The sequence below is a fragment of the Streptomyces sp. NPDC102490 genome (assembly GCF_044765285.1).
Classification (GTDB): domain Bacteria; phylum Actinomycetota; class Actinomycetes; order Streptomycetales; family Streptomycetaceae; genus Streptomyces.
On sequence record NZ_JBIWJU010000006.1, the window covers coordinates 115,344 to 230,055 of the forward strand.

General features: G+C 71.7%; 96 protein-coding genes and 2 tRNA genes (2 of these 98 only partly in view). 46 read left to right on the forward strand and 52 right to left on the reverse strand.

The genetic code is table 11. The features are described from left to right. A protein-coding gene (locus ACIRGB_RS14850; protein WP_403863735.1) for a sensor histidine kinase crosses the window boundary here: on the reverse strand, window positions 1-106 show its beginning. It extends 1,214 nt beyond the left edge of the window; the window shows 106 of its 1,320 coding nt (coding positions 1-106); it begins with the start codon at window positions 104-106; its stop codon lies beyond the left edge, outside the window. Window positions 107-475: 369 nt separating this feature from the next. On the opposite strand from ACIRGB_RS14850, the gene glmU reads away from it, so the two are divergent. The 5 genes from glmU to ACIRGB_RS14875 all read left to right on the forward strand — a co-directional run bounded on the left by glmU (window position 476) and on the right by ACIRGB_RS14875 (window position 5,129). Further along, window positions 476-1,924: a bifunctional UDP-N-acetylglucosamine diphosphorylase/glucosamine-1-phosphate N-acetyltransferase GlmU gene (glmU, locus tag ACIRGB_RS14855; RefSeq protein WP_403863738.1), complete on the forward strand. Its 1,449-nt coding sequence runs from the start codon at window positions 476-478 to the stop codon at window positions 1,922-1,924. Window positions 1,925-2,055: 131 nt separating this feature from the next. Continuing rightward, on the forward strand, window positions 2,056-3,030 hold the full coding sequence (locus ACIRGB_RS14860) for a ribose-phosphate diphosphokinase (RefSeq protein ID WP_104631863.1): 975 nt from the start codon (window positions 2,056-2,058) through the stop codon (window positions 3,028-3,030). Between the two features lie 212 nt (window positions 3,031-3,242). After that, window positions 3,243-3,839 (forward strand): 50S ribosomal protein L25/general stress protein Ctc, encoded by a 597-nt coding sequence (locus ACIRGB_RS14865; protein WP_403863741.1) that lies wholly within the window; start codon window positions 3,243-3,245, stop codon window positions 3,837-3,839. A 62-nt stretch (window positions 3,840-3,901) separates the two neighbouring features. Beyond that, window positions 3,902-4,549, forward strand: coding sequence for an aminoacyl-tRNA hydrolase (pth, locus tag ACIRGB_RS14870; RefSeq protein WP_403863744.1), 648 nt, complete (start codon window positions 3,902-3,904; stop codon window positions 4,547-4,549). Between the two features lie 52 nt (window positions 4,550-4,601). Then, the gene (locus ACIRGB_RS14875; protein ID WP_403863747.1) at window positions 4,602-5,129 is read left to right on the forward strand and encodes a hypothetical protein; all 528 of its coding nucleotides are present in this window, start codon (window positions 4,602-4,604) and stop codon (window positions 5,127-5,129) included. A gap of 109 nt (window positions 5,130-5,238) precedes the next feature. On the opposite strand, the gene ppc is transcribed toward ACIRGB_RS14875, so the two are convergent. Beyond that, the gene (gene ppc, locus ACIRGB_RS14880; RefSeq protein WP_403863750.1) at window positions 5,239-7,974 is read right to left on the reverse strand and encodes a phosphoenolpyruvate carboxylase; all 2,736 of its coding nucleotides are present in this window, start codon (window positions 7,972-7,974) and stop codon (window positions 5,239-5,241) included. A gap of 301 nt (window positions 7,975-8,275) precedes the next feature. Here ppc and ACIRGB_RS14885 point away from each other — a divergent pair, with 301 nt between their 5' ends. The 3 genes from ACIRGB_RS14885 to ACIRGB_RS14895 all read left to right on the forward strand — a co-directional run bounded on the left by ACIRGB_RS14885 (window position 8,276) and on the right by ACIRGB_RS14895 (window position 11,232). After that, window positions 8,276-9,286, forward strand: a complete 1,011-nt coding sequence (locus ACIRGB_RS14885) for an acyl-CoA desaturase (protein ID WP_403863753.1) — start codon at window positions 8,276-8,278, stop codon at window positions 9,284-9,286. Next, window positions 9,283-9,960 (forward strand): TetR/AcrR family transcriptional regulator, encoded by a 678-nt coding sequence (locus ACIRGB_RS14890; protein ID WP_403863756.1) that lies wholly within the window; start codon window positions 9,283-9,285, stop codon window positions 9,958-9,960. The genes ACIRGB_RS14885 and ACIRGB_RS14890 overlap by 4 nt, the downstream gene beginning before the upstream one ends. A 96-nt stretch (window positions 9,961-10,056) precedes the next feature. Then, complete coding sequence (locus ACIRGB_RS14895; RefSeq protein ID WP_403863759.1) at window positions 10,057-11,232, forward strand: CaiB/BaiF CoA transferase family protein; 1,176 nt, start codon at window positions 10,057-10,059, stop codon at window positions 11,230-11,232. A 20-nt stretch (window positions 11,233-11,252) separates the two neighbouring features. Here the strand turns inward: ACIRGB_RS14895 and ACIRGB_RS14900 are convergent, their stop codons facing one another. Together ACIRGB_RS14900 and ACIRGB_RS14905 are read right to left on the reverse strand one after the other, a co-directional pair. Then, entirely contained in the window at window positions 11,253-11,624 is a 372-nt protein-coding gene (locus ACIRGB_RS14900) for a VOC family protein (protein WP_403863762.1), read from the reverse strand. Beyond that, entirely contained in the window at window positions 11,621-12,466 is an 846-nt protein-coding gene (locus tag ACIRGB_RS14905; protein WP_403863765.1) for a trans-aconitate 2-methyltransferase, read from the reverse strand. Before ACIRGB_RS14905 ends, ACIRGB_RS14900 begins: the two co-directional genes overlap by 4 nt. A gap of 118 nt (window positions 12,467-12,584) precedes the next feature. Between ACIRGB_RS14905 and tamR the strand changes: the two genes are divergently transcribed. Continuing rightward, complete coding sequence (tamR, locus tag ACIRGB_RS14910; RefSeq protein WP_007450665.1) at window positions 12,585-13,082, forward strand: MarR family transcriptional regulator TamR; 498 nt, start codon at window positions 12,585-12,587, stop codon at window positions 13,080-13,082. Here the strand turns inward: tamR and ACIRGB_RS14915 are convergent. After that, window positions 13,041-13,820, reverse strand: a complete 780-nt coding sequence (locus ACIRGB_RS14915) for a LuxR C-terminal-related transcriptional regulator (RefSeq protein WP_403863768.1) — start codon at window positions 13,818-13,820, stop codon at window positions 13,041-13,043. The two genes, tamR and ACIRGB_RS14915, sit on opposite strands and share 42 nt — an antisense overlap. A gap of 311 nt (window positions 13,821-14,131) precedes the next feature. Between ACIRGB_RS14915 and ACIRGB_RS14920 the strand changes: the two genes are divergently transcribed. Continuing rightward, on the forward strand, window positions 14,132-14,587 hold the full coding sequence (locus ACIRGB_RS14920) for a GNAT family N-acetyltransferase (protein ID WP_403863771.1): 456 nt from the start codon (window positions 14,132-14,134) through the stop codon (window positions 14,585-14,587). A gap of 5 nt (window positions 14,588-14,592) precedes the next feature. Here ACIRGB_RS14920 and galK read toward each other — a convergent pair whose 3' ends face one another. Genes galK through galT form a run of 3 tightly spaced genes read right to left on the reverse strand, consistent with a single transcriptional unit; the run spans window position 14,593 to window position 17,815 of the window. Continuing rightward, on the reverse strand, window positions 14,593-15,756 hold the full coding sequence (galK, locus tag ACIRGB_RS14925) for a galactokinase (protein WP_403863774.1): 1,164 nt from the start codon (window positions 15,754-15,756) through the stop codon (window positions 14,593-14,595). A 38-nt stretch (window positions 15,757-15,794) separates the two neighbouring features. Further along, on the reverse strand, window positions 15,795-16,757 hold the full coding sequence (gene galE / locus ACIRGB_RS14930; protein ID WP_403863777.1) for a UDP-glucose 4-epimerase GalE: 963 nt from the start codon (window positions 16,755-16,757) through the stop codon (window positions 15,795-15,797). Continuing rightward, window positions 16,754-17,815, reverse strand: a complete 1,062-nt coding sequence (gene galT / locus ACIRGB_RS14935; protein WP_403863780.1) for a galactose-1-phosphate uridylyltransferase — start codon at window positions 17,813-17,815, stop codon at window positions 16,754-16,756. Before galT ends, galE begins: the two co-directional genes overlap by 4 nt. A 190-nt stretch (window positions 17,816-18,005) precedes the next feature. On the opposite strand from galT, the gene ACIRGB_RS14940 reads away from it, so the two are divergent. Together ACIRGB_RS14940 and ACIRGB_RS14945 are read left to right on the forward strand one after the other, a co-directional pair. Further along, on the forward strand, window positions 18,006-19,694 hold the full coding sequence (locus ACIRGB_RS14940; protein WP_403863783.1) for a sodium:solute symporter family protein: 1,689 nt from the start codon (window positions 18,006-18,008) through the stop codon (window positions 19,692-19,694). A 21-nt stretch (window positions 19,695-19,715) separates the two neighbouring features. After that, window positions 19,716-20,027, forward strand: a complete 312-nt coding sequence (locus ACIRGB_RS14945) for a hypothetical protein (protein WP_403863786.1) — start codon at window positions 19,716-19,718, stop codon at window positions 20,025-20,027. A gap of 345 nt (window positions 20,028-20,372) precedes the next feature. Here the strand turns inward: ACIRGB_RS14945 and ACIRGB_RS14950 are convergent, their stop codons facing one another. The 4 genes from ACIRGB_RS14950 to ACIRGB_RS14965 form a co-directional block, all read right to left on the reverse strand. After that, window positions 20,373-21,047, reverse strand: coding sequence for a LuxR C-terminal-related transcriptional regulator (locus tag ACIRGB_RS14950; RefSeq protein WP_403863789.1), 675 nt, complete (start codon window positions 21,045-21,047; stop codon window positions 20,373-20,375). Between the two features lie 174 nt (window positions 21,048-21,221). Further along, window positions 21,222-23,063 (reverse strand): PQQ-binding-like beta-propeller repeat protein, encoded by a 1,842-nt coding sequence (locus ACIRGB_RS14955; protein WP_403863792.1) that lies wholly within the window; start codon window positions 23,061-23,063, stop codon window positions 21,222-21,224. A 94-nt stretch (window positions 23,064-23,157) separates the two neighbouring features. Beyond that, the gene (locus ACIRGB_RS14960) at window positions 23,158-24,945 is read right to left on the reverse strand and encodes a PQQ-binding-like beta-propeller repeat protein (protein WP_403863795.1); all 1,788 of its coding nucleotides are present in this window, start codon (window positions 24,943-24,945) and stop codon (window positions 23,158-23,160) included. Between the two features lie 289 nt (window positions 24,946-25,234). Then, the gene (locus ACIRGB_RS14965) at window positions 25,235-27,049 is read right to left on the reverse strand and encodes an ABC-F family ATP-binding cassette domain-containing protein (protein WP_403863798.1); all 1,815 of its coding nucleotides are present in this window, start codon (window positions 27,047-27,049) and stop codon (window positions 25,235-25,237) included. A gap of 157 nt (window positions 27,050-27,206) precedes the next feature. On the opposite strand from ACIRGB_RS14965, the gene ACIRGB_RS14970 reads away from it, so the two are divergent. Further along, window positions 27,207-27,800, forward strand: a complete 594-nt coding sequence (locus ACIRGB_RS14970) for a Uma2 family endonuclease (protein WP_403863801.1) — start codon at window positions 27,207-27,209, stop codon at window positions 27,798-27,800. 5 nt (window positions 27,801-27,805) lie between these two features. On the opposite strand, the gene ACIRGB_RS14975 is transcribed toward ACIRGB_RS14970, so the two are convergent. The 6 genes from ACIRGB_RS14975 to rsmI all read right to left on the reverse strand — a co-directional run bounded on the left by ACIRGB_RS14975 (window position 27,806) and on the right by rsmI (window position 33,726). Further along, window positions 27,806-28,702, reverse strand: a complete 897-nt coding sequence (locus ACIRGB_RS14975; RefSeq protein WP_403863805.1) for a 4-(cytidine 5'-diphospho)-2-C-methyl-D-erythritol kinase — start codon at window positions 28,700-28,702, stop codon at window positions 27,806-27,808. Between the two features lie 7 nt (window positions 28,703-28,709). Then, window positions 28,710-29,570, reverse strand: coding sequence for a 16S rRNA (adenine(1518)-N(6)/adenine(1519)-N(6))-dimethyltransferase RsmA (rsmA, locus tag ACIRGB_RS14980; RefSeq protein ID WP_403863808.1), 861 nt, complete (start codon window positions 29,568-29,570; stop codon window positions 28,710-28,712). A 205-nt stretch (window positions 29,571-29,775) separates the two neighbouring features. Then, window positions 29,776-31,170 carry a ubiquitin-like domain-containing protein gene (locus ACIRGB_RS14985; RefSeq protein ID WP_403863811.1) on the reverse strand — a complete coding sequence of 465 codons (1,395 nt, stop codon included), beginning with the start codon at window positions 31,168-31,170 and terminating at the stop codon, window positions 29,776-29,778. 75 nt (window positions 31,171-31,245) lie between these two features. Then, complete coding sequence (locus ACIRGB_RS14990) at window positions 31,246-32,148, reverse strand: TatD family hydrolase (RefSeq protein ID WP_403863814.1); 903 nt, start codon at window positions 32,146-32,148, stop codon at window positions 31,246-31,248. Between the two features lie 44 nt (window positions 32,149-32,192). Next, entirely contained in the window at window positions 32,193-32,645 is a 453-nt protein-coding gene (locus tag ACIRGB_RS14995; RefSeq protein WP_403863817.1) for a hypothetical protein, read from the reverse strand. A 232-nt stretch (window positions 32,646-32,877) separates the two neighbouring features. Then, window positions 32,878-33,726, reverse strand: coding sequence for a 16S rRNA (cytidine(1402)-2'-O)-methyltransferase (rsmI, locus tag ACIRGB_RS15000; RefSeq protein WP_403863820.1), 849 nt, complete (start codon window positions 33,724-33,726; stop codon window positions 32,878-32,880). Between the two features lie 108 nt (window positions 33,727-33,834). Between rsmI and ACIRGB_RS15005 the strand changes: the two genes are divergently transcribed. Beyond that, window positions 33,835-35,580: a dolichyl-phosphate-mannose--protein mannosyltransferase gene (locus ACIRGB_RS15005; RefSeq protein WP_403863823.1), complete on the forward strand. Its 1,746-nt coding sequence runs from the start codon at window positions 33,835-33,837 to the stop codon at window positions 35,578-35,580. Here the strand turns inward: ACIRGB_RS15005 and ACIRGB_RS15010 are convergent. After that, a complete protein-coding gene (locus ACIRGB_RS15010; protein ID WP_403863825.1) occupies window positions 35,577-36,833 on the reverse strand; it encodes a serine hydrolase domain-containing protein in 1,257 nt (418 codons plus the stop codon). The two genes, ACIRGB_RS15005 and ACIRGB_RS15010, sit on opposite strands and share 4 nt — an antisense overlap. Before the next feature lie 313 nt (window positions 36,834-37,146). Between ACIRGB_RS15010 and ACIRGB_RS15015 the strand changes: the two genes are divergently transcribed. Continuing rightward, window positions 37,147-38,778, forward strand: a complete 1,632-nt coding sequence (locus tag ACIRGB_RS15015) for a penicillin-binding transpeptidase domain-containing protein (protein WP_403863828.1) — start codon at window positions 37,147-37,149, stop codon at window positions 38,776-38,778. Window positions 38,779-38,880: 102 nt separating this feature from the next. Continuing rightward, window positions 38,881-40,584 (forward strand): penicillin-binding transpeptidase domain-containing protein, encoded by a 1,704-nt coding sequence (locus ACIRGB_RS15020; RefSeq protein WP_403863831.1) that lies wholly within the window; start codon window positions 38,881-38,883, stop codon window positions 40,582-40,584. 85 nt (window positions 40,585-40,669) lie between these two features. On the opposite strand, the gene ACIRGB_RS15025 is transcribed toward ACIRGB_RS15020, so the two are convergent. Then, window positions 40,670-41,050: an SsgA family sporulation/cell division regulator gene (locus ACIRGB_RS15025; RefSeq protein ID WP_403863834.1), complete on the reverse strand. Its 381-nt coding sequence runs from the start codon at window positions 41,048-41,050 to the stop codon at window positions 40,670-40,672. A gap of 176 nt (window positions 41,051-41,226) precedes the next feature. Here ACIRGB_RS15025 and ACIRGB_RS15030 point away from each other — a divergent pair, with 176 nt between their 5' ends. From ACIRGB_RS15030 to ACIRGB_RS15045, 4 genes are all read left to right on the forward strand, one after another. Beyond that, window positions 41,227-42,297, forward strand: coding sequence for an energy-coupling factor ABC transporter permease (locus ACIRGB_RS15030; RefSeq protein ID WP_403863837.1), 1,071 nt, complete (start codon window positions 41,227-41,229; stop codon window positions 42,295-42,297). Between the two features lies 1 nt (window position 42,298). Beyond that, window positions 42,299-43,060 carry a cobalt ECF transporter T component CbiQ gene (gene cbiQ, locus ACIRGB_RS15035; RefSeq protein WP_403863840.1) on the forward strand — a complete coding sequence of 254 codons (762 nt, stop codon included), beginning with the start codon at window positions 42,299-42,301 and terminating at the stop codon, window positions 43,058-43,060. Then, window positions 43,057-43,815, forward strand: a complete 759-nt coding sequence (locus ACIRGB_RS15040; protein WP_403863842.1) for an energy-coupling factor ABC transporter ATP-binding protein — start codon at window positions 43,057-43,059, stop codon at window positions 43,813-43,815. Before cbiQ ends, ACIRGB_RS15040 begins: the two co-directional genes overlap by 4 nt. Window positions 43,816-43,904: 89 nt before the next feature. Next, the gene (locus ACIRGB_RS15045; protein ID WP_403863845.1) at window positions 43,905-45,110 is read left to right on the forward strand and encodes a serine hydrolase domain-containing protein; all 1,206 of its coding nucleotides are present in this window, start codon (window positions 43,905-43,907) and stop codon (window positions 45,108-45,110) included. 39 nt (window positions 45,111-45,149) lie between these two features. Here ACIRGB_RS15045 and ACIRGB_RS15050 read toward each other — a convergent pair whose 3' ends face one another. The 5 genes from ACIRGB_RS15050 to ACIRGB_RS15070 form a co-directional block, all read right to left on the reverse strand. Continuing rightward, window positions 45,150-45,425, reverse strand: a complete 276-nt coding sequence (locus ACIRGB_RS15050; RefSeq protein ID WP_104631878.1) for a DUF1876 domain-containing protein — start codon at window positions 45,423-45,425, stop codon at window positions 45,150-45,152. 65 nt (window positions 45,426-45,490) lie between these two features. Beyond that, window positions 45,491-46,336, reverse strand: a complete 846-nt coding sequence (locus ACIRGB_RS15055) for an EamA family transporter (protein ID WP_403863848.1) — start codon at window positions 46,334-46,336, stop codon at window positions 45,491-45,493. Beyond that, a complete protein-coding gene (locus ACIRGB_RS15060; RefSeq protein ID WP_403863851.1) occupies window positions 46,333-46,854 on the reverse strand; it encodes a YbaK/EbsC family protein in 522 nt (173 codons plus the stop codon). The genes ACIRGB_RS15055 and ACIRGB_RS15060 overlap by 4 nt, the downstream gene beginning before the upstream one ends. A 178-nt stretch (window positions 46,855-47,032) precedes the next feature. After that, a complete protein-coding gene (locus tag ACIRGB_RS15065; protein ID WP_403863854.1) occupies window positions 47,033-49,264 on the reverse strand; it encodes an MMPL family transporter in 2,232 nt (743 codons plus the stop codon). A gap of 103 nt (window positions 49,265-49,367) precedes the next feature. Further along, window positions 49,368-49,967 (reverse strand): TetR/AcrR family transcriptional regulator, encoded by a 600-nt coding sequence (locus ACIRGB_RS15070; protein WP_403863857.1) that lies wholly within the window; start codon window positions 49,965-49,967, stop codon window positions 49,368-49,370. 169 nt (window positions 49,968-50,136) lie between these two features. Here ACIRGB_RS15070 and ACIRGB_RS15075 point away from each other — a divergent pair, with 169 nt between their 5' ends. Continuing rightward, on the forward strand, window positions 50,137-53,988 hold the full coding sequence (locus tag ACIRGB_RS15075; RefSeq protein ID WP_403863860.1) for a S41 family peptidase: 3,852 nt from the start codon (window positions 50,137-50,139) through the stop codon (window positions 53,986-53,988). A gap of 85 nt (window positions 53,989-54,073) precedes the next feature. Here ACIRGB_RS15075 and ACIRGB_RS15080 read toward each other — a convergent pair whose 3' ends face one another. The 4 genes from ACIRGB_RS15080 to ACIRGB_RS15095 form a co-directional block, all read right to left on the reverse strand. Further along, window positions 54,074-54,301, reverse strand: a complete 228-nt coding sequence (locus ACIRGB_RS15080; protein WP_003975647.1) for a hypothetical protein — start codon at window positions 54,299-54,301, stop codon at window positions 54,074-54,076. An 88-nt stretch (window positions 54,302-54,389) separates the two neighbouring features. Beyond that, entirely contained in the window at window positions 54,390-55,283 is an 894-nt protein-coding gene (locus tag ACIRGB_RS15085; RefSeq protein ID WP_403863863.1) for an SDR family oxidoreductase, read from the reverse strand. Beyond that, the gene (locus ACIRGB_RS15090; RefSeq protein ID WP_403863866.1) at window positions 55,280-56,233 is read right to left on the reverse strand and encodes an alpha/beta fold hydrolase; all 954 of its coding nucleotides are present in this window, start codon (window positions 56,231-56,233) and stop codon (window positions 55,280-55,282) included. Before ACIRGB_RS15090 ends, ACIRGB_RS15085 begins: the two co-directional genes overlap by 4 nt. Beyond that, on the reverse strand, window positions 56,230-57,789 hold the full coding sequence (locus ACIRGB_RS15095; RefSeq protein WP_403863869.1) for a flavin-containing monooxygenase: 1,560 nt from the start codon (window positions 57,787-57,789) through the stop codon (window positions 56,230-56,232). Before ACIRGB_RS15095 ends, ACIRGB_RS15090 begins: the two co-directional genes overlap by 4 nt. A gap of 161 nt (window positions 57,790-57,950) precedes the next feature. Here ACIRGB_RS15095 and ACIRGB_RS15100 point away from each other — a divergent pair, with 161 nt between their 5' ends. Next, window positions 57,951-58,598 (forward strand): MerR family transcriptional regulator, encoded by a 648-nt coding sequence (locus ACIRGB_RS15100; RefSeq protein WP_403863872.1) that lies wholly within the window; start codon window positions 57,951-57,953, stop codon window positions 58,596-58,598. A 16-nt stretch (window positions 58,599-58,614) separates the two neighbouring features. On the opposite strand, the gene ACIRGB_RS15105 is transcribed toward ACIRGB_RS15100, so the two are convergent. Then, entirely contained in the window at window positions 58,615-59,418 is an 804-nt protein-coding gene (locus tag ACIRGB_RS15105) for an exodeoxyribonuclease III (RefSeq protein WP_403863875.1), read from the reverse strand. Between the two features lie 67 nt (window positions 59,419-59,485). Between ACIRGB_RS15105 and ACIRGB_RS15110 the strand changes: the two genes are divergently transcribed. Next, a complete protein-coding gene (locus ACIRGB_RS15110) occupies window positions 59,486-59,971 on the forward strand; it encodes a GNAT family N-acetyltransferase (protein ID WP_403863878.1) in 486 nt (161 codons plus the stop codon). 63 nt (window positions 59,972-60,034) lie between these two features. On the opposite strand, the gene ACIRGB_RS15115 is transcribed toward ACIRGB_RS15110, so the two are convergent. The 7 genes from ACIRGB_RS15115 to galU all read right to left on the reverse strand — a co-directional run bounded on the left by ACIRGB_RS15115 (window position 60,035) and on the right by galU (window position 65,660). Next, window positions 60,035-60,108: transfer RNA gene (locus ACIRGB_RS15115), tRNA-Ala, on the reverse strand. Window positions 60,109-60,163: 55 nt separating this feature from the next. Continuing rightward, complete coding sequence (gene glpR / locus ACIRGB_RS15120) at window positions 60,164-61,423, reverse strand: gephyrin-like molybdotransferase receptor GlpR (RefSeq protein WP_403863881.1); 1,260 nt, start codon at window positions 61,421-61,423, stop codon at window positions 60,164-60,166. A gap of 173 nt (window positions 61,424-61,596) precedes the next feature. Further along, window positions 61,597-62,271, reverse strand: coding sequence for a GNAT family N-acetyltransferase (locus ACIRGB_RS15125; protein WP_403864860.1), 675 nt, complete (start codon window positions 62,269-62,271; stop codon window positions 61,597-61,599). Beyond that, window positions 62,268-62,807, reverse strand: coding sequence for a molybdenum cofactor biosynthesis protein B (locus tag ACIRGB_RS15130; RefSeq protein ID WP_403863884.1), 540 nt, complete (start codon window positions 62,805-62,807; stop codon window positions 62,268-62,270). The genes ACIRGB_RS15125 and ACIRGB_RS15130 overlap by 4 nt, the downstream gene beginning before the upstream one ends. Then, on the reverse strand, window positions 62,804-63,316 hold the full coding sequence (moaC, locus tag ACIRGB_RS15135; protein WP_356359290.1) for a cyclic pyranopterin monophosphate synthase MoaC: 513 nt from the start codon (window positions 63,314-63,316) through the stop codon (window positions 62,804-62,806). Before moaC ends, ACIRGB_RS15130 begins: the two co-directional genes overlap by 4 nt. An 86-nt stretch (window positions 63,317-63,402) precedes the next feature. Next, a complete protein-coding gene (gene glp, locus ACIRGB_RS15140; RefSeq protein WP_403863887.1) occupies window positions 63,403-64,752 on the reverse strand; it encodes a gephyrin-like molybdotransferase Glp in 1,350 nt (449 codons plus the stop codon). Beyond that, window positions 64,749-65,660 (reverse strand): UTP--glucose-1-phosphate uridylyltransferase GalU, encoded by a 912-nt coding sequence (galU, locus tag ACIRGB_RS15145; protein ID WP_403863890.1) that lies wholly within the window; start codon window positions 65,658-65,660, stop codon window positions 64,749-64,751. The genes glp and galU overlap by 4 nt, the downstream gene beginning before the upstream one ends. A 93-nt stretch (window positions 65,661-65,753) precedes the next feature. On the opposite strand from galU, the gene ACIRGB_RS15150 reads away from it, so the two are divergent. Further along, a complete protein-coding gene (locus ACIRGB_RS15150) occupies window positions 65,754-66,368 on the forward strand; it encodes a 5-formyltetrahydrofolate cyclo-ligase (protein ID WP_403863893.1) in 615 nt (204 codons plus the stop codon). 73 nt (window positions 66,369-66,441) lie between these two features. On the opposite strand, the gene ACIRGB_RS15155 is transcribed toward ACIRGB_RS15150, so the two are convergent. Then, a complete protein-coding gene (locus ACIRGB_RS15155; protein ID WP_403863896.1) occupies window positions 66,442-69,261 on the reverse strand; it encodes a penicillin acylase family protein in 2,820 nt (939 codons plus the stop codon). Between the two features lie 305 nt (window positions 69,262-69,566). On the opposite strand from ACIRGB_RS15155, the gene ACIRGB_RS15160 reads away from it, so the two are divergent. From ACIRGB_RS15160 to mscL, 6 genes are all read left to right on the forward strand, one after another. Further along, window positions 69,567-71,108: a potassium/proton antiporter gene (locus ACIRGB_RS15160; protein ID WP_403863898.1), complete on the forward strand. Its 1,542-nt coding sequence runs from the start codon at window positions 69,567-69,569 to the stop codon at window positions 71,106-71,108. A gap of 262 nt (window positions 71,109-71,370) precedes the next feature. Beyond that, a complete protein-coding gene (locus ACIRGB_RS15165; protein WP_403863901.1) occupies window positions 71,371-72,636 on the forward strand; it encodes an MFS transporter in 1,266 nt (421 codons plus the stop codon). Between the two features lie 67 nt (window positions 72,637-72,703). After that, entirely contained in the window at window positions 72,704-73,036 is a 333-nt protein-coding gene (locus ACIRGB_RS15170) for an FmdB family zinc ribbon protein (RefSeq protein ID WP_403863904.1), read from the forward strand. Between the two features lie 102 nt (window positions 73,037-73,138). Further along, window positions 73,139-74,026: an S-methyl-5'-thioadenosine phosphorylase gene (locus tag ACIRGB_RS15175; protein WP_403863907.1), complete on the forward strand. Its 888-nt coding sequence runs from the start codon at window positions 73,139-73,141 to the stop codon at window positions 74,024-74,026. Window positions 74,027-74,327: 301 nt separating this feature from the next. Further along, window positions 74,328-74,807 (forward strand): hypothetical protein, encoded by a 480-nt coding sequence (locus tag ACIRGB_RS15180; RefSeq protein WP_403863910.1) that lies wholly within the window; start codon window positions 74,328-74,330, stop codon window positions 74,805-74,807. A 111-nt stretch (window positions 74,808-74,918) separates the two neighbouring features. Next, window positions 74,919-75,389 carry a large conductance mechanosensitive channel protein MscL gene (gene mscL / locus ACIRGB_RS15185; protein ID WP_403863913.1) on the forward strand — a complete coding sequence of 157 codons (471 nt, stop codon included), beginning with the start codon at window positions 74,919-74,921 and terminating at the stop codon, window positions 75,387-75,389. 16 nt (window positions 75,390-75,405) lie between these two features. Here mscL and ACIRGB_RS15190 read toward each other — a convergent pair whose 3' ends face one another. Then, window positions 75,406-75,582, reverse strand: a complete 177-nt coding sequence (locus ACIRGB_RS15190; RefSeq protein ID WP_403863915.1) for a hypothetical protein — start codon at window positions 75,580-75,582, stop codon at window positions 75,406-75,408. A 110-nt stretch (window positions 75,583-75,692) separates the two neighbouring features. Between ACIRGB_RS15190 and ACIRGB_RS15195 the strand changes: the two genes are divergently transcribed. From ACIRGB_RS15195 to ACIRGB_RS15210, 4 genes are all read left to right on the forward strand, one after another. Continuing rightward, entirely contained in the window at window positions 75,693-76,925 is a 1,233-nt protein-coding gene (locus ACIRGB_RS15195) for a low temperature requirement protein A (RefSeq protein WP_403864863.1), read from the forward strand. Between the two features lie 88 nt (window positions 76,926-77,013). Continuing rightward, window positions 77,014-78,057, forward strand: coding sequence for a P1 family peptidase (locus ACIRGB_RS15200; protein WP_403863918.1), 1,044 nt, complete (start codon window positions 77,014-77,016; stop codon window positions 78,055-78,057). 182 nt (window positions 78,058-78,239) lie between these two features. Then, complete coding sequence (locus tag ACIRGB_RS15205; RefSeq protein ID WP_403863921.1) at window positions 78,240-79,463, forward strand: Ig-like domain-containing protein; 1,224 nt, start codon at window positions 78,240-78,242, stop codon at window positions 79,461-79,463. Between the two features lie 168 nt (window positions 79,464-79,631). Then, on the forward strand, window positions 79,632-80,381 hold the full coding sequence (locus ACIRGB_RS15210) for a DUF6227 family protein (RefSeq protein ID WP_403863924.1): 750 nt from the start codon (window positions 79,632-79,634) through the stop codon (window positions 80,379-80,381). Between the two features lie 24 nt (window positions 80,382-80,405). Here ACIRGB_RS15210 and ACIRGB_RS15215 read toward each other — a convergent pair whose 3' ends face one another. The 4 genes from ACIRGB_RS15215 to ACIRGB_RS15230 all read right to left on the reverse strand — a co-directional run bounded on the left by ACIRGB_RS15215 (window position 80,406) and on the right by ACIRGB_RS15230 (window position 86,110). Then, on the reverse strand, window positions 80,406-82,514 hold the full coding sequence (locus tag ACIRGB_RS15215) for a fructose-specific PTS transporter subunit EIIC (RefSeq protein WP_403863927.1): 2,109 nt from the start codon (window positions 82,512-82,514) through the stop codon (window positions 80,406-80,408). Window positions 82,515-82,653: 139 nt separating this feature from the next. Next, entirely contained in the window at window positions 82,654-83,601 is a 948-nt protein-coding gene (gene pfkB, locus ACIRGB_RS15220) for a 1-phosphofructokinase (protein WP_403863930.1), read from the reverse strand. Then, window positions 83,598-84,359, reverse strand: a complete 762-nt coding sequence (locus ACIRGB_RS15225) for a DeoR/GlpR family DNA-binding transcription regulator (protein WP_104631797.1) — start codon at window positions 84,357-84,359, stop codon at window positions 83,598-83,600. Before ACIRGB_RS15225 ends, pfkB begins: the two co-directional genes overlap by 4 nt. Before the next feature lie 215 nt (window positions 84,360-84,574). Then, window positions 84,575-86,110, reverse strand: coding sequence for an MFS transporter (locus ACIRGB_RS15230; protein ID WP_403863934.1), 1,536 nt, complete (start codon window positions 86,108-86,110; stop codon window positions 84,575-84,577). A 62-nt stretch (window positions 86,111-86,172) separates the two neighbouring features. On the opposite strand from ACIRGB_RS15230, the gene ACIRGB_RS15235 reads away from it, so the two are divergent. Then, a complete protein-coding gene (locus tag ACIRGB_RS15235; protein WP_403863937.1) occupies window positions 86,173-87,144 on the forward strand; it encodes a helix-turn-helix transcriptional regulator in 972 nt (323 codons plus the stop codon). A 25-nt stretch (window positions 87,145-87,169) separates the two neighbouring features. On the opposite strand, the gene ACIRGB_RS15240 is transcribed toward ACIRGB_RS15235, so the two are convergent. Together ACIRGB_RS15240 and ACIRGB_RS15245 are read right to left on the reverse strand one after the other, a co-directional pair. Then, on the reverse strand, window positions 87,170-87,925 hold the full coding sequence (locus tag ACIRGB_RS15240) for a TetR/AcrR family transcriptional regulator (RefSeq protein WP_403863940.1): 756 nt from the start codon (window positions 87,923-87,925) through the stop codon (window positions 87,170-87,172). A gap of 430 nt (window positions 87,926-88,355) precedes the next feature. Next, on the reverse strand, window positions 88,356-89,354 hold the full coding sequence (locus ACIRGB_RS15245; RefSeq protein ID WP_030190975.1) for an RNA polymerase sigma factor RpoD/SigA: 999 nt from the start codon (window positions 89,352-89,354) through the stop codon (window positions 88,356-88,358). 213 nt (window positions 89,355-89,567) lie between these two features. On the opposite strand from ACIRGB_RS15245, the gene ACIRGB_RS15250 reads away from it, so the two are divergent. Continuing rightward, on the forward strand, window positions 89,568-90,086 hold the full coding sequence (locus ACIRGB_RS15250; RefSeq protein ID WP_403863944.1) for a GNAT family N-acetyltransferase: 519 nt from the start codon (window positions 89,568-89,570) through the stop codon (window positions 90,084-90,086). A 72-nt stretch (window positions 90,087-90,158) separates the two neighbouring features. On the opposite strand, the gene ACIRGB_RS15255 is transcribed toward ACIRGB_RS15250, so the two are convergent. Further along, window positions 90,159-90,920 carry a dioxygenase gene (locus ACIRGB_RS15255; RefSeq protein ID WP_403864866.1) on the reverse strand — a complete coding sequence of 254 codons (762 nt, stop codon included), beginning with the start codon at window positions 90,918-90,920 and terminating at the stop codon, window positions 90,159-90,161. Between the two features lie 119 nt (window positions 90,921-91,039). On the opposite strand from ACIRGB_RS15255, the gene ACIRGB_RS15260 reads away from it, so the two are divergent. After that, window positions 91,040-91,531, forward strand: a complete 492-nt coding sequence (locus ACIRGB_RS15260; protein WP_007388762.1) for a MarR family winged helix-turn-helix transcriptional regulator — start codon at window positions 91,040-91,042, stop codon at window positions 91,529-91,531. Between the two features lie 100 nt (window positions 91,532-91,631). Here ACIRGB_RS15260 and ACIRGB_RS15265 read toward each other — a convergent pair whose 3' ends face one another. Together ACIRGB_RS15265 and ACIRGB_RS15270 are read right to left on the reverse strand one after the other, a co-directional pair. Continuing rightward, complete coding sequence (locus ACIRGB_RS15265) at window positions 91,632-93,179, reverse strand: MFS transporter (protein WP_403863947.1); 1,548 nt, start codon at window positions 93,177-93,179, stop codon at window positions 91,632-91,634. A 206-nt stretch (window positions 93,180-93,385) separates the two neighbouring features. Then, window positions 93,386-94,039, reverse strand: coding sequence for a TetR/AcrR family transcriptional regulator (locus ACIRGB_RS15270; protein WP_403864869.1), 654 nt, complete (start codon window positions 94,037-94,039; stop codon window positions 93,386-93,388). Window positions 94,040-94,358: 319 nt separating this feature from the next. Here ACIRGB_RS15270 and ACIRGB_RS15275 point away from each other — a divergent pair, with 319 nt between their 5' ends. The 3 genes from ACIRGB_RS15275 (at window position 94,359) to ACIRGB_RS15285 (ending at window position 97,776) form a co-directional block, all read left to right on the forward strand. Continuing rightward, a complete protein-coding gene (locus ACIRGB_RS15275; protein WP_403863950.1) occupies window positions 94,359-95,687 on the forward strand; it encodes a M6 family metalloprotease domain-containing protein in 1,329 nt (442 codons plus the stop codon). Between the two features lie 117 nt (window positions 95,688-95,804). Beyond that, window positions 95,805-97,634 (forward strand): IclR family transcriptional regulator C-terminal domain-containing protein, encoded by a 1,830-nt coding sequence (locus tag ACIRGB_RS15280; RefSeq protein WP_403863953.1) that lies wholly within the window; start codon window positions 95,805-95,807, stop codon window positions 97,632-97,634. Window positions 97,635-97,703: 69 nt separating this feature from the next. Beyond that, window positions 97,704-97,776, forward strand: a tRNA-Arg gene (locus ACIRGB_RS15285). Window positions 97,777-98,022: 246 nt separating this feature from the next. On the opposite strand, the gene ACIRGB_RS15290 is transcribed toward ACIRGB_RS15285, so the two are convergent. The 3 genes from ACIRGB_RS15290 to ACIRGB_RS15300 form a co-directional block, all read right to left on the reverse strand. Continuing rightward, window positions 98,023-101,412 (reverse strand): HelD family protein, encoded by a 3,390-nt coding sequence (locus tag ACIRGB_RS15290; protein WP_403863956.1) that lies wholly within the window; start codon window positions 101,410-101,412, stop codon window positions 98,023-98,025. 100 nt (window positions 101,413-101,512) lie between these two features. Further along, window positions 101,513-101,878 (reverse strand): hypothetical protein, encoded by a 366-nt coding sequence (locus ACIRGB_RS15295; protein ID WP_403863959.1) that lies wholly within the window; start codon window positions 101,876-101,878, stop codon window positions 101,513-101,515. Then, window positions 101,878-104,343, reverse strand: a complete 2,466-nt coding sequence (locus ACIRGB_RS15300; protein ID WP_403863962.1) for an AAA family ATPase — start codon at window positions 104,341-104,343, stop codon at window positions 101,878-101,880. The genes ACIRGB_RS15295 and ACIRGB_RS15300 overlap by 1 nt, the downstream gene beginning before the upstream one ends. A 344-nt stretch (window positions 104,344-104,687) precedes the next feature. Between ACIRGB_RS15300 and ACIRGB_RS15305 the strand changes: the two genes are divergently transcribed. The 5 genes from ACIRGB_RS15305 (at window position 104,688) to ACIRGB_RS15325 (ending at window position 114,228) form a co-directional block, all read left to right on the forward strand. Beyond that, window positions 104,688-106,916, forward strand: coding sequence for an N-6 DNA methylase (locus ACIRGB_RS15305; protein WP_403863965.1), 2,229 nt, complete (start codon window positions 104,688-104,690; stop codon window positions 106,914-106,916). Between the two features lie 90 nt (window positions 106,917-107,006). Next, entirely contained in the window at window positions 107,007-109,016 is a 2,010-nt protein-coding gene (locus ACIRGB_RS15310) for an N-6 DNA methylase (protein ID WP_403863968.1), read from the forward strand. Continuing rightward, window positions 109,013-110,248, forward strand: a complete 1,236-nt coding sequence (locus ACIRGB_RS15315; protein ID WP_403863971.1) for a restriction endonuclease subunit S — start codon at window positions 109,013-109,015, stop codon at window positions 110,246-110,248. Before ACIRGB_RS15310 ends, ACIRGB_RS15315 begins: the two co-directional genes overlap by 4 nt. 2 nt (window positions 110,249-110,250) lie before the next feature. Continuing rightward, window positions 110,251-113,448, forward strand: coding sequence for a type I restriction endonuclease subunit R (locus ACIRGB_RS15320; protein ID WP_403863974.1), 3,198 nt, complete (start codon window positions 110,251-110,253; stop codon window positions 113,446-113,448). Between the two features lie 111 nt (window positions 113,449-113,559). Next, window positions 113,560-114,228: an EcsC family protein gene (locus ACIRGB_RS15325; protein ID WP_403863977.1), complete on the forward strand. Its 669-nt coding sequence runs from the start codon at window positions 113,560-113,562 to the stop codon at window positions 114,226-114,228. Window positions 114,229-114,258: 30 nt separating this feature from the next. Here ACIRGB_RS15325 and ACIRGB_RS15330 read toward each other — a convergent pair whose 3' ends face one another. Beyond that, window positions 114,259-114,540, reverse strand: coding sequence for a GntR family transcriptional regulator (locus ACIRGB_RS15330; RefSeq protein WP_114527915.1), 282 nt, complete (start codon window positions 114,538-114,540; stop codon window positions 114,259-114,261). A 155-nt stretch (window positions 114,541-114,695) separates the two neighbouring features. On the opposite strand from ACIRGB_RS15330, the gene ACIRGB_RS15335 reads away from it, so the two are divergent. Next, window positions 114,696-114,712, forward strand: partial view of a hypothetical protein gene (locus ACIRGB_RS15335; protein ID WP_403863981.1) — the 5' portion only. 298 nt of this gene lie beyond the right edge of the window; 17 of the gene's 315 nt are visible here — the first part of the coding sequence; the start codon lies at window positions 114,696-114,698; its stop codon lies off the right edge, out of view.

Genomic DNA, 114,712 nt, shown 5'->3' on the forward strand with positions numbered 1-114,712 from the left:
GCGCGGACACGGCCCCCAGGCTCACATCGAGCACCGCGCCGCGCCGCCGGTCCCACCACCAGGGCCCACCCCGGGCCGGTACGTGGTCTTCCCCCGTCGTGGTCATGCCTCCAGCCTACGGGCGCCGCCCGCCCCATTTCCGGTGACTTTCGACAAACGATACGACGCGATATCCCTCGAACTGGTGAAGCCCGCACGCCGACTTGTACCGTCGCGTCGAAGGCTCCCGGTACGGCATAGTGTTGGGTGCCGACTCGGCGAGCCGGCCGAACGCCCGGTTCGGTCGAGTTCCGTCCCCCATGGTGTAACCAGGCAGCACTGAGGGTTTTGGTCCCTTAAGTTCAGGTTCAAATCCTGATGGGGGAGCTCTTGTTCGGGCCCTGACATAACCGTCAGGGCCCGCACTCATGTCGCCCGTGAACCGCCCCGGTATCCTGCGGATGTCCCCACCTCCTCAACAGCCGAAGGGCATCCCGTGAGCGCCATTCGCCCGGCAGCCGTCGTCGTTCTCGCAGCGGGTGAGGGCACCCGTATGAAGTCGGCCACACCCAAGGTCCTGCACGAGCTGTGCGGCCGGTCCCTCGTCGGGCACGTGCTCGCCGCCGCCGGTGAGCTGCACCCCGAGAACCTGGTCACCGTCGTCGGGCACGCCCGCGAGAAGGTCACCGCGCACCTCGCCGAGGTCGCCCCCGACGTACGCACCGCCGTCCAGGAGCAGCAGAACGGCACCGGGCACGCCGTGCGGATGGGTCTCGAGGCGCTGGGCGGTGCCGTGGACGGGGTCGTCGTGGTCGTCTGCGGTGACACCCCGCTCCTCACCGGCGAGACGCTCAAGGCCCTCGCCGCCACGCACTCCGCCGACGGCAACGCGGTGACGGTGCTGACGGCCGAGGTGCCGGACGCGACGGGGTACGGCCGGATCGTGCGGGACGGGGCCTCGGGTGCCGTGACGGCGATCGTCGAGCACAAGGACGCCTCGGAGTCGCAGCGGGCGATCCGGGAGATCAACTCGGGTGTGTTCGCCTTCGACGGACAGCTGCTCGCGGACGCGCTGGGCAAGGTGCGCACGGACAACAGCCAGGGTGAGGAGTACCTGACGGACGTGCTCGGCATCCTGCGCGAGGCGGGGCACCGGGTGGGCGCTTCGGTCGCCGGTGACCACCGGGAGATCGCCGGGATCAACAACCGTGTGCAGCTGGCCGAGGCGCGGCGGATCCTGAACGACCGGTTGCTGACCGGGGCGATGCTGGCCGGCGTGACGGTGGTGGACCCGGCGACGACGTGGGTCGACGTGACGGTGACGTTCGAGCAGGACGTGGTCGTGCACCCGGGCACGCAGCTGCACGGTGCCACGCATCTCGCCGAGGGCTGCGAGGTCGGGCCGAACACCCGGCTGACGGACACCCGGGTCGACGCGGGGGCGCGGGTGGACAACACGGTCGCCGTCGGCGCGCACGTCGGGCCGCAGGCCTCGGTCGGTCCGTACGCGTATCTGCGGCCGGGGACCCGGCTCGGGCTCAAGTCGAAGATCGGTACGTTCGTCGAGGCGAAGAACGCGTCGATCGGTGAGGGGACGAAGGTCCCGCACCTCTCCTACATGGGTGACGCGACGATCGGTGAGTTCACCAACATCGGTGCCGCGAGCGTGTTCGTGAACTACGACGGGCAGGACAAGCACCACACGACGATCGGCTCGCACTGCCGTACGGGTTCGGACAACATGTTTGTGGCGCCTGTCACGGTCGGGGACGGTGCCTACACCGCCGCCGGCTCGGTGATCACGAAGGACGTGCCGCCCGGTTCGCTGGCCGTGGCCCGCGGCCAGCAGCGGAATATCGAGGGTTGGGTGGCCCGGAAGCGTCCGGGGAGCGCGGCGGCGAAGGCGGCCGAGGCGGTGTCCCGCGAGGCGGGCGGCGAAGACTGACCGGAAACCGGCGCGTCGAACACGGCGTACCGTGATAAGTGCACATCCGCACCCCACCAGCTGAGACGCCCCCGCGGCCAGTCGGGAGAGCGCCCATGAGCTCAGCTGCGAACCTCTGAGGAGAAAGTGCTGTGACCGGGATCAAGACGACCGGCGAGAAGAAGATGATGTTCTTCTCCGGCCGCGCACACCCCGAGCTTGCCGAGGAGGTCGCCCAGCAGTTGGGTGTCGGGGTCGTCCCGACGAAGGCCTTCGACTTCGCCAATGGTGAGATCTATGTGCGGTATCAGGAGTCGGCGCGCGGTGCGGACTGCTTCCTGATCCAGAGCCACACGGCTCCGATCAACAAGTGGGTCATGGAGCAGCTGATCATGATCGACGCGTTGAAGCGCGCGTCGGCCCGCTCCATCACCGTCATCGTGCCGTTCTACGGTTACGCGCGGCAGGACAAGAAGCACCGTGGACGTGAACCGATTTCGGCGCGTCTGATCGCGGATCTGATGAAGACCGCGGGTGCGGACCGGATTCTGGCCGTGGATCTGCACACGGACCAGATCCAGGGCTTCTTCGACGGCCCGGTGGACCACTTGTTCGCGCTGCCGCTGCTCGCGGACTACGTGGGTGCGAAGGTGGACCGTTCGAAGCTGACGGTGGTGTCTCCGGACGCGGGCCGGGTGCGGGTGGCGGACCGGTGGTGCGACCGTCTGGGCGCGCCGTTGGCGATCGTGCACAAGCGGCGGGACAAGGACGTGGCGAACCAGGTCACGGTGCACGAGGTCGTGGGCGATGTGGAGGGGCGCATCTGCGTCCTGGTCGACGACATGATCGACACGGGGGGCACGATCTGCGCCGCGGCGGACGCGCTGTTCGCGCACGGTGCGGAGGACGTGATCGTGACGGCGACGCACGGTGTGCTGTCGGGTCCGGCGGCGGACCGGCTGAAGAATTCGAAGGTGAGCGAGTTCGTGTTCACGAACACGCTGCCGTCGGCGAGTGAGCTGGAGCTGGACAAGATCACGGTGCTGTCGATCGCGCCGACGATCGCGCGTGCGGTGCGTGAGGTGTTCGAGGACGGTTCGGTGACGAGCCTGTTCGACGAGCAGTGAGCGTTGTGCAGTAACCGTTCTGCAGGTGGCGTCCCGCCTGTCTGATCGTTTTGGGTACGGCCTCCCTCTCCGAGTAGACTGCTGAAGTTGCTCGGCGAGGGAGGCCGTACCCGTGTGTGCGGGTGTGGCGCTCCGTTATCGACGCGCTCTTCGTAGCAGGCCGTTCGTGGCCGGGTGACCACGTCCGTTCCTGATTTCCACGAGGAGTGATCATGTCCGAGGTCAAGCTCACCGCCGTGACGCGTACCGAGTTCGGCAAGGGTGCCGCGCGTCGCATCCGCCGTGACAACAAGGTTCCCGGTGTTCTGTACGGTCACGGTTCCGACCCGCTGCACCTGACCCTGCCGGGTCACGAGCTGCTGCTGGCGCTGCGTACGTCCAACGTGCTGATCGCGCTGGACATCGACGGCAAGACCAACGAGCTGGCGATCCCGAAGTCGGTCCAGCGTGACCCGATCAAGGGCTTCCTGGAGCACGTCGACCTTCAGCTGGTGAAGCGCGGCGAGACCGTGTCGGTCGAGATCCCGGTGCAGGCCGAGGGCGAGCTGGCCCCGGGCAACTACCTGCTGGAGTACGTCCTGGACGCGCTGCCGGTCGAGGCCGAGGCCACGCACATCCCGGAGAACGTCACCGTGTCGGTGGAGGGTCTGGAGGCCGGTGCCTCGGTCCACGCCAAGGACATCGCGCTGCCGTCCGGCGTGAAGCTGGACGTGGACGGCGACACCGTGGTGCTCCAGGTCCTGGCCGCGCAGGCCGAGGAGGCCCCGGCCGAGGGCGAGGGCGGGGGCGAAGAGGCCGCCGAGGCCTGATCCTCCCGCACGGTCATCGTGTGGTCGGCCGCTGTTCCCGTGCGGGGCAGCGGCCGACGCGTATGTGGGGACGGGTGGTTACGGGTGGTACCGGTGGTGAAGGAGACAGGGACGTGACGACGGACGCGGGCGCTCCGTGGCTGGTGGCCGGCCTCGGGAATCCGGGACCCGAGTACGCCGCGAACCGGCACAACGTCGGCTTCATGGTGGCGGATCTGCTGGCGGAGCGGATCGGTGCGCGCTTCAAGCGGCACGGCAAGGCGCAGGCGCAGGTGGTCGAGGGGCGGATCGGTCCGCCGGGTCCGGCCAACCGGCGGGTGATCCTGGCGAAGCCGATGTCGTTCATGAACGTGTCGGGCGGTCCGGTGACGGCGCTGCGGGACTTCTACAAGGTGCCGGTCGGCAACATCGTGGCGGTGCACGACGAGTTGGACATCGACTACGGCGTGCTGCGGCTGAAGCTGGGCGGCGGGGACAACGGGCACAACGGGCTGAAGTCGATCACGAAGTCGCTGGGCCCGGACTACCACCGGGTGCGGTTCGGGATCGGGCGGCCGCCGGGGCGGATGCCGGTGGCGGATTTCGTGCTGCGGGACTTCTCGTCGACGGAGCGCAAGGAGCTGGACTACTTCGTCGACCGGGCGGCGGACGCGGTGGAGGCTCTGGTGATCGAGGGTCTGGAGCGGGCGCAGAGCGCGTACAACTCCTGACTTGTCCGACGATGCCGCGCGGGTGAGTTGACCGGGTGTGCAGGTATGGCCAATGATCCCGGCCATGCCTGCCTCCGCCCCCGCCGCTCGTCCCCGTCAGGCCGCCTCCGTGTCCTCCGCGTCCTCCGCCCTGCTGGGGTTCGGCCGGGTCGTGGCGATGGGTACGGTCACGGCGTTGATCCTGATCGCGGGGGTGTGGGCGTCGTGGGGCACGGCGCAGCACGTGCTGCTGACCAAGGGCCGGGAGCGGGGCACGGTCGAGGTGACGCGGTGCGGCGGGGGGACGTGCAGTGGGCCGTATGCGCCGGTGTCGGCGGGGTCGCAGGCGCGGGAGCGGGTCGTCATCGAGGACTCCGTCGCGGTGGCGAAGGGGCGGACGTACGCGGTGGTGGTGAAGCCCGGCGGTGACGAGGTGGTGCGGTCGGGGCCGGCGGGGGTGCTGTACGCGTGGGTGCCGTTGGGTGGGGCGTTGTTGCTGGCGTCGGTGATCGTGGCCGGGGGGCTGCGGCGGACTCGGGCGGCGTGGGGGATGGCGGGGGCGGGGGTCGTGCTGCTGACGGCGGCGTTCTTCGCGGTGTGAGGTTCTGACGTACGACGTGACGGTGCCCCGGGCTCTGGTGAGCTCGGGGCACCGGTGTTTTCCCGTGCGGGGCGGGGGCGGGGCGACTGCCCGCAGGCGGGGGTTGCCGTCAGCCGGTGTTGCGCAGGCCGGCGGCGACGCCGTTGACGGTGAGCAGCAGGGCCCGGGCGAGCAGCGGGTCGACTTCCTCGCCGGCGGCGGCCGCCTCGCGCTGGCGGCCGAGGAGGGCGACCTGGAGGTAGGAGATGGGGTCGAGGTAGGCGTCGCGGATGGCGAAGGTCTGCTTGAGGACCGGGTCGGCGTCGAGGAGTTCCGTCTCGCCGGTGACCCGCAGGACCTCGCGGACCGTGAGTTCGTGTTCGGCCTTGATGGTGTCGAAGACGTGCTTGAGCTCGTCGGGGACGAGGGTGTCGACGTAGTGCTGGGCGATGCGCAGGTCGGTCTTGGCCAGCGTCATCTCGACGTTGGAGATGAAGTTCCGGAAGAAGTGCCACTGCTGGTGCATCTCGTCCAGCACGGTGTCCAGGCCGGCCTCGCGCAGGGCCTTGAGGCCGGAGCCGACGCCGTACCAGCCGGGGACGATCTGCCGGGACTGGGTCCAGCCGAACACCCACGGGATGGCGCGCAGTCCGTCGAGCGAGACGCCCGAGCCGGGGCGGCGCGAGGGCCGTGAGCCGAGGTGCAGGTCGGCGAGCTGGTCGACCGGCGTGGAGGCCAGGAAGTACGTCGGCAGGTCGGGGTCCTCGACCAGGTGCCGGTAGGCGGTGTGGGCGGCGTCGGAGACGACGTCCATCGCGGCGTCCCAGCGGGCGAGGGCCTCGTCGGACTGGCGGGGCGCGGTGTGCAGGGCGGAGGCCTGGAGGGTGGCCGCGACGGTCAGTTCCAGGTTCTCCCGGGCGAGGGCCGGGATGAGGTACTTGTCGGAGATGACCTCGCCCTGCTCGGTGACCTTGATCTCGCCCTCCAGGGTGCCCCAGGGCTGGGCGAGGATGGCGTCGTGGGTGGGGCCGCCGCCGCGGCCGACGGTGCCGCCGCGGCCGTGGAAGAGGCGCAGCCGTACGCCGTAGCGGTGGGCGACGTCGCGCAGGCGGCGCTGGGCGCGGTGGATCTCCCACTGGCTGGTGGTGATGCCGCCGAACTTGGAGGAGTCGGAGTAGCCGAGCATGACCTCCTGGACGTCGCCGCGCAGGGCGACCAGGCGCCGGTAGGAGGGGTCGGCGAGGAGGTCTTCGAGGATGGTGTCGGCGGCCTTGAGCTCGTCGGTGGTCTCCAGGAGCGGCACGATGCCGATCTTGGCCCAGCCGGCGTGCAGGTCGATCAGTCCGGCCTCGCGGGCCAGCACCGCCGCGGCGAAGACGTCGTCGGCGCCCTGGCACATGGAGATGATGTAGGACTCGATGACCTCGGGGCCGAAGACCTCCAGGGCGCGGCGGACGGTCTGGAAGACGCCGAGGGTCTTCTCACCGGGTGCGTCGACGGGGGCCGGGCTGGGGGCCAGGGGCCGGCGGGAGCGCAGTTCCTTCGCGAGGAGCTTGGTGCGGTACTCGCGGGGCATGTCGGCGTAGCGCCAGGACTCCTCGCCGAGCCGGTCGAAGAGCTGGCCGAGGGCGTGGTGGTGGGCGTCGGCGTGCTCGCGGACGTCCATGGTGGCGAGCTGGAGGCCGAAGGCGGCCAGGGTGCGGATGGTGCGGGCGAGGCGGCCGTCGGCGAAGAGGCCGCCGCGGTGCTCGCGCAGGGAGGTCTGGACGATGCGCAGGTCGTCAATGAGCTGAGCGGTGCCGAGGTAGTCGCGGCCCGCTTCGTGGGCGGTGCCCTTGGCGAGGCGCTGCTTGGTGTTCTCCAGCTTCTGCCGGATGCAGGTGGCCTTGAGCCGGTAGGGCTCCTCGGCGTTGAGGCGCTTGTAGCGGGGGCTGATCTCGGGGAGCCGCTCCAGGTCGGCCTGGAGGGAGGTGAGCAGTTCCTCCGTGGCGCCCGCGTAGCGGATGGAGTTGGAGAGGAAGCCGCGCAGCTCGTCGATCATCTCCAGGGCGTCGTTGATGCCGTGTTCGTGCTGGAGGATGAGGATGTCCCAGGTCACCTGGGGGGTGACGTTGGGGTTGCCGTCGCGGTCGCCGCCGATCCAGGTGCCGAAGGTGAGGGGGCGGGTGTCGTCGGGGAGCTTGACGCCGGCCCGCTCCAGTTCGGCGGTGAGGTCTTCGAGGACGTCGCCGACGGCGCCCAGGTGCAGCTCGTCGAGGTAGTAGATGGCGTTGCGGGCCTCGTCGGCGGGCTCGGGGCGGACGACGCGCAGTTCGTCGGTCTGCCAGACGAGGTCGATGTTCTCCGCGAGCCGGGTGTCCAGGCGGCGCCGGTCGGACTCGTTGACCGGGGTGTCCAGGAGGGCGGCGATGCGGCGCAGCTTGTTGAGGACGGAGCGGCGGGCGGCCTCGGTGGGGTGCGCGGTGAAGACGGGCCGCACGTTGAGGTTGCGGACCGTCTCGCGCAGGTGCTCGGGGTCGGCGTCCTTCAGGCGGTCGGCGGTCCGGGCGAGCAGTCCGCCCTCGGCGGCGCGCTTGGCGCCCAGTTCGCGGCCGCGGTGCACCTGCTCGGTGACGTTGGCGAGGTGGAAGTAGGTGGAGAAGGCGCGGACGAGCTTGGCGGCGGTCTCCAGTTCGGTGCCGCGCAGCAGTTCGGCGGCGGCTTCGCCGTCCTCGCGGGTGAGTCGGCGTACCTTCTCGACGAGTTCCAGCAGCTCGGGGCCTTCCTGCCGGACCAGGGTCTCCCCGAGGAGATCACCCAGCCGGCGGATGTCGGCGCGCAGCTCGCTGCTGGTCGTCGTGGTGCTCTGGTCGTCGGCACTGCTCACAGGTGCGGCTCCTTGCAGTGTTGAAGCTCGTCTGGGAGGGAACCCGGACGGCCGTCTCGCGCGGCGGGCGCCGCTTACCGGGCCGGACGTCCGGGAAGTAATCAGAGCGGACCGCGCTGTCCGACCGACACCAGGATAGGTGTCGGCCGGGACGCGCAGGCTCTGGGGCTCTTGCCGTGCGGCCACGCACTGTCATACTTACGTCGCCGTAGGTTACGGAACCGTAGGAAATCGTGCAGGTTCCGGAGCCCGGCACCGGCCACACCACACGACCCCATCCTCGACCCCACAGGGGACGCGCATGACCACGAGTTCCGATGTGATCCCAGACGCTTCGCAGCCGGCCGATTCCGGCGCGGCGTCCTCCGCCACGCTGGGCGGTGAGCAGAAGCGGTCCATCGAGCAGATCACGCTGCTGCTGTTCATCACCCTTCCGTTCCTCGCGCTGGTGGCGGCGGTGCCACTGGCGTGGGGCTGGGGGGTGAGCTGGCTGGACCTGGGGTTGCTGGTCTTCTTCTACTTCCTGGGCTGCCACGGCATCACCATCGGGTTCCACCGGCACTTCACCCATGGTTCCTTCAAGGCGAAACGGCCGTTGAAGATCGCGTTGGCGATCGCGGGCTCGATGGCGGTCGAGGGGCCGCTGGTCCGCTGGGTGGCCGACCACCGCAAGCACCACAAGTTCTCCGACGACGAGGGCGACCCGCACTCGCCGTGGCGGTACGGCGAGACGGTGCCCGCCCTGATCAAGGGCCTGTGGTGGGCCCACATCGCCTGGATGTTCGACGAGGAGCAGACGCCGCAGGAGAAGTACGCGCCGGACCTGATCAAGGACCCGGCGCTGCGGGCGGTCTCCCGCCAGTTCATCCTGTGGACCGTGGTGTCCCTGGCGCTGCCCGCGCTGATCGGCGGACTGGTCACGATGTCCTGGTGGGGCGCGTTCACCGGGTTCTTCTGGGGTTCACTCGTGCGGGTGGCGTTGCTGCACCACGTGACCTGGTCGATCAACTCGATCTGCCACGCGGTGGGCAAGCGCCCCTTCAAGTCCCGGGACCGCTCGGGCAACGTGTGGTGGCTGGCGATCCTGTCCTGCGGTGAGTCCTGGCACAACCTGCACCACGCGGACCCGACCTCGGCGCGGCACGGGGTGATGCGCGGGCAGCTCGATTCGAGCGCCCGGCTGATCCGCTGGTTCGAGCGCCTCGGGTGGGCCTACGACGTGCGCTGGCCGTCACGCTCGCGTATCGATTCGCGCCGCAACACGGACCAGGACGGCGCCCGCCGCCGGAAGGAGACGGCGAAGGCGGCATGATGGACGCCGTGGCGACCGACTCCAGCAGCACCCCGAGCAATGACAAGCCGCGGCGCCCACGTCGCACCCGGATGACCGGTGCCGAGCGCCGCCAGCAGCTGCTGGAGATCGGTCGCACCCTCTTCGCGACGAAGGGTTTCGAGGGCACCTCGGTGGAGGAGATCGCGGCGAAGGCCGGGGTGTCCAAGCCGGTGGTGTACGAGCACTTCGGCGGCAAGGAGGGGTTGTACGCGGTGGTCGTGGACCGCGAGATGCGGCGGCTGCTCGACATGGTGACCAGCTCCCTGACGGCCGGGCACCCGCGTGAGCTGTGCGAGCAGGCCGCCTTCGCGCTCCTGGACTACATCGAGGAGTACACGGACGGCTTCCGCATCCTGGTCCGCGACTCCCCCATCCCGCAGTCGACGGGTACCTTCGCCTCGCTGATCTCGGACATCGCCACCCAGGTGGAGGACATCCTGGGCCGCGAGTTCAAGAACCGCGGCTTCGACGCCAAGCTGGCCCCGCTGTACGCGCAGGCGCTGGTGGGCATGGTGGCGCTGACCGGCCAGTGGTGGCTGGACGTGCGCCGTCCGAAGAAGGCGGAGGTGGCGGCGCACCTGGTGAACCTGGCGTGGCACGGCCTGGACGGTCTGGAGCCGAAGCCGCGGCTGATCGGTCACCGCAAGAGCTAGATCCGCAAGAGCCGGGTCCGCGAGATCCAGGTCTTGCTAGAGCCGGGTCCGCAGGAGCCAGGTCCCGCAAGAGCCAGGTCCCCGAGGGCAGAACACATGCAGCCACTGCGCGGCGTCACCGTCGTCTCGCTCGAACAGGCGATCGCCGCTCCCTACGCCAGCCGTCAGCTCGCCGACCTCGGCGCGCGGGTGATCAAGGTGGAGCGCCCGGGGACGGGGGACTTCGCCCGGGCGTACGACTCCCGGGTGCGGGGTCTGAGTTCGCACTTCGTGTGGGTCAACCGCAACAAGGAGTCCGTCACCCTGGACTTCAAGGACCCGCGGGGCCTGGAGCTGCTGCGCCGGCTGATCGCGGACGCCGACGTGTTCCTGCAAAACCTGGCGCCGGGTGCGGCGGCTCGCGCCGGGCTCGGCGCGGAGGAGCTGCGGGCGGCGCACCCGGGGCTGATCGTGTGCGACATCTCCGGCTACGGCGCCTCGGGCCCGTACGAGGGCCGCAAGGCGTACGACCTGCTGGTGCAGTCCGAGGCGGGGCTGCTGTCGGTCACGGGCACGCCGGACGGCATGGCCAAGGCGGGCATCCCGGTGTCGGACATCGCCGCCGGGATGTACGCGTACAGCTCGATCCTGGCCGCGCTGCTGGAGCGGGGCCGTACCGGACGGGGTGCGCGGCTGGACGTGTCGATGCTGGAGTCCACCGTGGAGTGGCTGGGCTTTCCGCTGTACTACTCCTTCGACGGCGCGCCGCCGCCTCCCCGGGCGGGCGCCGCGCACGCGACGATCTATCCGTACGGCCCGTTCACGGCGGGCGACGGGAAGGTCGTGATGACGGCGGTGCAGAACGAGCGCGAGTGGCACGGTTTCTGCGCGGGCTTCCTGGGCCGTCCGGAGCTGGCCGGGCACCCGCACTACGCCACCAACGCGGACCGCGACGCGCACCGGGAGGAGCTGGGCGCGGTGATCTCGGCCCGGTTCGCGGAGCTGACCAGTACCGAGGCGATCGCGCTGCTCGACGCGGTGCCGGTGGCCAACGCCCGGGTGAACACGCTCGCCGAGGTGTGGGACCACCCGCAGCTGGCCGCGCGCGGGCGCCTGCACGAGGTGTCCACCCCGGCCGGTCCCGTACCGGCGATGGCGCCGCCGGGACCGACCGGTCAGGCGCCGCGCATGGAGGCGGTCCCGGCGCTGGGCGAGCACACCCGCGCCGTACTCGGCGGCCTCGGCCTGTCGGAGGAGGACCTCGACGCGCTCGCCGCGGACGGCGTGGTGTGAGCCCGGCCGGGTGGTCCCTGTCAGGCGGGTGCGTCCGGCTCCAGGAACTCCAGGCGGTTGCCGACCGGGTCGGCGCAGTGGAAGCGCCGGTGGCCGGGCAGGGCGTCGTCCCAGGTGACGGGCGTGCCGTGGGCCTCCAGGCGGGCGGCGTACGCGTCGATCCCGGTGACCCGCAGCCCGGGGTGGGCCTTGCGGGCGGGCCGGAAGCCGCTCGTCTCGACGCCCAGGTGGAGCTGGACGGGGCCGGCCGCGAACCAGCAGCCGCCGCGGGCGGCGAGCACGGGCGGCTTGGGGATCTCGGTCATGCCGAGCACTCCGGCGTAGAAGGCGCGCAGCGGCTCCTCGGCGCCGGGCGGCGCGGCGAGCTGCACGTGGTCGAGACCGGTGATCACCGGACCGCCTCCCCCGCCCCATCCGTCCCCACGGGCTTCCGGGCGACGGCGAAGACCCGGCGGAAGGGGAACGGGGTGCCGTGCGCCTCGGCGGGGTAGGCGGCGCGCAGGACCGCCCGGTACTCCTCGACGAACGCGTCCCGGGCTGCCGGATCGTCGCCGAGGGCGTCCAGTACGGGCCGCAGTCCCGTCCCCTTCACCCAGTCGAGGACGGCGTCCTCGCCGGGCAGCAGGTGGACGTACGTCGTCTCCCACACGTCGGCGGTGCAGCCCGCGGCGGTCAGGCGGGCCAGGTAGCCCTCGGGGGTGAGGACTGCGTCGTCGTGGCGCAGGACGCCGGTGAGGCGGTCCCGCCAGCGCCGGGAGTCGGCCAGCTCGCGCATCAGGCGGTGGCTGGGGGCGTCGAAGTTGCCGGGGACCTGGAGGGCGAGGGTGCCGCCGGGGGCGAGGCGGTTGATCCAGTCGGGGAAGCGGTCGGCGTGGCCGGGGACCCACTGGAGGGTGGCGTTGCTGACGAGGAGGTCGAACGGCTCGTCGGGGGTCCAGGTGCGGGCGTCGGCGGGGGCGAAGTCGAGGTGGCCGCCGCCGGGGGTGGGGCCGGCGTACTGCCGGGCCCGTTCGAGCATCGGGGGCGAGTTGTCGTAGCCGGTGACGCGGGCGGTGGGCCAGCGGTCGGCGAGCAGGACGGTGGCGTTGCCGGGGCCGCAGCCGAGGTCGGCGATGCGGGGCGCGTCCGCGGGGAGGTCCGGGATCCGGGCGAGGAGGTCGGTGAAGGGGCGGGCGCGGTGGCCGGCGTGGCGCAGGTACTGGGCGGGGTCCCAGGTGGGGGCGGTGGCGGGCATGGAGCCTCCAGAGGGTGTCCGTGCGGGACGGGTACCCAGCGTCACCCCAAAGTATCTCGACGTCAAGACAGTTGGCCTCAAGAGACTTCACATCGACACAACCACTACACTGATCGTCATGGAGGACGAGGTCGATCGGCTGGTCGCAGCGTGGCGCCGGGAGCGCCCGGACCTCGACGTGGAACCGCTCGAGGTGCTGAGCCGCGTCAGCAGGCTGGCCCGGCACCTGGACCGCGCCCGCCGGCTGGCCTTCTCCGAACACCAGCTGGAGCCGTGGGAGTTCGACGTGCTGACGGCGCTGCGCCGCGCGGGCACCCCGTACCAGCTCTCCCCGGGACAGCTCCTCACCCAGACCCTGGTCACGTCGGGCACGATGACCAACCGGATCGACCGGCTCGCGAAGAAGGGCCTGGTGGAGCGCCTGCCCGACCCCAGCGACCGGCGCGGCGTCCTGGTCCGGCTCACGGACGAGGGCCGGGACCGCGCCGACCAGTCACTGGCGGGCCTGCTGGCCCAGGAGCGGGCGATCCTGGGCGAGCTGTCCCGCGCCCAGCGCAGCGAACTGGCGGCCCTGCTACGCCAGCTGACCGCCCCGTTCGACAACATCCCCGGCTGAGGACCCGTCCAGGTCCACCGGTCCCACCCCGGCCCTGCGCGCCAGCGCCACGGCGGCCAGGGTGGAGTGGACGCCCAGCTTGCCCAGGACGTTCTGCATGTGGGTGCGCACCGTGTGCGGGGACAGGTACAGCCGCTCGGCGACCGCCTTGCGGCCGAGCCCGGCGACCATGCAGCGCAGCACCTCGCGCTCGCGCGGGGTCAGCGACTCCACCAGCAGCTCGCTCTCGGTGCGGTGCTTGCGGGCCGCGGTCAGCTCGCGCAGGACGCCGGTGAGCAGGGCGGGCGGCAGGTGCGTCTCGTCGCGCAGGACGCCCCGGATGACGCTGAGCAGCCGGGACAGGGAGCAGTCCTTGGCCACCCACCCGCAGGCCCCGGCCCCCAGGGCGAGGGCGGCCCGCCGGGGGTCGTCCTTCTCGGCGAGGACGACGATCCGTACGCCCGGCTGCCCCGACCGCACCCCGGCGACCAGCGAGATCCCGTCCACCAGCCCGTCCTCGTTGCCGTCCCGGACGGGTACGGCGGGCCGGGCGCCGGGCACATGGCCGCCCAGGTCGGCGTCGACCAGCAGCACGTCGAACCGCCGCCCCTCGGAGGCGGCCCGCTCCAGGCAGCGGAGTGCGGCCGGACCGCTGCCGGCCGCGGAGACGTCGACGTCGGGCTCGGCGGCCAGGGCGGCCGCGAGCGACTCGGCGAAGATGCGATGGTCGTCGACGACCAGGACTCGGATACGCACCACGAAACCCCCTCCCCCGAGCTCCGCGAGGAGCAGGGGATACCCATCGTCTGTCCGTCCTCGGACGACGGCACCGGCACGGGTACGACGTCCGGGGCCCCGCATCCAGCTGTGCTGTTGTGCTCGGTACTCCGGGACGGGCCGCCGCAGCCGCACGACCGCCGCCGTGCGGCAACCGCTGTCCCCGCCCCGGGCGCCGTACCCGGCTGTCTCGCCCCCTGAACGGCACCGGCCCCCACCGGTGCTGCTCATCAGAGTACGGACGGGCGCCGGGAGCGGAAGGCTATTTGCAGAACTGACTCCGTGGCACGTTTATGGTGAGCCGCATGTTTCGTCTTGTGACAGAAGTCGACAAGGAACGGCGCGATCTGCTGCGCACCCGCCTGCGGGAGACGAACACAGCGGCCTCTTCCGTCCTGCGTTCCCTGCGCGGGACCCCTCACGAACGCGAATTCCCGCTGCACGTCTGGGTCCTGGACCGGGCCGGTGGCCTGGCGGGCGGCCTGGTCGGCCACACCTGGGCGACCTGGCTGCACGTGACCTACCTGTGGGTGGACGGCGGCCACCGGGGCGCGGGCCTCGGCTCCGCCCTCCTCGACGAGGCGGAACGCACCGCCCGCACCGAACGCGGTTGCACCGCCGCCCGCGTGGAGACCTGGGACTTCCAGGCCCCCGGCTTCTACACCAAGCGCGGCTACGACGTGGTGTGCGTGATCCCCGACTACCCGCCGGGGATCACGGAGTACACGCTGGTGAAGCGGCTCGGCTGACCGGCTCAGAGCAGGCGCCGCGCCCCCGCCGAGGGCACCGCCTCGAAGACCCGCGGGGTCGTGAAGGACGCCGCCGCGAAGGCGTCCTCGACCGCCTCGGTGACGGCGTCCACGTCGGCGGCCTCCACCAGGACGATGGCCGAGCCGCCGAAGCCGCCGCCGGTCATCCGGGCGCCGAGGGCGCCGGCGGCCAGGGCCGTGTCGACGACCAGGTCCAGCTCGGGGCAGGAGATGCGGAAGTCGTCGCGCAGCGAGGCGTGTCCCTCGACGAGGACGGGGCCGATGGCCCGGGTGTCGCCGGACTCCAGCAGCGACACCACCCGCTCGACCCGCTCGTCCTCGGTCACCACGTGCCGGACCAGGCGGCGCACCTCCTCCTCGTCGCCCAGCCGCTCCAGCGCCACGTCCAGGTCGGCGTAGGGCACGTCGCGCAGCGCGTCGACGCCGAGCAGCGCGGCGCCCTTCTCGCAGCCGGCCCGGCGCTTGCCGTACTCGCCCTCGCTGTGGGAGTGCTTGACCCGGGTGTCGACGACCAGCAGGCGCATCCCCTCGGCGGCGAGGTCGAAGGGGATCTGGCGCTGGGACAGGTCGCGGGTGTCCAGGAAGAGGGCGTGGCCCGCCTCGCAGCAGGCGGCGGCCGTCTGGTCCATGATGCCGACCGGGGCGCCGACGTAGACGTTCTCCGCGCGCTGGCACAGCCGGGCCAGCTGCCAGCCGCGCAGGCCGAGGGAGTACAGGTCGTTCAGCGCGAGGGCGACGACGACCTCCAGGGCGGCCGAGGACGAGAGTCCCGCGCCCGACGGGACCGTCGAGGCCAGGTGGACGTCGGCGCCGGTCAGCTCGTGGCCCGCCTCGCGCAGCGCCCAGACGACGCCCGACGGGTAGGCGGTCCAGGACTTGTCCGAACCGGGGGCCAGATCGGCGACGCGCAGCTCGACCGGCCCGGCGTCGATGTCGGCCGAGTGCAGGCGCAGGACGCCGTCGTCGCGCCGGGAGACGGCGGCGACGGCCTGGTGCGGCAGGGCGAACGGCATCACGAAGCCGTCGTTGTAGTCGGTGTGCTCGCCGATGAGGTTCACCCGGCCCGGCGCCGCCCACACGCCCTCAGGGTCCGCCCCGTACAGCTCCCGGAACCGCTCGCCGACGGTCTCCGCGACAGCCTCGCCCATGCCCTGACCCCTCGCCCTTCCGGTAACTGCGGTAAGTACTAGCCCGCGCGCCGCTGCGCGAACTCCCACGCGTCCGACACGATCCCCGCGAGGTCCGCGCGGGACGGGTTCCAGCCCAGTTTCTCCCGGGCGGTGTCCGCGGAGGCCACCAGGACCGCCGGGTCGCCGCCCCGGCGCGGGGCCACCACCTCGGGAATGGGGTGGCCCGTCACCCGCCGCACGGTCTCGACGACCTCGCGGACGGAGAAGCCGTTGCCGTTGCCCAGGTTGCAGATGAGGTGCTCGCCCGGGGTGGCGGCCGCCACGGCCAGCAGATGGGCCTCGGCCAGGTCGGCGACGTGGATGTAGTCGCGCACACAGGTGCCGTCCGGCGTCGGATAGTCGTCGCCGAAGACGGAGATGGCCTCCCGCCTGCCCTGCGCCACCTGGAGCACCAGCGGAATCAGATGCGACTCGGGGTCGTGGCGCTCACCGTACTCCCCGTAGGCGCCCGCGACGTTGAAGTACCGCAGCGAGACCGCGCCCAGTCCGTGGGCGGCCGCCTCACCGGTGATCATGTGGTCGACGGCCAGCTTCGAGGCACCGTAGGGGTTCGTGGGCTTCGTCGGCGCGGACTCGACGATCGGGACCTGCTCGGGCTCGCCGTAGGTGGCGGCCGTGGAGGAGAAGACGAGCCGCCGCACGCCCGCGCCCCGCATGGCCTCCAGCAGCGCCATGCTGCCACCGACGTTGTTGTCCCAGTACTTCTCGGGCTTCACGACCGACTCGCCGACCTGGGAGAAGGCGGCGAAGTGCAGCACGCCGTCGAAGGAGCCGTCCAGCCACTTGGCGGCGTCGCGGATGTCACCCTCGATGAACGAGGCACCGGCCGGCACACCCTCGCGGAAGCCGGTCGACAGATTGTCGAGCACGACGACCTCGTGCCCGGCCTCCACCAGATGCTGGGCGACGACGCTGCCGACGTATCCGGCACCACCTGTCACCAGGTACTTCCCGCTCATGAACTGGCTACCTCTCGCAGTCGCTCGGCCGCGCGCTCCGGGGGCACGTCGTTGATGAAGACGTTCATGCCGGACTCGGAGCCCGCGAGGAACTTCAGCTTGCCGGACGTACGGCGAATGGTGAAAAGCTCCAGGTGCAGCGCGAAGTCGTCCCGCGTCACGCCCTCGAACTCGTCCAGCTGCCCGAACGGCGCCTGGTGCCAGGCCGCGATGTACGGCGTCGGCGGCTCCGTCTCGCCGAAGATCCGGTCGAAGCGCCTCAACAGTTCCAGATAGACCTTGGGGAATTCTGTGCGCGCCGCCTCGTCGAGCCCCAGCAGATCGGGCACCCGCCGCTTCGGATACAGATGCACCTCGTACGGCCAGTGCGCCGCGTACGGCACGAAGGCGGCCCAGTGTTCACCCTCCAGGACGACCCGCTCACCGGCCAGCTCCTCCTCCAGCACGGCGTCGAACAGGTTCCCCCCGCCCGTCGCGTCCTTGTGGGCGGCGAGTGAACGGAGCATCAGGGCGGTGCGGGGGGTGGTGAACGGGTAGGCGTAGATCTGCCCGTGCGGGTGACCCAGCGTCACCCCGATCTCGGCGCCCCGGTTCTCGAAGCAGAACACCTGGTCGACGGAGGGCAGATGGGACAGCTCTGAGGTGCGGTCCGTCCAGGCGTCGAGCACGAGCCGGGCCTGCTCCTCGCTCAGGTCGGCGAAGGAGGCGTCGTGGTCGGAGGTGAAGCAGACGACCTCGCAGCGCCCGGAGTCGCCGACCAGCGAGGGAAACCGATTCTCGAAGACCACCACGTCGTACGACGAGTCCGGGATCTCGCTCAGCCGCTCCCCGTCCGAGGGGCACAGCGGGCACTGGTCGGCCGGCGGGTGGTAGGTGCGCCCCTGGCGGTGCGAGGCGACGGCGACCGAGTCACCGAGCAGCGGATCGCGGCGCACCTCGGAGGTGGTGACGGTCCGCTCCAGCGGACGGCGGTCCACGGCATCGCGCACGGTGTCGTCGCGCAGGTCGTAGTAGACCAGCTCACGGCCGTCGGCCAGCCGGGTCGAGGTCTTCTTCACTGCCGCACTCCTCTGCGCCCACCCATGACAGTCACCAGTCATCCAACACAATCAAACATAACACATCACAACCCACCAACCTCGGTGGCACATCACAATCAAACAAAGTTCATCACCAGAAGTGTTCAATTACTGAACGCGGAGGCGTAGGTTCCGCTCCGGATCAGTTCGCGAACGAAGCGAGTGCTCAATGCAAACCCCCACAAGCTCCACTTACCTAGCCGCAGAGCTTCGACTCCCCACCAACTGGCTCGACTACACGATCCTCGGGATCTACTTCGTGGTCGTCCTGGGCATCGGCTTCGCCGCCCGCCGCTCGGTCAAGACCAGCCTGGACTTCTTCCTGTCCGGCCGTTCCCTGCCCGCCTGGGTCACCGGCCTCGCCTTCGTCGCGGCCAACCTGGGCGCCACCGAGATCCTCGGCATGGCCGCCAACAGCGCCCAGTACGGCGTCTACACGACCCACTGGTACTGGATCGGCGCCATCCCGGCGATGGTCTTCCTCGGCCTGGTGATGATGCCGTTCTACTACGGCTCGAAGGTCCGCTCGGTCCCGGAGTTCCTCCTGCTCCGCTTCGACAAGGCCTCCCACCTCCTCAGCTCGGCCCTGTTCGCCGTGGCGGCCATCCTGATCGCCGGCGTGAACCTCTACGCCCTCGCGATCGTCGTCGAGGCCCTGCTCGGCTGGCCGGAGTGGGTGGCCATCGTGGTGGCCGGCTTCTTCGTCCTGGCGTACATCACCCTGGGCGGCCTCTCCTCGGCCATCTACAACGAGGTGCTCCAGTTCTTCGTGATCCTGGCCGGCCTCATCCCGATCACCGTCCTGGGCCTGAAGAAGGTCGGCGGCTGGGACGGCCTGTCCGACTCCCTCTCCAAGTCCCACGGCTCCGACTTCATGACGGCGTGGGGCGGCACGGGCATCGGCAGCGACAACCCGCTGGGCGCCAACTGGCTGACCATCGTCCTGGGCCTCGGCTTCGTCCTCTCCTTCGGCTACTGGACGACGAACTTCGCCGAGGTCCAGCGCGCCCTGTCCGCGAAGAACCTCTCGGCGGCCCAGCGCACCCCGCTGATCGCCGCGTTCCCGAAGATCTTCATCGTCTTCGTCGTCATGATCCCGGGCCTGGTCGCCGCGGTCCTGGTCCCGAAGATCGGCACCCCCGGCTCGGACCTCCAGTACAACGACGCGATCCCGTACCTGATGCAGCAACTGCTGCCCAACGGTGTGCTGGGCATCGCGGTGACCGGCCTGCTGGCCGCCTTCATGGCGGGCATGGCGGCCAACATCTCCTCCTTCAACACCGTCTTCACCACCGACATCTGGCAGAAGTACGTGGTGAAGGACCGCGAGGACGGCTACTACGTCCGCTTCGGCCGCCTGATCACGGTGATCGGCGTCCTGGCCTCCATCGGCACGGCGTTCCTGGCCTCGTCCTTCTCCAACATCATGAGCTACCTCCAGACGCTCTTCTCCTTCTTCAACGTGCCGATGTTCGTGGTCTTCATCATCGGCATGTTCTGGAAGCGGGCGTCCATGAAGTCCGGCTTCTGGGGCCTGGTCGCGGGCACCACGGCCGCGATGGTGAACTACTTCGTCATCTACAAGCAGGGCATCATCGACATCCCCTCCGACCAGGGCGCCAACTTCGTCTCCGCGATCGCGGGCTTCGTCGCCGGTGCGGTGGTCATGGTGGCCGTGTCCCTGTTCACCGCACCGAAGCCCACCGCCGACCTCCAGGGCCTGGTCTACGGCACCACCTCCCCCGGCATGACGGAGGCGCCCGCCAAGGGCGACGACGCGTGGTACCGCAAGCCGGCGCTGCTGGGCTGGGGGGCGGTCGTCCTGGCCGCCGCCTGCTACATCCCGTTCTCGTTCTGATCGCGGGAGGATTGAGAGAGCATGTCTGATTCCTACTCCGACAAGAACGTCCAGGACGAGGTCTCCGAGCTGGAGACCAAGTCCGTCACCGCCGCGCGGCTGTTCGACATCCGGCGGATCATCGGCGGGCTGTTCGTGATCTACGGCGTCATCGTGACGATCGCGGGGATCGCGGCGTCCGACGAGGACATCGACAAGGCGCAGGGGGTGAACATCAATCTGTGGACCGGGGTGGGGATGCTGGTCCTGGGGGTGTTCTTCCTGGCCTGGCTGAAGCTGAGGCCGACGGCTCCGCCGACGCCGCCGCTGGAGGAGGAGGCCGGCAAGAAGTGACGGTCGCCTTGTGACGCCGGGCAGTGGTCCGGCGTCACCCGGCCGCCCGGCGCGAGTGCGGGCGCGGGGTGGGGGACGCGGGCCGGGTGCCGCCGCGCCCACCCGTGCCGCCCCAGCGGCACGACTGCCCGCAGCTACGCGCACGCGGCGGGAAAGCCGCGTACGGCGAGAAGGGGTCGTGTCGGGGGGTGTCCGCCCGCAGCGGTTGGCGCGTCCGCGCCGGTGAGTTCTGTGGCCGACCGATTCCGCGCCGTTCCGAGGACGGACACCCCCCGGCGCGGCCCCGACCCACCACCGGACGCACCGCGCAACGCGCACCCCCACCGAAGCCGCAGCCGAAGCCGCTCAACCGCCGGAGGCCCCCGCCCGGTCCAGCAACCCCGTCCGCGCCGCCAGCGCCGCCGCCTCCAGCCGCGACCCCACGCCCAGCTTCATCAGCACCCGCTGCACATGCGTACGCGCCGTAGACGGCGCGATCCCCATCCCCGCCGCGATCAGCCGCGTGTCCTCGCCGTCCGCGACCCGCACCAGCACCTCCACCTCCCGAGGCGTGAGCATCTGCAACAGCCGCTGCCCCTCGTCGTCGGGCTGCGCGGCCGGGTTCAGCAGCTCACCGAAGGCCCCCTGCAACAACGCGGGCGCCACCGCCGCATCCCCCGCCCGCGCCTTCATGATCGCCCGCTCGACGCCCTCTATGCGCTCGTCGTGCCGCACGTACCCCGACGCCCCCGACGCGAACGCCGCCGCGATGCCGCGGGGGCTCGGCACCGGCCCCAGCACCAGCATCGCCACCTGCGGACGCTCCCGCTTGATCCGCACCACCGGGTCGAAGATCCCCGGCTCCGCCGGTGTCGCCGTCCCCAGCAGGCACACCTCCGGCGCCCGGCTGATCACCAGCTCCGCCGCCCCCGCGGCCGGTGCCGCCGCGGCCAGCACCCGGTGCCCCCGCAGCTTCAGCGCCGAGGCCAGCGCCTCGGCGTGCAATCGGTGATCGTCGACCACCATGAGCCGTACTCCCATGGAGCAACCCCCCAGTCACCCAGTCCCCGGCACCCATGCCCCCGGCATGCCCCGGAAGCTACACGCTAGCCCGCCCGGGCGCTGCCCCTACCGGCGACAACCACCCCACAAAAGCCCGGCCCCGCCCCTGCGCAAGCAGAGACGGGGCCGGGACCGGGACCGGGCCGGACCGGTTCAGCCGCTGGTGCCGAACCCGATCGCCAGGTACTCCTTCTCGCCCGCGCTGCTCGGCTCGCTCGCGTACACCTGCGACATGTACAGGTGCCCCTGCGAGTAGAGCAGCTCGGAGTAGTCCGGCGACATGCTGGACTCCACGTCCCGCACCGCCTCCGTCGCCGGGTTCTCCAGCAGCGTCGTCTGCTTGAACGTCGCGCCGTCGATGCTCACGACCTGGCCGCCCTTGTCGTACGGCGGGCGCTTGTAGGCGATCACGTTGCCGCCGTCCATGCGCAGCGGGGTGATCGTGTAGTCGTCGCCGGAGTCCGCGCGCTGGCCGGTCTGCTTGCCGGTGGCCAGGTCGAAGGCGACGACCTCGTTGGCCCGGCTGTAGGACTCGCCGCTGCCCTCGTGCTCCTCGGTCGCGATGTAGAGCTTGCCGTTGCCGGCCGCGAGCCCGTTGCAGCTCTCGGTCTTGGTGATGCTGTCGCAGCGGGCCGCGAACTGGTCGCCGGGCGCCGAGATGCGGGTGAGCAGCTTGCCGGTCTTGTTGTCGATGGAGAAGAAGTCCGAGATGCCGCTGCCGTCACCGGCGGAGTCACCGACGTCGGCGGCCACGACCAGCGGCTCCGTCGACACGACGCCCGCGTACTCGATGCCCTTGGCCATCTTGTACTCGGAGAGCACCTTCCCGCTCTTCGGGTCGATGGTCTGGATGTTCAGCTGCCGGGCGTCGTACGAGCCGCACTTGCGCACCGCGACCAGCTTCTCGCCGCCGCCGTAGCCCGCGTCGTAGCAGGTGTCGGTGGTCTTCGGGGACCACAGGATGTCGCCCTTGGCGAGGTCGAAGGCGACGCCGCCGTCGGTGCTGCCCGCGGCGACGGTGCCACCGCTGATCGTGACGTTGTCGAAGGAGATCGGTTCGTCACCGGCGGTCTTCGTCCACACCTTCTTCCCGGCGTCGAGGTCGAGGACCGCGACCTGGGTGCAGCCGTGCGAGGGCTCGGCCTTGGTCGGCATGGCGGGCTGGTGGACGATCACCGTCTTGTCGTCGTCGGTGACGTGCCGGGTGACGGCGCACACCGGGCCTTCCAGCTTGATCGTCCACTTCTTGCTGCCCTTGGCGGGGTCGTACCCGTTGACCTCGGCGATGCCGCTCTTGGCGTACACCGTGTCGGTGAGCCACGAGCCGGAAACGACGACGCTGTCGTCCTCCTTGCTCACCGCGGGCATCGGGACCTGGAAGAGCACCTTGGCGGCCGGGTCGGCGGGCGCCTTCTCCTGGGCGCCGGAGGACTTGCCGCCGTCGCCGCCCTTCTGGTCCGTACCACCCTCGCCGCCCGTACCCCCGCTGGAGCTGGCGGTGTCGTCCTTGCCTCCGTCGTCGGAGGAACCGGCGTACCAGACCCCGCCGCCGATGATCAGCGCGATCGCGACGACGGCGGACACGATGATCGCGACCTGCGCGTTGATCTTCCGCCCACCGCCCGCCCCCGCGGCCTGCGGCTGCATGGGCATGGTGGCCGGGGGCTGGTACCCGTAACCGGGCTGGCCGGGCTGACCGGGCTGCCCGTAGGGCGGCGTCGGCTGCCCGTACGGCCCGGGCTGACCGGGCTGACCCGGGTAGCCGTACCCGGGCTGCGGCTGGGGCGGCGGCGGAGTCTGCGGATACCCGTACCCCGGCTGCTGCGGCGGCGGCCCCGCCGGCGGCGCGGGCGGAGCCGCTGGCGCCTGGGGCGGCGTCTGCGGCGGCGTCTGCGGATAGCCGTAACCCGGCTGCTGCGGCGGCTGGTTCTGCGGCGGCCCGAACCCGCCCCCCTGCGGGGGCTGGTTGGGCGGCGGGGGCGGCGGCTGGGTCATGACGTGAGCACCTCGGAAAGCGGAGAGGACGGAGACGGGGACGGGGACGGAGACGCAACGGCCCGCGGAACCACGGCCGCAGAAGAGGAAGAGGTCACTTGCCGTAGGCGAGCATCAACTTCTCCTTCGACTCGTCGTTCCCGGTCAGCCGGGTGCTGGAGATGAAGAACCGCCCGTCGACCCAGTCGATGTCCTTGGAGTAGAAGCCGTTCTCGATGTCCGCGACGCCCTGCGGGTTCTGCAACAGCTTGGCCGGCTGGTGGCTGCTGCCGCCGGTCGGGATGGACACGACCTGCCCGCCCGCGTCGTAGGACGGCTGGACGTACGCGATGAGCTGGTCGCCCTCGACCTTCATCGGCATCATCGACTCGTCCGCCGGGGACTTGGTGCGCCACTTCTCCTTGCCGGTGGCGAGGTTGATCGCGACGATCTCGTTGGCGCCGCTGGTCGCCTCGGTCGGCAGGTAGAGCGTGCCCCCGGCGACCGCCACGCCCGAGCAGCCCTGGAGGTCGCGTTCGAGGATGGCCCAGCCGCACTCGGGGGCGAAGTCCTCGTCGACGCCGACCTGTTCCTGGACCTTGCCGGCGGAGGTGAAGCTGGAGATGTTCCAGACCTTCTTGTCCTCGTTGGTGGCGTAGACGACCAGCGGGTCGACGGAGTAGGCGCGGGCGATCCGCCAGTCCTTCTCGTACTTGTAGGTCCACAGGACCTTGCCGGTCTTCGGGTCGAGGCCCTGGAGCTCGTCGTGCGCGTTGTTGCCGCCGGCGCCGCAGGAGGCGACCTGGACCAGCTTCTTCGCGCTGCCCGCGAACCCGGCCGGGAAGCAGGCGTCGCCGTACTTCTTCTTCTCGTACAGCTTCTTGCCGCTGCGGACGTCGTAGGCGGTGCCGGACTGGGAGCGGCCGACCATCAGGATGTCGCCGCTGAGCGAGAGTTCGACGGAGAGCGTGGAGTCGAACAGGTCACCGTCGGCGACCTCCTCGGACCAGCCCTTCTGGCCGGTGGCGAGGTCGATCTCCTGGAGCTTGTTGCACTTGGCGCGGTCGCTGGAGCCGCTCATGTAGGCGACGACGATCTTGTCGTCGGCGGTCTTCTCCGGAGTGACCGAGCAGATCTTCTCCGGGAAGGCGATCGGGTCCCAGGCGGGCTTCCCGTCGCCGACGTTGTAGGCGAAGACCTGCTTGTACGCCGCCTTCACCGCGGCCTTGCCGGTGATCCACATGCCGTCGGCGTCGGCGCCGGAACCGGGGGCGTCGGGCGCCTCCTTGTACCAGAGCACCTTGGACTCGCCGGCCTGGCGGCCCTCGTTGAGGTCCTCGGGGTCCTCGCCGCCGTCGCCGCTGCCGTCCCCGGGGTTGACCGGGGCGCCGCCCTTGGAGCCGGAGGGCTTGGGGTCGTCGGTCTTGGCGACGACGGGCTTCTTGCCCTTCTCGTCGTCACCGCCGCCGGAGGTGACGGCCCACACGCTGCCGCCGATGACGAGCAGGGCCAGGGCCGCGGCGCCGATGGCGAGGGCGGGCTTGCCCTTGAAGGGGTTGCGCGAGCCGGGACCGCCGGGCGGCGGCGTGCCGGGGGCGCCGGGGAAGCCGGGGTACTGCTGCTGTGGGTAGCCGTAGCCGGGCTGCTGTCCGTACGGCCCCGGCTGCTGCGGCTGGGCGTACGGACCGGAGTTGTACGGTCCGGGCTGCTGACCGTAGGGCCCGGGCTGGGCGGGCTGACCGGGCTGCTGCGGATAGCCGTAGCCCGGCTGCTGCTGCGGCGGCGGACCGGGCGGCGGCCCCTGCGGGGGCGGTGGGGTCGGCGCCCCGAAACCTCCCGGCGGTGGGTCCTGCGGTGCTCCGAAGCCACCCGGCTGCGGCGGCTGATTCGGCGGCTGGCTCATCAGCGCGTTCCCCCTTATTACTCACTGATTTTTAGCCACGCCCCGGGTCACGCGCTGGCCCCGGAGTCGTCGTAGGCATTCGTTCCACATGCCTCGGACCGCCCTGGGACAGTCCTCGGACGGCCTTTCTATCACCCGCGGCCAACCGCCCACCGGGCCGCGTCCGCCCCTGTTCCCAAGGGCGGACCGGCCCGTGATGCCTCTGTTACGCAGGGGGGTCTGGGGGGCCTCCCCCCAGAAAGCACAGCACGCGCCCTTTACACCACCCGCGCCCCCCGCACGCAGGCGGTCAGGCGTCCTCGGCCAGTTCCAGCCAGCGCATCTCCAGCTCGTCGCGCTGCCCCGCCAGCTCGCGCAGCTCGGCGTCCAGTCCGGCCACCTTCGCGAAGTCCGTGGCGTTCTCCGCGATCTGCGCGTGCAGCCTGGTCTCCTTCTCGGAGACCTTGTCCAGCTGCCGCTCGATCTTCTGGAGCTCCTTCTTGGCGGCGCGCACGTCGGCCGCGCTCTTCTCGGGCACGGCGGCGGCGGGCTTGGCCGCGACGGCCGGGGCGCTCGACGCGGCGGCCTCCTCCATGCGCCGGCGCCGCTCCAGGTACTCGTCGATGCCGCGCGGCAGCATGCGCAGCGCGCCGTCGCCGAGCAGGGCGAAGACCCGGTCGGTGGTGCGTTCGATGAAGAACCGGTCGTGGGAGATGACGATCATCGAGCCGGGCCAGCCGTCGAGGACGTCCTCCAGTTGGGTCAGGGTCTCGATGTCGAGGTCGTTGGTGGGCTCGTCGAGGAAGAGGACGTTGGGCTCGTCCATGAGCAGCCGCAGCAGTTGCAGCCGCCGCCGCTCACCGCCGGACAGGTCCCCGACGGGCGTCCACTGCTTCTCCTTGCCGAAGCCGAACGTCTCGCACAGCTGCCCCGCGGTCATCTCGCGCCCCTTGCCGAGGTCGACGCGCTCACGGACGCGCTGCACGGCCTCCAGCACCCGCCAGCTGGGGTCGAGTTCGGCGACCTCCTGCGACAGGTACGCCAGCTTGACGGTCCGGCCGACCCGCACCCGGCCGCCCGCCGGCTGCTGCTCGCCGTCGCTGCGGGCGGCCTCCGCCATGGCCCGCAGCAGCGAGGTCTTGCCGGCGCCGTTGACGCCGACCAGGCCGATGCGGTCGCCGGGGCCGAGCTGCCAGGTGACGTGCTTGAGCAGCACCTTGGGGCCGGCCTGGACGGTGATGTCCTCCAGGTCGAAGACGGTCTTGCCGAGCCGGGAGGAGGCGAACTTCATCAGCTCGCTGCTGTCCCGGGGCGGCGGCACGTCGGCGATCAGCTCGTTGGCGGCCTCGACGCGGAAGCGGGGCTTGGAGGTGCGGGCGGGCGCGCCGCGCCGCAGCCAGGCCAGCTCCTTGCGGACCAGGTTCTGCCGCTTGGTCTCCTCGGTGGCGGCGATGCGCTCGCGCTCGGCGCGGGCGAAGACGTAGTCGGAGTAGCCGCCCTCGTACTCGTAGACGTCGCCCTTCTGCACGTCCCACATGCGGGTGCAGACCTGGTCCAGGAACCACCGGTCGTGGGTGACGCACACGAGCGCGGAGCGCCGCTCGCGCAGGTGCCGGGCGAGCCAGGCGATGCCCTCGACGTCGAGGTGGTTGGTGGGCTCGTCGAGGACGATCAGGTCCTGTTCCTCGATGAGCAGCTTGGCCAGCGCGATCCGGCGCCGCTCGCCGCCGGAGAGCGGCCCGATGACGGTGTCGAGCCCCTGCGGGAAGCCCGGCATGTCCAGCCCGCCGAACAGGCCGGTGAGCACGTCCCGGACCTTGGCGTTGCCCGCCCACTCGTGGTCGGCCAGGTCGCCGATGACCTCGTGCCGGACGGTGGCGGCGGGGTCGAGGGAGTCGTGCTGGGTGAGCACCCCGAGCCGCAGTCCGCCGGAGTGGGTGACCCGGCCGGTGTCGGGCTCCTCCAGCCGGGCCAGCATCCGGATCATGGTCGTCTTGCCGTCGCCGTTGCGCCCGACGACACCGATGCGGTCCCCCTCGGAGACGCCGAGGGACACGCCGTCGAGGAGTGCACGGGTGCCGTACACCTTGCTGACGTTCTCGACATTGACCAGATTGACGGCCATTTCTCTCCTGCCTGGGGGATCGATCAGCCTTCAAGCGTAGGCCCTCCGGGGGGTGGGGGGACGCGGGCGGGGTTGGTCACTCTTTGTGGTGACGCGTGTCGGGGGCGCCCCGCTAACGTGGAGGGCAGGCAGCAGGATCCCGTCCATGGGAGGAACCATGACCGCCGAGTCCGTCAAGCGCCGCGTCGAGTGGCCCATGCCGCCGCAGGACGGTTACACCGTGGACGACCTGTTCACGCTGCCTGATCTCCCGCCGCACACCGAGCTGATCGACGGCAGTTTGGTTTTCGTGAGTCCGCAGCGCCGTTTCCACTACCTTGCGATCAACTTGCTGTTCAACGGACTGCAGAGCTCTCTTCCCCGGGAACTCAGTGTGGAGCGGGAGATGACCATCGTCATCGACAAGCGCAACGGCCCCGAGCCCGACATCAGCGTGGTACGAGCCGACGCGGTCTCGGGGGTGGAGCAGACCCACTTCCGAGCCGAGGACGTCGTCCTCGCGATCGAGGTCGTGTCACCCGACTCCGAGGCCCGCGACCGGAACAGCAAGCCAGGCAAGTACGCTGCCGCCGGCATCCCCCACTTCTGGCTGGTCGAGATGGCGGGAGAGGCGAAGCTGCCGGCCGTCCAGGTGTACGAACGCGGTGAGGCCACGGGCACCTACGCCCTGACCGGCATCCACCACGACCACCTGAAGATCAGCGTCCCTTATGACATCAGCATCGACCTGACCGCCCTCGGTGCCCGCTGACGCCTTCACACCACCGAAGCCCCCGCCGCCGCCCCCACCGCCGTCCGCACGTCGCGGCAGGTCCCCGACGCCCGCAGCACCCCGGCGATGTCGGAGGCGGACTTCGCGTCGGTCGCGAGGAAGGCCGTCGTCGGGCCGGAGCCCGAGACCAGGGCCGCCAGTGCCCCGGCCGCCCGGCCCGCCGCGAGGGTGTCGCCCAGTTCCGGGTAGAGGGAGAGCGCCGCGGGCTGGAGGTCGTTGGAGACGGCGACCGCGAGCGCGGCGGTGTCGCCCTTGGCGAGGGCGTCGAGCACCGCCTGGTCGGCGACCGGTTCCGGGACGTCCCGGCCCTCGGCCAGCCGGTCGAACTCGCGGTAGACGGCCGGGGTGGACAGCCCCCGCGCGGCCAGCGCGAACACCCAGTGGAAGTCGCCGCCGACCTCCAGCTCCGTCAGCCGTTCCCCCCGCCCCGTGCCCAGCGCCGCCCCGCCGACCAGGCTGAACGGCACGTCGCTGCCGAGCCCGGCGCAGATGTCCAGCAGTTCATCGCGGGAGGCACCGGTGCCCCACAGGGCGTCGCAGGCGAGCAGCGCGCCCGCGCCGTCGGCGCTGCCGCCCGCCATGCCGCCGGCGACGGGGATGTCCTTGGTGATGTGCAGGTGGACGTCGGGTGCGCGGCCGTACCGTTCGGCGAGGGCGAGGGCCGCGCGGGCGGCGAGGTTGGTGCGGTCCAGGGGGACCTGGTCGGCGTCCGGCCCCTCGCAGGTGACGCGGAGCCCGTCGGCGGCCGGGGCCGCGGTGACCTCGTCGTACAGGGAGACGGCGAGGAAGACGTTGGCCAGGTCGTGGAAGCCGTCGGGGCGGGCGGCGCCGACCGCGAGCTGGACGTTGACCTTGGCGGGGACGCGGACCGTCACGCTCACTTGCTCGTCACTCCTTGTGTTCGGCGATACGCGCGAACTCTTCCACGGTCAGGGCCTCTCCGCGCGCCTGCGGCGACACGCCCGCGCCGACGAGCGCGGCCTCGGCGGCCGCGGCGGACCCCGCCCACCCGGCGAGCGCGGCCCGCAGGGTCTTGCGGCGCTGGGCGAACGCGGCGTCGACGACGGCGAAGACCTCCGCCTTGGACGCGGTCGTCCTGAGCGGCTCCGTCCGCCGGACGAGTGACACCAGGCCGCTGTCCACGTTCGGCGCGGGCCAGAAGACGTTGCGGCCGATGGAACCGGCCCGCTTCACCGTGGCGTACCAGTTGGCCTTCACGGACGGGACGCCGTACACCTTCGAGCCGGGTCCGGCGGCGAGCCGGTCGGCGACCTCGGCCTGCACCATGACGAGGGTCCGCTCGATGCTCGGGAAGGTGTCGAGCATGTGGAGGAGGACGGGGACGGCGACGTTGTAGGGGAGGTTGGCGACCAGGGCGGTCGGGGCGGGCCCCGGCAGCTCCCGCACGTGCAGGGCGTCGGAGTGCACGAGCGCGAACCGGTCGGCGCGCTCCGGCATGCGGGTGGCGACGGTGGCGGGCAGGGCGCCGGCGAGGACGTCGTCGATCTCGACGGCGGTGACCCGGTCGGCGGCCTCCAGCAGGCCCAGGGTGAGCGAGCCGAGACCCGGTCCCACCTCGACCACCACGTCGTCGGGGCGTACCTCGGCGGTGCGGACGATGCGGCGGACCGTGTTCGCGTCGATGACGAAGTTCTGGCCGCGCTGCTTGGTGGGGCGCACGCCGAGGGCGGCCGCGAGTTCACGGACGTCGGCGGGACCCAGGAGGGCGTCGGAGGTGGGGCTGCTCACCCCGCAAGGGTAGCCGGGGGCGGGGCGGCCTCGATCCCGCAGCCGAGGCCGGGCGGTCTCGGTCCCCGCAGCCGGACGCCGGGGCGTTCGCTCCGGCAGCCGGGGGCCGGACGGCCTGCGTCCCGCAGTGGGCGCCGCGTGGCCTGAGGCCCGTCCGCAGCCGGCGTCGGGTGGTCTCCCTTCCGGTGCCGGGCGCCGTACGGGCTCACTCCCGCAGCCGGGCACCGCAGTGCGGCCAGGCGGCGGCGCCGCTGCGTACGTACAGCTTCTGCGCCCGGTACGTCTGCTCCGCGGCCGACGCGTCCTCGGGGCGGCCCGTGCCGCCGAGACCGTGCCAGGTGGCGGAGTCGAACTGGTAGAGGCCCCCGTACGTCCCGGACGGGTCGACGGCGTCCGGGCGGCCGCCGGACTCGCAGGCGGCCAGGCCCTGCCAGTTCAGGTGGTCGGCGCCGTGCACGGAGACCGGCCGGGGCCGGGTGCCGACCCGCACGATGCGCGGGCTGGGCTCGCGGACCACCTCGGTGCGCAGGCGGCGCGGCTTCTGCCGGACGCCGTTGACGGTGCGCACGGCGTACGTGGTGCGGCGCAGTCCGGGCCGGCCGGCCTGCTCGACAACCTCGGCGCCCCGGAAGAGGGTGGCGTCCTCGGCCCGCTGCTCGTCGAAGGGGATCGGGTCCTCGCGGACCTCCTGGGACCCGGTGATCCGCAGCACCGTGACGGTCTGCCCGTCGCGCGGGAAGCCGGTGGCGGGGACGGAGGTGGTGTCCTCGCCGCGCAGGGTGACGCCGGCCTCCTCGACGGCCTCCCGCACGGTCGCCGCGTTGGTGCGGACGGTACGGGTCCGGCCGTCCGCCATCACGGTCACCACCCGTTCGGTGCGGACCACCAGGGCGAGGCCCTCGCGGCCGATGCGCCGGGTGGGCTCGGTGGACAGGTACGCGCCCTGCGTGCGCACCCCGAGCTGCCGCAGCGCCCCCTCCACCGTCCCGGCCGTCGTCCACACCTGGCGCCGGTGGCCGTCGAGGGTGAGCAGCACCGGCCGTCCGTACCGGACGGTGACGTCCTCGCCGCTGGTCAGCGGGGTGCCGGGGGCGGGTGCGATCACGTCGTGGGCGCCCACCTGGACGCCTTCCTCGGCGAGCAGCTCGGTCACGTCGTCTGCGAAGGTGTGCAGCGTGCGGGGGGTGCCGTCGACGGTCAGCTCGACGGCCTTGTCCTTGGCGACGAAGGCCGTGGTGCCGCCCGCGAGGAAGGCCACGACCAGCGCCCGCGGCAGCAGCCTGCGCAGGGAGGTGTCCGCGCGCTCCGCGCACCGCGCCCGGCGGCGGCGCTCGGCCCGCCCCTCGCCCGGCGCGCGGAGCGACTGGGGCTGGAGCTGGGGGTGGGGCTGGAGCTGCGGCTGCGGTTCCCCCGGTGCGGTGCCCTGCCGGGGCAGTGCGGGCGCGGTCGGCTCATGGGCGGGCGGCGGCGCGGGCCAGTACGGGTCGGCGTACCCGCCGCCGTAGCCGTACGGCAGGGTCGGCGCGCTGTGCACGTCGTACGGTGCGAGGTACTCGTAACCCTCGTACGCCGCTGCCGGCTCGAACTGCGTTCTGCTCACACCCACACGCTCCAGGGGTCCCGATCGGGCCCCCAGAACCTAGCGGAGGGCCGGTCACTCTCCCAAGCGACGCGGCTACTCAGCGTGTCCGTACCCGAACGCCCGGGCGGTGTTCGCGGCGAGGGCGGTGGCCAGGGTGTCCTCGTCGACGCCCCGCACGGCCGCCATGGCACGCACCGTCACCGGCACCAGATAGGGGGCGTTCGGCCGCCCCCGGTAGGGCGCCGGCGTCAGGAACGGCGCGTCGGTCTCCACCAGGACCAGCTCGGGCGGGGCCGCGGCGAGGGCGTCGCGCAGGTTCTGGGCGTTCTTGAAGGTGACGTTGCCGGCGAAGGACATGTAGTACCCGGCGCGGGCGCAGACCTCGGCCATCTCGGCGTCGCCGGAGTAGCAGTGGAAGACGGTGCGCTCGGGGGCGCCCTCCTCCTTGAGGACGCGCAGGACGTCGGCGTGGGCGTCGCGGTCGTGGATGACGAGGGTCTTGCCGTGCCGCTTGGCGATCTCGATGTGGGCGCGGAAGGACCGCTCCTGCGCCTCCTTGCCCTCGGGGCCGGTGCGGAAGTAGTCGAGGCCGGTCTCGCCGACGCCCCTGACCTGCGGGAGCGCCGCGAGCCGGTCGATCTCCGCGAGCGCGTCGTCGAGGGCCGCGGCACCGCCGGGCTCGCGCGCCCCCTGCCGCGACCAGCCGTCGGGGTCGCCGTGCACGATGCGCGGGGCCTCGTTGGGGTGCAGGGCGACGGTGGCGTGGACGGCGTCGTGCGCCGCGGCGGTCTCGGCGGCCCAGCGGGACCCGGCGAGGTCGCAGCCGACCTGGACGACGGTCGTGACGCCGACGGACGCGGCCTTGGCGAGCGCCTCCTCGACCGTGCCGGACTGCATGTCGAGGTGGGTGTGCGAGTCGGCGACCGGTACCCGGAGGGGCTCGGGCAGCGGGGGCGCGGCGTTCTTGTCGGACCGGCCCGAGGCGTTCGAAGGCATGCCCCCGATCCTACGGAAGCTCCCGCGCGCCCCCGAAGGGTCGGTCAGCTCGCCCGGCGGTGGAGGTGGAGGGCGTGCAGCAGGTCGGCCAGGTGCCAGTGGCGGCGCTCCCCGGACAGTCCCGGCGCCCCCGGGCCCGGTGCCTCGGGCAGCCGCGCCCCGGGCACCCGCGGCACCTCCAGGGGACCGGCCGGGGGCACCCGGTGGATGCCGGGGGTGGTGCCGCGGACGGAGGCGACCCGGCCCGGGCGCAGGATGCGGACGACGTGGCTGTCGCAGGCGGCGCAGGTCGGCCGGGTCAGCGGGGAGGGCACGACGCGGCCGTCCGCGACGTAGAGCACGAACGCGTGGCCGTCGGTGTCCGTGTGGTGCTCGATCTCGAACGACTGCTCCCAGCCGTGCCCGCAGCGCATGCAGGCGAAGGAGTACGACTCGTGGACGACGGCGGTGGCACCGGCACGCACTCGGGTCCGCACGGTGCTCTCACTCATGCTCATCCCGGCTCCTTCGGTTCGTTCGGTTCCTTCCTCCAGTGGACTCCTCCACCAGCGGGAAAGCACCAGGCGCTGCCGAGTGTTTGAGCCGATTTGGGCTGTCCTTGGCCGGAGTGCCCGCAAGGTCAGTGGCGGGTCAAAGGCGGGACGGTCCAGGTCAAGGACGGGGGTGCTCCGGGCCAAGGACGGGGGCGCTCCGGGTCAAGCCGAGCCCTTCGCGCCCCCTCGCCTCCCCTCAGCTCCCCGCGTTCTTCGCCGCCACCACCGCGTCGAACACCTCCCGCTTGGGCACGCCCACCTGGGCGGCCACCGCGGCGATCGCCTCCTTGCGCCGCTCCCCCGCCTCCTCGCGCACCCGCACCCTGCGCACCAGCTCCTCGGCGCCGATCTCCCCGGGCCCCTTGTCCGGCGCCCCCTCGACGACGACGGTGATCTCGCCGCGCACCCCCTCGGCGGCCCACGCGGCCAGCTCACCGAGCCCGCCCCGCCTGACCTCCTCGTACGTCTTGGTCAGCTCCCGGCAGACGGCGGCCCGCCGGTCGGTGCCGAAGACCTCGGCCATGGCGGCGAGGGTGTCGTCGAGGCGGTGCGGGGCCTCGAAGTAGACGAGGGTCCGGCGCTCCTCGGCGACCTCGCGCAGCCGGGTCAGCCGCTCGCCGGCCTTGCGGGGCAGGAAGCCCTCGAAGCAGAACCGGTCGACCGGCAGCCCCGACAGGGCGAGCGCGGTCAGCACGGCGGACGGGCCGGGGACGGCGGTGACGCGCACCCCGCGCTCGACGGCCGCGGCGACCAGCCGGTACCCGGGGTCGGACACCGACGGCATCCCGGCGTCGGTGACCAGCAGCACCCGCGCTCCGCCGGCCAGCTCCTCCACCAGCTCGGGCGTACGGGCGGACTCGTTGCCCTCGAAGTACGACACGACACGCCCCGCGGGTGCGACGCCGAGCGCCTGGGTGAGCCGGCGCAGCCGCCGGGTGTCCTCGGCGGCGACGACGTCCGCGCCGGCCAGTTCCGCGGCGAGCCGGGGCGGGGCGTCCTGGACGTCGCCGATGGGGGTGCCCGCGAGTACAAGGGTTCCAGTCACGCCCCCATCCTCCCAGTCCGGCCGGCCTGCCCTCGGGAAGGGGAACGCATCCGCACCCGGGAGGCCCATGCGCGGGACGTGCACAGCGCGGTTCCCTACGATGGCGCGGTGACCAGTACCGCGTCCTCCACGGACACCCTGCACGACCAGGCCCCGCACGACGAGCGGCCCACCTGGCAGCAGCGGCTGCGCCGCTTCGGCTACCCGGCGGGGCCCGCGGCCGGCGACGTCCGCGACCGGCTGGTGCCGCCGTACACGAGCCCGAGTCCGCGCCTGTGGGCCTTCCTGGGGCTGTCGAAGCCGCTCACCGACCGGATGATCTGCTGGTCGGCGTGGGGCGGGCCGCTGCTGGTGGCGCTGCTCGCGGGGGTGCTGCGGTTCTGGAACCTGGGCAGCCCGAAGGCGGTGATATTCGACGAGACGTACTACGCGAAGGACGCGTGGGCGCTGATCCACCGCGGCTTCGAGGTCAACTGGGACAAGAACGCCAACGACCTGATCCTGAACTCCGGCGGGGACGTCCCGATCCCGACCGACGCGGCGTACGTCGTACACCCGCCGGTCGGCAAGTACGTGATCGGTCTCGGCGAGCTGCTGTTCGGCTTCGACCCCTTCGGCTGGCGCTTCATGACGGCGCTGCTGGGCACGCTGTCGGTGCTGCTGCTGTGCCGGATCGGCCGCCGGCTGTTCCGCTCGACGTTCCTGGGCTGCCTGGCGGGCGCCCTGATGGCGCTGGACGGCCTGCACTTCGTGATGAGCCGCACCGCGCTGCTGGACGGCGTGCTGATGTTCTTCGTGCTGGCCGCCTTCGGCTGCCTGGTCGTGGACCGCGACCGGGCCCGCGCCCGGCTCGCCGCGGCGCTCCCGGTGGACGAGGACGGCCGCGTCCGCCCCGACGCGCACGTCGCCGAGTCCCTCCGCCTCGGGTGGCGCCCCTGGCGGCTGGCGGCGGGCCTGATGCTGGGCCTGGCGGCGGCCACCAAGTGGAACGGCCTGTACATCATGGCGGCGTTCTGTGTGATGGCCGTGCTGTGGGACGTCGGCTCCCGCCGCGTCGCGGGCGCCCACCGCCCCTACCGCGCGGTACTCCGCCACGACCTGGGCTGGGCCTTCCTCTCCACGGTCCCGGTGGCCCTGGCCACGTACCTCCTCTCCTGGCTCGGCTGGATCCTCTCCCCCTCCGACGGCACCGGCGGCTACTACCGCGACTGGGCGGCGAAGGACGGCGCGCACAGCTCCTGGTCGTGGCTCTTCCCCGACTGGCTGCGCAGCCTGTGGCACTACGAGAACCAGGTGCTGGAATTCCACACCCACCTCACCTCGCCGCACACCTACCAGTCGAACCCCTGGAGCTGGATCGTCCTGGGCCGCCCGGTCTCCTACTTCTACGAGTCCCCGGCGGCGGGCTCGGACGGCTGCCCGGTCGACGCGGGCGAGAAGTGCGCCCGCGAGGTCCTCGCCCTGGGCACGCCCCTCCTGTGGTGGCTGGGCTGCTTCGCCCTGCTGTACGTCCTGTGGCGCTGGCTCTTCCGCCGCGACTGGCGCGCGGGCGCCATCGCCTGCGGCGTGGCCGCCGGTTACCTCCCCTGGTTCCTGTACCAGGAGCGCACGATCTTCCTCTTCTACGCCGTCGTCTTCGTCCCGTTCCTGTGCCTCGCGGTGGCGATGCTCCTGGGCGCGATCATCGGCCGCCCGGGCTGCACCGACACCCGCCGGGTGGCGGGCGCGACGGGCGCGGGTGTCCTGGTCCTCCTCATCGCCTGGAACTTCATCTACTTCTGGCCCCTGTACACGGGCACGGCGATCCCGATGGAGGAATGGCGGGCCCGGATGTGGCTGGACACGTGGGTCTAGCCGGGCAGCTCCGGGCTGGTCGCCCGCAGCCGGCTCCGGGGCTCCTGGTGCTGTGGGAGAGGCTGTGCCTGCTGCGCCGAGAGAGTCTTGTAGACGGTACCGGCGAGGTCGGGCAGCGTGTCCTCTTCACCGACGGCGCTGTTGACGGCAATGGCGATGATCATGCCGGTCTTCGGGAAGTACATGTGCAGCACCCGGTTCCCATAAGTGGCCCCCTCATAGGCCCAGTCCGTCCCGGTCACGGGATGGGCGAGTTTCACGACACCGAGCCCGAAACCGACGGGATCGTCGGCCGTGACGGTCTTGATGGGCTTGCTCGTCTTCGCCGAGACCAGGGACTCCAGCTCGCGCTGCTGCGCTGAGGGCAGCAGTCGACCGCTGTACAGCGCCCTGTCCCAAACCGTCATGTCTCGCAGCGAACTCACCAGGCCACCCGCGCCCTGCGCCCAGGACAGGTCGAGCCGGGGAAGCGGCTTGTTGAGGTGCTTCGGCAGGACGGAATGGGTGGTGTACGGCGTCGGCATCCGCGAGGCCGTGTCCGGAGAGCAGTCCGGGGGGAGGCAGGTGTCGTTCATTCCGAGAGGTTCGAGGATGCGCTCGGCGAGCCGCTCTTGGTACGTGTCGTGCGACGCTCGTTCGACAATCATCTGCGCGAGGAGGTAGTTCGTATTCGAGTACTCGTACTTCGCGGGACCCAGCGGCAGACCTTCCACATAGGACATCAGGCGCTTCAGCGTGAAGTGCCTGGACGGATTGGCGTCGTAATCCTTAAGGAACGCACTCTGCTCGGTGTAGTTGGGGATGCCGCTGGTCATCGACAGCAGTTGCTTGATGGTGACATCGCGCCACGCCGGGTACTGGGGAAGCCACTTTCCCAGCTTGTCCCGTATGGACAGCTTCCCTTCGGCCTCCAGTTGAAGCAGCAGCACCGACGTGACCGCCTTGGTGTTGCTGCCTATCCGCCACAGCGCCTTGCTGTTCACCGGCCGACCACCGCCGTAGCGGGACGTCCCCGCGTCGACCGAGATATCAGGTCGCTGGTTGGCGTAGGTCACCCGAAGGGAGACCGCTGAGAAATGATCCCTGGCGCCCTGAGCGTCCAGATATTTCTCGAGGTCACTGCGCAGTGAAGCGGTGACACTGCGAGCGGATGGCTCCCCCACCGCATGCGCGACGGCCGGCCCGCTCCCCGACACCATCACCCCCGGAACAACCGCCGCGGTGACCGCCGCCAGGGCCACGAGGTACCTCATGGTCGCCATTCCTCCATCGCATCGAACAGAACTGGGAACGACGATCACGCTAGGCAGTGGAGACACGGCAGGTAATGGGGGCAACCCCAGCCTGGCAGGGGTGCTGACCCCCTGAGGGAGGCCCAGTACAGCGGCGGCTCCCTCGACTCCCTCGGCCGGGGCCCCGACCGTCTCCGCACAGTCGGTCTCCTTTAGGCCACCAATCGGAAACACCCGTACCGCTGGTCACCCCCTGCGCATAGAGTGCGCCTACAAGCACTTCTGAACGCGTTCAAGAAGGCGGGCGGAAGGCCGGACGGGGAGGGGACTGCCGATGGGCAGGGGGGTGAAGGTCGCCGTCATAGGCGGGGTGTTCGCCGTGATGGTGGGCGGTGCCGGGTACGGCGCCTACAACGTGGTGTCGGCGCTGGACGGGGACGGGGGCTCCGGGTCCTCCGGGTCGGAGGCCAGGAGTGGACCGCCCGGCAAGGACGAGGTCGAGGAGACGAGCGAGAAGTTCTTCGCCGCCTGGGAGAAGGGCGACGCGACCACCGCCGCCTCGTACACGAACAACGCCTCGATCGCCGGGACGCTGCTGACGGCCTACGGCGAGGACGCGCACATCAGTGGCGTCGAGATCACGCCGGGCGAGGCGGCCGGCACCTCCGTGCCCTTCTCCGTGAAGGCGAAGGTGTCGTACGAGGGGGCGACCAAGCCGCTCAGCTACAAGAGCACGCTGACCGTGGTGCGCGGGGAGACCAGCGGGCGGGCGCTGGTGGACTGGGAGCCGTCCGTCGTCCACCCGGCCCTGAAGGACGGGGACAGCCTGGTCACCGCGGAGTCCGCGACCCCGCAGATCCAGGCCGTCGGCCGGGACGGTGCCGTACTGAGCAAGGAGAAGTACCCCTCGCTGGGCCCGATCCTCGCCAAACTCCGGGAGAAGTACGGCGACAAGGCCGGCGGCACTCCCGGCATCGAGCTGGCGGTCCGGCACACGGCCGCGGACGCGCCGGACACCCCGCTGCTGACGCTGACCGAAGGCAAGCCCGGGAAGCTGCGCACCACCCTCAGCGCGAGCGGGCAGGCGGCGGCCGAGAAGGCGGTGAAGCGGTACGGCGAGTCCTCAGTGGTCGCGGTGAAGCCGAGCACCGGCGAAGTCCTGGCCGTGGCGAACAACCGCACGGACGGGTTCAACGCGGCCTTCCAGGGCACGGTCGCCCCCGGGTCCACCATGAAGATCATCACCGCGGCCATGCTCATCGACAACGGCGTGACCTCGATGAACGGCCCGGCGCCCTGTCCCGACACGGCGACCTGGCAGAGCCAGACCTTCAAGAACCTGACCAATATGAAGCCCAACGCGGGCGCCACGCTCGCCAACACCTTCATGCGGTCCTGCAACACCGGCTTCATCAAGCTGATCGACGAGAAGCCCCTCACCGACTCCTCGCTGACCGAGGAGGCCCAGGAGCGCTTCGGGCTCGGGCAGGACGACTGGCAGACCGGCATCACCTCCTTCGACGGCAAGGTCCCCACCGTGAGCGGCCCCGACCGTGCCGCGAACGCCATCGGGCAGGGGCAGGTCCAGATGAACCCGTTGAACATGGCCTCGGTCACCGCGACCGCCATCACCGGTGAGTTCCATCAGCCGTACCTGGTGCCGTTCGACCTGGACGACCGCAAGCCGGCCACCGCCAAGGGACTGCCGCACGGCACCGCCTCCCAGCTCAAGCAGATGATGCGGCTCACCGCCACCCAGGGCACCGCCGTCGACGCCATGTCCGGGCTCCGCGGCGACATCGGCGCCAAGACCGGGTCGGCCGAGGTCGACGGACAGGCCGTCTCCAACAGCTGGTTCACCGGTTTCCGCAACGACGTCGCGGCGGCGGCCATGACCGAGGAGGGCGGCCACGGCGGCGACGCGGCCGGCCCGATCGTCGCAGACGTGCTACGAGTCGGCGGCTGACACGAACCGGCGGCCACGATGGCCCTACTGTGGTCGCCGTCGCGGGAAACACCCCGCACTGAAGGCACCGAACGCACCGAACGCACCGAGGAACGGGACGCAGTGGGCAGCAGAAGGGGCGCCGCCACCGAGCGGCGCAGGACGAAACCCGCCGTGATCGGCAGTGTCGCCGCCGTGGTCGTGGCCGGTGCCGGATTCGGTGCCTACGCGATGTACGGCGGCGGGGCCGACGGCGACGACACCGCGCGCACGAAGTCCGCGGCGGCCGAGGAGAAGGTGAAGTCCGGCCCGCTGACGGCGGCCGAAGTCACCTCGACCGCCCAGCGGTTCCTGACCGCCTGGCAGCAGGGCGACGTGGCCGGCGCGGCCGCCGCGACCGACGACGCCGAGGCCGCCAAGGCCCTGCTCACCGGCTACACCAAGGACGCCCGCATCAAGGACGCCACCTTCACCGCGGGCACCCCGGCCGGGGAGAAGGTCCCGTTCTCCGTCAAGGCCACCGTCGCCTACGAGAAGGCGACCGAGCCGCTGGCGTACGACAGCGCGCTCACCGTGGTCCGCCGGGCCGGCGACGGCGAACCCCGCGTCGACTGGCACGCCGCCGTCGTGCACCCGGAGTTGAGGGACGGCGACAGGCTGGTCACCGGGAAGGCCGGTGATCCGCCGGTCAAGGCGCTGGACCGGGACGGTGCGGAGATCACCGCCGCCAAGTACCCGTCCCTCGGCACCGTCCTGGACGGTCTGCGCGACAAGTACGGCAAGAAGGCCGGCGGCACCCCCGGCGTCGAACTGCGCGTGGTGCGCGGCGGGGCGGACGGCGACGGGAAGGGCTCGAAGGAGTCCGGGGCGGGTGACGTCGCCGACAAGACCCTGCTGGAGCTGAGCAAGGGCACGCCCGGCACGCTGAAGACGACGCTCGACCCCGCCCTCCAGGCCGCCGCCGAGAAGCAGGTGGACGGCAAGAAGGGGGCGTCGGTGGTGCTGCTGCGCGCCTCCACCGGCGAGGTCCTCGCGGTCGCCAACGGCGGGCACGGCTTCAACACCGCCTTCCTCGGCTCACTCGCCCCCGGCTCCACGATGAAGGTCATCACGGCCTCGATGCTGCTCGAGAAGGACCTGGCGTCCGTGGACCGGAAGCACCCGTGCCCCAAGTTCTTCAGCTACGGCGGCTGGAAGTTCCAGAACGACGACAAGTTCGAGATCAAGGACGGCACTTTCAAGGCGAGCTTCGCCCGCTCCTGCAACACCGCCTTCATCAGCCAGGCCCCGGAGCTGAAGGACGACGACCTGACCAGGCAGGCGAAGGAGGTGTTCGGCCTGTCCATGAACAACTGGTCGGTCGGCGTGTCCACCTTCGACGGCAGGGTGCCGGTGCAGAGCAAGGCCCAGATGGCCGCCTCCCTCATCGGCCAGGGCGGGGTGCGGATGAACCCGCTGAACATGGCGTCGGTGTCGGCGACCGTGAAGTCGGGCAGCTTCCACCAGCCGTACCTGGTCGCCCCGTCGGTCGACGGGCGGGCGCTCGCCACGGCCTCCCGCACGATGTCCGGCGAGACGCTCGGCGCGCTGCGCGAGCTGATGTCCTACACGGCGGCGTACGGCACCGCCGCGGAGGCGATGGCCGGGGTGAGCGGTGACGTCGGCGCGAAGACCGGCTCGGCGGAGGTCGACGGCCAGGAGAAGCCCAACGGCTGGTTCACCGCGTACCGGGGGGACGTGGCGGCGGCGGGCGTGGTCCAGCAGGGCGGGCACGGCGGCGACACCGCGGGTCCGATGGTCGCGGCCCTGCTCAAGGCGGGCGGCTGACACCCACCCGACCGACCACCCCGCGACCGGCACCCACCCGACCGACGCTCACGCGACCGGCACCCACCGCCCGTCGTGACGCGGCTCAGTGGGTCACCGGCTGTGCGCTCTCCTGGTACGTACGGCGCAGGAAGCGGATGAGGGCCTTGTTGTCGAACTGGACCACGGAGCAGCCCTGCGGGGAGTGGAACTCGACCACGGCCTGCACCCGCCCGCACGGCCACACCCGCACCTCGCCGCTCCCGGCGGGCGCGCGCAGGCCCTGTTCCAGCAGCGCGCGGGAGAAGGTCCACTCGCGGGAGCGGGACGCGCGCCCGCCCTTGCCGGGGAGGGCGACGCACACCATCGAGGGGTCGAGGTCGGGGTCGTAGCGCAGGACGACGGGTATCGCTCCGCCGTCGTCCGCGTCGGGGAGGTCCCCGTCCGTCAGGATATGAGCGGGTGCGTACTGTTCGACTACGGACATGGGGTCGCCCCTTACGCTCTGCCACCTTTGTCGAAGCTGCGGGTCCACCCCCTTTCCAATGTCCCATATTTCCCGGCTCACGCTCTGTGAGCCGCATATCACAGGTGAGATCGGCCTTACGTCAGCCTTTACCTCGCTCTTGCGAACGAGTTGCAACAGTTCTCTATCATCGAACCGTGCACGTACCTGACGGATTCATCAACGCCCCGACCTCCGCCGTGACCGGGGTGGTCGCCGCCGGCGCCATCGCGGTCAGCCTGCGCGGCGCGCGCCGTGAGCTGGACGAGCGGACGGCGCCGCTGGCCGGGCTGGTCGCGGCGTTCATCTTCGCGGTGCAGATGCTCAACTTCCCGGTCGCGGCCGGGACCAGCGGGCATCTGCTCGGCGGCGCACTGGCCGCCATCCTCGTCGGGCCCTTCACCGGCGTGCTGTGTGTCTCCGTCGTCCTGCTCATGCAGGGCATCCTCTTCGCCGACGGCGGCCTGACCGCGCTCGGCGTGAACATCACCGACATGGCGATCGTCACCACGGTCGTCGCCTACGCCCTCTTCCGGGGCCTGGTGAAGGTGCTGCCGCGCACCCGCCGCTCGGTCACCGTCGCCTCCTTCGTCGCAGCGCTCGTGTCCGTCCCGGCCGCCGCGCTCGCCTTCACGCTCATCTACTGGATCGGCGGCACCACCGACGTCTCCATCGGCAAGGTCGCCACCGCGATGATCGGCGTGCACGTGCTGATCGGCATCGGCGAGGCCGCGATCACCGCGCTGACCGTCGGCGCCGTCATCGCCGTCCGCCCGGACCTGGTGTACGGGGCGCGCGGGCTCCGGCAGCGGCTCAAGCTACGGGTGAACGGCGAGCTGGTCGACGCCCCCTCCGACGCTCCCTCCGGTGCCGCGCCGGCGCCCGCCCCCGTCGCCGCCCGCTCGCACCGCACGGTGTGGCTCACCGGCCTCGTCGCCTCGCTGGTCCTGGCCGGCTTCGTCAGCTTCTACGCCTCCGCCGACCCCGACGGCCTGGAGAAGGTCGCCTCCGACAAGGGCATCGACAAGAAGGCCGAGGAGCACGCCGCCGCCGACTCCCCGCTCGCCGACTACGGCGTCAAGGACATCACCGACGCCCGGGTCTCCGGGGGCCTCGCGGGCGTGATCGGCGTCGGGGTCACCGTCGTCGCGGGCAGCACCGTGTTCTGGGCGGTGCGCAGGCGCCGCAGCCCCGACGCGTCCCCGACCAGCACGGAAACGACCGTCTGACATGGGTGCGGGCCACGCGCACCGGCTCTACCGGCACGGGCACTCCCCCGTGCACGGCCTGCCGCCGCACACCAAGCTCGCCGCGGCCTTCGCCTTCGTGGTCGTCGTGGTCTCGACGCCGCGCGAGGCGATGTGGGCCTTCGGCCTGTACGCGCTGCTGCTCGCGGCGGTGGCGTACGCGGCCCGCGTGCCGCCCGGCTTCCTGCTCAAACGGCTGCTGATCGAGGTGCCGTTCGTCGCGTTCGCGGTGCTCATGCCGTTCGTGGCGGAGGGCGAGCGGGTCGACGTGCTCGGCCTGTCCCTGAGCGTCAACGGCCTGTGGGGCGCCTGGAACGTGCTGGCCAAGGGCACCCTGGGCGTCGCCGCCTCCGTGCTCCTCGCCTCCACGACCGAGCTGCGGGAGCTCCTCCTCGGTCTCCAGCGGCTGAAGCTGCCGCCGCTGCTGGTGCAGATCGCCTCGTTCATGATCCGGTACGGCGACGTGATCGCGGACGAGATGCGGCGGATGCGGATCGCCCGGGAGTCCCGGGGCTTCGAGGCGAAGGGCGTACGGCACTGGGGGGTGCTCGCCAAGTCGGCGGGGGCGCTGTTCATCCGCTCCTACGAGCGCGGTGAACGCGTCCACCTGGCCATGGTCAGCCGCGGGTACGCCGGTTCGATGCCGGTGATCGACGAGGTGACCGCGTCGCGGGCGCAGTGGTCGTACGCGCTGGCCCTCCCGTGTGCGGCGCTCGTCGTGTGTCTGCTGGGATGGACCCTATGACAGCTGTCCCGGCGTCCCTCGACGTCTCCGGCCTCGCCTTCGCCTACCCCGACGGGCACCAGGCGCTGTTCGGCGTGGACTTCTCCGTCGCGCGCGGTGAGCGGGTCGCGCTGCTCGGGCCGAACGGTGCGGGCAAGACGACGCTCGTGCTCCACCTCAACGGCATCCTGACCGGCGGCACCGGCACGGTCACCGTCGCCGGGCTGCCGGTCGGCAAGCGGAACATGGCCGAGATCCGGCGCCGGGTCGGCATCGTCTTCCAGGACCCGGACGACCAGCTGTTCATGCCGACCGTGCGCGAGGACGTGGCGTTCGGACCGGCGGCGGCCGGGGTGAAGGGGGCGGAGCTGGAGGCCAGTGTGGACCGGGCGCTCACGCTGGTCGGCATGGCGGAGTTCAAGGACCGGCCGCCGCACCACCTCTCCTTCGGCCAGCGGCGCCGGGTGGCGGTGGCGACCGTGCTCGCCATGGAGCCGGAGATCCTGGTCCTGGACGAGCCCTCCTCCAACCTCGACCCGGCCTCCCGCCGCGAGCTGGCCGACATCCTGCGCTCCCTGGACGTCACGGTGCTGATGGTCACCCACGACCTGCCCTACGCCCTGGAGCTGTGCTCCCGCGCCCTGATCCTGAGCGACGGGGTGATCGCGGCGGACGGACCGACCGCCGCGCTGCTCTCCGACGACGACCTGATGCGCGCCCACCGCCTGGAACTGCCCTTCGGCTTCGATCCGCGGTCGGTGCCGGCGAGCGGGTGAGGAATCGCGGACGGTCGGTGGCGGTTGCCCCCACTGTCATGGGCGACCGGAAGGGGCGCGGGGAAGTGGATGGAGACAAAGAGGCGGACGTGAGGGTGCACGGCACGGTGGCCGCGGGCTTCGAGCCGGTGCGGGACGCGTTCGTACGGAACTTCACCGCGCTCGGCGAGCGGGGCGCGGCCGTCGCCGTCTACCGGGACGGGCGCAAGGTCGTCGACCTGTGGGGCGGCGCCAAGAACGTCGAGGACACGGCCGGCGCCGAGCCGTGGCGCCGGGGCACCGCCCAGGTGGTCCGCTCGGCGACCAAGGGCGTCGCCGCCGCCGTACCGCTGCTGCTGCACCAGCGCGGGGAACTGGACCTGGACGCGCCGGTGGGCGAGTACTGGCCGGAGTTCAAGGCGCACGGCAAGGAGCGGGTACTGGTCCGGCACGTGCTGAACCACCGGGCCGGGCTGCCGGTCCTGGACCGCCCGCTCTCCCCCGGGGACGCCCTCGACCCGCTGCGGGGCCCCGCGGCCGTCGCCGCCCAGGCGCCGGTCTGGGAGCCGGGCACCGACCACGGCTACCACGCGCTGACCTACGGCTGGCTGCTCGACGAGCTGGTCCGCCGGGTGACGGGCGGGCGGGGCGCCGGGCAGTGGATCGCGGACGAGATCGCCGGGCCGCTGGGCCTGGACCTGTGGGTGGGGCTGCCCGCGGCGGAGGAGGCGGCGGGCCGGGCCGGTCGCGTCGGGCGCCTTCCGGACCCCGAGCCGTCCGGGGCCGGGCCGTCCGGCAACGGGCCGCGGCTGCGCCCCAAGCGCTCCGTCACCGAGGCGTACGAGAACCCGGACTCCCTCACCCGCCGGGCCTTCGCCGCGATCACGCCGTTCCCCGACCAGAACGACCCGGTGTACCGCGCGGCCGTGCTCCCGGCCGCCAACGGCATCGCGACGGCCGACGGTCTGGCCCGCTTCTACGCGGCGCTGATCGGCGAGGTCGACGACGTGACGCGCGGCGTGCGGCTGTTCGACCCGGCGACCATGGAGCTGGCCCGCGCCGAGGAGTCCGCCGGGCCCGACCGGGTCCTGGTCGTGGGCACCCGGTTCGGCCTCGGCTACATGCTGCACGGCAGCGCGTCCCCGTTCCTGTCCCCCGGCTCCTTCGGCCACCCGGGCCGCGGCGGCTCCCTGGGCTTCGCCGACCCGGAGGCCGGCATCGCCCTGGGCTACGTCACCAACGGCTTCCGCAAGACCGTGACGGCGGACCCGCGGGCGCAGGCGCTGGTACGGGCGGTCCGCGCGTCGCTCGCCTAGGAGCAGCGCGCGGGGCCCTTCCTGGAGACGGAACCCGGTTCAGACGTGGATGGGGTGCGAGGTCCGCCCGGACGCCGTGTCGATCTCGTCGTGGGCCTTGGTGAGCAGCCGCATCGCCAGCTCGTTCAACGCCCGTGCGCCCGCGACCTCCTCGCCGACGCGTGGCTGCTGGGGGTCGACCCGGTGACGGCTGGCGTGGCCGTGCGCGCGGACCTCGGTGCCGTCGGGGAGCCGTACCATCGCGACCGCCCGCGTGTGCTGGTCGTCCTCGACGAACTCCAGCTCGACATGCCATCCCACTGTGGTGTGCATCATGACGATCACCTCCGGAACACCTCCTTCCAGGGTGCGCCTGTCCGCGGCGGGGCGCACCACTGCGGCTATCCCGTGTGCAGCATCAGCCCGATCCCGACGACCAGGAGGCCCGCCGCCGCGATCCGGGGCGCGCCGAACCGCTCCTTGAAGAACAGGGCTCCTATCGCGGCGCCGACCAGGATGGACGACTCGCGCAGGGCGGCGATGGGGGCGAGATCGGCGCGGGTCTGCGCCCACAGGACCAGGCCGTAGGCGGTGACGGACAGGGCCGCGCCGACCAGGCCGAGACCGGCCTGCGGCCGCAGCAGCGCCCAGGCCCCGGCGCGGTGCCGGTACAGGAAGTACGCGGGCAGGACCGTGCCCTGCACCGCCATCAGCCAGGCGATGTAGCCGAGGGAGGAGCCGGAGGCACGTACACCGAGGCCGTCGACGACCGTGTACGCCGCGATGGTCACCCCGGTCGCCAGGGCGGCGCCGATGGCCGCCCAGTCGGGCCGGCGTCCGCGCAGCCCCCACAGGGCGACCCCGGTCAGTCCGGCGCAGGAGACCAGGATGCCCCCGGCCGCCCAGCCGTCCGGGACCTCGTGGGCGAAGACGGCGGCGAGGACGGTGACCAGCAGCGGCGCGCTGCCGCGGGCGATCGGGTAGGCCTGCCCGAAGTCGCCCAGCCGGAAGGACCGCATCAGCAGGGCGTAGTACGCGATGTGCACGGCGGCGGACACCAGCAGGTACGGCCACGCCCCGGCCGCCGGGAAGGCCGTGAACGGCAGCAGCGCGAGGCCGATGAGCATCCCGCCGCCGGAGATCAGCGCGAACCCGGTCAGCTTGTCGGTGATCCGGTGGGCGATGGCGTTCCAGCTGGCGTGGGTGACCGCCGCGAGCAGGACCGCGGCGGTGACCAGCGGGGTCACGCGGAGCGCTCGCGCACGTCCACGAGGGTGGCACCGGCGGTGGTGACGAGGTCCTCGGGCGCCATCGGGAAGACGGCGTACGGCGTGCCGGCGGCGGCCCAGACGACGTCGTGGGCGAGCAGCGACCGGTCGGCGAGCACCCGGGTCCTGGTCCGGTGCCCGAAGGGCGGCACCCCGCCGATCGCGTACCCGGTCGTCTCCCGTACGACGTCGGCCTTGGCCCGGGTGACCTTCCGGGCGCCGAGTTCCTCGCGGACCCGGTCCAGGTCGACGCGGGAGGCGCCGTCCATGAGGACGAGTACGGGCACGCCGTCCGCGGCGAAGATGAGCGACTTGCAGATCTGGCTCAGCTCGCACCCGATGGCGGCGGCGGCCTCGGCGGCGGTGCGGGTGGCCTCCGGGAAGCGCCGGGCCCGTCCGGCCAGGTCACCGAGGTCCAGTTCGCGCAGGGCGGCGGCGAAGCGCGGGTGGGCGGCGGAGGTGGCGGCGGAGTCGGAGGCGTCGTCGGTCGTCGTCATGGACCGCACCGTAGCGGTACGTGTAGCCCACAGGCGACCGGGTTAGCAGGTCCCGCGGGCAGCGGGCCGAAGGGCCCCGGAGCCCCGGAACGGAGGAAGCCGGTGAGGGCAGCCCCGTCCCCACGGAACCCTCACCGGCTGGTCTGTGCGTCCTCCGGTCAGCGGACGCGGCGGCTGGTCAGGTGCCCACCAGCTCCCGGTCCTGGTCGGCACGCCGCTCGTCGGCCGTGCGCAGCCCCTCGCCCTCGACGTCCACGTTGGGCAGCGCGCGGTCCAGCCACTTCGGCAGCCACCAGGCCTTCTTGCCGAGCAGGGCGAGGACCGCCGGGACGATGGCCATGCGGACGACGAACGCGTCGAAGAAGACGGCGATCGCGAGACCGAAGCCGATCATCTTCACCATGGCCTCGCTGGAGCCGATGAAGCCCGCGAAGACCGCCATCATGATCACCGCGGCGGCGGTGACGACCCGGGCGCCGTGCTTGAAGCCGGTGACCACGGCCTGGTGCGGCTTCTCGCCGTGGACGTAGGCCTCCCGCATCCGGGTGACCAGGAAGACCTCGTAGTCCATGGCCAGGCCGAAGACCACGCCGACCATGAAGATCGGCATCATCGACATGACCGGTCCGGTCTCCTCGACGCCCATCAGGCCGGACAGCCAGCCCCACTGGAAGACCGCGACGACCGCGCCGAGCGCCGCCATGACGGAGAGCAGGAAGCCGAGGGCCGCCTTCAGCGGGACCAGGATCGAGCGGAAGACCACGATGAGGAGGAGGAAGGCCAGGCCGACGACCAGCACCAGGTACGGCACCAGCGCGTCGTTGAGCTTCTGGCTGACGTCGATGTTCATCGCCGTCGCACCGGTGACCAGGGTCTTTGCGCCGGTCTTCGCCTCGACGTCGCCGCCCGCGTCGCGGATGGCGTGCACCAGGTCCTCGGTCTGCACGGAGGACGGCTTGGAGTCCGGGATCACGCTGATCGTCGCGGTGTCGCCGCCCTTGTTGGGGGCGGGCGGGGCCACCGCCACGACGCCGTCGAGGTCCTTGACCTGCTGCTCGACGTCGGTGAAGGCGTCCTTCGGCGCGTCGCTGCCCTTGGCGTCCACGACGACCAGCAGGGGGCCGTTGAAGCCGGGGCCGAAGCCCTCCGACAGCAGGTCGTAGGCGCGGCGCTGGGTCGTGGACGTCGGCTGGGAGCCGTCGTCGGGCAGGCCCAGTTCCAGGGAGGTCGCGGGGACCGCGGCGGCGCCGAGGCCGATGACGCCCAGGAGGAGGACGGCGAGCGGGCGGCGGACGACGAAGCTCGCCCAGCGGGTGCCCAGGTTGGCCTTCGGCGGGCCGGCCGGCCGGTCCGGCTCGGGCTCGCTGGTGCGGGAGCGGCCGAACAGCTTGCTCTTCGCCCCGGCCGGCTTGACCCGGCGCCCGGCGTAGCCGAGCAGCGCGGGGATCATCGTCAGCGCGATCAGGACCGCGATGGCGACGGTGCCGGCCGCCGCGACGCCCATCTTGGTGAGCATCGGGATGTTGACGACCGCGAGGCCCACCAGGGCGATGACGACGGTGAGACCGGCGAAGACGACCGCCGAGCCCGCGGTGCCGACCGCCCGTCCTGCGGCCTCCTCGCGTTCGCGTCCCTCGGCGAGTTCGGCGCGGTAGCGGGAGACGATGAACAGGGCGTAGTCGATGCCGACCGCGAGGCCGATCATCATCGCCAGGATCGAGGTGGTCGAGCCCAGTTCGAGCGCGCTCGCCAGCGCGGTGATCGAGGAGACGCCGATGCCCACGCCGATCAGGGCGGTGAGCAGCGGCAGCCCGGCCGCGACCAGGGAGCCGAAGGTGATGACCAGGACGACGGCGGCGACCGCGATGCCGATGACCTCGGTGGCGCCGGTCTCCGGGACGGCCTGGAGCGCGTCACCGCCGATCTCGACGGTCAGCCCGGCGTCGCGCGCCTGCTGGGCGGCGTCCTCCAGGGCGTCCTTGGTGGACTCCTCCAGTTCCATGCCGGAGACGTCGTACTTCACCGAGGCGTAGGCGACCGTGCCGTCCTTGCTGACGGCGTTGCCCTGGTAGGGGTCGGCGACCGAGGCGACCTCGGAGCCGTCCGCCAGTTCGCCGACGGTCTTGTGGACGGCCGCCTTGTTGTCGGCGTCCGTCATCTTCTCGCCGGCCGGCGCCTTGAAGACGACGCGTGCGGTCGCCCCGTCGGCGCTCTGGCCGGGGAAGCGCTGTTCCAGCAGGTCGAAGGCCTTCTGGGCCTCCGTTCCCGGGATGGAGAAGGAGGAGTTGCCGGCGGGCGGGGCGCTGGCCGCGCCGACGCCGGCGAGCGTCAGCAGGGCCACCCATATCAGGGCGACGAAGTGCCGTCGGCGGAAGGCGAGCCGGCCGAGTTTGTAGAGGAACGTGGCCACGAGGGCGTACTCCCGGTCAGGTCGTGGGTCTTCAGGGCAGGGGGGATCAGCCCGACGACGTGAGCGGTGACGTCAGATGGGGCTCAGACGGTGCGTGGGGAGGTCAGTGGGTGGAGACGCCGAGGGCGGGGAGGATCACGGCGTCGACGTAGGAGGCGAGGAACGCCCGGGTCGGCGGCTGGTCGTCCAGCAGCGTGCGGGTGGCGAAACCGCCGACCATCATGTGCACGAGGAAGTCCAGCGCCGGGCAGTCCGCTCTGATCTCACCGCGGTCGACGGCGCGTTGCAGCACCCGCTGGAACTCGGCCATCTCCGGTTCGACGAGCTGTTCCCGGAACGCCTGGCGGAGGTCCGGGTTCTGGTGCAGCGCCATGGCGACGCCCCGCATCAGCGCGGAGTTCTGCTCCATGGTGCAGTCGTCCTCACGGACCATGAGGGCGTGCAGGTCGCCGCGGAGCGAACCGGTGTCGATGTCGCCGATCTTGCCCGGCTTGTTGTGCCGCATGGCCTTCACGACCAGCTCCGGCTTGCCGCCCCACTGGCGGTAGAGCGTCGCCTTGCTGGACCGGGTGCGGGCCGCCACGGCGTCCATGGTGAGGGCGTCGTAGCCGACTTCGCGGAGCAGGTCGAGCACGGCCTCGTACAGCTCGGCCTCGCGCTCGGGAGTGATCCGGCTGCGGCGCGCGGTGGCGGTCTCCGTCATCCCGCTCACTCCTCTCCGTCCGGTCGACCGGTCCACTCGACCGGAACGACACCGTTTCGTACAGGACGAATGTACCCCACCCTCTAGCGAAACGAAACGGTTTCGTTCGTGGTGTGGGTCACGGTTGTCGGCGCCGTATAAGTTGCCGGTACCCGGTGCCCGGAAAAGCATGGGGTGGGTGAGTTATCTGCGCCTTCCGCACCTCAGCGGCGACCGGCTGTGCTTCGTGGCCGAGGACGACCTCTGGCTCGCGTCCCTCGACGGTCCGGGGCGGGCCTGGCGGCTCACCGTGGACCGCACCAAGGCCGGTCCCCCGCGCTTCTCGCCGGACGGCCGCCACATCGCGTACACCAGCTGGCGCAGTCTGGTGCCGGAGGTCCACCTGGTGCCGGTGGACGGCGGTCCCGGACGGCAGCTCACCCACTGGGGCGGCTTCGACACCCGGGTCTGCGGCTGGTCGCCGCCCGATCCCGACGGCACCGCCGCCGTCCTCGCCGTCGCCTCGCACGGCGAGCCCTTCTCGCACCTCACCTGGGCCTACAAGGTCACCCCCGACGGCGACCCCGGCCGCAAGCTGCCCTGGGGCCCGGTCACCGACATCCAGGCCGCCGATCTCGACGGCGAGCGCAGAACGCTTCTCCTGACGGGCACCCCGCCGCACGAGCCCGCCGCCTGGAAGCGCTACCGGGGCGGCGCCACGGGCCGGCTCTGGCTGCACGGCGAGCGGCTCCTGCCCGACCTCGGCGGGCACCTCGCCGCCCCCATGTTCGTCGGCGGCCGGATCGCCTTCCTCTCCGACCACGAGGGCGTCGGCAATCTCTACTCCTGCGCCCACGACGGTACCGGCCTGCGCCGCCACACCGACCACGACGCGTTCTACGCCCGCAACGCCTCCAGCGACGGCACCCGGGTGGTGTACCAGTGCGCGGGCGACCTGTGGATCGTGGACGACCTCGCGCCCGGCTCGGCGCCGCGCCGGCTCGACGTGCGGCTGAGCGGGCCGCGCGCGGGACGGCGTACGTACCAGGTGCCCGCCGCGCAGCACGTGGGCGGCGTCTCCGTCGACGAGACGGGCCGGGCGAGCGCCGTCGTCGTCCGCGGCAGCCTGTACTGGCTCACCCACCGCGACGGCCCGGCCCGCACCCTCGCGGACACCCCGGGGGTACGGGTGCGGCTGCCGGAGATGCTCGGGGAGAGCGGGCGGATCGCGTACGTGACGGACGCGGAGGGCGAGGACGCCGTCGAGATCTCCTACCTGCCCCGGGCGACCGGCGGCCGCGCGACCCGGCGGCTGGCCTCCGGGCGCCTCGGCCGGGTCCTGGAGCTGGTCTCGGACCCGGCGGGCGACCGCCTCGCCGTCGCCTCGCACGACGGACGGCTCCTGATCCTCGACGTCACGGAACCGGACCCGGAGGTGAGCCCACCCCTGGACGCGGTGGACGCCGGGCACCCGGCGGACGCGGTGGACGCCGGGCAACCGGCGGACGCGGTGGACGCCGGCCAACCGGTGGACGGGGAGGACGCCGGGCAACCGGTGGACGCGGGGGAACCGGGCCCGGCAGGGAGGGCGGCCCAGTCGGACACCACCCCGGGTGTCCCCACCGAAGACACCGACGCCGGGGACACCGGCACGCCGGGAGGCGACTCCGCGACCGACGGCACCACGGGAGGCGGAACGACTGCCGGTGGCACAGCGGGAAACGTCCCCGCGGACCGCGGCCCCGCGCCCGACGCCCCCGGGGCAGGTGCCCCGCGCGACGACCCCGGCCCCGACCCCGGACCGGCCGCCGGGGACACCGGCCCACACGGCGCCACCGACGGCGCCGCCGGGACCACCGGCACACCGGGCGACGCCGGCACGGCGGACAGCGTCGGCACGTCGAGCGGCCCCGGCACGGGGAGCGACCCCGGCACGGCGGACAGCGTCGGCACCGCGAGCAACCCCGGCACGGCGAGCGACCCCGGCACGGGGAGCGTCGGCACCCCCGCAACCGCCGGAGGCCAGGTCACCGAGTTGATCCGCTCCGTCAACGGCCCCGTGCGCGACCTGGCCTTCTCCCCGGACGGGGCCTGGCTCACCTGGTCGCACCCCGGCATCGGACGCACCCTGCGGCAGATCAAGATGGCCCGGATCGACGGCCCGGAGGGCACCCTCGTCGTCGACGTCACCAACGGCCGCTTCGAGGACGAGAACCCGGTGTTCACCCGGGACGGCCGCTACCTCGCCTTCCTGTCCTGGCGCGGCTTCGACCCGGTGTACGACGTGCACACCGGCGACCTGTCCTTCCCGCTGGGCTGCCGCCCCTACCTGGTGCCGCTGTCCTCGGCGACCCCCTCCCCCTTCGCCCTCAATCCCGAGGGCCGCCCCGCCGCCGGGGGCCTCGACCCGCTGGAGGACGAGCCCGGCGAGGGCGGTGCGGTCACCGTCGAGGTCGAGGGGCTGGAGAACCGGGTGACGCCGTTCCCGGTCACCGCCTCCAAGTACTCGGCGCTGGAACCGGTCGCGGGCGGCGGCCTGGTCTGGCTGCGCTGGCCGATCTCGGGCGCGCTCGGCGAGACCTTCGCCAACCCGGCCGACCCGAGCGAGCGGCCCACGCTGGAACACTTCAACCTGGCCAAGGCGAAGAAGTCCGAACTGGTCGACCACCTCGACTGGTTCCGGGTCAGCGGCGACGGCAGCCGCCTGGTCGTGCTCGACGAGGGCGACCTGCGCGCCGTACCGGCGACCGAGGTCGGCGACGGCGACTCGACCACCTGGATCGACCTGCGCCGCATCCTGCACGAGGTCGACCCGGCCGCCGAGTGGCGCCAGGCGTACGACGAGGCGGGGCGCCTGATCCGCGCCTACTTCTGGGACCCCGGCATGTGCGGCATCGACTGGGACGCGGTCCTCGACCAGTACCGCCCGCTGCTCGAACGCGTCGCCTCCCCGGACGAGTTCGCCGACCTGCTGCGCGAGGTGCTCGGCGAGCTGGGCACCTCGCACGCCTACGTCGTCGCCGCCCGGCGCAACGAGGGCCCGGCGCACTACCAGCGCTGGCAGGGCCTGCTCGGCGCCAACTTCGTCTGCCGGGACGGACGGTGGGTGGCCAAGCGCATCCTGCCGGGCGACTCCTCCGACTCCAGGGCCCGCTCCCCGCTGGCCGGCACGGGCATCCGCGACGGGGCCGTCCTGACCCACGTCGACGGCCGCCCGGTCGACCCGGTCCAGGGCCCGTTCCCGCTGCTGGCGGGCGCGGGCGGTACGACGGTGGAGCTGACCTTCGCCCCCGCCGAGGGCTGCCGGGGCCCCTCCCGCCGGGTGGCCGTCGTACCGCTCGTCGACGAACGCCCCCTGCGCTACCAGGACTGGGTGGCCAAACGCCGGGATGTGGTGCGCGACTTGAGCGGCGGCCGGTGCGGCTACCTGCACATCCCCGACATGGGCGGCTCCGGCTGGGCGCAGTTCAACCGCGACCTGCGCATGGAGGTGTCCCGGCCCGCGCTCATCGTGGACGTGCGCGGCAACGCGGGCGGGCACATCAGCGAGCTGGTGATCGAGAAACTGACCCGGACCATCCTGGGCTGGGACCTGACGCGGGACGCCCAGCCGGTGTCGTACACCTCCAACGCGCCGCGCGGCCCGGTCGTCGCGGTCGCCGACGAGGCGACGTCCTCCGACGGCGACATGATCACGGCCGCGTTCAAGCTGCTGCGCCTCGGCCCCGTGGTCGGGCAGCGCACCTGGGGCGGCGTGGTCGGCATGACCGGCCGGCACCGGCTCGGCGACGGCTCGGTGATCACGGTGCCGATGAACGCGGCCTGGTTCGATGCCTACGGCTGGTCCGTGGAGAACTACGGCGTCGCCCCCGACGTCGAGGCGCTGCGCTCCCCCCTGGACTGGGCCGAGGGCCGCTACCCGGTCCTCGACCAGGCGGTCCGCCTCGCGCTGGAGCTGCTGGAGACCAACCCGCCCGCCACGCCGCCCGGTTATGACGCCGTACCGGACCGCTCGCGTCCGCCGCTGCCGCCGCGGGAGTAGAACCCTCCGTAAAACCTCCGCCCGCACGGGAAAGGGCGCCCACCGGTGACCACCGGGGGCGCCCTCTCACTTCAGCGGCGGCGCGTCAGGCGTCGAAGCTGTCCTGAAGCCGCTCGTCCTCGTCGCGGCGGCGCGAGGACGGGTCCTGGTGCTCCGACTCGCGGCGGCGCGAGGCGGGCGAGGACGGGTCGATCTCGTCCTCGTCGCGACGGCGGTCGCGGTTCTGGAACTGGTCCCGCGCCTGCTCGGCCCGCTGCTTGCCCTGCTGCTGCATGCGCTCGGCCTTGTCCTGGAACTGGTCCTTCATACCCATGTGGGTTCACTCCTGTGGTGATCGGGCCCGACCGGTTCGGCCGGGCGCTCGATCAGATTCACACGAGCCGTGACCGTGCGCATGTCGATCACTTACGGACCGTAGTCGTGCTGGTCGGACGCCGTTCGTCGGCCGCTCCGCCGGCGCCGACCAGGCCGATGCGCCTGCCGTTCAGCCGGTCTCCGAAGCGCCGCATCTCGCGCTGCCCGACGGTGCCGATGACGGCCGGCAGGTAGCCGCGCACGCCCTGCATGCCGCGCAGCCACCACTGCCCGTAGACGTGCGCGGAGCGGCGCTCGACGCCCTCCACCAGCCGGTCGACCGCCGGGCCCAGCGGATAGGTCTTGTTCGACGGCCAGGGCAGCCGCTGCCGCAACTCCCGCATGACGTCGTCCTGGTCCGCGCCGCGCACCATGTCGGTGTCGGTCCAGGACAGGTAGCCGACGCCGACCTTCACGCCCCGGTGCCCGACCTCGCCGCGCAGGCTGTGCGCGTACGCCTCGACGCCGGACTTGGAGGCGCAGTAGGCGCTCATCATCGGGGCGGGGGTGAGGGCGGCCAGCGACGCGATCTGGAGCAGGTAGCCGCGGCTCTCGAGCAGGGCGGGCAGGAAGGCGCGGGCGGTGACGGCCGAGCCGATCAGGTTGACCTCGATCACCCGCCGCCAGGACTCCGGGTCGGAGTCGACGAAGGGACCGCCGGTGGCCACACCCGCGTTGGCGACGACGATGTCGACCTTCCCGAACCGCTCCTTCACCTCCGCCGCCACCCGGGCCATCGCCTCGTGGTCGGTGACGTCGGCGTGCCAGTGGTCGCTGTCGCTGTGCAACCGGGCGGACACCTGCTTGAGTTCGTCCGGCTCCAGGCCGACCAGCGCCACCTTCACCCCGCGCGCGGACAGCTTGCGGGCCATCAACTCCCCGACGCCCCGCGCCGCTCCGGTGACGACGGCGACCCGCCCTTCCAGGCTCACCCTGCTCATGCGCTCTCCTCGGCGTATACGGCGTCTTCGGCACGCTCACCGCGTGCGCTGGGTATGTAGGTGGCCGCGAGGGCCCGTATCTTCCCGCTGACCAGCTCCGGGGCCTCCATCGGCGTCATGTGGCCGACGCCCGGGAGTTCGGTGAGGCCCACGCAGTCGGGCAGCGCGGCGGCCAGCTCGCGGGCGTGCACGGGCGGCGTCAGCCGGTCCGCCGTACCGACCACGATCTCCACCGGCATCCGCAACTCCCGTACGCCGTGGTCGAGGTCGAGCAGGTCGAGGACCTGGGACCAGCCGTGCCGCACCCGGCTCGGGCAGGCGTGCACGATCCGGGCGCAGGCGTCGACCAGGTGCGGGGCCGAAGCGGGGCCCATCGTCCCGTACTTGAGGATGCGGCGGGCGAGCGGTGTGACCGGCCCGAGCGGCGCCCGGGAGCCGAGGACGCGCCGGGTCAGCCAGGTCCGCGCCCGGCCCGCCCGCATCGGCAGCACGGTGGCCGACGCCACCAGGCGTGCGCTGCCCGTGCTGCACAGCAGGACGGCCGCCGCGTGCTCGCGCACCGCGGGCCGGGCCGCCGCGGCCATCAGCGTCATCCCGCCCATGGAGTGCCCGGCGAGCACGGCCCGCTCGCCCGGCGCGAGGGTGGCGTCCAGTACGGCTTCGAGGTCGTCGGCGAGCGGCTCGGTGCCGTACGCCGGGTTGGCCGGGCTGCGGCCGTGGCCGCGCTGGTCGTAGGCGATGACGCGGTGGTCGACGGCCAGTTCGCGCAGCTGCGCCGCCCAGAAGGCGGTGGAGCAGCACCAGCCGTGCGCAAGAACCACCGCGGGCGCGTTCTCGGGGCCGTGCACCTCCACGTGTATCCGGGCGCCGTCGGCGGCGGTGACGGTCAGCTCGCGGGCGGGCGCGGGCGGGGCGTACGGCCCGTCGGCGAGGTGCGGCAGGCGGCTCACGCGCTCACCTCGGCGTCCGCGTCGGTGTTCGCGTCGGCGGACTTCGCCGTGGGCTCTGCGGCGGCCTTCGCGGGGGCCGGGCGCAGCACCTGGTACTCCGCGAGGTCCACGCGCCGTGTCTCGCGCCGGAACTCGGCGGTCGTGCCGGGCCAGACGGTGGTGTTGCGGCCGCTCGCGTCCAGGTACCAGCTGGTGCAGCCGCCGGTGTTCCACACCGTGCGCTTCATGCGCTCCTGCACCCGGTGGTTCCAGTTGCGCACGGCGGCGGGGCGCGGGTCGAGGGCGGTGCGGCCGCCGAGGACGTTCAACTGGCGCAGGTAGTCCGCCAGGTAGTTCAGCTGGGACTCGATCATCAGGATCATGGACGAGTTCCCGAGGCCGGTGTTGGGTCCGATGACCGTCATGAAGTTGGGGAAGCCGGCCGCCGTGCCGCCGCGCAGCGCCTCCATGCCGCCCTTCCAGGTCTCGGCCAGCGTCCGCCCGTCCGCGCCCACGACGCGCTCGGCGATGGGCATGTCGGTGACGTGGAAGCCGGTGCCGAAGATGATCGCGTCGGCCTCGGCCTCGGTGCCGTCGGCGGCGACGAGTGTGGAGCCGCGCACCTCGCTGAGCCCGCTGGCGACCACGTCGACGTTGGGCTTGGCGAGCGCCGGGTAGTAGGTGCTCGACAGCAGGATCCGCTTGCAGCCGATGCGGTAGTCGGGGGTGAGCTTGGCGCGCAGGGCCGGGTCCTTGATCGCGGCGCCCATGTTGCGCTTGGCGATCTGCTCGACGAAGCCCAGCTCGTCGGGGTGCTTGGTGAACGCCTGCACCTGGAGTTCCCGGATGCCCCACAGCAGCCCGCGGCGGAGCTTGGTGGTGACGGGCAGCGCCCGGTGCAGGGCCCGCTCGGCGCCGCTGATGGCCCGGTCCATGCGGGGCATCACCCAGGCCGGGGTGCGCTGGAAGAGGGTGAGCCGGCCCACCTTGGGCTGGATGGACGGCACGATCTGGATGGCGGAGGCGCCGGTGCCGATCATGGCGACGCGCTTGCCGGTGAGGTCGTAGTCGTGGTCCCAGCGCGCGGAGTGGAAGACCTTGCCGGGGAAGGAGTCGAGCCCCGGGACGTCCGGCATCTTGGGGTCGGACAGCGGCCCGGTCGCGGAGACGACGACGTCGGCGGTGAGTGTGCCGCGCACGGTCTCGATCTCCCAGCGCAGCTGCTCGGTGTCCCACGCCATCCGCTTCACCTCCGAGTCGAAGCGGAGGTGGGGGCGCAGCCCGAAGGTGTCGGTGACGTGCTCCAGGTAGGCGCGGATGTGCTCCTGCCCGGAGAAGGTGCGCGGCCACTCGGGGTTGGGCGCGAAGGAGAAGGAGTACAGGTGGGACGGCACGTCGCAGGCGCAGCCGGGGTAGCTGTTGTCCCGCCAGGTGCCGCCGACGCTGCCGGACCGCTCCAGTACGACGAAGTCGGTGATCCCTTCGCGCCGCAGCCGCACGGCGGCGCCAAGACCGCCGAAGCCGGACCCGATCACCGCCACCCGTACGTGTTCGTGAACCTGCTCGTGCTCGGCCATCCCGGAGCCTCCACGCTTGCCTGGACCGTCTGGAACCGTTCGGAACCACTTGGAACCGCGCCAGTGAACACTGGCGCAATGGGAGCGTAGAGCAGGTCCGTACTCATGGGTAGGGGTCGGGCGCAGGAAAGTTACCGGCGGTACGCCCTAAGGTCGTGGTCGTGACCGAGAAGCGCGAATACCGCATGGAGGAGCTGGCCCGGCTGGCCGGCATCACGGTGCGCACCCTGCGCTTCTACCGCGAGCGCAAACTGATCCCGCCGCCCCGCCGCGAGGGCCGCATCGCCTGGTACGACGACCACCACCTGGCCCGGCTGCGCACCATCGCGGCGCTGCTGGACCGCGGCCACACCCTGAACGGCATCGCGGAACTGGCCGACGCCTTCGACCACGGCCGCGACGTCGGCGACCTGCTGGGGCTCGGCGAGCCCACCGAGGAGACCCCGGTCCGCCTCACCCCCGAGGAACTCGCCGCCCGCTTCGAGGGCGAGGTCACCCCGGAGAACCTGGCCGCCGCGATGGAGCTGGGCTACCTCGGCACCGACGGCGACGAACTGGTCCACATCAGCCACCGCCTGCTGGAGGTCTCCTCGGCCCTGGTCCGCGAGGGCATCCCGCTCGGCGAGGTCCTCCAGGCCGGCGCCCGCGTCCGCGAACACGCCGACGCCCTCGCCGAACTCTTCGCCGACCTGATACTGCGCCACGCCCCCGAACCGGACCTCCACCGCCTGCGCCCGCTGGCCCGCTCCGTGGTGGAGGCGGAACTGTCCCTGGCACTGGACCGGCGGATGCGGAAGGGGCGGGAGTAGGTTTCCGCCCCGGTCGTCAGGGGCCGTAGACCACCGTCACCGGCGCGTGGTCGGACCAGCGCTCGGCGTGCGTGGCGGCGCGCTCGACGTACCCCTTGAGCGCCCTGGCGGCCAGGCCGGGGGTGGCGAGGTGGTAGTCGATCCGCCATCCCGCGTCGTTGTCGAAAGCCCGCCCCCGGTACGACCACCACGAGTACGGTCCCTCGACGTCCGGATGCAGGGCGCGCACGACGTCCACGTACCCGCCCTCGGCCGGGTCGAGGACGCGGCTCAGCCACTCCCGCTCCTCCGGCAGGAACCCGGAGTTCTTCTTGTTGGCGCGCCAGTTCTTCAGGTCGGCCTCGCGGTGGGCGATGTTCCAGTCGCCGCAGACCACGACCTCGCGCCCCTCGGCGGCGGCGCGCTCGCGCAGGCCCTTGAGGTGGCCGAGGAACGCGTCCATGAAGCGGACCTTCTCGTCCTGGCGCTCGGTGCCGACCTCGCCGGAGGGCAGGTAGAGCGAGGCGACCGTCACACCCGGCAGGTCGGCCTCCACGTAGCGGCCACCGGTGTCGAACTCGGTCGAGCCGAAACCGACGCGGACGGCATCGGGCTCACGGCGCGTGTAGAGGGAGACACCGGCACGGCCCTTGGCGGCGGCGGGGGCGTGCGTCACGTGCCAGCCCTCGGGCGTACGGACGTGTTCCGGCAGTTGGTGGGGTTCGGCCCGCACCTCCTGGAGGCACAGCACGTCGGCGGAGGTGTCGGCGAGCCACTCCACGAAGCCCTTCTTCGCGGCGGCGCGCAGACCGTTCACGTTCACGGAGGTCACGGTGAGCACCAGGGCACGATACCGGCACACTGGACGATGTCCCGCTCCGGATACGCATCGAATTACGGTAGGAAGCATGAACATACGCCGGGTCCCCTTCGACCACCCCGACGCCGTGAAGCTCAACGACGAGGTCCAGGCCGAGTACGACGTCCGCTACGGCGACGGCGGCGACGCCACGCACCTGGACCCCTCGGACTTCGCGCCGCCGAACGGCCAGTACCTGGTCGCGTACGACGAGAACGACGTCCCGGTCGCCTCGGGCGGCTGGCGCAGCCAGGACGCCAACGACGAGGGCAACCTCGACGGGGACGCCGAGCTCAAGCGGATGTTCGTGGTCGAGCAGGTGCGCGGCCGGGGGCTGGCCCGCCGCATCCTGGCCGCCCTGGAGGAGGACGCCCGTGCGGCGGGCCGGACCCGGATGGTGCTGGAGACCGGCACCAAGCAGCCGGAGGCCGTCGCCCTGTACACGTCCAGCGGCTACGAGCCGTGCGCGAAGTTCGGCTACTACCGCTTCCACGAGGAGAGCCTCTGCTACGCGAAGGATCTCCAGGTCCCGTAGGGCGGGAAACGACGAAGGTCCCGTCCGATCGTGATGATCGGACGGGACCTTCGTCAATGTGCGTGGACCTGAGGGGATTTGAACCCCTGGCCCCCTCGATGCGAACGAGGTGCGCTACCGGACTGCGCCACAGGCCCTTGCAACGAGTGAAACTCTAGCACCCCGCCCGGCCTGCTCAAAAATCCCTTACGGCTACTCGTTCGCCGCCCGGGGACGGTCGCCGTCCTCGTACTGGTCGAAGAGCGGCGTGCGCCCCCGCTCCCGGGCCCGGCGGGCGGACGCGGCGCGGCGGGCGTCGCTGCGGCCCGGGGTCTCCGGACGCTCCTCGGCCGGTGCGGCCGCCGGGCGGTCCCGGTCCGGGTCCGCGGCCCGGGCGGCGGCGTCCTCCTGGTCGGGGGCGACGGCACTGGAGCGGGCCGAGCTCCACGCGTCCGGCGCCGCCAGGTCCACGTCGGGCGTGGCACGGGGCGCGACCGGGGCGGTGACGTAGGTCGGCAGGGGCACCGGGACCGGGTCCCAGCTGTCGCCCTGCGGGCGCCCGCGGCGTTCCCGCTGCTGGTCGACCCATTCGGCGTGGTCGGTCTGCTCGACCAGCGCCCGCCGGTCGGCGGCGAGCGCCGACATCCCGGCGCCGGGCTCCGCCTCGGGTCCCTCGTCCGGCTCTTCGGAGTCGAGGTCGCCGACGGTGCCGGGGGCGGACGGGGCGGGCCCGCGCCGGCGCGGGCGGGGGTCGCGGTCACGCAGCCGCTGCGCGGCGGCCTCGGCCTGACGGCGGTCCATCTGGAAGGCGAAGCGGCGGCGCTCCTGCGCGCGCAGGTGGGCGATGTAGGCGCTGAGCAGCACCGCGGGCACTCCCGGTGCCCACAGGAAGGCGAGCCCGCCGACCGCCGCGACGACCGTGCCGAGCGTGAAGGCGAGGAAGAGCATCACGGTCGTACGCCGACGGCGTGCGAGCACCTTGCTGCGCCGGGCCCGTGCCGCGGCCGCCGGTGAGACGGGCGCGCGCCGGGCCTGCGGTACCCGGGCCCGCGCCGGTGCCGCGCCGGTACCGGCCGGGTCGCCGGGTTCCGGGGACGGTCCGGGTCTCGCGCCGCGTTCGGGTCCGCCGGTCTGTGGGCGCGCCGCTTCGGGCCGCTCCGCCGCCTGCCGCGGTGGGGTGGGCCGGGGGTGCCGTCGGGTCCTGGACACGGCGAAGGCCCGGACGTCCACCGAGTCGGTGACGGCGTCCGGGGCGTCGGCGTCGGGCCCCGCCTCGTCGGCGGAGCGCGACCGCAGGTCCTTGGCGTACCGGCGCTCCATGCCCGCCCGTCCGGACAGGAGCCGGATGGCGGTGCTGAAGCGTTCCGTCGGACGGGCCTCGTTCAGCTCGTCCTGCCTACGGAGCCACATCGGCACCAAGTAGGCGGCCCAGGCCCCGACGATGACTGCGTAGATCAGGCCGCTGCTGCTCACGCCTCACACGGTAGAGGGGTTTGCGTGAGGCCATCCGCCAATTGAGCCGGTGTGTCGCACGATCTGGCTGATATTTCGAACTTTTCTTGTGACTGATCCGATCAGCCGACCGCCAGGATCGCGTAATTATCCGCTTCCGGATGGTCGCAACCCGCTCTATTTCGAACGTTTATTCAATTCCCGGAGCTGCTGCCGGTGCTGCCGGTGGTGCCGCTGTTCCCGGCGTTCGGTGTACCGCGGTGCCGTGACCGGTGCCATCGCCGCAGCATGCCTTCGGGAACCTCTTCCGCGGTGAGCGCGAAGACGAGGTGGTCCCGCCAGGCTCCGTCGATGTGCAGATATCGGGGCCTGAGCCCCTCCTCGCGGAATCCGAGTTTCTCCACGACCCGGCGGCTGGGCGCGTTCTCGGGGCGAATGCAGACCTCGACGCGATGCAGTCCGACGGTGCGGAAACAGTGGTCCACGGCCATCGCCACGGCCGTGGGCATCACCCCGCGGCCGGCCACCGCCTCGTCCACCCAGTAGCCGACGTGTCCGGAGCACATCGAGCCCCAGGTGATGCCGGCCACCGTCAACTGGCCCACCAGCCGCCCCTGGTACTCGATGACGAAGGGCAGCATCCGGCCCGCGTGGGCCTCGGACCTCAGGTGCCGCACCATCTGCCGGTAGGTCGGCCGGTGCGCGATCGGGCCGCCGGGTCCGGGCGGCGGGATGGTGGCCTCCCACGGGCGCAGCCAGTCCCGGTTGCGCCGGTTGACCTCCCGCCAGCTCCGCTGGTCGCGCAGCCTTATCGGCCTCAGGACGATGTCGCCGTCCCTCAGCTCGGCGGGCCAGGAGGGGCTGTTCAGCTCGCACCCCCACCGCTGGCGGGTCTCGGGTGGTCACCGCCGCGGAGCTGGTCCACGGCGTGCTTCAGCAGCGGCTCCAGCACGGCGAGGCCGTCCTTCACCCCACCTGAGGAGCCCGGCAGGTTGACGATCAGCGTCCCGTCCGCCACTCCGGCCAGCCCCCTGGACAGCGCCGCGGTCGGCACCTTGTCCCGGCCGTACGCCCGGATCGCCTCCGCGATGCCCGGCACCTCGTAGTCGATCACCGCCCGGGTCGCCTCGGGGGTGCGGTCGGTGGGCGAGACGCCGGTGCCGCCGGTGGTGACGATCACGGCGTAGCCCGCTTCGGCGCCCGCGCGCAGGGCGGCTTCGACGGGGTCGCCGTCGGGGACGACCCGCGGGCCGTCGACAGCGAAGCCGAAGCGGCGCAGTCCCTCGGCGATCAGCGGTCCGCCCCTGTCCTCGTAGACACCGGCGGCGGCCCGGTTGGAGGCCGTGACGACCAGGGCGGCGTACGGCCCGAGGAGGGCCGCTCCGGCGCCGTCGTCCGGCGTCATGACCTGGTCCAGTCGCCGGACTTGCCGCCCGTCTTCTGCTCCACCCGCACGTCCGTGATGACCGCTCCCTTGTCGACCGCCTTGACCATGTCGACCACGGTGAGCGCGGCGACGGAGACCGCGGTGAGCGCCTCCATCTCGACGCCCGTGCGATCCGTCGTCTTCACCGTGGCGGTGATCTCCACGGCGTCGTCCGCGACCGACAGGTCCAGTTTCACACCGGAGACCGACAACGGGTGGCACAAGGGGATCAGATCGGGGGTGCGTTTGGCGCCCATGATGCCCGCGATCCGGGCGGTGGCCAGGGCGTCGCCCTTCGGCACGCCCTCGCCGCGCAGCAGCTCGACCACGCGGGGCGCGACGAGGACGCGTCCGGTGGCGCGGGCGGTGCGGGCGGTGACGTCCTTGCCGGACACGTCGACCATCCGGGCGGCGCCCGCCTCGTCGATGTGGGTCAGCCGGCCTTGCGGGTCCTGTCCGCTGCTCGGCGGTCGGTCCTGCGTACTCATGCTCGTGTGGCGCTCCCGGTCCTGGCCCGGCGCGGTGCGGCGCGTGGGCCTGCTGTGCGCGACACGGTACCGCCATCGGGCTCCGCTCAGCCGAGCAGGACCACCTCGACCTCGGCGCCGGGCGCCACGGACTCGGTGTCCTCGGGGACGACGATCAGCGCGTTCGCGTGCGCGAGGGCGGCCACGAGGTGGGAGCCGGAGCCGCCGACCGGGGTGACCGACCCGTCGGCGTGGCTGCCCCGCAGGAACTGCCGGCGGCCCTTCGGCGAGGTCAGTGCCTTGTCCGCGGCCAGGGACGCGGTGACCGTCGGGCGGTGCACGTCGGGCAGGCCCATGAGGGTGCGGATCGCGGGACGCACGAACAGCTCGAAGGAGACGTACGACGACACCGGGTTGCCGGGCAGGGCGAGCAGCGGGGTGTGGTCGGGGCCGATGGAGCCGAAGCCCTGGGGCTTGCCGGGCTGCATGGCGAGCTTGCGGAAGTCCACGCCGCCGCCCGGCTCGTCCTCGTCGCCGACGTGCGCCAGTGCCTCCTTGACCACGTCATACGCCCCGACGCTCACACCGCCGGTGGTGACCATCAGGTCGGCGCGCACCAACTGGTCCTCGATGGTGGACCGCAGGGTCTCGGCGTCGTCGGCGACCGCGCCCACCCGGTAGGCGATGGCGCCGGCGTCGCGGGCGGCCGCGGTGAGGGCGAAGCTGTTGGAGTCGTAGATCTGACCGGCCGCCAGCTGCTCGTCGGGCTGGACGAGTTCGCTGCCGGTGGAGAGCACCACCACGCGCGGGCGCGGGCGCACCCGTACCGTGCCCCGGCCGATCGCGGCGAGCAGGCCGATCTGCGGCGGGCCGAGGACCGTACCGGCCGCCAGGGCGCGGTCGCCGGAGCGGACGTCGCTGCCCTGCGCGCGGACGTGCGCGCGTGCCTCGGCCGGCCGGTACACGTGGACGTGGCCCTCGGCGCCCTCCGGGGCGAGGCTGCGGGCGCGCATGCCGGACACCGGCCCTTCGCCCAGCCCGCCGTCGGTCCACTCCACGGGGACGACGGCCTCGGCGCCGGGCGGGAGCGGGGCGCCGGTCATGACGCGGGCGGCCTGGCCGGGTCCCACGGCGACCGGGTCGGCCTGGCCGGCGGCGACGTCCCCGACGACCTCCAGGACGGCGGGGAACTCCTCGCTGGCGCCGGCGACGTCGGTGACCCGCACCGCGTACCCGTCCATGGAGCTGTTGTCGAACGGCGGCAGGGACAGCGGCACCGTGATGTCGTCGACCAGGACGCACCCCTGGGCGTCGAGCAGGTTCAGCTCGATCGGGTCGAGGGGGCGGACGGTGGCGAGGACGTCGTCCAGGTGGTCCTGCACCGACCACAGCCGGTCCGGGCCGTGGCCCGCGGCGGCGTGGTCGTGGCCGGTGTCACGGTGTGCGCTGCTGCTCAACGTCCTTGCATCTCCTCGGCTACGTAACTGCGAAGCCAGGTCCGGAAGTCCGGGCCCAGGTCCTCACGTTCGCATGCGAGTCTGACAATGGCACGCAGGTAGTCGCCGCGGTCGCCGGTGTCATAGCGGCGGCCCTTGAAGACGACGCCGTGCACCGGGCCGCCCACGGACTCGTCCGCGGCGAGCTGCTGGAGGGCGTCGGTCAGCTGGATCTCGCCGCCCCGGCCGGGCTCGGTCTTGCGCAGTATGTCGAAGATGTGCGGGTCGAGGACGTAACGGCCGATGATGGCGTAGTTGGACGGGGCGTCGGCCGGGTCCGGCTTCTCGACCAGTCCGCCGACCTTGACGACGTCGCTGTCCTCGGTGCTCTCCACGGCCGCGCAGCCGTAGAGGTGGATCTGCTCCGGCGCGACCTCCATGAGGGCGATCACACTGCCGCCGTACTGCTCCTGGACGTCGATCATGCGCTGGAGCAGCGGATCGCGCGGGTCGATGAGGTCGTCGCCGAGCAGGACCGCGAAGGGCTCGTGGCCGACGTGCGGGGCGGCGCACAGCACGGCGTGGCCGAGGCCCCTGGGGTCGCCCTGGCGGACGTAGTGCATCATCGCGAGGTCGCTGGACTCCTGGACCTTGGCCAGGCGGCCCGCGTCGCCCTTCTTCTGGAGGGCGGACTCCAGTTCGTAATTGCGGTCGAAGTGGTCTTCCAGGGGGCGCTTGTTGCGGCCCGTGACCATGAGGACGTCGCCGAGGCCGGCGGCCACGGCCTCTTCGACCACGTACTGGATCGCCGGCTTGTCGACGACCGGCAGCATCTCCTTGGGAGTGGCCTTGGTGGCCGGCAGGAACCGGGTACCGAGACCGGCTGCTGGGATGACAGCCTTGCTGATCCTGGGGTGGGACTGAGTCATGCGCGCCACCCTATCCGGTGCCTATGGGGAGAATCTGTGACGCGAGACCATAGGCGCTCATATGAGCACAATAGCGCGGTACGGGAGTCACCGATGTCTCATCTCGGCCCTGTGGACGAACCTGACAAGCGGACGTTGCGGCGGGATTTCCTGGCGGCGAGGAACCGGTTGACGCCGGATGACCTGCGGGAAGCCGCCGAGGCGCTGGCCGGGCGGGCGCTCGGGCTGCCGGAGGTGGCAAAGGCGCGCGCCGTGGCGGCGTACGTCTCCGTGGGCGCCGAGCCGGGCACCCTCGCGCTCCTGGACGCGCTGCGCGCGCGGGGGGTGCGCGTCCTGCTGCCGGTGCTGCTGCCGGACAACGACCTGGACTGGGGCGAGTACGCCGGAGAGGGCTCCCTCGCGCGCGTGCGGCACGGCGGGCGGATGGAGCTGTACGAGCCCGCCGGCGAGCGGCTGGGGCCGGACGCGGTGACGCGGGCGGACGTCGTGCTGCTGCCCGGGGTCGCGGTGGACGGCCGCGGCCTGCGCCTGGGGCGCGGTGGCGGCTCCTACGACCGGGTACTGGCGCGGCTGGACGCGGCGGGCGCGCGTCCCGCGCTGCTGGTGCTGCTGTACGACCGGGAGGTCGTCGCGCACGTCCCCGCGGAGCCGCACGACCGGCCGGTGGACGCGGTGGTCACGCCGTCCGGGGTACGCAGGTTCCGCTGACGCCGGGCAGGGCGGAGACGGGAAACGGCCTCCACGCGCGCGTGGAGGCCGTTCTCGTGCGACGGGTGCGGGGCTACGGCTTGAGCACCAGCGTGTCGCTCGTGCTCTCGTCGACGGCCTTCCGCGAGAAGGACCACGGCAGCAGCTCGCCGTTCGCCCACTTGTCGGTCTGGTCGGTGTAGTGGGCGCTGTAGGCGTGTCCGGAGGCGCCGGTGAGGTTGATCCAGCGGGACTTGTCGAGGTCGCCGAGGTTGACCACCATCCGCATGGACGGCACCCAGATCACCCCGTAGCCGCCGGCCGCGTTCCAGCCGGAGGCGTTGACCGCCGCCTCGCCGCCGCTGAGCTTCCAGGGGCCGCGGTTGAGGGCGTACTTCACGAAGCCGGGTCCCTCGGTGCCCAGGGTCTGGTTCTTCAGGAACAGGCGGTGCAGGCGGCCCCAGTTCCAGCTGTCGATGTCCTTGCCGAGCTTGGCGGTCAGCTCCCAGCGGGCGTCGATCATCGCGCGCTTGAACAGGTCGTCGCGGTTGTGGTCGGCGCCCTTGCGGGTGCCCGAGGCGGGCGTCGTCCACCAGTCGCTCTTGGGCTTCTCCATCAGCGTGCGGACCACCTCGAACCAGCGGTCGCCGCCGTCCGGCTGCGCCTGGTCGGCGTCGCGCTGGCCGCACTCGCGGACCTTGTTGGTCTCGTCCGCCGGGCCGGTGGTGTTGACCGGGTCGACCCACAGGCACTGGCCCTCGGCCCGCAGCTCCTTGGGCAGCTTGTTGCCGAAGGCGAGCTTGAGGACGTTGCGCCAGACCGCGTTGAAGTAGGCGGCGGCGGCCGAGTCGGCGTCCTGGGTGTAGTCCCAGCCCTCCAGCAGCTTCTGCGCCTCGCGGACGTCCTTGTCGGCGATGTCGATCTTCAGCAGCTGGGGCACGAGCAGCTTGGCCATCTCGCTGCTGTTGTCCAGCTGCATCTGGCGCATGTCGTCGGTGGAGATCTTGCCGCCGTCCTTGATCTTCTGCTCGATCAGGGAGGTGATGCGCTGGCTGCGGGCGCCGTAGCCCCAGTCCGTGGTGAGCGTGTACGGGTACTTGTCCTCGTCGACGACGGCCTGGTTGGCGGTGACGATGTAGCCGCGCTCCGGGTCGTACTCGTAGGGCAGCTCGTCCTGGTCGATGTACTCGCCGGTCCAGCGGTACTTGGAGTTCCAGCCCGGCGCCGGGACCGAGCCGTCGTGGCCCTCGGCGCGCACCGGGATCCGGCCGGGCAGCGTGTAGCCGATGTGCTCGCTGTCGGCGTAGACCAGGTTCTGCGAGGGCACGTCGAACAGCGCGGCGGCCTCGCGGAAGTCGTCCCAGTTCCGGGCCCGGTCGATCGCGAAGACGGCGTCCATGCTGGTGCCCGCGTCCAGCGCCGTCCAGCGCAGGGCGACGCCGTAGCCGTCGCCGCGGTCGGGGGCGGAGCTGTCGACGGTGGCCTTCTTGCCGGTCTTCACCAGCTCGTCGTCGCGGTCGGAGAGCAGGGGCCCGTTGTTGGTCTCGCGGACGACGATCTTCTTGGAGTCGCCACCGGCGACCTTGATGGTCTCCTCGCGGGTCTCGAAGGGGACCACCTTGCCGTCGTACTGGTAGCCCTCGCCGGTGATCTTCTCCAGGTAGAGGTCGGTGACGTCGGCGCCGGAGTTGGTCAGGCCCCAGGCGATCTCCTGGTTGTGGCCGATGATCACGCCGGGCATGCCCGCGAAGGTGTAGCCGGCCACGTCGTACCGGCACTTGTCGGAGACGGTGCGGCAGTGCAGGCCCATCTGGTACCAGACCGAGGGCAGGGACGGCGACAGGTGCGGGTCGTTGGCCAGCAGCGGCTTGCCGGTGATGGTGTGCTTGCCGGAGACGACCCACGAGTTGGAGCCGATGCCGTCGCCGTTCACACCGACGGCGGTGGGGACGTCGTCCAGGACGTCCTGGAGCCCGGACAGTTGGCCCTGGAGAGCGTTGCCGGAACCGGAGCCTCCCGTACCGGTACCCGTACCCGTACCGGTTCCGCTGCCGGTACCCGTGCCCGTTCCGGTCCCGGTGCCCGTGCCGTCGCCCTCGCCGCCGCTCGACGCGCCGCCGCCGTCGAACGTCTGCGTGAGTTCGTCGTACTGGCCCTCCTGGACGATCGCCTTGTTGCGGTCGTACGGGTAGGCCGGGTAGAGGTCGGCGATCTGCTTCGGGCCGAGGCGGCTGGTCATCAGCGCGCGGTCGACCTCGTCCTGCATGTTGCCGCGCAGGTCCCAGGCCATCGCCTTCAGCCAGGCCACCGAGTCGACCGGGGTCCACTTCTGGGGCTTGTAGTCGTTGGTGAACCCGAGGGCCGCGTACTCCAGGGAGATGTCCGCGCCGTCCTTGCCCTTCAGGTAGGCGTTGACGCCCTTGGAGTACGCCTGGAGGTACTTCTTGGCGGAGTCCGAGAGCTTCTCGTCGTACTCCTTCTGCGCCACCCGGTGCCAGCCCATGGTGCGCAGGAACTCGTCGTTGTCGATCTGGCTCTTGCCGAACATCTCCGACAGGCGCCCGGCGGTCATGTGCCGGCGGACGTCCATCTCGTAGAACCGGTCCTGCGCCTGGACGTAGCCCTGCGCCATGAACAGGTCCTCCTCGGTGGAGGCGTAGACCTGCGGGATGCCGTACCCGTCGCGCTTGACGTCGACCGGACCCGACAGGCCGTCCAGCGTGATCGAGCCCTTGGTCTGCGGGAAGGACGCGCGGACGGTGCTGATCGACCAGTACGCCCCGTAGGCGAGGCCGCCGATGATGGCCAGGACCAGCACCAGGACGAGCAGCCGGCCCTTGCGCCCCTTCTTCCTGCCGGACGTCCGGGACGTGCCGGACTGCTGACCCGTGGAGGCGGTGGTGGTGGGGGGCATCGCTGTCCTTGCTGTCCTAACACGAGCGGCAGGGGCGGGCTGTGCTTCGTACGGAGGCCGAGCGCTGAGCGCCGAGCGCTGGAGCAACTGTAGGCGCAGACCCGGCGCCGCCTTGACGCGGAGTCGGGTACCGGCACGCACGAGCGTTCGATCTTGCCAAGCCGAGCGTCAAGAAAGCGTCAAGAGTTAGGTAAGGTAACGAAGTAGTTGCCCGCAGAGCATGGTGGATTCGTGTGCCATGGGGGTGCGCCGGGGTACGCCTCGCGCGCCGAGCGGGCGCGCTCACTCGCGCTGTGATTCATGCTGTGCGCCAGGGAAGGGAACGGCCGCTGACTGTCCACCACCTCAACCAGCTCCTGCTCGTCTGCTCGCTCGTCCTGCTCATCGCCGTGGCGGCGGTCCGGATCTCCTCGCGCAGCGGGCTCCCCAGCCTGCTCGTCTACCTGGCCATCGGCGTCGCCATGGGCCAGGACGGCATCGGCGACATCAAGTTCGACAACGCCGAACTGGTCCAGGTCATCGGCTACGGGGCCCTCGTGGTGATCCTGGCCGAGGGCGGGCTCGGCACGAAGTGGAAGGAGGCGAAACCGGCCCTTCCGGCCGCCTCCGCGCTGGCCCTGGGCGGAGTCGCGGTGAGTGTCGGCGTGACCGCGGCGGGCGCGCACTACCTGACCGGGCTGGAATGGCGGCAGGCACTGATCGTCGGGGCCGTGGTCTCCTCCACGGACGCCGCGGCCGTCTTCTCCGTGCTGCGCCGCATCCCGCTGCCCACGCGGATAACGGGCACGCTCGAGGCCGAGTCCGGCTTCAACGACGCCCCGGTGGTCATCCTCGTGGTCGCCTTCTCCACGGCCGGCCCGATCGAGCACTGGTACGTCCTGATCGGCGAGATCGCCCTGGAGCTGGCCATCGGCGCGGCCATCGGACTCGCGGTCGGCTGGCTGGGGTCGTGGGGACTGAAGCACGTGGCACTGCCCGCCTCCGGCCTCTACCCCATCGCCGTCATGTCGATCGCCGTCGCCGCCTACGCGGCCGGCGCGATGGCCCACGGCAGCGGCTTCCTGGCCGTCTACCTCGCGTCGATGGTCATGGGCAACGCGCGGCTGCCGCACTGGCCCGCCACCCGGGGGTTCGCCGACGGACTCGGCTGGCTCGCCCAGATCGGCATGTTCGTCCTGCTCGGCCTGCTGGTCACCCCGCACGAGCTGGGCGACGACATCCTGCCCGCCCTGGTCATCGGCCTGGTGCTCACCATGGTCGCGCGGCCGCTGAGCGTCGTGCTGTGCCTGGTGCCCTTCCGGGTGCCGTGGCAGGAGCAGGCCCTGATGTCGTGGGCCGGGCTGCGCGGCGCGGTGCCCATCATCCTGGCGACGATCCCCATGGTGGAGGGCGTCGCGGGCAGCCACCGCATCTTCAACATCGTCTTCGTCCTGGTCGTCGTCTACACCCTGGTCCAGGGGCCGACGCTGCCGTGGCTGGCCCGCAAACTGCACCTGGGCAAGGGCGACGAGGCGGCCGACCTCGGCATCGAGTCCGCTCCCCTGGAGCGGCTGCGCGGCCACCTGCTGTCGGTGACGATCCCCGAGGGCTCGAAGATGCACGGCGTCGAGGTCAACGAGCTGCGGCTGCCCACCGGGGCCGCCGTCACCCTCGTCGTCCGCGACGGCACGTCCTTCGTACCGCTGCCGACCACGGGGCTGCGCCGCGGCGACGAACTCCTGGTGGTCGCCACGGACCCGGTCCGGGACGCCGCCGAGGCGCGGCTGCGCGCGGTCGGCCACGGGGGCAAGCTGGCCGGCTGGCTGGGCACCGGAGGCACGGAAGGCGCCCGCGGCCATCGCAGGTGACCGATCGCAGGTGACCGTACGAGAGGTGCCCCCTTTCACAGGCCGCACCCGCCTCATCCCCTGTACGATGAAGGCCGCACCTGATCGAACCACCTCTGTCTGAAGCAGAGCTGGCGCGACCGTATGGCGGTCGGATCGCCCCCTCATCCACGTGGGCTCCGGCATCTACCGCAGTCCGCGCAAGTGGACAGCTCTCGGCGCTCCCGCACGACGACCACACGCGGCGGGGCTCGCGCTACCAGGCGGCAGAAAGGCACGGGCCGTGGCATCCACGGTCACCCGTCCGGGATACGGGCAGCTGCTGCGCACCCGCGGCGCCTGGACGTTCCTGCTCCCCGGCTTCGCGGCACGCCAGCCGTTCGCCATGCTCACGCTCTCCATCGTGCTGCTGGTGCAGCACACCACCGGCTCCTACGGCGTCGCCGGCGCCGCCGCGGCCGTCACCGGCGTCTCCATGGCCGTGTTCGCCCCGTACAGCGGCCGGCTCGCCGACCGCTACGGGCAGCGCGCCGTCCTGTTGCCCGGCGTCCTCGTGCACGCGGCGTCCGGCCTGACCCTGACCGCCCTCGCGCTCACGGACGCGCCCCTGTGGGCGCTGTTCCTCGCGGCGGTGCCCACCGGTGCCTCGGTGCCGCAGGTCGGGCCCATGGTGCGGGCCCGCTGGACCGTGACGCTCAAGGACTCCCCCCTGCTGAGCACGGCGGCCGCCTTCGAGTCCGTCACCGACGAGCTGACCTTCGTCCTCGGTCCCCTGCTGGCGACCGCCCTGTGCACCGCCGTCGACCCCGCCGCGGGCCTGGTCACGGAGGCCGCGCTCACCCTGGTGGGCGGTCTGCTGTTCGCCGCGCAGAAGAGCACCCAGCCGCAGGTCGGTGGCGCCGACGGCGGCCACGCGCGCGTGGAGCACGTTTCCGCGCTGCGGGTCCCCGGCGTGCGGGTGCTGATCGTCGCCTTCCTGGGCATCGGCACCGTCTTCGGCGGCATGCAGGTGTCGCTGGCGGCGTTCACCGAGTCGATCGGCGAGCCGGGTCTGAACGGCGTCCTGTACGGCGTCTTCGCGGCGGGCAACATGATCTCCGGCCTGGCCTGCGGCGCCATCGCCTGGAAGGTGGCCCCGCGGCAGCGCCTCCTGGTGGGCTACGCCGCCCTCGCGCTGACCGCGTCCGGCCTGTGGGCCGCGCACTCGGTGCTCGTCCTCGCGGGCCTCGGCCTGCTGGTCGGCATGTGCGTCGCGCCCGCCATCGTCACCGGCTACACCCTGGTCGAGGGCCTGGTCCCGGCGGGCGCCCGCACCGAGGCCTTCACCTGGCTGACCGGCGCCGTCGCGCTGGGCCAGGCGGCGGCCGTGACCGTCGCCGGACAGCTGGAGGACCGGTTCTGGGACGGCGCCGGATTCCTGGTGCCGATGGGCGGCACGGTCCTGGCCCTGGCGGTCCTGGTGGCGCTGCGCTCGCGGCTGGCCCCCCGGTCCCACGGCCGCACGGTCGCACGTGGCGTCGGTCACCGCGCGCCCGCCGCAGTGGACTGATCCCGAGGAATAGGTCACTATAGACCGTCGTTAGCACTCATCGAGTGAGAGTGCCAGGAGGAAGACAGTGCCGACGTACCAGTACCAGTGCACCGAGTGCGGCGAGGGCCTCGAGGCGGTGCAGAAGTTCACCGATGACGCCCTCACCGAGTGCCCGAACTGCCAGGGTCGCCTGAAGAAGGTGTTCTCGGCGGTCGGCATCGTCTTCAAGGGCTCCGGTTTCTACCGCAACGACAGCCGCGGCAGCTCGTCGAGCAGCTCGCCGGCGTCGTCGTCCTCGAAGGCGGCCTCGTCCTCGGCTTCTTCGTCGTCCTCGGACTCGGGTTCGTCGTCGTCCTCGTCGAGCGCGTCGTCCTCCTCGGGGTCCGGCAGCTCCTCCGCGGGCTCCACCGCCGCGTAGCACCCGCTTCCCACCGCCCGCGCGGAACCCTTTCCTCACGAGACCCCGTCGTCCTCCGACGACGGGGTCCTCGGCGTGGCGCGGGGCGGTTAGGGTGCGGTCATGGCGAACAAGGTGACGGCCCAGAACGCGCAGGCCGAGCAGATACGGGCCGAGGACGTGCGAGCCGAGATCGGCGTGATCGGGGGCTCCGGGTTGTACTCGTTCCTCGACGACGTCACCGAGGTCCGGGTGGACACCCCGTACGGGCCGCCCAGCGACTCCCTCTTCCTCGGCGAGGTCGCCGGCCGGCGGGTCGCCTTCCTCCCCCGGCACGGTCGCGGCCACCATCTGCCGCCGCACCGGATCAACTACCGCGCCAACCTGTGGGCGCTGCGCTCGGTGGGCGCGCGCCAGGTCTTCGGCCCGTGCGCCGTCGGCGGCCTGCGCCCCGAGTACGGGCCGGGCACGCTGCTGGTGCCGGACCAGTTCGTCGACCGCACGAAGTCCCGCCCGTCGACCTACTTCGACGGGCTGCCGACGCCCGACGGCACGGTGCCCAACGTGGTGCACGTGTCGCTGGCCGACCCGTACTGCCCCACCGGTCGGGCCGCCGCGCTGAAGGCCGCCCGGGGCCAGGACTGGGAGCCCGTGGACGGCGGCACCCTGGTCGTGGTCGAGGGGCCCCGGTTCGGGACCCGCGCGGAGTCGCTGTGGCACCGGGCGCAGGGCTGGTCGGTGGTGGGCATGACCGGCCACCCGGAGGCGGCCCTCGCCCGCGAGCTGGAGCTCTGCTACACCTCGCTGACCCTCGTGACCGACCTCGACGCCGGCGCGGAGAGCGGCGAGGGCGTCTCGCACGAGGAGGTGCTGCGGGTGTTCGCGGCGAACGTGGACCGGCTGCGGGGCGTGCTGTTCGACGCGGTGGCCGCGCTGCCGGCGACCGGGGAGCGGGACTGCCCGTGCGGGGCGGCGCTGGGCGGGATGGACCCGGGGATCGCGCTGCCGTAGGGGCGACGGGGCGGGACGGGGCGGGGCGGGATGTGGAACGCCCCGTTCCGGTGAGGGAGTTGTCCACAACCGGTCGGTGATCCACGGGCTTCGGCGGGACGCGGCGAGAAGCCTCATCGTGGGAGCGCAAGCCGGTCCCTCGTCACAGGTGGTGGTCACCGTGTTCCGTCCTGCCCTGCCCTCCTCTCCCCCGTTCCCCTCCTCAGCGTCTCCCTCGTTCCCCGCCTCGGCGTCTTTCTCGACCCCTTCCTCGGCGTCTGCCCCGCTTCCGCCCGGCACCGACGCGCCGCCCACCTGCGAGGTGCCGCACTTCGCCCCGGTTCGAGTGCGCGGCGGGCGCCGCGCCCTGCACCGGCTCGTGGCGCACCGACGGCGTGCCCTGGCCGCCGGGCTCGCGGTCACCGCCGCCGCGCTGGTGGCGGCGGGCCCGCATCCGGGGGCCGGCGGGCAGGACACGCGGCGGGCCCGTGGACACCCGGTGGCCGATCCGGTGGGCGAGCGGCACGGCACCCGGCTCGTGGCGGCGCCGGTGCGCATCGCCGATGCGGGCACGGTGCGGCTGCTCAGGCCGGGCGACCGGGTCGACGTCGTAGCGACCGGCGACGGCGGTGCCGGCGACGCCTCCGTGCTCGCGCGCGGCGTGCGGGTGACGAAGGTGCCGGAGCCCGTGGCGGACCCGGCGGCGGGCGGGGCGCTGGTCGTCGTCTCGGTGCCGCGCGCCACCGCCCACCGGCTGGTCGGCGCGGGTACCACGGAGCGCTTGGCGGTGACCCTGTGCTGAGCCGGTCAAGTCGCTCGTTCGAGGGACCGGATTGGACAGGACGGCCCAACGCTGTCGTAGGTTGCGGAGCGTTTGCTTCCTACACCTGTTCAAGCGAGGAGTGCTCCCACCGTGAGCGAGAAGAACGAGCCGAGCGTCTGGCAGGGCTTCAAGGCCTTCCTGATGCGTGGCAACGTCATCGACCTGGCGGTGGCGGTCGTCATCGGCGCCGCCTTCACCAAGATCGTCAACTCGGTGGTGGAGGGGGTCATCAACCCGCTGGTCGGGGCGTTCGGCACGCAGAGCCTGGACGGCTACAGCTCCTGCCTCAAGGGCCCGTGCACCGGGACCGGCGACAACGCGACGGGCGTGCGGATCCTGTGGGGCCACGTGCTGGGTGCCACCCTCACGTTCCTGATCACCGCGGCCGTCGTCTACTTCCTGATGGTGCTGCCCATGTCGAAGTACCTGGCCCGGCAGGAGGCCCGCCGCAAGGCGAAGGAGAGCGCCGAGGAGGTCATGGAGGTCTCCGAGCTGGAGGTGCTCAAGGAGATCCGCGACGCGCTGATCGCCCAGCGCGGTTCGGGGCACGACCGCTCCTAGCGTCCGCGCCCGCGGTTCACAGGTGGTGGGGCGGCTTCTCGTCGAGGAAGCGCTTGAGGTCGGCCGCGCCGTCGCCCTCGGGCCGCTCGCCCCAGCCGCGGTCGGTGTCGTCCGAGGTCTGCTGGTCCAGCGGGTCGTCGAAGACCAGCGCGGGCCTGGGCGCGCGGGGCTCGGGTTCGGGGGTGGTACTCATGCTCCCAGGGTACGGCTCGCCCCGTGGACGACGTCCCCTCCGCTCCGCTCGCCCCGGCGGAGGGGGTCCGCAAGCACATCCGCACCGTCTCTGCTGTGCTGGGAGCCATGATGTCCAGTCCTTCCTCCGCAAGCGAGCCCGCCGGGCCGCCGCCCGACGGCCACCCTCCGGTGCGCCGGCTGAAAGCCCGCCACCGGCACGAACCGCACCGCGTCGCCACGCCGCTGGAGCTCTTCTTCGACCTCTGTTTCGTCGTCGCCATCGCCCAGGCGGGCGTCCAGCTGGTGCACGCCGTCGCCGAGGGCCATGCCGGCGAGGGCGTCCTCAACTACGCAATGGTCTTCTTCGCCATCTGGTGGGCGTGGTTGAACTTCACCTGGTTCGCCTCGGCCTACGACAACGACGACGTGCTCTACCGGATCGTCACCCTGGTGCAGATCGCCGGGGTACTGGTCCTGGCGGCGGGGGTCTCCCGGGCCTTCTACGACCACGACTGGCTGGCCGTGATCATCGGCTACGCGATCATGCGGGTCGCCATGTCCGCGCAGTGGCTGCGGGTGGCGCGTTCGGCCGGCGGTGCGGAGCGGGTGATGGCGTTGAGATACGCCGGTGGCCTGCTGCTCTGCCAGGTCGGCTGGCTGGGGCTGCTGATCGTGCCGGAGGGCGGCCAGGGCTGGCTGTTCCTGGTGATGGTGGTGCTGGAGCTGTGCGTACCGGCGTTCGCCGAGCGCAGGCATCCGTCGTCCTGGCATCCGCACCACATCTCCGAGCGGTACGGGCTGCTCACGATCATCGTGCTCGGCGAGACCATCGCCGCGGCCACGGTGGCGGTGAAGTCGGGCATCGAGGAGAACGACGCGCTGGGCGAGGTCCTCCCGATCGCGGCCGGTGGGCTGCTGATCGTCTTCGCGGCCTGGTGGATCTACTTCGTGGTCCCCGTCCACAGCCATCTGCGGTCCAACAGACAGTCCTTCCTGTGGGGCTACGGCCACTACCTGGTGTTCGCCTCGGCGGCGGCGATCGGGGCGGGACTGGAGGTCGCGGTGGAGCAGGCCGTGGGCAAGGCGCACCTCTCGGCGCTCGCGGCGTCCTTCGCGGTGACCCTGCCGACGGCGGTCTTCCTGCTCACGGTGTGGGCGCTGCACGCACGGTATTTCAAGGTGGGCGTCGCCGAGCAGCTCGTGCTGCCGACGGCCGCGCTGCTGGTGCTCGCCTGCACCTTCCTGCGGGGCGAGGCGGTACTCGCGGCGGGGATCGTACTGGCGCTCGCCGTCGCGACCGGGGTGACGCTGACCGCGCGGCGCACCGAACGGGAGCGGCGGACGGCGGCCCCGGCCGCCTGAGCCACGGCTCCCCCGCCGGTGCCGGCCACCGTCACCCCGCCGTCGGTGACCACGGTGCCGTCGCCGGTGGCTGGACGAGACTGGCGGTATGACAGTTGACGCATTGACGGACGTCGCCGGTCTGCTGGTGGGCCACGCGACGCGTACCGGGGACGGGTGGCTCACGGGGACGACGGTGGTGCTCGCGCCGGAGGGCGGGGCGGTCGCCGGTGTGGAGGTGCGCGGCGGCGGACCCGGCACCAAGGAGACCGACGCGCTCGATCCGCGCAACCTCGTGCAGAAGGTCCAGGCGGTGGTGCTGACCGGCGGCAGCGCCTACGGGCTCGACGCGGCCTCGGGCGTGATGGCCTGGCTGGAGGAGCGGGGGCGGGGGGTGCGGGTCGGTCCCGACCCGGCGCACGTGGTGCCGGTGGTGCCCGCGGCCTGCGTCTTCGACCTGGGGCGCGGGGGCGACTTCCGGGCCAGGCCGGACGCGGCCACCGGCTACGCGGCGGCGGAGGCGGCGCACGCGAGCACACCGGGCGCCGAGGTGGCCGAGGGGTGCGTCGGGGCGGGCACGGGTGCCGTGGTCGGCACACTGAAGGGCGGCGTGGGCACCGCGAGCACCGTGCTGGAGTCGGGGATCGCGGTGGCGGCCCTGGTGGTGGCCAACGCGGCCGGATCGGTGACGGACCCGGAGACGGGGGTGCTGTACGGGGAGTTGTTCCGGGGCGGGCCGGTGGAGTACCCGGCGCCGGACGTCCACGAGGCCGCGGGGCGGCGGCTGGCCGAGGTCGCGGCGAGGAACGCGCCGCCGCCGCTGAACACCACGCTCGCCGTGGTCGCCACCGACGCCGACCTGTCCAAGGCGCAGGCGCAGAAGCTGGCCGGCACCGCGCACGACGGCATCGCGCGTGCCGTGCGGCCCGTGCATCTGCTCAGCGACGGGGACACGGTGTTCGCCCTGGCGACCGGGGCGCGTCCGCTCGACGCCGGGCAGCCGCTCGCGCTGAACGAGGTGCTGGCGGCGGGCGCGGACGTGGTGACGCGGGCGATCGTGCGCGCGGTGCGGGCCGCCGGCCCGGTGGACGGTCCGGGCGGGGCCTGGCCGTCGTACGGGGAGCTGTACGGCGGGGCGCGCCGGGAGGGGTGAGGCGCGGGCGTCCGCGGCGGTGTACGGGGGTGTGTCCAGCGGCAGTTGACCCGGCCGCGTTGCGATTGTCCGGGTTTTGTCACGCGTCGGCGTTCCGGGCGGCCGGTGGGAACCCCACGGGCCCCCGGGCACCTCTACACGGCTGAAACGACCCCGCACCACACCCGAACCTGGAGCAGCCCGTGACAACGCCGGACATAGCCTCGCGGCGCGTACTGGTGGCCTGTGCCGCCCTGGTGGTCGGCGCCCTCACCCTCACCGCCTGCGGCGGAAGCGCCAGCGCCGACGACGACAAGGACGGCAAGGGCGGCGCCGGGTCCGCCGACACCTCGGTCGCGAAGCTCGTGATCTCGGCCAAGGACGGGTCGAGCGGCGCCTCGATCAACTCGACCGGTGTGAAGGTCAGCGACGGCAAGCTGACCGAGGTGAAGATGACCGTCGCGGAGACGGGTGCCGCCGTGCCGGGCGCGGTGTCCGGCGACGGCGGCAGCTGGAAGCCGAAGGAGCAGCTGGAGCGGGGCACGAAGTACCGGATCACGGCGCGGGCCAAGGACGCCGACGGCCGCACCGCCGCCGCCGACTCGGTCTTCACGACCGTCTCCTCGGCCAACAGCTTCGTCGGCACGTACACCCCGGACAGCGGCAGCACGGTCGGGGTGGGCATGCCGGTGTCGTTCACCTTCGACAAGGCGATCACCGACCGGAAGAGCGTGCAGTCGCACATCAAGGTCACCTCCAGCAGCGGGCAGAAGGTGGTCGGGCACTGGTTCGGCGGGCAGCGGCTCGACTTCCGGCCCCAGGAGTACTGGAAGGCCGGTTCCAAGGTCACGATGAAGATCGACCTGGACGGGGTGGAGGGCGCGAACGGCCTCTACGGCGTGCAGAAGAAGACCGTCACCTTCACCGTGGGCCGCTCGCAGGTCTCCACGGTGGACGTGAACACGCAGACCATGACGGTGGTGCGGGACGGCAAGACGCTCAAGTCGGTCCCGATCTCGGCGGGCAGCGCCTCGAACCCGACGTACAACGGGCAGATGGTGATCTCGGAGAAGTCCGAGCAGACGCGGATGAACGGGTCGACGGTCGGGTTCGGCGGCGAGTACGACATACCGGACGTGCCCCACGCGATGCGGCTGAGCCAGTCCGGCACCTTCATCCACGGCAACTACTGGTACAACCGCGGCAACCCGCCCTTCGGCGCCCAGGGCACCAGCCACGGCTGCGTCGGACTGGCGGACGCCCAGGGCGCGCAGGGCGACACCCCGGGCAAGTGGTTCTTCGACAACTCGCTCATCGGGGACGTCGTCGTCGTCAAGAACTCCCCGGACGACACGGTCGCGCCGGACAACGGCCTCAACGGCTGGAACATGCCCTGGAGCGAGTGGACCGCCCAAAGCACCGGCTAATCGGCCTGTGAGCAGGGATTTTTGACGGTTCGTCGGGCCGCGCGGAAACTTTTCGCGCGGCCCCCACGTTTTTCGTGCGTACGTTTTCTCGGTTCCCGGACATGATGTCCGACCGAGGGGCTACGGTATGCACCCACAAGGTGACATGCAGCAACGCCGGGAGAAACCTTGAGCGTTCCGTACGAGACGGCAGCGTACGAACCACCCGAGTCGCCCGAGTCTCCGGAGGAGCACCTCATGCGGCTGCTCGGACGCGCCCTGAACTCGTTCGAGCTGCCCGACGAGACCCTACTGCGGCTGGACTGCGCGCTGGCGCACGACGCTTCGCTGCACTCCGCGCACCACAGCGCGGGGCTGCACCGCGAGACGTACCGGCACACCTGGCTGCTCGCCGACGGCTCGGCGCTCACGCTCTGGGAGCTGGTCCACAACACCGCCCCGGGCAGCGAGCCGCAGCACGAGGTCTACGTGGACGAGGAGGAGCTGCGCGCCGCCGGCTCCCGGCTGGCCCTGCCGCCCGACACCCCCGATTTCGAGCTGCCGGTGCAGGTGCAGCTGTCGCCCGTGCCCACCCCGCGCCACGCCTACGTCCCCGACGCCTCCGCGGACCACGCCCGCCGGCTGCTGCGCCGCGCGGAGAACGCGGACCGGCCCGACAGCGACCTCGCCGACCGGCTGTCGACGGCGTGCGGGCACCAGATCTCGCAGGCGTTCGGCGGTCCGGGCCGCACGGGCCGCGCCCGGATCGGCTTCTCCCTCTACGAGCACGCGTTCCTGCTGCGCGACGGCGCGGAGGTCTCCCTGTGGGAGGTCGAGCACACGGCCACGCCGGACGGGCGCCACATGTGCGAGGTGTACGCCAGCGAGGACACGGCCCGCCGGGCGATGGAGCGGCGCGCGGCGCAGGTCTCCCCTTAGCGCGCCCCGCTCCCGTCCGGACCGTTACGCGGCGACCGGCTGCTCGGCCCCCGGCGTCGGGGCCGACGGGTCCGCGCCCCCGCCGGGGCCCTGGGCCGGGGTGCCCGTCACCGGCTTGCGCAGCCCCTTGAGGACGATCACCAGGGCCGTGGTGACACAGACTCCGGCCGCGATGGCGACCAGGTAGAGCAGCGGGTTGCCGATCAGCGGGACCACGAAGATGCCGCCGTGCGGGGCGCGCAGCGTCGCGCCGAAGGCCATCGACAGGGCGCCGGTGACCGCGCCGCCCACCATCGAGGACGGGATGACGCGCAGCGGGTCGGCCGCGGCGAACGGGATGGCGCCCTCGGAGATGAAGGAGGCGCCCAGCACCCAGGCGGCCTTGCCGTTCTCGCGCTCGGCGGCGTTGAAGAGCCGGCCGCGCACCGTGGTGGCCAGGGCCATCGCCAGCGGCGGGACCATGCCGGCCGCCATCACCGCCGCCATGATCTTCATCGCCGAGTCGCTGGGGCTGGCGACCGCGATGCCCGCGGTGGCGAAGGTGTAGGCAACCTTGTTGACGGGGCCGCCGAGGTCGAAGCACATCATCAGGCCGAGCAGCGCGCCGAGCAGGACCGCGTTGGCTCCGGACAGTCCGTTGAGCCAGTCGGTCATCCCGGACTGCGCGGACGCGATGGGCTTGCCGATCACGACGAACATCAGGAACCCGACGACCGCCGCCGAGACGAGCGGGATCACCACCACCGGCATGATGCCGCGCAGCGCCTTCGGTATCGGCACCCGCTGGATCGCCAGCACCACCGCGCCGGAGATCAGACCGGCCGCGAGACCGCCGAGGAACCCGGCGTTGATGGTCAGCGCGATCGAGCCGCCGACGAAGCCGGGGACCAGGCCCGGCCGGTCGGCCATGCCGTAGGCGATGTAGCCGGCCAGCACCGGGACCAGGAAGGCGAAGGCCACGCCGCCGATCTGGAACAGCAGCGCCGCCCAGCTGTCCGCCTGGGTCCACACGAAGTGGTCCATCACGGAGGGCGCCTTGTTGATCTCGTAGCCGCCGATCGCGAAGCCCAGGGCGATCAGCAGACCGCCCGCGGCGACGAAGGGGACCATGTAACTGACGCCGGACATCAGCCACTTGCGGAGCTTGGTGCCGTAGCCTTCGCCGGACTCGCCGCCGCGCTCGACGGGCGTCGCGCCGCCGTCACCGCCCCGGCCGCCGGCGGCGGAGGCCGTGACCTCGCCGCGGGCCGCCTTGTCGCGGACCTCGCCGATCAGCTCGCCGGGCCGGTTGATGGCCGCCTTGACGCCGGTGTCAACGGTGGGCTTCCCGGCGAAGCGGTCCTTCTCGCGCACGGCCACGTCGTGGGCGAGGATCACGCCGTCCGCCGCCGCGATCACCGCCGGGTCGAGCCGGGTGAACCCGGCCGAGCCCTGGGTCTCGACGACGACCTCGACACCCTCCTCGCGGCCCGCGTTCTCCAGCGACTCGGCCGCCATGTAGGTGTGCGCGATACCGGTGGGGCAGGAGGTGACGGCGACGATCCGGAACGGGCGGTCGGGCCCACCGGGCTGCTGGCCGGTGCTGCCCGGGGCGGTCCCGGCGGAGGCCGCCGCCGGGACCGCCCCGGTGTCCGCGGTGCCCGCGTCGCCCGCGGGCCCCTCAGGGGCGGCGGTGTCCTCGGCCGGGGCCGGCTCCTCCCCGCGGATCAGCGCGGCGGCGGCCGTCGCGTCACCCGCCGAGCGCAGGGCGGCGGTGAACTCGGCGTTCATCAACTGCCGTGCCAGCGAGGAGAGGATCGTCAGGTGGGCGTCGTCGGCGCCCGCCGGAGCGGCGATCAGGAAGATCAGGTCGGCCGGGCCGTCCGCCGCCCCGAAGTCGACGCCGGCCGCGCTGCGCCCGAAGGCGAGCGTCGGCTCGGTGACGTGCTCGCTGCGGCAGTGCGGGATGCCGATGCCGCCGTCGAGGCCGGTCGGCATCTGCGCCTCACGGGCGGCCACGTCGGCGAGGAAGCCGTCCAGGTCGGTCACCCGGCCCAGGGCCACCATCCGCTCGGCGAGGGCACGCGCCGCCGCTTCCTTGCTGTCGGCGGACAGGTCGAGGTCGACCAGGTCCGCGGTGATCATGTCGCTCATCGCGGGCTCCTTAGCTCGCGTATCGCCCGGAACGTGGGGTGAGGGGCGGGGGCGGGGAGGGGGACGGGGGCACAGCGGTGGGGGTCGGGGACGGCCCCGGGGAGGGAGCCGTGGGCCGGGCCGGGGAAGGGGCCGGGGTTCATGACGCCGGCTCCGTCAGTGCGCGGTTCACGGGCACCTCGGAGGTGACCGTCACGGCGGCCGGGTCCAGGTCGCCCGGCGTCGGCATCACGCTGCCGGGCAGCTGGACGGCGGCGGCGCCGTGCGCGACGGCGGAGGCGAGGGCGCCGGGCCCGGTCCCGCCGACGACGAGGAATCCGGCGAGGGAGGCGTCCCCGGCGCCGACGTTGCTGCGGACGGCGGCCACGCGGGCGGTGCCGAACCAGGTGCCCGCGTCGTCCACGAGCAGCTGCCCGTCGGCGCCGAGGCTGGCGAGCACGGAACGGGCGCCCCGCTCCCGCAGTTCCTCGGCGGCCTTCACCGCGTCGCCGACCGTGGCCAGCGGACGCCCGACGGCCTCGGCCAGCTCCTCGGCGTTCGGCTTGACCACGTCGGGCCGCTCGCGCAGGGCCCGCAGCAGGGCCGGTCCTGAGGTGTCCAGGGCGATGCGGACCCCGGCGGTGTGCGCCCGGGCGACCAGGTCGGCGTACCAGGACGGGGCGAGTCCGCGGGGCAGGCTGCCGCAGCAGGCGATCCAGTCCGCGCCGGGCGACTGCCGCCGTACGGTCTCCAGGAGCAGTTCCCGTTCGGCCGGGCTGAGTTCGGGGCCCGGTGCGTTGATCTTGGTCAGCACGCCGTCGGCCTCGGCGAGCGCGATGTTGGAACGGGTGGGCCCGGTGATCGGCACCGGCGCGACCTCGATGCCCTGCGCGTCGAGCAGGTCGGCGACCAGTGCGCCCGGCGCCCCGCCCAGCGGCAGCACCGCCACGGTGCGCTGCCCGGCGGCGGTCACCGCGCGCGAGACGTTCACGCCCTTGCCGCCGGGGTCGACCCGCTCGCCGGTGGCGCGGACGACCTCGCCGCGGTCGAGGGAGGGCACCTCGTAGGTGCGGTCCAGCGACGGGTTGGGGGTGACGGTCAGGATCATGCGCGTACTACTTCCGTGCCGGCGCGCTCGATGCCGCCCGCGTCCTCGGGGGTCAGTCCGTTGTCGGTGATCAGCAGGTCCACGTCGCTCAGGGCGCCGAAGCGGGCGAAGTGCTCCTGGGCGTACTTGGAGGAGTCGGCGAGCAGCACCACGCGCCGGGCGGCGGTCAGGGCGGCCCGCTTGACGGCGGCCTCGGCGAGGTCGGGGGTGGTCAGGCCGTGCTCCACGGAGAACCCGTTGGCCGCGACCACGGCCACGTCGGCGCGGATCTCGCCGTACGCGCGCAGCGCCCAGGCGTCCACGGCGGCGCGGGTGCGGTGCCGCACGCGCCCGCCGACCAGGTGGAGCTGGATGCCGGGGTGGTCGGCGAGGCGGGCGGCGATGGGCAGGCTGTGGGTGACCACGGTCAGCGAGGCCTCCGGCGGGATCGCCGCGGCCATGCGGGCCACCGTGGAACCGGCGTCGAGGATCATCGTGCCCTCGGCCGGCAGCTCCGCGAGGGCCGCCCGGGCGATGCGGTCCTTCTCGTCGGCGGCCGTGGACTCGCGCTCGGCGAGGTCCGGTTCGAAGTCGAGCCGCCCGGCGGGGATCGCGCCGCCGTGCACCCGGCGGAGCAGACCGGCGCGGTCGAGCGCCTTGAGGTCGCGGCGGATGGTCTCCGCCGTCACCTGGAACTCCTCGGCCAGCGACACCACGTCCACCCGGCCGCCGTCCCGGGCGAGCCGGAGGATCTCCTGCTGCCGCTCCGGTGCGTACATGACCGTTCACCTCCGACCTGTGCCCGAACCTGTGGTTTCTCTCGGAGGCTACGCCCGGTTTTCCGGAATGTAAACGGCAAGCAGAAACGTTCGGACTCAAACAGACATGAACGGGCATCTGCGCGTGGGGGTGCGCGTGGGGCGCGACGACGGATGAGGGGCGGGCCCGGCAGCTTCACGCCGGACCCGCCCCTCGGTGCTCGCCCGCCCCGCTCTCAGACCAGCGCGGGCTCCTTCTCCTGCGCCGGGTCCTGCGCCCCGCCGCCTTCCACGTGCTGGGCCGGCCGCGCGGGCAGCGCGAACATCAGCAGGAAGATGACGGCCAGCACCGCGGCCACCCACCCCAGCGCGTTCTGGAAGGCGTCCACGTAGGCGGGGCCGATGCGGGCGGGGGTGAGGCGGTCGCCCATCGTGCCGAAGAAGACCACCGACACCAGCCCGAGTCCGAGCGCGTTGCCCATCTGCTGCACGGTGTTGATGAGCCCCGACGCCGCCCCGGCGTGCTCGCGCGGCACCTGGGAGAGCACCGCGTCGGTCAGCGGCGCGACGATCAGGCCCATGCCGAGGCCCATCACGACCAGCGGCAGCGCCATCTGCCAGGGCGTGATGGCGAGCCCGTGGCGCCCGGACTCCCAGACGTACAGGAGCACTCCGGACGCCATCACCAGCGCGCCCGCCTGGAGCACCTTGCGCCCGAAGCGCGGGACCAGCTTCTGCACCGAGAGCCCGGCCGCCACGGACACGGCGAGGGAGAACGGCACGCCGGTCAGCCCGGCCCGCAGCGGGCTCCAGCCGAGGCCCACCTGCATGTACAGCGTCCACACCAGGAAGAAGACGCCGAGCGCGACTCCGAAGACGGTCTGCACGGCGATCCCAGCCGCGAAGCTCTTCACCTGGAACAGCGACAGCTCCACCAGCGGCGAGCCGTCCCGCGCGCTCTTGCGCCGCTCGTAGGCGACCAGGACCGCGAGGACCACGACCGACCCGGCCATGGAGAGGTACCCCCACAGCGGCCAGCCCAGTTCCTCGCCCCGGGTGAGCGGGTAGACCAGCATCAGCAGTCCGAGGGTGACCAGCGCGACCCCGACCAGGTCGAGCCGGAGGGCGCGCGGCGCCTTCGACTCCGTGATGAAGCGGCTGCCGAGGACGAGGCCCGCGATGCCGACCGGCAGGTTGATGAGGAAGATGGGCCGCCAGCCGAGCCCGAAGAGGTCCCACTCGGTGAGCAGGGCGCCCAGCAGCGGACCGGAGACGGCCCCGAGTCCGACGATCGCGCCGAACAGCCCGAAGACCTTGCCGCGTTCGTGCGCCGGGAAGGTGGCGTGCACGATCGACAGCACCTGCGGCACCATCAGCGCCGCCATGCCGCCCTGGAGGATGCGGGAGGCGACCAGCATCTCCGGGCCGGCGGCGAGGCCGCACAGGGCCGAGGCCAGGGTGAAGCCGCCGATGCCGACGAGGAAGATCCGCTTGCGGCCGTGGATGTCGCCGAGCCGTCCGCCGGTGATCAGACCGGCCGCGAAGGCGAGGGCGTAACCGGCGGTGATCCACTGGATCTGGCTGAAGGAGGCGCCCTCGTTCTTCTGGATGGAGGGGATGGCGATGTTGACGATGGTGACGTCCACCAGGTCCATGAACGCCGCGGTCATCACGATCGCGAGGGCGAACCAGCGACGTCGGTCGCCCGCGGCGGGCACGGCCGGCACGGCGGGTGGGACGGGCACCGGGTCGGGGGTCTGCTTGAAGGTCATGGAAGGAAGTTAGGGGTTGTGTAGGTCTGATCGTGTCCTAGATCTGGGGCATCCTCGAACGCATGACGACGGACACCCCAGCCCGGCTGCTGACGCTCCTCTCGCTCTTGCAGACGCCCCGCGAATGGCCCGGCGGCGAGCTGGCCGACCGGCTCGGGGTCTCCCGGCGCACGGTCCGGCGGGACATCGACCGCCTGCGCGAACTGGGCTATCCGGTCCAGGCGACGATGGGCGCCGACGGCGGCTACCGGCTGGTGGCGGGCAAGGCGATGCCACCGCTCGTCCTCGACGACGAGGAGGCGGTGGCCATCGCGGTCGGGCTGCGGGCCGGCGCGGGCCACGCGGTCGCGGGCCTGGACGAGGCGTCGGTGCGGGCGCTGGCCAAGCTGGAGCAGGTGCTGCCGTCCCGGCTGCGGCACCGGGTGACCACGCTCCAGTCCGCGACCACGCCGCTGACCAGCGGGGACGGGCCGAGCATCGCGCCGGAGACGCTGACCGTGATGGCCTCGACGGTGGCTGGGCACGAGCGGCTGCGGTTCGCCTACCGCGCGGCGGACGGCAGCGAGACGCGCCGCGTGACGGAACCGTACCGGCTGGTGTCGACGGGGCGGCGCTGGTACCTGGTCGCCTACGACCTCGACCGGGGCGACTGGCGGACCTTCCGGGTCGACCGGGTGAGCGAGCCCTTCGCCACGGGGGCGCGGTTCGCTCCGCGGGAGCTGCCGACCGGGGACGCGGCCGAATACCTGCGGCACTCGATGCAGCGCCGCAACGACACGTACGAGATCGCGGTCGTCTTCCACGCACCGGCCGAGACCGTCGCCGCACGGCTGCCGCACTGGCTGGGAACGCCGGAGGCGGTGGACGGCGGCTCGTCGTGTGTGGTGCGGGCCACCGTCTCCGGGTCGGTGGAGTGGATCGCGGCCCGCCTGGCGACGACCGGCCTGGAGTTCCGCGTCCGCGAACCCACGGAACTGGTGGACTGCGTACGGGAACTGGGCGCCCGACTGGGCCGGGCGGCGGGAAGCGGGTGACCGGCGGCGGGGTGAGCCCCGGGTCTCACCCCTGTTCCGCGGCGCCGTCCCCCCACGTGAACCCCCGCAGCACCTCCAGGTTCAGCAGCGCCTGGTCCAGGGGGCTGCGTGTCTCCCGGGAGGACGAGGACGCCCAGTGCTCCGCCGCGACGCGTACGGCCGCGCCCGCCACCGCGGCCGCGAAGTGCAGCCGGGGGGAGGCGGCCAGCCGTGCGGCAACGTTGTCGTCGCCGTCGGACAGCCGCGCCGCCAGCGCCTCCACAAGGCCCCGCTCCGTGGAGTGGCATACCTCCGCCCACACCTTGCGCAGGGCCGGACTGCTCTCGGCCAGGCGGATGAGGGCGCGGGCCCCCTCCCAGGAGGGCGCCGACACCCCCGCGCCGGGGGTCAGCGTGTGCCGCACGGCGTGTTCCAGGGCCGCGGGCGGGGACAGTTCGGCCGGGGCCTCCCGCACCGCCCGCACCCAGCGCTCGGCGCCCAGGGCGTAGAGCGGGGCGATGGCCTCTTCCTTGGCTGCGAAGTAGCGGTAGAAGGTGCGCGGGGCGACACCCGCCGCCTTGGCGATGTCCTCGGCCCGGGTGGCCCGCAGGCCCTGGCCGGCGAAGAGGCGGGCCGCCGCGCGGGCGATCTCCATCCGGGTCTCGGCCTTGCGCCGCTCGGTCAGGGAGACCGGTACTGCCGGTATGGCCGGTTCGGGCGGTATGACCGGTACGGCCTGTCCGGCAGGGTGGTGGGCCGGACCCGGTCCGGGGTCGGGATGTGCTGGAACCGTGCTGCTCACTTCGGCAGGCTATGCCGCTGTGGCAGAATCTGCCATCCGGCGGGCCACCCCGGGGTTCAGGTTCGGGGTGGCCCGCCTTCCCGCTCTGCCCCGGCTCATGGCCGGCCTCGCTCGCGCAGGAGAAGAGCCGGGCTGCGGCACCCCGGGGGGAGGGGCGCCGCGGCCCGGCTCGGGAAGTCCCGGCGCCGGGGGGAGTGCGTCGGGACCTGGTCCAGTGTGCCGCGGTGGTGTCACGGTGCGGCAGAACGGTGCGTTGTCCTGCCTCGAGCGGGGGGCTCGAACGTCTTTTTCCCTGCCCCCGCGAGTTGAAGCAGCGTTGTACAGCCATGTTCGCGCGGGGTTCGACCACCGGCGTACGCCCCATCCGCCACGTCACGCCCCCGCGTCACGCGGCGGCCGGGCCGCACGGCCGGCCGTCGCCGGTGCCGCGCTACGCCGCCGCTTCGAAGCCGGTGTCGCGGGCCAGCTTCTTCAGCTCCAGCAGCGCGTGCTTCTCGATCTGGCGGATGCGCTCACGGGTGAGGCCGTGCTCCTTGCCGACCTCGGTCAGCGTCCGCTCGCGGCCGTCGTCGATGCCGTACCGCATCTTGATGATGGACGCCGTGCGCGGGTCGAGGCGGCCGATGAGGTCGTCCAGCTCCTCGCTGCGCAGCAGGGTCAGCACCGACTGCTCGGGCGACACGGCCGAGGTGTCCTCCAGCAGGTCGCCGAACTGGGTCTCACCCTCGTCGTCCACCGACATGTTCAGCGAGACCGGGTCGCGGGCCCAGTCGAGCACGTCGGTGACGCGCTCCGGCGTCGAGCCCAGCTCGGCCGCGATCTCGGCGGGCTCCGGCTCGCGGCCGTGCTCGCGGTTGAACTCGCGCTGCACGCGCCGGATCCGGCCCAGCTCCTCCACCAGGTGGACGGGCAGCCGAATGGTGCGCGACTGGTCGGCGATGGAGCGGGTGATGGCCTGACGGATCCACCAGGTCGCGTACGTCGAGAACTTGAAGCCCTTGCGGTAGTCGAACTTCTCGACCGCGCGGACCAGGCCGGCGTTGCCCTCCTGGATCAGGTCGAGGAGCGGCAGACCGCTGCGCGGGTAGCGGCGGGCGACCGCGACGACCAGGCGGAGGTTGGAACGGATGAAGACGTCCTTGGCCCGCTCGCCCTCGTCGATCAGGGCCTGGAGCTCCTCGCGGGTGGCGTCCGCCCCGGTCTCCTCGTACCCTTCGAGGACCTGCCGCGCGAACACACCCGCCTCGATGGTCTGGGACAGCTCGACCTCCTTGGCGGCGTCGAGCAGCGGTGTCCGGGCGATCTCGTCGAGGTACATGCCGACCAGATCGCGGTCGGCGAGCTCGCCGCCGTTCGCGCGGACGCTGGTTGCCGAGCCGGAGGTCTCGCCGGTGGCGGACTTACGACGGGCGACGGCACGGGTTGCCATGCGTGCTCCCTTGCGATGGTGGTTCAGCGGGTGGTCCTGTGGACGCTCGGACACCTTGCGGGGGCGTCTCCGATGTCCCCAGTCCCTCTCGGGACTCTCCTCGGGTGCCCTGCATCCGATGGAAACAACGACTGGAATCCGGACAGAATTCCCAACCCGCCCCTCAATTTTTCTGATCATGCAGTACCCTGTGCCGCCACACGAGGAGGGGCGATGCCGTCGGGAACCGCGGAGGTCCAGGTCAGACCGGGAGTCGAGGACGATCTCAAAGCCCTCACCGCCCTCTACAACCACTACGTACGTGAGACGCCCATCACGTTCGACACCGAACCGTTCACCCCGGAAGAGCGCCGCCCTTGGCTGCTCTCCCACCCTGAAGACGGCCCGCACCGGCTGAGGGTTGCCACGGACGCGGACTCACAGGAGATTCTGGGGTACGCCACATCCAGCCCTTATCGCGCGAAGCCCGCCTACGCGACCTCCGTGGAGACCACCGTCTACGTCGCTCCGGGGGCCGGCGGCCGCGGCATCGGCTCGCTCCTGTACACGTCCCTCTTCGCCGCCCTGGCCGGCGAGGACCTCCACCGCGCCTACGCGGCCGTCGCCCAGCCCAACGAGGCGTCCGCCCGGCTGCACGCGCGCTTCGGCTTCCGGCACGTGGGCACCTTCCGGGAGGTGGGCCGCAAGTTCGGGCGGTACTGGGACGTGGCCTGGTACGAGAAGCCGCTGTAGCCGTCGACCGCCGGCCGCCGGCCGCCGGCCGTGGCCCACCGGCCGCCGCCACCGGGGCGCCCCCGCCCGCGCTCAGCCGAACTGCACCGACCGCTTGGCCAGCCCCATCCAGAACCCGTCGATCACCGACCGCCGCGTGTCCAGCTCACCGGCCGCGTCCGCCGCGCCCATGGTCACGAACAGGGGGGCGAAGTGCTCGGTGCGCGGGTGGGCGAGCCGTCCCGCCGGGGACTTGCGGGCGAAGTCGAGCAGCCCGTCCACGTCCCCGCCCTCCAGCGCGCGCCGCCCCCAGTCGTCGAACTCCGCGGACCAGGAGGGGATGCCGCCCTGGCGCAGTGCGGCGAGGTTGTGGGTGAAGAACCCGGAGCCGATGATCAGCACGCCCTCGTCGCGCAGCGGCGCGAGCCTGCGGCCGGTCTCCATGAGCCGTACCGGGTCCAGGGTCGGCATGGAGACCTGGAGGACCGGGATGTCGGCGCCCGGGTACATCTCGACCAGCGGCACGTAGGCGCCGTGGTCGAGGCCGCGGTCGGGGACGTCCTGCACGGGCGTGCCGGGGGCGCGCAGCAGCTTGCGTACGGAGTCGGCGAGCGCGGGGGCGCCGGGCGCTCCGTAGCGCACCTGGTAGTAGTGCTCCGGGAAGCCCCAGAAGTCGTAGACGAGGGGGACGGTCCGGGTGGCGCCGAGGGCGAGCGGGGCCTCCTCCCAGTGGGCGGAGACGACGAGGATCGCCTTCGGGCGCGGCAGGCCGGCGGCCCATGCGGCCAGTTCGCCGGGCCAGACGGGGTCGTCGGCCAGGGGCGGGGCGCCGTGGCTGAGGTAGAGGGCGGGCATGCGCTCCGGGGCGGCGGTCATGGCCACTCCTCCCGTACTTGAACTCTCAATCTTCACGTGTCATCAAACTACCCCGACTTTGTTTAATGTTCAAGGAGTCGTTTCGTACAGTGGGACCCATGAACGACGAACCCCGTTGGCTCACCGCCGAGGAGCAGCTGGTCTGGCGCTCCTACATCGAGGCCGCCACCCTCCTCGAGGACCACCTCGACCGGCAGCTCCAGCGCGACGCGGGCATGCCGCACGTCTACTACGGCCTGCTGGTGAAGCTGGCCGAGTCGCCGCGCCGGCGGCTGCGGATGACGGAGCTGGCCAAGTACGCGAAGATCACCCGCTCCCGGCTCTCGCACGCGGTGGCCCGCCTGGAGAAGAACGGCTGGGTCCGCCGCGAGGACTGCCCCTCCGACAAGCGCGGCCAGTTCGCCATCCTCACGGACGAGGGCTACGAGGTGCTGCGCCGGACCGCCCCGGGCCATGTGAACGCCGTACGCCAGGCGGTCTTCGACCGGCTCACCCCGGAACAGCAGAAGTCCCTCGGCGAGATCATGCGGATCGTCGCCGAGGGACTTCAGCCGAGCGAAGCGGGTGCGGACCTGCCCTGGCTGCGCTGAGCGCGCGGCCGGGGCAGGTCCGGGGGAACCGTGCGTACGGGGCGTCCCCTCCCCGTACGCACGGGTGGAACAGGGGCCCGAGCGGGTACCGGGTCAGGCGTCAGTGGGCGACGACCGGCACCAGCAGCTCGTCCTCGGCCGCGTCGCCCGTGCCGGAACCGGCGACGGCGTTGCCGCTGCCCGGCCGCCCGGCGTTGACGAAGGTCAGGGCGATCGCGGCCGCCACGACCAGGATGCCGACGGCGAACCAGATCGCGCTGGTGTAGCCCTGCACCTGGCCCTGCAGCTGGACCAGCTGCTGCTGGGAGCGGGAGGTCGCGCCGGCGATGTGATCGGCGACGTACGACGTGGTGGCCGAGGCGGCGATCGTGTTCAGCAGTGCCGTACCGATCGCACCGCCCACCTGCTGCGAGGTGTTGACCATCGCCGAGGCGACGCCCGCGTCCCGCGGCTCCACGCCCATGGTGGCCAGGGACATGGCCGGCATGAACGCCGTACCCATGCCGAGGCCGAGCAGGAGCATGCCGGGCAGCAGCACACCGGCGTAGGAGGTGTCGACCTCCAGCTGGGTGAGGAACAGCATGCCGAGGGCGGCGACCAGGAAGCCGGGGCCCATCAGCAGCCGGGGCGCGACCCGCGTCATCAGGCGCGTGCCGATCTGGGTGGAGCCCGTGATCATGCCCGCGATCATCGGCAGGAAGGCGAAGCCGGTCTTCACCGGCGTGTAGCCCTTCACGATCTGCAGGTAGTAGGTCAGGAAGAGGAACAGGCCGAACATCGCGATGATGGCCAGACCCAGCGAGAGGTAGATCCCGCCCCGGTTGCGCTCGGTGATCACGCGCAGCGGCAGCAGCGGGGCCTTGACCCGGGACTCGACGAGCACGAAGGTCAGCAGCAGCACGGCCGAGCCGACGAACATGCCGACCGTCAGGGCGTCGCTCCAGCCGTTGGACTCGGCGCGGGTGAAGCCGTAGACGAGCGCGACCAGACCGAGGGTGGACAGGATCACGCCGGGGATGTCGAGCGGCGAGCGGTTGCGGCCGCCCTGGGGCTCACGGATGACGAAGTACGCGCCGGCCGCGGCGACGATGGCGAACGGGATGTTGACGAAGAACGTCCAGCGCCAGTTCAGGTACTCGGTGAGGAAACCGCCGAGGATCAGACCCACGGCGCCACCGCCACCGGCGATCGCACCGTAGATGCCGAAGGCCTTGGCGCGCTCCTTGGCGTCCGTGAACATCACGGCGAGCAGCGAGAGCGCGGCGGGCGCGAGCAGGGCACCGAAGACGCCCTGGAGGGCGCGGGAGCCGAACATCATCGCCTCGTTGGTGGCCGCGCCGCCCAGCGCGGAGGCGACGGCGAAGCCGGCCAGGCCGGTGACGAAGGTGCGCTTGCGGCCCCACAGGTCGGCTATCCGGCCGCCGAACAGCAGCAGACCGCCGAAGGCGAGGGCGTAGGCCGTGACGACCCACTGCCGGTTGCCGTCGGAGATACCGAGGTCCTGCTGTGCGGAGGGAAGGGCGATGTTCACGATGGTGGCGTCGAGGACCACCATCAGCTGGGCGAGCGCGATGAAGACCAGCGCTTTCCAGCGACCGGCGTCCGGGGCGTCGGAGACGCCGGAAGCCTTGACGGCTGCTTGAGACATGGGGATACCCACTTCGGACTTCGTGACGGAAAAAGACGAGAAAAGGGACGACTGCACCCGTGCCGACGGCCCGCTGTCAGCGGCGGCGCTGACGCTCGGCGTCGGTGACGGAACTGGTGGAGCTGACTGAACTGGTGGTGCTGGCTGAACCGGTGGTACTGGCTCAACCGGTGGAACTGGAACGGGCTGAAGTAGTGGTCGTTGGACTACTGGTCGCAGGGCCGGCGCAGGTCCTCCACGGTCACGGCCGTACCCGGGAGGGCGGAGCGGGCGGGAGCCCGCAGCCCGTCCAGGAACAGCTGGAGATGGCGATGGACGAACCGGTCGGCGCTCAGGCACCCCGTACCGGCCGGGGGCCGGCTGAGCTGGGCCGCGGCGATCATCAGATCGCCCACACCCACGTCGCCGCGGAGCTGACCGGCCGCCTTCGCCCGGTCCATGACCTCGGCGACGAGTCGCTCGACCCGTCCGCGCGCCGCCTCCAGGTCGGGGTGGTGCTGGTCGAAGGTGCTGGCCACCATGGGACACAGGGCGCTGATCCGCTCGTCGGCGGAGGCGTGCACGAAGCGCTCCAGCGCCTCGAACGCGTCACCGGTCTCCGCGAGGGCCAGCTCGGCCGCCCGGGCCGTACGGTCCATGACCGAGCAGACGACCTCGCGGACGAGGGCGTCACGGTCGGGGAAGTTGCGGTACACCGTGGCGTTGCCGACGCCGGCCCGGCGGGCGACGTCGTCGAGCGGCACGTCCGGGCCGTTCTCGACGAACATCTCGCGGGCGGCGGTGACGATCCGCTCCCGATTGCGCAGCGCATCGGCGCGCGGCCGGGCCACCTTGCGCTGATCGGGGATCGCGGTCTGCACGGCGTACTCCTTGAGGTCGGTGGTGTCTGTGAGGGTGTCTGTCACGGGTGTGACGACTGGGTTCACGATCCGGGGAAGGAATCCCCGTTTCGCTCGGACACAGGTCTAAACGGGGAAACGATCCCCGGTTATTTCCCACTCCCGAAGAACTTTCCGGTGACCTGAGTCACATCGCGGTTCCGGCCCGTCCCCGGGCCGGCGGCTACCGGCGAGAAACCCACGATCGGCCTCTCCAGCGCGCGCCCGCCCACCCCTCGGCACAGGGTGAGCGCAAGGGTGCAGCCGGTGTCGGGCGGCTGCCGTGGCCGGGGAGGTCCGCATGCAGCCGCACGGGCAGGTGCAGCCGCCGAGCCGCCGCATACGCCCGCGCGCACTGGCCGCGATACGCCCGCGCAGTCTGGCCGCGGCCGGGACCGTCGCCGTCCTGACCCTCGCGCTCAGCACCTCGGCCGGCACCGGCCGGCTCGCGCCCGGCACCTCGACCGCGGGCTCCGGCCCCGCCGCCCTCTCCCGCTCCTCCGCGCACGGCCCGTGCATGATCAGCGGCGGCGCCGAGATCCAGATGTCCGAGGGCGTGCCGACCTCGACCGGCTACGCCCGCTCCACCGGCACCGTCCGCGCCCTCAACCTGATGGTCGACTTCTCGGACGCGCCCGGCGAGGGCAGGGCACTCGACCGGTACGCGGAGTTCTTCCCGCAGACCGAGAAGTGGTTCCGCACCAGCAGTTACGGCCGCCTCGACTACCGCCCCGAAACCCCGGTCCGGGACTGGCTCCGGATGCCCAAGTCCTTCGCGGAGTACGGCATAGAACGCGGCGCCCCCTTCGAACCCGGCTACCGCAAACTGGTCCAGGACCTGGTCGCGGCGGCCGACCCGAAGGTCGACTTCCGCGCGTACGACCTCCTGAACGTCCTGGTCACCCCGAACGCGGGCCCCTCCGCCCTGGACACGGTCCTGTCCGTGACCTTCGCCGGGAACCAGGAGGCCCCGGTCGCCGACGGCGTCCCGGTGGCCAACGCCTCCTTCGTCTACTCCCGCCAGGACGACGGCTCCGGCTCCTACGACGACACCGGCTACCGGGTACTCCCCCACGAGAACGGCCACGTCTTCGGCCTCCCGGACCTCTACACCCAGGAGGGCGGAGGAGCCGTCGGCCACTGGGACATCATGAGCGAGGACTGGGGCGCCAACAACGACCTCCTCGGCTGGCACAAGTGGAAGCTGGGCTGGCTCGACCCGTCCCAGGTGCACTGCGCCTCCGCGCCGGGGACGACCGAGTACACGCTCACCCCGCTGGCCCGCAGGGGCGGCGACAAGCTGGTGGTCCTCCCGCTGAGCGGCACCTCCGGCTACGCGGTCGAGCTGCGCACCCGCGAGGGCAACGACGAGACGGTGTGCCGGCCCGGCGTACTGATCTACAAGGTCGACGCGGACGTCGACACCGGCATGGGTCCGGTACGGGTCTACGACTCCCGGCGCGACAGCGGCGGCTGCACCCGCAGCCCCAACGTCCACGCCGAACTCTCGGACGCCGCCTTCACCCCGGGCGAGACCTTCAGGGACCCGCGCAAGGGCGTCACGATCAAGGTGACGGGGCCGGCGAAGGACGGGACGGGAGACGTCCGGGTACGCGTCACCCGGAGGTGACGGCCGGGGCGGAGGGGGCGCCGGGGGCCCTGGGGGCACGAGCGGGGTCGGCATTACCGGGGCAGTATCGGGCTACCGTAGGCGCCCTGCTGCCGTGACCGCCGTACCGGAGAGCCGATGCCCGCCCACACCACGCACGACGCTCCCCGTGACGGGACCGATGGCTCCACCGGCACCGATGGCGCCCGAGCCGGGGCTGCCGCCGCGCAGGACGAGGACGCCGCGGCCGAGACGGCCCCGGCGCCCGAGGCGGCCCCGGCGGCCGAGGCGGCCCCGGCGGCCGAGGCGGCCCCGGCGGCCGAGGCGATCGCACCGCCAGAGAGGGGCGCACCGGCGGAGGCGATCGCACCGCCCGAGGCGATCGCACCGGCCGAGACGGTCGCACCGCCCGAGAGGGTCGCACCGGCCGAGGCGGTCACCCCCCTCCTCCGCGGCATCGCCGTACTCCGCCGCCTGACCGAGGCGAGCGACGGCACCCTCAGCCTCAGCGCCCTGGAGAAGTCCACCGGCCTGGCCCGCTCCACGGTCGACCGCCTCACCGCGACCCTCGCCCGCATGGGATACGTCCGCCTGGACGGCCGCGACGTGACCCTGGCCCCCCGCCTGATGGAGCTGGGCAACGCCTATCTGGCCGCCCTCCGCCTCCCCGCCCTGCTCTCCGCCCGCGCCGACGAACTGGCCGACGAACTGGACGAGTCGGTGTCGTTGGCGGTCGGCGACCGGGACGGCATCCGCTTCATCCACCAGGCCACCCGCCGCCGCGCCATGTCCCTGAGCTTCCGCATCGGCGACCTGCTCCCGGCCGAACGCACGGCCCCCGGGCCCCTCTTCGCCACGGAGTGGACGGACCCGGACTGGCACCGCTGGCGGAGCCGCCGAGCCGCGGACCCGGCGGACCACACCTTCCCCGCCGTACCACCCCGCGAACACCCCACCCCCGACGAGGACTTCACCCTCCGTACGGCGAAGGCGGCAGCAGACGACTACGCACTGGACGACCAACTGATCGAACCGGGCCTGGTGGCGCTCTCGGTCCCCGTACGGGACCCCGGCACCGGCCGGGTGGCCTGCGTGGCGAGCGTGGTGAGCCACACCAGCCGCCACACGGCACCGGACCTGCGGACGGCCCTGCTCCCCCGCCTGCGGACGGCGGTCGCGGCGATGGAGGACGACCTGCGCACCGCACCCCCTTCGGTCCCGGACCCACCCCGCGCGGGCCTCGCCACCTGGACGGGCGCGTCGAAACAGGAACTGGGCCGGGAGTTCGTGGAGTCCCTCGCCCGCGGCCTGACCGTCCTGACCGCCTTCGGCGAGGGCCGCTCCGCGCTGACCCTGACCCAGGTCGCGCAGGCGACCGGCCTGGCCCGCGCGACCGCCCGCCGAGCCCTCATCACCCTCGGCCACGCGGGCCTGCTGACCCCGGCCCCCGACCACACCTTCACCCTCACCCCCCGGGTCCTGTCCCTCGGCTTCCCGCCCCTCTCCCGCACCTCGCTCCCCGAGATCGCCCAGCCGCACCTGACGGCTCTGGCCGACCGCGTCCACGAGTCGGCGTCGCTGGCCGTCCTGACGGAGTCGGGCGAGGAGATCCAGTACACGGCCCGGGCGTCCACGACCCGCGTCCTGAGCGCCCGCGTCACGGTCGGCTCCCGTCTCCCGGCCCGGGCGACAGCACTGGGCCACGTCCTGCTGTCCCTCCCCGAGGCCCGGACGCGGGGTTACGCCCTGGTCGACGAGGAACTGGAGGCCGGCCTGCGCTCCATCGCGGTCCCGGTCCGCGACCGCACGGGGAGGGTCGTCGCGGCCCTGAACGTCGCCCTGCACGCCGCCCGCCGCACGGCACAGTCCTGCTGCACGGACATCCTCCCGGAACTGTCCCGGACGGCCACCCACATCGAGGCGGACCTGTCGGTAGCGGGCCGCTTCGTCCACGTCCCCCCCACCTGACCCGGGCCGACCCTCACCCCGGCCCCCGATCCGCTAACCTGTTGTCACCGCCGCGCCCAGCGACGGCACGCCTTCGTAGCTCAGGGGATAGAGCACCGCTCTCCTAAAGCGGGTGTCGCAGGTTCGAATCCTGCCGGGGGCACAACGCATTACCGCTCTGACCTGGGGTTTCTTCCCCAGGGAGGGCTTCTACTCGGCCTCGGACTCCTCGTCCGGGGCCGTTTGCGTGAGCGGACGGAGAGTTGATCCCCCGACGTCTCTCCAGCGGATAAGCGACATCCGGCACGGACTCAGGCCCGGTCTTCTCCGGGCCATCGGGCTCTGGCTCCGCTTTGGGCACCCAAGGAGCTCACGAGCGTGCATGCAATCGCGCTTCTGTCGAAAGTGGTTACGCCCCTCCGGAGCCCAGGGCGGTTTGCGCGTCGTGGCCGCCCCAACTGTCGGGCGTGCGCCACAGGACCTGAACCCCGAAGACACCGAACACGGTGTCGGCCGACCAGTCCTCGGCGGGCGGTTCGGAGAGCACCAGGTAGAGGCGGTCGGCAGGCGCGGGCAGGGTGTGGTTGATCTCCAAGAGGCGGGTGGCTCCCGCGCGGAGGTCGGCGTAGGTGGAGCGGCCCGCACCGAGCACCTCGTAGAGGAAATGGCCGTCGTCCGCGATCCGGCTGACGTCGACGACCGGGGAGTCGGTCGGCTGCAGGTCCTCCCAGAGCAGGGCGGCCTTGAGAGCATGCCGCACCGCCTCGTGCTTTCTGCACGTGCGGTCGGCGGTCGCCGCGCTCTCCAGCAAGTGCAGAAACCCCTGCGCTGGCGCGGGCGTGGCGGGCAGGTCTTCGGCAGGGGTCACGGGCTCGGTTTCCTTCTGCTCGGACTGCTGTTCAGCGGTGGAGGGTGCGTCGTCGGTTTCGGGTTCGCCCGTGGCGACCCTGCGCTGGAGGGCCTCCCGGGCTTCGTGCAGGGCCTGGGCCCAGCCGGCGCGTGCCAGGTCCGTCTGGAGGCGGTTCAGGTCCAGGTCGCCGTCCTTGAGCATGCGGTTGGTGTGCGCCGCGAGGTCGCGCAGGAGGCTGAGGCGGTGCTTGTCCGGGGACCCGAGCACGCGACGCACGTCCACCCAGTCCGCCTGGTCGCGGCGGAGGACGCGGTTGGCCATGCCCTTGAGCTCGGACAGACGATCACGGGCGTTCTCCGGAACGGTTCCGTCACGGTTGGTCAGTTCGTCGAAAACGCTGAGCGCCGCCAGGTAGCGTTCCGCCATTCTCGGCGAGATGGGCTGGCGGCCACGCTGGTCCGCGGTGAGCAGGCAATGGTTCGTCTCGTGAGCGAACACCCAGCAGTCCAGTACCGCGCCGGGACGCGGGGGCACCGAGCCGTGGCGGACGGTCAGGACCAGAGGGACGTCGAGCGCGGGCGACAGGGCCTTGACCCTGTACCGGCCACCGGGTGCCCGGCCCGTCACGCGGACTCGGACGTCCGTACCGATGTCAGGGACGTCAGCGTGTGCCATGCCTGGTTCGCCTTCGGTGGGTGCTGGTTCGGCACTGCTGCCGTCGGTGTTCGTGAGGGCCTCCGGGAGCGGGGACGTGTGCAGGACGGTCAAGCTCTGGGTGCTGCGGGTGAGCGCGACGTACAGCTGGCGCAGTCCGGCCGGGCCTCGGTCGGCGATGGTGGCGGGTTCGACGACGAGGACGTGGTCGTACTCCATGCCCTTGGCCTGAGCGGCAGCCAGCACGGACACCGCCTCGCGTCCCTGCTCGGTGATGCCGTCGGCCAGGTCCAGCTGGTGACTGATCTCGTCGAGCCAGCCAGAGTCGTCGGGGACGATGACAGCCACGGAGCGCAGGGAGTGTCCGTCGCTGGTGCCGATGAGGCGGGTGGCTTGGGCCACGGTGTCGTCGAGGAGTTTCCACGGCTCGGTCGCGATCGTCCGTACGGCGCCCTCACCCGCCGCACGCACGGCCTGCGGGTACGGCAGCGCGGGGGCGACGGTACGGGCCAGGGGGGCGACGAACTCCATGATTTCGGCGGGCACGCGGTAGCTGGTGTTCAGCTCGGCCACGCGCCAGTCGCCGTGGTCGGACAGGAGGGTGCCGAGGCGGTCCCAGTCGGTGTGGGTGTGGGGGCCGGTGGCTTGAGCGAGGTCGCCGAGGATGGTCATGGAGCCCTGCGCGGCGGAGCGCCGGCGCAGGGAGCGGGCCTGCATGGGCGTCAGGTCCTGTGCCTCGTCGACGACGATGTGCCCGTACCGCTGCGGGGTCTCCCCGGCGATGAGATACCGCAGTTCTTCGAGGCAGACCCGGTCGTCGAGCGTCCAGGGATCGGCGTCGGCCGTGTCGGCCCGAGGACGGCGCAGAGCTGCCTGCTCCGAGGCATCGAGAACGCCCTCGGCGCAGGTGCGCAGGAGGTCTTCGGAGTCGTAGAGGGTGCGGAGGGCTTCCCTGGCGCCGGGCGAAGGCCAGACACGTTCGATGAGGCGCTCGACCTGACGGTTGCGTTCCAGGTCGCGGCGGATCGTGTCGTCGCGGCTGCGGCGAGGGGCGACGGCGACGAGTTCCCGCAGCAGGCGGTCGACGAGCAGCCCGCGGAAGCGGTCGCGGCGCTCACGATAGGAGCCGTCGCCTTGGCGCACCTCGTCGAGGAGCGAAAGCATTTCGGAGCGCGGGACGCGCAGGGTCGTGCTGCCGACGGTGACGGTGAGCTCCGGCTTGGCCCCCTCGTAAGAGGCAGTGGTGGTGAACTCGTCGACGGCCTCGGGACGGCACTCGATCTCGACGCGCCGTCGCAGGACGGCCGCCATACGCTCGTCGGCCTTCACCACCCGCGCCTGGGGAGTGTCGGTGCCGAGGACCTCGCCGTCCCACAGACGGTTCACCTGCACAGCGTTGACGTTCCGGGTGCCGAGCGTGGGCAGCACCTGGCTCACGTACTCCAGGAACCGCTGGTGGGGGCCGACGACGAGGACGTCCTGGGCTTGGAAGTGCCCGTTGTTGACGAGCCAGGTCACGCGGTGCAGGCCGACCGCCGACTTGCCGGTGCCCGGGCCGCCCTGGATGACGAGGATGTCGGAGGGCGAGCCGGTGACCAGAGCCATCTGGTCACGACGGATGGTCTCGACGATGTCCCGCATGCTGCCGCGGCGAGAGCGCTGAAGCTCGCGGAGGAGGAAGTCGTCGGGCTGCAGCGGCTTCTGGCGCTGGACGCGGGTGATGTCTGCGGGTGTGGGGGCGGGCCGGCTCGGTGCTCCCTCCTTCTGCGTGACGGTGGCCGGTTCCACGGGCTGGGGCTCCCGCTGGGCGTCGTCTGCCGCCGGCCGTGGCTGCGGGACGGGGGCGGCGGCAGTGATCTCGTCGAAGTAGTCCTCGACGACGCGCTGTACACAGCGCAGTTGCCGCCGCAGGAGCACCTCGCCCGGGGCCTCGGGCAGCGCCTCGAACCACTTCTTGGCCTGCCGACTGGTCCACAGTACGACGACGGTGTCGCGGGTACGGGTGTCAGAAACGGCACGTCGGCCGACGTACCAGGTCTTGGGCCCCCTACCCGGCTCGTCCTCGTCCGGTACGTCGACGCGGCCGATGACCAGCGACTCGTTGCCGAGTCCGTCGTACGCCGCGGCCCGCTCCTCGGCCACGATCCGGTTGGCGACGCTGTCCTTGCCGCTGGCGGAGGCCATGGCGACCGAGCCCCCGGTCATTTCGGCCAGCAGCGCTGCATAGCAGTCGTAGGCGCGATCCACCGCCTTCTGCTCGAGGGCGATGATCTCTTCGCGCGTGATCGCACCCATGTACATGTCCCCTCCCCTTGCAGCACCCCGGAGGACGCTGCGACGGGCATACGCCCGGCCCCGTCGAAATAACTATCAGAGACCTGCTGGTAACAAACAGTCAGGTGGCCAACGTCCCGACCAGCTCGCCGACCTCCGCCCGCCAGACGCGAACCTGGTCGTGGGTGGGGCCGATCTCGTACTGGTGGTAGTGGCATCCCAGGCAGAGGTGCGACCAGACGGCGTTGGTGCGGCGAGCGGTCTCCGCCGCGGTGTAGCAGTGGAGGCACAGCATCTTGGCCCGCATCGTGGTGTCGGCGAGCCCTGGCACCGCGGCGTCGAGCACGCGGTCGACGGACAGCTCCAGGGCGGTCCGCAGAGCGAGGGAGGCTCCACGGTGCCGGCCGGCGGCCGTGGCGCCCGTACGGGCGGCCAGCAGCTGATCGGCCGTCAGCAGGAGCTCCTCGACCGAGGTGGGAGTGCTCATCACGCGGTCACCCCCGACTTGCGCACCTTCTGCGCCATGATCTCGATGTCGTCCACGAAGCGGTGGGGGTCGGTGATCTGCGCTCCCATGGCGTGGGCGCCGTTCTGGCACTCCTTGAGGAGGTCCACCGCACGCGGTCCGCAAAGGGTGCGCAGTTCCCCGTAGACGTCGCCGGTCCGGCCGGCGTCGCCGAACAGGGCCAGTGCCGCGACCTTCATGAGCTTGTCGGCGCTGACGACGGCGGCCTGCAGCTCGTCCTCGGGCGCGCCGGAGCGGTGGTGCCGGATCCAGGCGGCTTCGAGGAAGGCGTTCTCCAGGGCGATACGGCACAGGCTGGGCAGCACGTGGGTCCGTGCCGCCGACGGCAGGTCACTGGTACTGGCGAGGGCCCGCGCGTCGTCGAGTGCCTGCCGTACCGGGTCGGTCACCGGCTTGACCTTCACCTTGGACGACGTGGCCCGCTCGACCTCGAACACCGTCACGGGCAGACCCTGGCTGGTAAACGCCCGCTGGAGCCGGGTGTCGTGGGTGAAGACCACGACCTGCCGGCGCTCGCCGAGCTCGTGCAGGACCTGGGCGAGCCCGTTGACCTTGGCGGGGTCCATGGACTGCACGGGGTCGTCGATGACGATGAAGCCGAACGGGCTGTCGGCGGTGGCGGCCCGAGGCAGGAACAGGGACAGCGCGAGGGAGTGCTGCTCGCCCTGGCTCATGACGCTGAGAGCCGAGGCCTCCTGGCCGTCAACCGTGACGTCCATGACGAGCTTGCGGACAGTGGCCTTCTCGCTTCCCTTCAGGCTCACGGCCTTGAGGTCGATGTTGCTCTCCTGGCGGAGCCGCTCCCAGATACGCTGCGACTGGTCGGCGAAGCCTTCCATCCGCTGTTCCCGCAGCTCGGCGGCGAGCGCCTTGATCCAGGTGCTCGCCTTCTTGATGTCCCGCAGCCGGGGCTTGTTTGCCTCCACGGCACGGGCCCTCTCCGCCCAGCCCGCCAGGCGGGTGACGAGCCCGCGCCAGCGTTCGTCGCGCTTCTCCAGTTCCCTGACGGCGTTCTCCTTGACCGCGGCGCAGGCATCGGCCAGGGTTCCGGCGGCCTCGTGGGCGCGCTGGGTGAGCTCGCCGGGATCACTGATCGTCCGGCAGGCGGTCCAGGCGCGCCACGGGTCGGCCAGGGCGGCGGGGATCTGTCGGGGCGTGTGGACGAGGTCCTGTACGGCCCGTGCGGCCGACCGGAGTTCGCTGCGCGCGCCCGCTGCAGCCTCCGCCTCCTGCCGCAGCGCGGCGATCTGGGCGATGGCGTCCGCGGCCCATGCCGGGTCCAGCATCCCGTCGGTCCCGCACACGGGGCAGGCGGCCGCATAGGGGTGACGGTCGTGGTGCGCCACAGCCCGTTCGAGGAGTTCCGCACGCCGCAGGGCGTCCTCGGCGCCGGTGCCGCGCAAATCCTCGGCATCGGCGAGAGCATTGCGCAGGCGGTCCAGGGCCGCGTGGACCTGCGCCATCTCGGGGCCGTGCACCTCTGCCTCGGCGCGCAGCCGGGCCAGCAGGCCGGCGTCCCCGGCGGCGGGCAGACCAGCGACGAGGGCTTCGATCGTCTCGAAGTCGGGCGTTCCCGCCGTGTCGACGGCGACGAGTGCCTGCACCGCGCGCTCGTCGTCCTCCAACTCGTACAGCGCCTCCTTGAGGCCCGGCAGCTCCGCCTTCGCCGCCTTGTCCGCGTCTTCGAGCGCCTTGGCCTCCTGGCGGAGCCGGCCGTCGGCGGCACTGAGCTGCCCCAGGCCGAGGATGGTGGCGATGGCGTCGTACATCTCGGAGGGCTTGCCACTGATCATGCGGTCGAGGTCGACGTACGACAGGAAGGGCCGGAAGTCCCGCAGGGCCTGCTTCCAGTCCGCTTGGTCGAGGGGGGTGCGGCCGTGTCCGGGTCGCCTGAGCTCGGCCTGGGAGGCGTCGAAGTCGTCGCCCTCCCAGGTGCGGGTGAGGGTGCTGCGGCCGGTGTCGCCCTCGATGGCGAGCTTGACCTCGATCTCCGGCCTGCCGTCGGTGTCGTGGAGGTTGCGCCAGTTGCTGCTGCGCATCGCGTGCTGCCCCTGCCAGCGCATGTTCACGCCGGTGAAGGCCGTCTCGATGCCCTCGGCGATGCTGGACTTGCCGGAGCCGTTGCGACCCACGACCAGGTTCACGCCGGGTCTGGGGCTGAGCTTGAGCCAGGCGCGCGGTCCGATGCCGCGGAACCGGGCGACGGCGACGGACTCGAGGTAGATCCGGCCGGCAGGGGAGGTCTCCCGGGGCTCGCCGTCGCCCAGGGCCTCCTTCAGGAGCACCTTCACGGGCTCGCTGAGCGCCTCCTCCGCCAGGCGGGCCTCCACCAGACCGGCCACGGGCGCGGGCTGGTCGGACGGGGCCGGACGGGCGGGGTCGTTGGGGTGGTGTGCGTTCTGCCGGGGCTGTTCCGTCACGGTCATGCGGGTTCCTCCCGTGTGTGCGGTGGGTGGCGACTGCGGTGCGGAATGGACGCGGAGTGGACGGCCCCGAGGTATGGCGTTGCGGCGGAAAGGGGCCGGGAGAGATCGGATGCGTGGCGCGGTACGGCGCCAGGACGCTTCACGGTGCGGTTGCGGAGTCAGGGCGCATGCCGCCAATCGGAAGCGTGACCAGGTAAGCACAACAGTGAAAGCACTGTCAAACACCTTGGCGAACTTGACGACTGTTGTAACGTGTTAACCGTCCCTGTCCGACTGGCCCGAGAGGTGCGGAACTCCACGCCATGCCCCAGCAGCCACCAGCCCGTCCGGCGCCCTCCGCACACGTGACAGCCGCCGAGATCTCCCGCATCGCAGGGGTCACACGCGCCACCGTCAGCAACTGGCGCCGCCGCCACGACGACTTCCCGGCGCCCAGCGCGGGCACGGAAGCCAGCCCGCTCTACGACCTGCCGGCCGTCCAGGCATGGCTGCGGGGACGCGGGCACACCTCAACCGCCTCGCCGACCGAGGAACTGCGTACGGCGCTACGGCTGCTGGGACCCGGCTCGGGTGTGGCCGCGCGGCTGTTCCCCCTGGTGGCTGCCGCGTCCCGCCGCACCCGGGAGGAGCTGGCCGAACTCGCCTCCGTGCCCGACGACCAGCTGCTCGCCCGAGCGGAGAAGGCCGCGGGCGAGCTCCCGGCCACCGTGCCCGAGGCCGAGCCGGTCCACTACGGCCCGGACGACGCGGGCGCGGTCCGCGCGCTGCTGGGCTGCGTCCGTGAGGCGGGGGCCCAGGCCGCCCTCGACGTCCTCGCCGAACGCGAACTGGACGAGGGCGCCGCCAGTGGCGTCTACCAGACCCCGGAGGGTCTGGCCCGGCTCATGGCACGGCTCCTGCCCGCCGACGTGTCCCGCGTCCTCGACCCCGCCTGCGGCAGCGGTACGCTCCTCGCCGCCGCCGCACGGCAGGGCGCGCGGGAGCTGTTCGGGCAGGACTCGCTCCCCGTCCAGGGCCAACGCACGGCGGTCCGGCTGCTGATCGCCGCGCCCGAGGCCGAGACGGCGATCCGCGTCGGCGACAGCCTGCGCGCCGACGCTTTCCCCGACGTCACCGTGGACGCCGTCCTGTGCAACCCGCCGTTCGCCGACCGCGACTGGGGTCACGACGAGCTGGCCTACGACCCGAGGTGGGCGTACGGGGTCCCGCCGCGCTTCGAGTCCGAACTGGCGTGGGTGCAGCACGCCCTCGCACACCTGGAGCCGGGCGGCCACACCGTCATGCTGTTGCCGCCCGCGCTCGCCTTCCGCGCCTCCGGCCGCCGCGTCCGCGCGGAACTCATCCGCGGCGGGGCCCTGCGCGCCGTCGTCTCCCTTCCGGCGCGGGCCGCGTATCCGCTCCACATCGGCCTGCAAATCTGGGTGTTCCAACGCCCCGAGCCGGGCGGCACGGACCGTACGACGGTGCTGTTCGTCGACGGGGAGGGCGAGCAGCCGGACGGCGCCACGGGCACACCGTCCGCCACCGGTACGGCGACGGCGGGTGCCGGCTCCCGCGGCGGCTCGCGCTCCCGCCGGTCCGGCCCTTCCGCTTCCACCCCCGCCTCTGCCGCCTCCGCTTCCTCCTTTGACTGGGCGGAGCTGACCGAGCGGGTCCTCGACCAGTGGGCCGCGTTCACCACCGCCCCCGACACCTACGCCGACGAGCCCGGCGTCGCCCGCGCGGTGCCGCTCGTCGACCTCCTCGACGACGTCGTCGACGTCACCCCGGCCCGCCATGTCCGGGCAACCGCGGCCGACATCGACCCGGCGGCCTTGGCCCGGCGCGTCAACGACCTGCACGACCAACTGGCGGAGCAGGTCGCCGCCTTGGCATCCGCCTCCGCGTCCGGCGGCTGGCAGCCGTCCGGCGCCTCGGCCCGCGAGTGGCGTACGGCGACCGTCTCCGACCTGGCGCGCGGCGGCGCCCTGACCGTGCTGCGGGCGGCGACGCCCGGCACCCGCGGCTCCAAGGGCTCCGCCGCCCCCGCTGTCGACCGGCCAGTCCTCACCGCCCAGGACATCTCCACCGGAAACCCCCCGTCCGGCGGGGCCCTGGACCTCCACGCCGACGCCGCACAGCCCGTCGCCGCCGGGGACGTCCTGGTACGCGCCGTCGCGAGCGGCGGCAACCGGGCCGCGATGACCCGGGTCGCGGACGACCGGGACGCCGAAGCCCTGCTCGGTCAGCACGTCCATCTCCTGCGCCCCGACCCGGCCCGCCTCGACCCGTGGTTCCTGGCCGGGTTCCTCGGCGCCGACGACAACATCGCCTCCGCGTCCACCGGCTCCACCCTCGTGCACGTCACACCGGGCCGCCTGCGCGTACCACTGCTGCCGCTGGGGGAACAGCGGCGCTACGGGGAGGCGTTCCGCCGTGTGTACGAGCTGCGCGCGGCCGTCCGTCGAACCGCCGCCCTCGCCGCCGACACCGCGGCCACCCTGACGACCGGCCTCACCGCCGGCGTACTCCTGCCACCGGACACCCCGGGAAGCCCGGATACTTCGGGCACCCGGGACAGCCGTTCCGTCTGAAACGCCCCACGCGTCCCACCGCGTACGACCACACTGGATCCCTGCCGTCCCCCGCCCGGACGGCGCTCTTCGGAAGGAAGCCGGGACCTCTTGAACAGCAGTAAGCACACGGAGTTGGCGAACCACGCCTGGTCCGTCGCCGATCTCCTGCGCGGTGACTACCGACAGTCCGACTACGGCAAGGTCATCCTGCCGTTCACGGTGCTGCGCCGCCTGGAGTGCGTCCTGGAGCCGACGCGCGAGAAGGTCGTCGAGACGGTCGCCAAGTTCGCGGGACAGGACATCGACACCGGCCACTTCCTGCGCAGGGCCTCGGGCCACTCCTTCTACAACAAGAGCGACCTCACGCTGCGGAAGATCGCGGCCGACCCGCAGAACGCGGCGAAGAACCTGCAGATCTACGTCGGCGCCTTCTCCGACAACGCCCGCGAGGTCCTCGACAAGTACGAGTTCAACCAGCAGGTGAGGAAGCTCGACGGCGCGAACCTGCTCTACCAGGTCATCGGCAGGTTCACCGACCTCGACCTGCACCCCGACGTCGTGCCCAACCACAACATGGGTTACATCTTCGAGGAGTTGATCCGCCGCTTCGCCGAGCAGTCGAACGAGACCGCGGGTGAGCACTTCACCCCGCGCGAGGTCATCAAGCTGATGGTGAACCTGCTGGTGGCGCCCGACGCGGACGCCCTCACCGTGCCGGGTGTCGTCCGTACGGTCATGGACCCGGCATGCGGGACGGGCGGCATGCTCAGCGCCGCCGACGACCACATCCTTGCCCTCAACCCACACGCAACGGTCGAGGTGTACGGGCAGGAACTCAACCCCGAGTCGTGGGCGATCTGCCGGTCCGACCTCATGATCAAGGGCCAGGACCCGGAGAACATCCGTTTCGGTAACTCCTTCTCCGACGACGGCCACGCCCGCCGCAAGTTCGACTACATCCTCGCCAACCCGCCGTTCGGCGTGGAGTGGAAGAAGGTCAAGGAGGAGGTCGAGTACGAGCACAAGTCGCTCGGCGACGCCGGCCGCTTCGGCGCGGGCCTGCCGCGCATCAACGACGGCTCGCTGCTGTTCCTCCAGCACATGATCTCGAAGATGAAGCCGGTGGACGTGAACGGCGGAGGCGGCTCCCGCATCGCGATCGTCTTCAACGGCTCCCCGCTGTTCAGCGGCGCGGCGGGGTCTGGTGAGTCGGAGATCCGCCGATGGATCCTGGAGAACGACTGGCTGGAGGCTATCGTCGCCCTCCCGGACCAGCTCTTTTATAACACCGGCATCTCGACGTACTTCTGGATCCTGACGAACCGTAAGGACAAGGACCACAAGGGCAAGGTCGTCCTGCTGGACGCGCGCGACCAGTGGGTGAAGATGCGCAAGTCCCTCGGCGACAAGCGCAAGGAGCTGGGCGACGGGACGAACGGCCGCCCCGACCACATCGGCGACATCACCCGGCTGTACGCAGAGGCCGCCCAGGTCGCGAAGGACCCCGAGCACCCGCTGCACGGGAAGGTCAAGGTCTTCGCCAACGAGGACTTCGGCTACCAGCGCATCACCGTGGAGCGGCCGTTGAAGCTCCGCTTCGAGGTGACCGAGGAGACGTTGGCGGCGCTGGCGGAGGCCAAGCCGGTGGCGAGGCTGGAGCGGAGTGAGGAGTTCGTCGCGGCGGTGCGTACGTTGCTCGGCTCGTCGTGGACGACGAAGTCCGAGGCGTTCATCGCGCTCAAGGACGCGGTGGTCGCGGCCGGCCTGACGTGGCCGTCGGGAGCGCCGTTCGCGAAGGCAGTACGGGAGGCTGTCGGAGTCCGGGACCCGGAGGGCGAGGTCCAGAAGATCAAGGGCGCGGCTGAGCCGGACGCGGATCTGCGGGACTACGAGAACGTGCCGCTCGGCGAGGACGTCGAGGAGTACCTCAAGCGGGAGGTGCTGCCGCACGTGCCGGACGCGTACATAGACCACACGAAGACGAAGATCGGCTACGAGATTCCGTTTACGCGGCATTTCTACGTGTACAAGCCGCCGAGGCCGTTGGCGGAGATCGACGCGGAACTGAAGTCGCTGGAGGCGGAGATTCAGGTGCTGTTGGGTGAGGTTACAGAATGACTTGGGTTGACACTCGCCTGAAGCACCTCTGCGTCGACTCGGGCCAGTACGGACTAAATATTTCTGCAGAACAGTACAGTTCCTCCGGTGTCAGGCTCATCCGCACCTCGGACATCGCTTCGAACGGGGCACTCAAAGCCTCGACAACAGGCGTTTTCGTAGATGTTCCGCTTGAGCAGCGTCATCGACTCCTGCCCGGAGATGTACTGCTATCACGTAGCGGTACATTGGGCCGATCCTTTCTAGTTCCAGTCGAAGGGAGCGGACAATCCTTCGCTGGCTTCCTCATCAGGTTCCGCCCCAGGGGCGGCGTTGACCCACGGTATATTTATTACGCAACGCAGTCATCTCCGTTTCAGGAGGCTGTGCATTCAGAAGCTGTCTCCTCGACGATCCAGAACTTCAACGCTGACCGTTACGCAAATATCCCACTCCGTGCACCGGGGGCTGAGGAGCAGCGCCGCATCGCTGACTTCCTCGACGCCGAGACCGCCCGCATCGACCGGTTGACTCAGCTACGCAGCCAGCAGGGGGATCTCCTCGATACGCGATTCAGACTCGCACTCGACAAGGCTTTTGAGAATCCCAAATATGAGCCGACCAAGCTGAAGTACCTTTTGGCGGTCAAGCCTCGGTACGGTGTCCTGGTCCCTCAGTTCAGTGATGCGGGTGTCCGATTCATCCGGGTCAACGATCTTCTTGACCTGGCTGGCAGGGCCGACTCGCTGGCGAAAATCCCGGATATCCTTTCAGCCCAATACGCACGGACGGTAACGCGCCCTGGAGACGTTCTGCTCAGCGTCGTTGGAACGATGGGGCGATCCGCGGTCGTACCTCCCCAGTTGGCTGGCGCTAATGTGGCCCGGGCCGTGGCGTCTTTGCGTGCACGCCAAGGAGTCTCACCTGAGCTCCTTGCCACATGGCTGACTACACCCTCTTTTCTTCGGCAGGCGTCGGACGTGACCGCATCGGACACCGCCCAGCCGACGCTGGGTATGGAGGATCTTGCCAACTTCCGGTTGTCGTGGCCCGACGATGAGCGAGGCCGAGACGAGCTGTTGGAGATCACCTCGACAATTCGTCGGTATCAAAGGGAACTCACCAGGGTTCTCGAAGCCCAGCGTAGGGTGCTCGCCGAGCGCCGCCAAGCCCTCATCACCGCCGCAGTAACCGGCCAGCTCGACGTAACCACCGCCAGCGAGCGCAACGTAACGGACGGAGTCACCGCGTAGCCATGAGCCCCATCCACACGGAGTCCGCCTTCGGGGATGCCATCGTCGCCGCCATGGTCGAGCGCGGCTGGCGCGAAGCCCGCCCGCAGGATTACCGGGCCGACATCGGCCTGGACACCGACCAACTGTTCACCTTCATCGGGGCGACCCAGCCCGACGAGTGGAACGAGCTGCTCACCGTCTACGGCGGCGACCCGAACGAGGCGCAGCGCGGGTTCGCGACTCGCCTCGACCAGGCCATCGCCACCAACGGCCTCCTCGACGTGCTCCGCAACGGCGTCAAGGACCGGGGCGTTCTCCTCCGCGTCGCGTACTTCAAGCCGAACCTCGTCGCCCACGATTCCGTGCTCGACGGTTACCGCGCCAACCGCCTCACCGTCGTCCGCGAACTCGAGTACGCGACGAAGCAGGCCGACTGGGGCAACAGGCTCGACCTCGCCCTCTTCCTCAACGGAATCCCCGTCGCCACGGCCGAGTTGAAGAACCCGCTGACCAAACAGGGGGTGGAGCAGGCCAAGGAGCAGTACCGCACGGACCGCGACCCGACCGAGCTAATCTTCACGCGCCGGGTCGTCGCGAACTTCGCCGTCGACCCGGACCTGGTCTTCGTGGCCACCCAGCTCAAGGGCAAGAACACCCGCTTTCTCCCCTTCAACACCGGCTCCAACGGCCCCGGTCAGCCGGGCGGCGCCGGCAACCCGGCCCCCACCGCCTTCGGTACGTACGCGACCTCCTACCTCTGGGAGCAGGTCTGGCAGCCGGACAACTGGCTGGACCTGCTCCAGCGGTTCGTGCACCTGCACAAAAGCAAGACGCCCGGCGGCAGCACCACCAAGACCATGATCTTCCCCAGGTTCCACCAGTGGGACGTGGTCAAGAAGCTCACCGCGCACGCCGCCACCCACGGCGCCGGCCACGACTACCTGGTCATGGCCTCGGCCGGCTCGGGCAAGTCGAACACCATCGGCTGGCTCGCGCACCGCCTCAGCGACCTGCACACCCCGACCGACCCCCGCGAACTCGACCCCGAGGCCGTGGCCAAGGGCCTCAAGCCGGGCGTGCCGGTCTTCGACAAGGTCATCGTCATCACCGACCGCCGCAACCTGGACGCCCAACTCCGGGAAACTGTCGGTAGTTTCGAGCAGACCGCAGGTCTCGTCGTGAAGATCGACGAGAAGCACGGGGCGAAGGGCGAGCAGCTCGCCAAGGCCCTCTCCCGCGACACCGGGAAGATCGTCACCGTCACCCTGCACTCGTTCCCGGCGCTGATCTCATACATCGAGCGCAACCCCACCGAGATCCGGGGCAGCCACTTCGCGATCATCGTGGACGAGGCGCACTCGTCGCAGTCCGGCGACGCCGCCAAGGACGTACGGGCCGCTCTGCGCGATCTCGGCCTCGACTCCGACTCGGACGACGCAGGCGCGACCACGGTCAAGGCCAAGGGTGCCACCCTCGACGAGCAGCTCAAGAAGCGGGCCGAGCAGCGTTCCCGCGCCGCGAACCTCTCCTACTTCGCGTTCACCGCCACGCCGAAGGCCAAGACCCTCGAACTCTTCGGCACGCTCCAGGACATCGACGGCAAGGCGGCCTACCGGCCCTTCCACACGTACTCCATGCGGCAGGCGATCGAGGAGGGCTTCATCCTCGACCCGCTGCGCAACTACGTCACGTACAACACGTACTGGAAGCTGGTGAACCAGAACCCGGACGAGCGTGAGGTCGACCCGTCGAAGGCGAACGGCCTGCTCGCCCGGTACGCGCTGACCCATGACTCAACGGTCGCCCAGCACGCCCAGGTGATCGTGGAGCACTTCGTGGCGCACAGCCGGGGCCGTCTCGGCGGGCGGGCCAAGTCGATGGTGGTGACCGCCTCGCGGCAGTCCGCCGTACAGATGGCACGCGCCATCAAGAGTTACATCAAGGACCGGGACTACGACACCAAGTACCCCGACCTGGGTGTCCTCGTAGCCTTCTCCGGCTCCCTCACCATCGACGGCGAGGAGACCACCGAGACGAAGGAGAACGGCGGGCTGTCGGAGAGCGCGCTGCCGAAGGCGTTCGCGTACACGCGCGCCGACGACAAGGCCGCCCGAGCCGGCGGTCCGGGCCAGCGCGAGTACAAGATTCTCGTCGTGGCGGAGAAGTACCAGACCGGCTTCGACCAGCCGCTCCTCACGACGATGTACGTCAACAAGTCACTGACCGGCATCTCCGCCGTCCAGACCCTGTCCCGGCTGAACCGGACCGCCGAGCGCAAGACCCAGGCCGACCTGGCGGTCCTGGACTTCGTCAACGACGCCGAGGACATACAGGAGTCGTTCCGCCCGTACTTCGAGGAGGCGAACACCCTCCCCTCCGACCCCAACCTGCTCTACACCGCGCAGAGCCGGGTCATGCAGGCGGCGATCCTGTCCGGGCAGGAGATGGACGAGTTCGCCGCCGCGTACTTCGCCGCCAAGGAGAAGGCGGCGGGCTCGCAGTCCAAGTGGGAGAAGCTGCACGCCGAGCTGTACCGGCTGCTCTCCCCCGGCGTCGCCCGCTTCACCGCGCTGCAGGACAGCGACGACGAGGACGACCAGGAGACGGCGGAGGGCTTCCGCGCCGACCTCAACGACTACGTCAGGAAGTACGGCTTCCTCGCGCAGATCGTCCCTTACCGGGACGCCGAGCTGGAACGGCTGCACCTCTACGGCCGCTACCTCCTCAACCGGCTGCCGCGCCGCGCGGACGGCGGAGTGGACATAGGCGAGGTCGACCTCAGCCACATGCGGGTGGAGAAGACCGGCGAGTACGACGTCTCCCTCACCCCCGAGGGGCCGGCGACGATGCCGGGCTTCGGCGACGGCTCGGGCGGCGCGAAGGAGGCGGAGAAGTCTCTGCTCTCCGAGTTGATCGAGAAGTTCAACGAACGGTTCGGCACCGATTTCACGGAGCAGGACTTCATCCGCCCGTTCGAGGAGGCCACGGCCGACCCGAAGGTGAAAGCGGCGGCCGTCGTCAACGACGAAGCAAACTTTGGCCTTGTCTTCGACAACGTCTTCGCGGACAAGATGGCCGACCACATCGACACCATCGCGGGACTGGGCCGCCAGTACTTCGGCCCCGACAAGGGCTTCAAGTCCAGCCTGGACCGCAGCGCCCGCAAGGCCGCCTGGCGAATGATCCGCCGCGAGGCAGGGCTGGACGACGACGTCTGACGTGTACGCCCCGGCCAAGGGGGCGGCCGGGGCGTTCTTCGAGAGCGTCACCAGCACTGCCGGAAGTACGGGTTGCCCTCGCCACGAGGTGCAACAAATGGGGAGGGGAAAATGAGCAACGCAGTGGACGAGACCGAAGGATCTCGGCTCCAGAAGGCCGTCGAGACGATGGTCATGACACCGGCAGCGGCCGCCAAGGTCGTGGACGGTTACCGTGCGACCTTCGAGGACAAGAACGAGCGGAAGCCCGAGAGCCTGGAGGACAAGCGGCGGATCGCGGCCAAGATCATAGGCCGGTACTCCAAGATGTCGGCAGCCGCTGGAGCCGTCACCGCCGCCCCTGGCGTGGTCCCGGGGGTCGGGACCGCGGTCGCGATCCTGGGCGGTGGCGCCACCGACGTCGCCTTGGCGCTCAAGCTCCAGGTCGACATGTGCATGTGCCTGGTCGAGGTGTTCGAGACCGAGCTGAGCACCGAGGACAAGAAGCACCTCGCCTTCACCCTCGCCCTGGCGGGCTCGGTGGAACAGATGGCGTCGAAGGGCGGCAAGGCGGCGGTGCAGAAGATCGCCCAGAAGCTGGTCTACCAGTACCTCGCAGGGCCCGCCCTGGTCACGATCAAGCAGTTGTTCAAGAGGGTGTCCATCACCTTCACCCAGAAGGCGATGGCCAAGGCGATTCCGGCCGGCGTGGGCGTCGCGTTCAGCAGCTCGACCAACTACGTCCTGACGAGGGTGGTGGGCAGGGTTGCCGTCGCCGTCCTGGCCAAGGATGTGAAGTAGCGGCGCCGCATCAGGCCCGACCGGGCTTGGCTATGCGGAGGGGGCGGGAGTTTCGGGCGAGGGCGGCAAGGGCTCGGCGACGAACCAACCCCGCTGGGGTACGGCGTACACCCAGCCTTCTTCGGCCAGCAGGCCGAGCCCCCGCCGCACGGTCGTACGCGCGATCCCGTAACGCTGCACGAGCTGAGCCTCACTCGGCAGCATCCGCCCAGGCTGCCAGTCACCGCGCTGAATCTGCCCACGCAGGATCTCGGCCAGTTGCCGGTACGGGGTCAGCGGGGCGCCATGGTCGATCTCAGCATCAGGGTTCATGGACTTGACGCTAGGCAAGCCGACTGATGCACGCTCTTCGAGATACGTCTCGCTACGAATCGATACAAGGCGATACAATGACCCAAAGAAACGCCCCGGCAGGAAGGGTCAGAGCTTCCACGCCGGGGCTGAGCCGACTGACAAGGAGTCGACCTATGCGCAGCCTACTGGC

Bases quoted from the DNA above. Each gene is read 5' to 3' on its own strand.
- ACIRGB_RS15015 (WP_403863828.1), top strand. From the start codon at position 37,147: ATGGGCAGGGGGGTGAAGGTCGCCGTCATAGGCGGGGTGTTCGCCGTG.
- tamR (WP_007450665.1), top strand. From the start codon at position 12,585: ATGGAGGACGAGGTCGATCGGCTGGTCGCAGCGTGGCGCCGGGAGCGC.
- galK (WP_403863774.1), bottom strand. From the start codon at position 15,756: ATGGGCGAGGCTGTCGCGGAGACCGTCGGCGAGCGGTTCCGGGAGCTG.
- ACIRGB_RS15010 (WP_403863825.1), bottom strand. From the start codon at position 36,833: ATGAGGTACCTCGTGGCCCTGGCGGCGGTCACCGCGGCGGTTGTTCCG.
- ACIRGB_RS15330 (WP_114527915.1), bottom strand. From the start codon at position 114,540: ATGAACCCTGATGCTGAGATCGACCATGGCGCCCCGCTGACCCCGTAC.
- ACIRGB_RS14885 (WP_403863753.1), top strand. From the start codon at position 8,276: ATGACCACGAGTTCCGATGTGATCCCAGACGCTTCGCAGCCGGCCGAT.
- ACIRGB_RS14905 (WP_403863765.1), bottom strand. From the start codon at position 12,466: ATGCCCGCCACCGCCCCCACCTGGGACCCCGCCCAGTACCTGCGCCAC.
- ACIRGB_RS14940 (WP_403863783.1), top strand. From the start codon at position 18,006: ATGCAAACCCCCACAAGCTCCACTTACCTAGCCGCAGAGCTTCGACTC.
- ACIRGB_RS14965 (WP_403863798.1), bottom strand. From the start codon at position 27,049: ATGGCCGTCAATCTGGTCAATGTCGAGAACGTCAGCAAGGTGTACGGC.
- ACIRGB_RS15150 (WP_403863893.1), top strand. From the start codon at position 65,754: ATGTCTCATCTCGGCCCTGTGGACGAACCTGACAAGCGGACGTTGCGG.
- ACIRGB_RS15230 (WP_403863934.1), bottom strand. From the start codon at position 86,110: ATGACCTTCAAGCAGACCCCCGACCCGGTGCCCGTCCCACCCGCCGTG.
- ACIRGB_RS14875 (WP_403863747.1), top strand. From the start codon at position 4,602: ATGATCCCGGCCATGCCTGCCTCCGCCCCCGCCGCTCGTCCCCGTCAG.
- ACIRGB_RS14970 (WP_403863801.1), top strand. From the start codon at position 27,207: ATGACCGCCGAGTCCGTCAAGCGCCGCGTCGAGTGGCCCATGCCGCCG.
- ACIRGB_RS14950 (WP_403863789.1), bottom strand. From the start codon at position 21,047: ATGGGAGTACGGCTCATGGTGGTCGACGATCACCGATTGCACGCCGAG.
- pth (WP_403863744.1), top strand. From the start codon at position 3,902: ATGTGGGGACGGGTGGTTACGGGTGGTACCGGTGGTGAAGGAGACAGG.
- ACIRGB_RS15280 (WP_403863953.1), top strand. From the start codon at position 95,805: ATGCCCGCCCACACCACGCACGACGCTCCCCGTGACGGGACCGATGGC.
- ACIRGB_RS15320 (WP_403863974.1), top strand. From the start codon at position 110,251: ATGAGCCCCATCCACACGGAGTCCGCCTTCGGGGATGCCATCGTCGCC.
- ACIRGB_RS15290 (WP_403863956.1), bottom strand. From the start codon at position 101,412: ATGGGTGCGATCACGCGCGAAGAGATCATCGCCCTCGAGCAGAAGGCG.
- ACIRGB_RS15025 (WP_403863834.1), bottom strand. From the start codon at position 41,050: ATGTCCGTAGTCGAACAGTACGCACCCGCTCATATCCTGACGGACGGG.
- ACIRGB_RS15085 (WP_403863863.1), bottom strand. From the start codon at position 55,283: ATGAGCAGGGTGAGCCTGGAAGGGCGGGTCGCCGTCGTCACCGGAGCG.
- ACIRGB_RS15190 (WP_403863915.1), bottom strand. From the start codon at position 75,582: ATGAGTACCACCCCCGAACCCGAGCCCCGCGCGCCCAGGCCCGCGCTG.
- ACIRGB_RS15235 (WP_403863937.1), top strand. From the start codon at position 86,173: ATGACGACGGACACCCCAGCCCGGCTGCTGACGCTCCTCTCGCTCTTG.
- ACIRGB_RS15040 (WP_403863842.1), top strand. From the start codon at position 43,057: ATGACAGCTGTCCCGGCGTCCCTCGACGTCTCCGGCCTCGCCTTCGCC.
- ACIRGB_RS15295 (WP_403863959.1), bottom strand. From the start codon at position 101,878: ATGAGCACTCCCACCTCGGTCGAGGAGCTCCTGCTGACGGCCGATCAG.
- ACIRGB_RS15095 (WP_403863869.1), bottom strand. From the start codon at position 57,789: ATGGCCGAGCACGAGCAGGTTCACGAACACGTACGGGTGGCGGTGATC.
- ACIRGB_RS14960 (WP_403863795.1), bottom strand. From the start codon at position 24,945: ATGAGCCAGCCGCCGAATCAGCCGCCGCAGCCGGGTGGCTTCGGAGCA.
- ACIRGB_RS14865 (WP_403863741.1), top strand. From the start codon at position 3,243: ATGTCCGAGGTCAAGCTCACCGCCGTGACGCGTACCGAGTTCGGCAAG.
- ACIRGB_RS14890 (WP_403863756.1), top strand. From the start codon at position 9,283: ATGATGGACGCCGTGGCGACCGACTCCAGCAGCACCCCGAGCAATGAC.
- ACIRGB_RS15265 (WP_403863947.1), bottom strand. From the start codon at position 93,179: ATGTCTCAAGCAGCCGTCAAGGCTTCCGGCGTCTCCGACGCCCCGGAC.
- ACIRGB_RS15315 (WP_403863971.1), top strand. From the start codon at position 109,013: ATGACTTGGGTTGACACTCGCCTGAAGCACCTCTGCGTCGACTCGGGC.
- ACIRGB_RS15195 (WP_403864863.1), top strand. From the start codon at position 75,693: ATGTCCAGTCCTTCCTCCGCAAGCGAGCCCGCCGGGCCGCCGCCCGAC.
- ACIRGB_RS15245 (WP_030190975.1), bottom strand. From the start codon at position 89,354: ATGGCAACCCGTGCCGTCGCCCGTCGTAAGTCCGCCACCGGCGAGACC.
- ACIRGB_RS14995 (WP_403863817.1), bottom strand. From the start codon at position 32,645: ATGAGCATGAGTGAGAGCACCGTGCGGACCCGAGTGCGTGCCGGTGCC.
- cbiQ (WP_403863840.1), top strand. From the start codon at position 42,299: ATGGGTGCGGGCCACGCGCACCGGCTCTACCGGCACGGGCACTCCCCC.
- ACIRGB_RS15200 (WP_403863918.1), top strand. From the start codon at position 77,014: ATGACAGTTGACGCATTGACGGACGTCGCCGGTCTGCTGGTGGGCCAC.
- ACIRGB_RS14895 (WP_403863759.1), top strand. From the start codon at position 10,057: ATGCAGCCACTGCGCGGCGTCACCGTCGTCTCGCTCGAACAGGCGATC.
- moaC (WP_356359290.1), bottom strand. From the start codon at position 63,316: ATGAGTACGCAGGACCGACCGCCGAGCAGCGGACAGGACCCGCAAGGC.
- ACIRGB_RS15260 (WP_007388762.1), top strand. From the start codon at position 91,040: ATGAACGACGAACCCCGTTGGCTCACCGCCGAGGAGCAGCTGGTCTGG.
- ACIRGB_RS15275 (WP_403863950.1), top strand. From the start codon at position 94,359: ATGCAGCCGCACGGGCAGGTGCAGCCGCCGAGCCGCCGCATACGCCCG.
- ACIRGB_RS14955 (WP_403863792.1), bottom strand. From the start codon at position 23,063: ATGACCCAGCCGCCGCCCCCGCCGCCCAACCAGCCCCCGCAGGGGGGC.
- ACIRGB_RS15215 (WP_403863927.1), bottom strand. From the start codon at position 82,514: ATGAGCGACATGATCACCGCGGACCTGGTCGACCTCGACCTGTCCGCC.
- ACIRGB_RS15050 (WP_104631878.1), bottom strand. From the start codon at position 45,425: ATGATGCACACCACAGTGGGATGGCATGTCGAGCTGGAGTTCGTCGAG.
- galE (WP_403863777.1), bottom strand. From the start codon at position 16,757: ATGAGCGGGAAGTACCTGGTGACAGGTGGTGCCGGATACGTCGGCAGC.
- ACIRGB_RS14920 (WP_403863771.1), top strand. From the start codon at position 14,132: ATGGTGAGCCGCATGTTTCGTCTTGTGACAGAAGTCGACAAGGAACGG.
- ACIRGB_RS15130 (WP_403863884.1), bottom strand. From the start codon at position 62,807: ATGACGCCGGACGACGGCGCCGGAGCGGCCCTCCTCGGGCCGTACGCC.
- ACIRGB_RS15060 (WP_403863851.1), bottom strand. From the start codon at position 46,854: ATGACGACGACCGACGACGCCTCCGACTCCGCCGCCACCTCCGCCGCC.
- ACIRGB_RS15250 (WP_403863944.1), top strand. From the start codon at position 89,568: ATGCCGTCGGGAACCGCGGAGGTCCAGGTCAGACCGGGAGTCGAGGAC.
- ACIRGB_RS15155 (WP_403863896.1), bottom strand. From the start codon at position 69,261: ATGCCCCCCACCACCACCGCCTCCACGGGTCAGCAGTCCGGCACGTCC.
- ACIRGB_RS15175 (WP_403863907.1), top strand. From the start codon at position 73,139: ATGGCGAACAAGGTGACGGCCCAGAACGCGCAGGCCGAGCAGATACGG.
- ACIRGB_RS15300 (WP_403863962.1), bottom strand. From the start codon at position 104,343: ATGACCGTGACGGAACAGCCCCGGCAGAACGCACACCACCCCAACGAC.
- ACIRGB_RS15075 (WP_403863860.1), top strand. From the start codon at position 50,137: ATGGGGTGGGTGAGTTATCTGCGCCTTCCGCACCTCAGCGGCGACCGG.
- pfkB (WP_403863930.1), bottom strand. From the start codon at position 83,601: ATGATCCTGACCGTCACCCCCAACCCGTCGCTGGACCGCACCTACGAG.
- ACIRGB_RS15070 (WP_403863857.1), bottom strand. From the start codon at position 49,967: ATGACGGAGACCGCCACCGCGCGCCGCAGCCGGATCACTCCCGAGCGC.
- galU (WP_403863890.1), bottom strand. From the start codon at position 65,660: ATGACTCAGTCCCACCCCAGGATCAGCAAGGCTGTCATCCCAGCAGCC.
- ACIRGB_RS15225 (WP_104631797.1), bottom strand. From the start codon at position 84,359: ATGTACGCACCGGAGCGGCAGCAGGAGATCCTCCGGCTCGCCCGGGAC.
- ACIRGB_RS15080 (WP_003975647.1), bottom strand. From the start codon at position 54,301: ATGGGTATGAAGGACCAGTTCCAGGACAAGGCCGAGCGCATGCAGCAG.
- ACIRGB_RS15325 (WP_403863977.1), top strand. From the start codon at position 113,560: ATGAGCAACGCAGTGGACGAGACCGAAGGATCTCGGCTCCAGAAGGCC.
- ACIRGB_RS14990 (WP_403863814.1), bottom strand. From the start codon at position 32,148: ATGCCTTCGAACGCCTCGGGCCGGTCCGACAAGAACGCCGCGCCCCCG.
- ACIRGB_RS14945 (WP_403863786.1), top strand. From the start codon at position 19,716: ATGTCTGATTCCTACTCCGACAAGAACGTCCAGGACGAGGTCTCCGAG.
- ACIRGB_RS15255 (WP_403864866.1), bottom strand. From the start codon at position 90,920: ATGCCCGCCCTCTACCTCAGCCACGGCGCCCCGCCCCTGGCCGACGAC.
- ACIRGB_RS15110 (WP_403863878.1), top strand. From the start codon at position 59,486: ATGAACATACGCCGGGTCCCCTTCGACCACCCCGACGCCGTGAAGCTC.